Below are 90,157 nucleotides of genomic sequence, written 5' to 3'. Positions count from 1 at the left end.
CCCGAAACACAAATCCCCATAGCTCACCGCCTGCGGCCCGCGGGTTCCTGCATCAGAGACTTTCGTACGCCTGACGGCACCCGAAACCCTTCAGCAATGTCGGTCATTCAGCCGGCCCCTGCCTTCCTTCAGAAGCGGACTTCCCTGGTGTCAACACGACGGGCGAGGTTGCGCCAGCTTCGGACCCTCTGGATTCGTTTCATCTCGCTGCTGACACGACTGCTGCAACGCCAGCTTAGCTAGGGCAGTCCTCGGCATCATCTGCCACGGGCAGGAAGAAGCGCCTACGCTCGCAAGAAGTGAGTTTTCGGTGCACGACGTCTTGAGCATAGGCGATGAGGTCCTCTGGCGACGTGAAGACGCGGATCAACTGCACGCTATCTCCGCCTGAGACAGCTGCGACCTGTGTGCCATCCGAATTGAATGCGGCCCGCGTGACCGCCGGGACGATCGTGCTGGTGTCATGCTGGCCAACAAGGAGCGCGAGTTGCTGACCCGTGTCGGCAGACCACAGCCTGACAGACCGCTCACGGTAGGACGACGTCACCGCATATTGTCCGTTGGGACTCAATGCGACGTTGTCGATGCTGGCACTGCCCCCCGTGAGGACAGACCTTTCCTTCCCGTCCTTGACGCTCCAGATGCGAACGGTTCCATCTCGTGAGGCAGTTGCCAGCGACCTGCCATCGTTGCTGAAGGCAACATTTGTCACCGGCCCGCCGTGTCCCTTCAACGTGGCGGCAGCTTCCCCTTCCGCGACTGACCAGATTTGCGTCGTTCCGTCGGAAGAACCAATGGCGACCAATCGGCTGTCGGGACTGAAAGCCGCTGCGCTGATGCGGTTCTCGTGTCCTGGAACACCTGTGATCTCAGTGCCGTCCATCTTCCAAAGCCGCGCTGTATTGTCGTTCAACGTCGCAAGGACCAGCTTGCCATCCGGGCTGAACAAGGCATCCTGCAAATCCGCTGTGGTTTGAAATACTGTCTTGGCAGCGCCGGTCGAGGCGTCCCAGAGCCGCACAGTTCCATCGACCGAAGCGGATGCCAGGAACGAGCCATCGGAACTGAATTGGACCTGGACGACCTTGGGATCATGACCTTCCAGCGCTGCCGCTTCGCGACCGCCTTTGGCCTCCCACAGCCGAACCACGCCGTCGTTGGACGTCGTGGCAAGACGATGCCCATCAGGGCTGAATACCGCAAGCTTAAGCAAGCCTTCCGTGCCGGGCGCGAGCGTCGCAACCAAATTGCCACTTGCAACATCCCAGACATGCCCCACGACACCGCTTCCCGTCACGACGCGCGCCCCGTCAGCACTGAATACTGCGAACCTGCGCGCGGTTTCGTGACGCAACGTGGTCGTTAGCACACCGTCGACGTCCCAGATGCGCGCGGTTCCGTCGTGCGACACCGTGAGAAGGCGACGGCCATCGGGGCTGAAGGCGACCTCCTCGATCAGCGCACTATGCCCGTGGAGGATCGAGACCTGCGAGCCGCTCTTGACGTCCCAGATACGGGAAACGCCGTTCACCGACGCGGTGGCGAAAAGTTCGCCGTCAGGGCTGAACGCGCCGTTGACGTCGAGATATTGATAGGAGATTCCGGCATTGAGCGCGCTTGCCCTGGTTTCTTGGCCGAATATGCGGATCAACTCACCTGTCCTTGTATTCCAAAGACGGGCGGATCCGTCGATGGCAACGACTGCCACAAGGCGGCCATCGTGACTGAAGGTCCCTTGATGGCCAGCACTCGGTGATCCGGGGAGAGCGGCAAGTCCCGACAGATCCGCCAGACTCCAAAGACGAGACGTGCCAGTCCAGGCGACGGTCAGGAGTTGGGTCCCGTTCGGACTAAACTCGATGCCAGTAACATTGTCTCCGCGAACCGGAATCGTGCCGATCGGAGTGCCGTCGTTCGCATTCCAAATTTGAACGTCTCCGTGGAACTGGACGGAAGCAAGCATTTGACCGTCGGGACTCACCGCAAGAACGGTAGATTGCCAACTGGCTCCCGGCAATCTGGCAATCTCGGTGCCGTCCCGAGCGTTCCAGATCGTCGGCGCGGCAAACTCCGAAGCAGTAAAGATCCGCGTTCCGTCGCGGCTGAAAATCGCGGCGTGGACGTCACCGGTCTGATTGAGGACGTAGAGCTGCTTGCCGGTCGCCGCATCCCAGACCCTTGCAGTGCCGTCGACCGAGCCAGTGAGGACTTGTCTTCCGTCCGGGCTGAACACTGCCAACTTTAGCACGCCTTTATGGCCCTTGAGGATGGCAAGCGCCTTTCCGTCGGCGGTGTTCCAAACTCGCGCGGTCTGATCGAAGGAAGATGTAACGACGCGGTCTCCTTCCGGACTGAAAGCGCCGTGGGTGACGGCATCTTCATGGCGAAGGACGGCGAGTTCCTGATACCCGGACAGAGCTCTGAACAGGGCGGCTTCGGCCTCGGTCACATAGGGCCGTTCGGTCGTTTCTCCCTTCTTGGGAAGGGCCTCCAGCGCCAGAAGGATGGCAAGCTCGCTGTCCCCGGCGGACGACAGTTGCAGCGAGATCGACGAGAGCGACCGTGACTGGTTGCGCAGCGCGAGGTCTCTCGCCGCTATTGCCTCCTGGGCATTCTCGTCGGCGCGCTCTGCCTGAAGGCTGGCCTCGTGTTGTCCCCAGAATCCGGCGATCGCGCCGGCGCCTGCCACGACCGCCAATGCAAAGGCGACAATAGCGGCGTAACGCGTGCGGCGCGCAAGCCGTGTCGCCGCTTCCGCCACCAGGCTGCGGCGTTCCGCTTCGCGCTCAAGGCGCTCCCGTTTGGTCGCCTCTTCGGCCTCTATGCGCGCACGATCGGCCTGTCGCTCCCTTTCCGCGACCGCCATCTGAGCCAACAATGATGCTTCTACATACTGAGCTACTTGATCGTCGACGTCCTCTCGCCGCGACACTAGCAATTCCTCGCCCTCGGCAAATCGTATGCCGGCGGGCAGAAGCAGGTCGGGATTCCTGTTGTCGGCATGCCAGCGGCCGGCATCGGTTCGCAGCCGGGCACGCGTCTCCAGAAAACTTCGATCAGCGTTGACGATGTCGCGCGCGCGGGGCCAACGGCTCAAAAGCGCCTCGTGGGCGACGCGGACGACTGCCTGCCCTTCAAGGTTCTCGTCGGAAACGAGAAGCCGAGCCGCGATCAACGCGTCGAGAAGTGCAGCTTGTGCGGGCGTTCGCGCCATGTTGTCGCGGACCGCCGGGGCCGCGGCGACTGAATTGTCGCCGAGACGAACCGTCGTCAGCGCGCGAAGGACGGTTGGCAGCGCATCCTGAACCGTGGGCGACAACGCCTCGACCACTTCGTCGGCCCGGCGCGCGATCGCGCCCTCGAGGCCTCCAAGCGCACGATAGGCTGCGAAGGTAAGCAGGCGTTCTGCTCGGCCGGCTTGGTAAAGTGCTTCGAGCACGAACTCGAGCAGTGGTAGGGAACCGGGGTCGGCCGCTGTCGCCTCCTGAAGCACGTCCTCCAGTCGGCCGCGGTCTTTCGTTTCCTCAAAGCGCAGGCCCGCCGCGCTTGCGGGTTCACGGATGATCTTCGAAATCTCGGCCCCGGTCGGAGGCAAGAGTTCGTAGCTGCTCAGGCCATCCTTCAATGCCGAGAAACCCGGGACCTCGCCGCACCGATGGAAGAAGTCGCCGCGAATCGTCGCGATCACCCATACAAGTCCGCTAGTGGCGAACGCTGAAAGCAATCGCACGAACAAAGCGCGCGAGGCTGGTTCCGTTTCGGTTGTGAAGAGTTCCTCCATCTGATCGACGGCTAGGACCAGACGCGCCTTACCCGGGCCGCCACTGGAGGGGGTCGAGGCGAGCGCCGAGCGGACAAAAGCCAGCGCCCGATCGGGATTGTTCCGAAACGTCGCCGCCAACTCGGTCGCCGTCCCGTTTTCGGCAAGTTCGGGCAAGGCTTCGGCGCGGAGCAACGCCGCTGACAGAGACGTGATCGCGTCAGGTCCCTCGGACGGAGCATGACGCAACGCCGCCAGAGCAAGATGCCCGGCACCGCGCCACGTTGCGTGACGGCCGGAATCAGCCCGGCGCGCACGAGCGAGGACTTGCCGGAGCCGCTCATCCCGTAGATGAGCAGGAAGCACTTGCCCGCGACCGCGAGCTGCTCCAGTCGCTCAGTGCAGATAGCGATCGCACGGCTCCGCCCGAAGAAGAGATCGGCGTGCTCGAAATCGAAACTGTCGAGGCCGCGAAACGGCGAGCTAGTTGGTTCCTCAGACGTGACGGGCACGCGAAAAGCCCGAACCGGCCGCGCAATGTTCTTTAGGCGCTGCTCACCCAGGTCAACGAAATCTGCTGCAAGACGGTCGCGAACTTGCATCTGGATAGCGTCAGAGACGCAGATGCCGCCCGGAAGCGCCAGCCCCTCAAGGCGGGCGGCGACATTCACACCGTCACCCATGAGATTGTCGCCATCAACCACCACGTCGCCGAGGTTGACTCCAATCCGGAATCGCATGCGCCCTGGCCCAGGCAAGTCGGCGTTGAGCCGATCGATCGCCAACTGGATGTCGATAGCGCACCGAACCGCACCTATCGCGCTGGCGAATTCTGCGATGACGCTGTCGCCTGCGCTTCCGAAGATGCGTCCATCGTAGCCGGCAATTAGCTTGTCGATCGCTTGTCGATGGACCTTCAGGGTAGCAAGGGTCGTCTCTTCATCTTTGCCGACAAGTCGGCTGAACCCCACCACGTCGGCAGCGAGGATGGCAGCTACTTTCCGCTGAACGCGATCGACGGGCATCCCCGCTCCTGCGGCACATCGTTTATCATCCTACCCTAACAGCTTTCGAACCCGAAAGGGCGCTTGATCGGCCGCATCGCCCCGCTTCGGTGGAAACGGACAGTCTGAGGAATGTCGCCTTGGGTCAGTTCACGACCTCCATCCAGCGGGTTGAATGTCTGCAATCTTCGTTGCGAAGCCAGAAGCTGCCAATCCGCTCGCGGCCCCTATCGAGACGTTCAAGGCCTTGGTGCTAAGCGTCCGCCCATGGCGCAAAGGAGAAAAATTGGCGCCCACCCCTCACGCCGTCTTTGCCGAACTTGTGCGGCTTGCCTACTTCGGAACTCGGTGCGGAAAAAGTGTGGCTGCTCGGCCGAGAACAGTCGTCAGAATCTGCCTGCCCCCTTGCTCGCCCCAACCCTCACGGCACAAATATCAAAAACACCCAGGTAAAAAATACCACGAGGTGCACCAAGCCGGTCAGGAACGTCGTCCTCTCCGTGCCGAAGCTCACATTGCAGATGAAAAGCGCCAGGACCAAAAGCACCGTGTCGGTCGCCGGCAGGCCCAGGGTCAGGCCTCTTCCGGTCAGCAGGCTGGCGGCGGCTATGCCGGGTATTGTCAAACCGATCGTCGCGCAGGCCGAGCCCATGGCGACGTTCAGGCCGCGCTGCAGCTCGTTGCTGAGCGCGGCACGAACCGCCGAAATGGCCTCCGGCATCAAGACCAGCGCGGCGATCATTGCGCCGACAATGGCATCGGCCTGCGGTACCTGGTAGGCGACGAGCGCGTCCTCGACGCTGGCGGCGACCTGTTCGGCGAGCATGACGATGCCGATCAGCCCGATCAGCAGGAGAACGGCGCCGGCGGCGACGCTTTCGTGAGCGTCGGCTCGCACCGCGGCGCCATGTGCTTGCCCGTCGATGAAATCGTCGCGGTGGCGGACAGTCTGCGCGAACAGAAAACCGGCATAAAGCAGCACCGAAAGCACGCTGACGAAGCCGAGTTGCGCCGCCGAGAACGTGCCGGGATCGGTGGTTCGCGTGTAGGTCGGCAGAATGAGCGTCATGACGCTCAGCGCGACCAGTACCGCCAGATAGGCGCTGGTTCCTTGGCGGACGATTGCCTGCTTGCGATGGCGCCAGCCGCCAAACGTCAGGCACATGCCGACGACGCCGGTGGACGTGATCATCACCGTCGAGAACACGGATTCGCGTGCAAGCGTCGGGTTGTTGGCGCCGTGCAGCATGATGGAAACGATGATCGACACTTCGATTGCCGTCACGGCGATGGTCAGCACCAACGTGCCGTACGGCTCGCCCACCCGCCGGGCCACCGCCTCGGCGTGGTCGAGCACCACGAAAATGGTGGTGAACATGATCGCGCTCGACAGCGCGCCGATAAATATCCTGGTGCCCAGCGACCCTTCGTCGACCGACACCCCGCTGGCCCTGACCGCGACAGCCATCGCCAGCGCGGCCAACGGCATGCCGTAGGAAACCGCCGATCTTGCGAAACCACTCATTCCAAGCCCCTTCCGCAAGCCCCTTTTGCAAGCCTCTTCTGGGCAAGCCTCGTCTGCGAACCCTGCGAAAGCCCGAAGCGCGCCCTCAAGCCGTCTTCTGCGTCACCAGTCCCAGTTCGTCGACCATCGCCTGGCGCATCAGGAATTTCTGCGGCTTGCCGGTCACCGTCATCGGCAATTCGGTGCGGAAGCGGATGTAGCGCGGTATCTTGAAATGGGCGATCTGGCCGGCGCAGAAGGCCTTGATCTCCTGCTCGGTGGTGATCTGGCCGGGCTTCAGCACGATCCAGGCGCACAGCTCCTCGCCGTATTTCGGGTCGGGAATGCCGAACACCTGCACCTCCTTGACCTTCGGGTTGCGATAGAGAAACTCCTCGACCTCGCGTGGATAGACGTTCTCGCCGCCGCGGATGACCATGTCCTTGACCCGGCCGACGATGTTGCAATAGCCCTCGGCATCGATGGTGGCGAGGTCGCCGGTGTGCATCCAGCCGTCGGCGTCGATGGCCTCGCGGGTCTTCTGCTCGTCGTCCCAATAGCCCTTCATCACGGAATAGCCGCGCGTGCACAGCTCGCCCGGCGCGCCGACCGCGACGGTGGCGCCTTCGGCGTCGATGGCCTTGACCTCGACATGCGGATGGACGCGGCCGACGGTCGAGACGCGCTTTTCCAGGGGATCGTCGACGCTGCTCTGGAACGACACCGGGCTGGTCTCGGTCATGCCGTAGGCGATGGTCACCTCAGCCATATGCATCAGCGACACCACCTTCTTCATCACCTCGATCGGGCATGGCGAGCCGGCCATGATGCCGGTGCGCAGGCTGGTGAGATCGAAGGAGGCGAACTCCGGATGGTCGAGCAGGCCGACGAACATGGTCGGCACGCCGTAGAGCGCGGTGCAGCGTTCCGTTGCCACCGCCCTCAGCGTGGCGCCGGCATCGAACCCCTCGCTGGGGAAAACCATGGTCGCGCCCTTGGTGACGCAGCCCATCGTGCCCATCGACATGCCGAAGCAATGATAGAGCGGCACCGGGATGCACAGCAGGTCGTCGACGGTGAGCCGGATTGCCGCGGTGACGAAATTGCCGTTGTTGACGATGTTGTTGTGGGTCAGCGTCGCGCCCTTGGGCGCGCCGGTCGTGCCGCTGGTGAACTGGATATTGATGGCGTCGTCCGGTTTCAGCCCCGCTGAAATCCGGTCGAGCCGGTCATGCTCGTCGCGGCCGGCCATCGCCAGCACGTCGGCGAAATTGAACATGCCCGGCGAATTGTCCTCGTCCATGCGGATGACGGTCTTCAGCGCCGGCAGTCTGTTGGCGTCGAGCTTGCCGGGGGTGGCCTTGGCGATCTCCGGCGCCAGCGTTTCGATCATGCCGAGATAGTCGGAACTCTTGAATGTGGCGGCGGTGACGAGCGCTCGGCAAGCGGCCTTGTTCAAGGCATATTCCAGCTCGACCAGCCGGTAGGCCGGGTTGATGTTGACCAGGACCAGGCCGATGCGGGCGGTGGCGAATTGCGTCACCAGCCATTCCCAGCGGTTCGGCGACCAGATGCCGACGCGGTCGCCTTTCTCGAGGCCGAGCGCCAGGAAGCCGGCGGCGAGCGCATCGACCGTGTCGGACAGTTCGTCCCAGGTAAAGCGCTTATGCTGCTCGACGAAGACGGCGGCATCGAGCGTGCCATATTTGCCGACCGTATCGGCAAACAGCGCCGGGATGGTCAGGTTGAGCAGCGGCACGCTGCGCTCGCCCGAGACATGCGCCGTGCCGTCGACCGGCGCAATGAACGAACCGCCATCGCGCTTGGAGCGCAGGTTGGTTGCATTCTTCAACTCGTCGAGATTGATCGGCATCGCCGTGTCCTCCGCAGACAGGCCGAGCCTATCAGCCCGGCAGGGTGGTGGAAATCCCGTCCATGGTGGGGCTGGGTGGGAACTCGCCTGTAAGGGCCGAAAATAAAAAACCCGCCTCGGCGGGCGGGTCTTCGGGGCCAATTTGCACCATAGCGAGATTAGTAGCATAGCTGCCGGCACAAAGCAAGAACAAAATTGCTGTACGTCAAGAAAATCGCGTCAGGTTGGCACTGCGGCCAAGCTGCCAATCTCCCTCCTTGAGGGGGAGATGGCCGGCAGGCCAGAGGGGGTCGCCGCGCGCGGAGCTCCAGCCTGTTCTGTCGGTTAGGAGAGTCGCGTCAAGACGTACCGACCCCCTCTGTCGCCTTCGGCGACATCTCCCCCTCAAGGGGGGAGATCGGCTGGTCGTCAGCCTGCGTTCACCGATGCCATCCTGCCCGCAATATCGCGCAACACGGCCTCGTCCGTCGCCGAACGCATCTTCCTCGACGCCACGAGGCAGGCCTGCGAGCGCAGGATGACGCCGTCGGCCAGCACCTTGAGATGGTTGGCGCGCAGCGTCGCGCCTGACGTGGTGATGTCGACGACGATATCGGCCAATCCGGCCGCCGGCGCGCCTTCGGTGGCGCCAAGGCTTTCGACAATGCGGTAGACCTGGATGCCGTGCTTTTGCGAAAAGAACTGCTGGGTCAGGCGCCAGTATTTGGTGGCGATCCTGAGCCGGCGGCCGTGGCGCTGGCGGAAATCGGCGGCGACGTCGTCGAGGTCGGCCATGGTGTCGACATCGAGCCAGATGTCGGGCACGGCGACGACGACATCGGCATTGCCGAAACCGAGGCGGGCGATGATTTCGGCGCGCGTCTCGCAATCGGCGAGGTTTTCGCGCAAAAGGTCCTCGCCGGTGATGCCGAGATCGACCGACCCCTGGCCGATTTCGCCTGATATCTCCGAGGCAGACAGGAATGCTATCTCGACGCCGTCAAGGCCGTCGATGCGGGCGCGATATTTGCGCTCGTCGCCGGGCAGGCTGACGGCAAGCCCGGCCTTGGCCAGCACCTCCAGCGCCTGCTCCTTGAGCCGGCCTTTCGACGGGATCGCCAGCGTGATCATGGCGCCGTCTCCCGCAGCGCCTCGATGCGGTCGAGCCAGACGGAAAAACCGACGCCGGGGATCGGCGTTTTGGCGCCGAGCAGCGTCAGCAGCCGGTCGTAGCGGCCGCCACCGGCGAGCGGCCGGTCGCCATCCTGCGCCGCGATCTCGAAGACCAGGCCGGTGTAGTAATCGAGCGGCCGGCCGAAGGCGGCGTCGTAGCTGATTTCAGACATCCGCAGGCCGAGGCTTTCGATGGCCGCGGCGCGGGCTGCGAAATTCTCCAGCGCAGCCCCCAGTGAAAGCCCGGCATCGGCTGCAAAACGTTGGAGCGCTCCGGCGGCGCTGTCGAGCGGCACGTCGATTGCCAGGAAACTCTTTAGCGCCGCGAATGCCTCGTTCGACAGCCGCACGCTGCGCAGTTCGGCCTTCTCGATCAGGCGCCGCGCAATCTCGGACGGCGAACGCCCGGCCGTTGCCGACAGGCCAGCCTCTTCCATGCCGCCGGCGACATGCGCCGAAAGACCGTCGAGATCGCCATCAAGGACAAGCGCGGCGACCGCGCCGGCAAGCTGGCTGTTGCGCGGTGGATTGGCCAGATCGGCAAGGGCGGCCTCAAGCATCGGCGCCGAGCCGAAGGCGCGGGCCAGCCGCATGCGCCAGCCGCGCGGCAGGCCAAGTGCTGCCAGCACCGCCTCGAAGATGGTCTGGTCGCCGAGCGTCACCGCCAGTTCCCGGCCGGGCAGGACCAGCGACAGCAGCGCATGCGCATCGGCCAGCGAACGGGCGTCGGCGGCCGCCGTGTCGCGGTCGCCGAGATCCTCGATGCCGGCCTGGAAGAACTCGTTGCCGCCCTCGCGGCGCTGGCGAAACACCTCGCCGAGATAGGAATAGCGGCGCGGCGTGCCGGCCTGGCTGGCGATGTGGTCGAGGCAGACCGGAATGGTGAATTCCGGCCGCAGGCAAAGCGTCTGTCCGGTCTCGCTCTCGGTGAGAAAGATGCGGCGCCGCAAATCCTCGCCGGCCATGTCGAGGAACGGGTCGGCCGGCTGCAGCACCGCGACTTCGACCGCATGCGTATTTCGCGCGGCGAAGAGGCTGGTGATGTCGGATGCGATGGCGGGGCGCGAGGTCACGGCAGGCGCCCTTCCCTTCTCCCCCTGTGGGAGAAGGTGGATTGGCGCGAAGCGCCAAGACGGATGAGGGGTGCCGGAAGAAATGAGGCGTCGGCGTTCCCTGGAACACCCCTCATCCGACCGAGCTTCGCTCGGCCACCTTCTCCCACAAGGGGAGAAGGAAGCGGCGCCCTACTTGCCACGCGCCCGCTCCTCGGCCTGCGCCGCCAGTATCTTCTTCACCTCGGCGACCAGATCGCCTTCCGCCACGGTCACCTGCGCCGGTCGCGCGGCGCGCCATTCGGCGTTGTCGGCGATCTCGGCCGACATCTTCGCGCCTTCGATCAGGTCCTTGATCTGCACCTCGCCCTTGGCGCGCTCGTCGCCGCCCTGGATGACGGCGACCGGGCTACCGCGGCGGTCGGCATATTTCAGCTGCGCCTTCATGCCGGCGCCGCCGAGATACATTTCCGAGCGGATGCCGGCGGCGCGCAGCTCGGCCACCATCTTCTGGTAGCGGCCGAGGCTTTCCGTATCCTTGTCCATGGTCAGCACGACGACCGGCGCGATGACATCGGAAGTGTCGAGCTTGCCGAGGTTCTTCAGCGCCGTCATAAGGCGCGAGACGCCGATGGAAAAACCGGTCGCCGGCACCGGCTCGCTACGGAAGCGCGAGACGAGGCCGTCATAACGTCCGCCGCCGCCAACCGAGCCGAAGCGCACGATCTGGCCGTCCTCGTTGGGGATCTCGGCCAGCAGCTCGGCCTCGTAGACCGGGCCGGTGTAATATTCGAGGCCACGGACGACGGATGGGTCGATGCGAATGCGATCCTCACCGTAGCCGCTTTGTGCGACCATGGTTCTTATCTGCTCCAGCTCTGCAAGACCCTCGACAAACGAGGCATTCGTTATGCCGAGATGTTCGAGTTTCCTTTCCTCGACAAGATTGCTGAGCCCCGGGGTGATAGATCCCAGTGTCTGGACAATTTGTTCGGGATCATGCTGCGCCATGACCGTGAAATAGCTGATCACAACATCGATTTGCGCGTTACCCAGCCCGGCGCCCTTGGTAAAATCACCGCTCTCGTCCTTGCGCCCGGCGCCCAAAAGCAGGCGCACGCCCTCGACGCCCAGCTTGTCCAGCTTGTCGATCGCCCGCAGCACCTGCAGCCGGCGGCCAGCGTTCTCGTCGCCGCCGAGGCCGATCGCCTCGAGCACGCCGTCGAGCACCTTGCGATTGTTGACGCGGACGACGTAGTCGCCGCGCTTGATGCCGAGCGCCTCCATCACGTCGGCCATCATCATCGCCATCTCGGCATCGGCCGCGACACCCGGCGTGCCTACCGTGTCGGCGTCGAACTGCATGAACTGGCGGAAGCGGCCGGGACCGGGCTTCTCGTTGCGGAACACCCAGCCGGAGCGATAGCTGCGATAGGGTTTCGGCAGGCGCTCGAAATTCTCGGCGACAAAGCGCGCCATCGGCGCGGTCAGGTCGTAGCGCAGCGACAGCCATTGATCGTCGTCGTCCTGGAACGAGAACACGCCCTCGTTCGGCCGGTCCTGGTCGGGCAGGAACTTGCCGAGCGCATCGGTGTATTCGATCAGCGGCTGGTCGACCGGCTCGAAACCGTAGAGCTCAAAGACCGAGCGGATCGTCGCCATCATCTTCTCGACGGTGCGCAGATCGTCGGCGCCGCGGTCGACAAAGCCGCGCGGCAGCCGCGCTTTCATCTTTTCGGATTTGTCGGCCATGGGATGGGTACTTTGCTATGTAAACGGTGACTTATTTCGGGTCGGCGTGTCCTACCGATGCAGCCCGGAGAAGGCAAGGGTTTGCGGCTTTTCCGCGATGTCGCGGGACCAGTTGGTTCGCAAATGTCGCGCCGCCCCTCATCCGCCTGCCGGCACCTTCTCCCCGTATAGTGACGGGGAGAAGGGGAGTTGTCGCAGCCTCGGCGCTACTTGTGCAACGCTGTGATTGGCGAAACCACCGGCGGAGGCGTCCTTTCTCCCCGTCACTATACGGGGAGAAATGCCCGGCAGGGCAATGAGGGGCAGCGCAAAGCCATCAGGCAGGGCGATCGAAACAAACCGCGTCACAAATGAAACAATTGTGCCATGCGCGCGGCATCGTGCCGACACAATCCGGGCCGATAAGCGCGCCGAAACAAGGGGTTCGGGGCCATGGCCACGCTACAGAAGTTCGACATCATCGATAGCCGGGCACGCGACGCCTCGGTCCGGCTGCGGCCGGCCGATGGTTATGCCCCGAATACGAAGCAAATCGCCGGACCGTTCGAGGTCGCGGCGCAACAGCGCAGTGGACCGACCATGCGCGACGTGCTGATGACCGGACTGCTGGTGATCTATCCGGTGTTCGCCGCGCTGGCGGCCATCCTTGCCGGGTTTTTCCTGGCCGGCGCCGGCGGCGCCTGAGCCGCTATTTCGGCCGCTTGAACGCTTTCCGTTCCGCCTCGACCGGCTCGCGGCAGACGCAGCCCTCGAGATGGTCGTTGACCAGCCCCATCGCCTGCATGAAGGCGTAGACGGTGGTCGGGCCGACAAAGCTCCAGCCGCGCTTCTTCAGCTCTTTCGAAATGCGGACCGAGACGGCCGTCGTCGGATTGGCGCGCAAATGCGCGAGGTCGACGATCTCGGGCCGCTCGTGCGGGCCGGGCTCGAACTTCCAGAACCAGGCGGCCAGCGAGCCGGCCTCGTCGATGAGTTCGCGGGCGCGCTTGGCGTTGTTGATGGTCGAGACGATCTTGCCGCGATGGCGGATGATGCCGGCATTGCCGAGCAGGCGATCGACATCGGCGTCGGTGAAGGCGGCGATCTTGTCGACATCGAAGCCGGCAAACGCCTCGCGGAAATTGTCGCGCTTGCGCAATATGGTCAGCCAGGACAGGCCCGACTGAAAACCTTCGAGGCAGATCTTCTCGAACAGGCGGCGGTCGTCGGCGACCGGCCGGCCCCATTCGTGGTCGTGGTAGTGCAGATAATCCGGCAGGTTGCCGTGCCAGAAGCAGCGGGCGATGCCGTCGGGACCGGCAAGCAGACCTGTCTTTTCATCCATGGCGGAATTCCGTTCGTGTCTTGGCGTTAACGCGTTTTGACGCGGCCTTTACCGCGGCTTTACCAGATTCCTGAACCGGGCGGTAACCACACCAAAAGCTTTACTGACAGATCGGCATTTTACACATTCCGATTCATGTTTCGGTTGCCGCTTCGCGCCCAATGTCGGCGAAATCGGGGAGGCTTTGCACCCCGGCATGTTCGACGATCAAGGTGCGTTGCGATGAAGACATTCTTGTTCCCACTGTTCGGCGCCGCGGCCGTACTTGCTGCCGGCGCCGCCAATGCCAACGACCGCTATGCGGAGAGGCCGCCGGTGGTGGTCAGCCCGGATCTTTCGGCACCCTGGGTGCTGCAGCTCGGCCATGCCCCGGGCATCGTGCGGCAGAGCCGGCAAGAGGCGCAGCCGCAACGGCGCTACCGGCGGCTGGCCGAACCCGATCAGCTGCGCACCGCAGCGGTGCAGGCGCCGGCCAAGCGCATGGTGATGCGGCCGCAGATCGACCCGATCTATCTGCCGCAGGAAGTCGCCTATGACGGCCCGCAGAAGCCGGGCACGATCGTCATCGATACGCGAGAGAATTTCCTCTATCTGGTCGGGAAGAACGGTAAGGCGCGGCGTTATGGCGTCGGCACCGGCAAGCCGGGCTTCGAATGGTCCGGCACCCACAAGATCACCAACAAGCGCGTCTGGCCGGATTGGCGGCCGCCGGCGGTGATGATCGCCCGCGAAGCCGCCAAGGGCCGTTATCTGCCGACCTATCTCGCCGGCGGCATGGAAAACCCGCTCGGCGCACGCGCGCTCTATCTCGGCTCGACTGAGTACCGTATCCACGGCACCAATCAGCCCTGGACGATCGGCGGCGCGGTGTCGTCGGGCTGCATCCGCATGCGCAACGAGGACGTGGTCGACCTTTACGAGCGGGTCAATGTTGGCACGACGGTTGTAGTCATGTAATCTGCGGTTGACCTCATCGATGATTCTGCTCAGAAGCCTCGGGAGCATTGAATAACGGGGGACGGGCCGTGTGGGGATGCGGCCAGTCACGAAAGGGCAGCGCGGCAAGCCGTGCTGCCCTTTTTGTTTCCGCCAGCAGGAATTGACGGGAAGATTTTGCCGGCACGTCGCGCGACCGGCATGGCGGTTCGCTTTTCGCGCTGCCTTTTCGCGGTTGCTTTGCTATGTGGCGGCTAAAATCCAGATAAAGGCCCCATCCCGATGTCCCTTTCCGACGACAGCCGCTATCTCAGAGGCGGCCCGGTTGCTCAACGCATCATCGCCGGCGTGCGCGAGGACGCGGCGATCGCCACCGCCGAAGGCTTTCCGCCCAAGCTGGTGTCGGTCACCGTCGGCGATACCGCCGCGGTCGATGTCTATGTCCGCAACCAGCGCGCCAAGGCCGGGTTGGCCGGCATCGGCTTCGAGGAAAGGCGCTTTCGCGCCGACATCACCGCCGGCGAGCTGGAAGCGGCAATCCACGGGCTTAACGCCGACCCGCGCGTCACCGGCATCATCATCCAGCGGCCGGTGCCGGTGCACATTCCGATCAAGACGCTGCAGGCGGCGGTGCATCCGCTCAAGGATGTCGAGGGCATGCATCCGGCCTCGATCGGCAACATCGTCTACAACCAGCTCGACCTGGCGCCCTGCACCGCCGCCGCTTCGGTCGAACTGCTCAGGGAAACCGGCCTCGACCTCAAGGGGCTCGAGGTGGTGGTCGTCGGCCATTCCGAGATCGTCGGCAAGCCGATCGCGTTCCTCTTGATGAGCGAAGGCGCGACGGTGACCGTCTGTCACCACATGACGCGTTCGGTGGCGGCACACGCACGCCGCGCCGACGCACTGTTCGTCGCGGTCGGCAAACCGCGGCTGATCAAGGCCGACATGGTCAAGCCGGGCGCCGCCGTCATCGATATCGGCATCAATTCGGAAATCGGGCCGGACGGCGAGAGCCGCATCGTCGGCGACGTCGATGCCGAGAGCGTCAGGCATGTCGCGTCGTGGATCACGCCGGTGCCGGGCGGCGTCGGCCCGATCACGGTGGCGATCCTGCTGCGCAACACGATGGTGGCCCTCAGCCGGCAGCGTGCCCGCTATCAGGCAACCTACGGCACGGCAGACCGGCTGGCGGCGGAGTAGGCGCCTTCGTCACGTGTATTGCGGCACATGGCAGGTGATCCGGGACTCGTCATCCCAGAAGACGTAGAGCACGCCGCCGCTGCCCCAGAAGAAACCGGCGAGTGAATCGAACTGAAGAAGAAATTTCATTTCCCGGTCCGTTCCGGGAACGACTGGAAACTGCGGTCCCTGAATCCATGACGGCAGCCCACCAAGCCGAAACAGGTTTTGCCTTGAATTGCTTATCCCGTACGACTGCCTGAGCCACCGTTCAGGGGTCGGTGCCAACCGAACAGTTCTTTTCTCGGCGGCCTTTGCAAGCCTCTCAATGTAGGGCGAATGCAGAGGCGCGATCGGCGTCGGCACACCGGCAGCGTCGTGGGAATAATAGGTCGGTTCGAGAGAATTCGCACAGGTCTCGATACGGAGTCTGGGAAGAGGCATCGTCAGCTCATTCCCAAGATCGTCCAGCGTAATCAGATGTATCAGTCGCTCTCGACAGGTCGGGCACACTGCCGATCCTTCGCCGCCGACCGTAAGTGGCCTGCCAGTCGCCGGCAGATGCCAGGTAGGATGATTGCGATGCGTCGGAAAAGACATGTCGCTCGGAGCGCCTTCCTCAAAGCTGAAATGATGACATGCCGGGGACGAACGAGGATCATCATGCGTCAGCCAGTCTGCGAAATCGGGAATGTCGCCCAAGGTACTGTCTGGAAACAATTCCGGCGCCTGCAAGGCGACGTGAGCCAGCAGATCCTCCACGTCTATTCCGCGTTTCACTTCCTCTTGCAGGAAAAATGCCAGACGAGCCAAATGCGCGTCGTCGAGAAACGAAACGGCGTCGATAATCAGATTGTCTTGCTGGACGTCGGCTTGTACCGCTGCCCTTATGAGCGCAAACAGGAATTCGGACCCATCCTTGAGATGACGAGCGATGATTGTCTGGCATTCGCCATAGCTGGCCTGGAACGTCGCCGGCGATCTGTCCGACAGCAGCCGAACGACGGTTCCAATCTCTTCGGACTTTGGGTTGGGCATCTCGGCAGTCTCATCGGCGGGTGCGCAGCAATCAAACCAATTTTGGCGGCTCGCCGCCATAGGCCCAGTCCAGCAGCTTTATCGTATGCACCACCGGCAGCTTGGCGGCGGAAGCGATCTGGGTGATGCAGCCGATATTGCCGGTGGCGACGATTTCAGCACCGGTCGCCTCGATATTCCTGAGCTTGCGGTCGCGCAACGTCGCCGAAATCTCGGGCTGCAGGATGTTGTAGGTGCCGGCCGAACCGCAGCAAAGATGCCCTTCGCGCGGCTCGCGCACGACGAAGCCGGCACGGACCAGAAGCTCCTTCGGCTGGCGGGTGATCTTCTGGCCGTGCTGCATCGAGCAGGCTGAGTGATAGGCGACGATGGTGCCCGGCTTGCGGACCGGCTCGGGCAGGTCGAGGCTTGCCAGATATTCGGTGATGTCCCTGGCCAGCGCCGAGACCCGCGCAGCCTTGTCGGCATAGGCCGGATCGAGGCGCAGCATGAAGCCGTAATCCTTGATGGTGGTGCCGCACCCGGATGCGGTGATGACGATGGCGTCGAGTCCGCCCTGCTCGATGGCGCGCGTCCAGGCGTCGACGTTCCGTCGGGCCGACGCCAAGGCAGCGTCCTCGCGCCCCATATGATGCACCAGCGCGCCGCAGCAGCCCTCGCCCGCGGCCACCACGACCTCAACGCCAAGCCGGGTCAGCAGCGAAATCGTCGTGTCGTTGATGCCGGGATCGAGCACGGATTGCGCGCAGCCGGTGAGGATGGCGACACGGCCATTTTTCTTCGCGCCCTGCCCGGCATGGACGCCCGGCGAGGCCATCGGCGAGACTGCCGGGACCGACGCCGGGGCCAGCTTCAACATCGCGCCCAAAGGCTTCAATGCCTGGATTTTCTCAAACAGGCCGGCGAATGGCTGGCCGAGCTTCGCCAGCTTGAGCGCCGCGCGGAAACGCGAGGGGTAGGGCAGCACGAAGGCCAGCATGGCGCGTGTCAGGCGATCGGCCAGCGGACGCTTGTAGGTTTGCTCGATATGGACGCGGGCGTGGTCGACCAGATGCATGTAGTTGACGCCCGACGGGCAGGTGGTCATGCAGGCGAGGCAGGACAGGCAGCGGTCGATATGGGTGACGATCTGCTTGTCGGCCGGCCGTCCGTTTTCCAGCATGTCCTTGATCAGATAAATCCGGCCGCGCGGCGAATCCAGTTCGTTGCCGAGCGTCACATAGGTCGGGCAGGTGGCGGTGCAGAAGCCGCAATGCACACATTTGCGCAGGATCTTCTCCGATTCCGCGACATGCGGATCGGCGAGCTGGGCAGCTGAGAAATTGGTCTGCACGTAAACGAATCCCTACCGTTTGAGCATGATCTTTTCCCAAAACCGGTACCCAGTTTTGGGGATCATGCTCATAATCCCAGAAACCAGCTTTCCGGGTTCTTGACCGCCTCGCCGCGCTGCAGCGCCTGCAGGCCGAGAATGCAGCGGGCGATGAACCAGACGGCAACGGCAACCATCAGCACGACACCGATGACCACGATCATCAGCAGCGCCGAGATCAGTGCATAGAGCAGGCCGATCCAGAAGGTGCGGATCAGGAATGTGTAGTGGCCTTCGACGAAGCCGCCGGCCTTGCCCCGATTGATATAGGCCAGGACGATGCCGACAATGCCGCTGACGCCGATGGCCAGGCCGGCGAGATAGAGGATGTAGATGACCAGCGCGTTGGTCGGGCCGGGCTCCAGCCAGCGGTCGGTCTGGCGTGACGTACCGTTTTGGCCTGGATCGCTCATTGTGCTCCTCCCTCGGTTGCCGGCGCGAGAGTAGCAGAGCTTGCGCCCGGCGCCATACGGCCGGGATTGAGGATATTCTTCGGGTCGAATTCGGCCTTCAGCCGCGCCGACAGTGCTGCCAGTTGCGGCGCTTGCGGTTCGAACACCGGTACGGCGGCGCGGTGCGAAGGGGTTGCGCGCACCAGCGTCGCATGGCCGCCGCCGTGTTTTCTGATCAGGCTGCGCAACAGGCCTGCCTCGGGATCGTCCTGCTGCATGCGCAGCCAGATCAGCCCGCCCTGCCAATCATAGAAGGCATCGACCGGGGCCTGCATGCGCAGCGCCAGCACCATCTGGTGGCCCCGCGACGGCGCCATCGAGACGCGCCACACCGGCCTTTCGCTGCCATCGGCGAACGGCGCGCAGTCGCGGACATTGCGCCAGACCGAGTACGAGACCGAACCGGAAATCTCCTGCAGCGGCCCAGCGTTTTTCAGCAGGTCTTTCAGCGCGGCAATGCGGTAAGCGACCGACGGGCCGAAGCCCTCGATGCGCAGCAGCGTCGCGGCATCGCTGCCGAGACTGCCGCCGGCGACCCTGGCTGCGACCCGTTCGGGAAGATGGGCAGCGCTCGACACTTCGGCGCTGGAACCCAGCGCCAGCGCCATGGCGGCGGCGGCGTGATCGTCGAGCAGGCCGCGGATGGCAAGCGTGACTTCGGTCTCGGCAGCAGGCAGCACCTTGAAGGTGACGTCGGTGAGCACCGCCAGCGTGCCCCAGCTGTTGGCCATCAGCTTGGACAGATCATAGCCGGTGACGTTCTTGACGACGCGGCCGCCGGACTTGAAGGCCTCGCCGCGCCCGGAAACGGCCGCTATGCCAAGGATATGGTCGCGCGCAGCACCCACCTTCAGCCGGCGCGGGCCGGAAAGGTTCGCGGCGAGTGCGCCGCCGATCGTGCCTCGCGCTGGCTCACCGCCGAGCAGCGGGCCGTAATCCATCGGTTCGAAGGCAAGTTGCTGGCCGTTTTCGGCAAGCAGGCTTTCGATTTCGGCCAGCGGCGTGCCGGCTTTTGCCGACAGCACCAGTTCGGCCGGCTCGTAAAGCATGACGCCGGAGAGTTTGGAAAGGTCGAGCGTATGCTCGCTCTGCTGCGGCCGGCCGATACCGCGCTTGGAGCCGTGGCCGAGGATTTCGAGCGGCGAGTCTTCGGCGGCTGCCCAAGCGACGGTGGATAGGGTTTCCGCGGCTGTTGACGGGGTGAAGGTGGTCATGGGACGGACGCGGCATTTGCAAATGCGGGAACGTCGTGTTCCTTCGCGCCCCCCTCTGTCTTGCCGGACATCTCCCCCTCAAGGGGGGAGATCGGATGCTGCGTCGGGCTTCGCCAATCTCCAGTGTTAACGGGAGGGCGAGGCGCCGAAGCTGCCAATCTCCCCCCTTGAGGGGGAGAAGTCCGGCAGGACAGAGGGGGGTGTTCAAGCGCTAACATACGCGCTCAAAACCTCGGAATGTCCGGAAACGCCACTTTCCCGCGATGCACGTGCATCCGCCCGAGCTCGGCGCATCGCCTCAATTGCGGGAAGACCTTGCCGGGATTCAAAAGATGGTTGGGGTCGAAGGCGCATTTGACGCGCATCTGCTGGTCGAGGTCGATCTGGTTGAACATTTCCGGCATCAGGTCGCGCTTCTCGATGCCGACCCCGTGCTCTCCGGTCAGCACGCCACCGACCTTGACGCAGAGCCGCAATATGTCAGCGCCGAAACTCTCCGCCTTGTCGAGTTCGCCCGGCACGTTGGCGTCATAGAGGATGAGCGGGTGCAGATTGCCGTCGCCGGCGTGGAAGACATTGGCGACGCCGAGCCCGTATTTCTGCGACAGTTCGCGCATGCCGGCGAGCACGCGCGGCAGTTCCTTGCGCGGGATGGTGCCGTCCATGCAGTAGTAGTCGGGCGAGATGCGGCCGACCGCCGGGAACGCCGCCTTGCGGCCGGCCCAGAAGCTCAGCCGCTCCTGTTCCGACTGCGACGTGCGGCATGTGGTCGAGCCGTTCCTAAAAGCAATGGCTTCGACCAGGCCGATCAGATGGTCGACCTCGACACCCGGCCCGTCCAGCTCGACGATCAGCAGCGCCTCGACATCGAGCGGATAGCCGGCCTGGACGAAATCCTCGGCGGCGTGGATGGCCGGACGGTCCATCATCTCCATGCCGCCCGGAATGATGCCGGCGCCGATGATGTCGGCAACGCATTGGCCGGCCTGCTCGCTGGTCGGGAAACCGATCAGCAGGGCACGCGCCGTCTCCGGCTTCTTCAGGATGCGTACGGTGACCTCGGTTACGACGCCGAGCAGTCCTTCGGAGCCGGTCATGACGCCGAGCAGGTCGTAGCCTTCCGCGTCGAGATGGCTGCCGCCGAGGCGCACCACCTCGCCATTCATCAGCACCATCTCGATGCCGAGCACATTGTTGGCGGTGAGACCGTATTTCAGGCAGTGCACGCCGCCGGAATTTTCCGCGACATTGCCGCCGATCGAGCAGGCGATCTGGGAGGATGGATCGGGGGCGTAATAGAAGCCCTCCTGCTCGACGGCGGTGGTGATGCCGAGATTGGTGACGCCGGGCTGGGCGACGACGACGCGGTTCTGAAAATCGATCTCGAGGATGCGGTTGAAGCGGCTCATCACCAGCAGCACCGCGTCTTCGAGCGGCAGCGCACCGCCGGAGAGCGAGGTGCCGGAGCCGCGCGGCACGACGCGGATGTTGCGGTCGCTGCAATATTTCAGCACCCGCGAGACCTGGGCCACGGTTTGCGGCAGTACAACGACGAGCGGCAATTGCCGGTATGCGGTGAGCCCGTCGCTCTCGAAGGCGCGCATGGCATTGGCGGCGTCGACGACGCCCTCGCCCGGCACCATGATGCGCATATCGGCGACGATCTCGTCGCGCCGGCGCATCGTGGCGTCGTCTGGTTTCGGCATGGCAAGGCCGGACATCGACAGCCTCCTTCGATCGACTGGTAAAAATCTTTTACCAGCGACGGTGGTCGCTTGCAAATGCCGCTTTGGCCGGGATGAGAGGCCTATGGCCGAGACAGCCTTCCGCAGCGGCAATCTGCCGCTGCGCCCCACACTACTCGCCCGGCTGCTTGCCTGGTTCGGAGTGCATGCGGCGGACGCGGCGCACGCCCCACCAGACGAGCACGACCGCGAGCGGCACCGAGGCGGCGGTGACCATTTCCGGCGCGAAGGCATGGCCGAAGATCGAGGCGCCCTTGGCGACGTAGCCGATGAGGCCGACGACATAGTAGGAAACCGCGGCGACCGAGAGCCCCTCCACCGTCTGCTGCAGCCGCAATTGCAGGCGGGCGCGATTGTTCATCGATGCCAAAAGATCGCGGTTCTGCTTCTCGACCTCGACGTCGACCCAGGTGCGCAGCAGTGTGGTGGCACGGGTGAGCTTCGTCGACAGGTTGGCCTGACGCTCCTCGACCGAACGGCAGGTACGCATCGCCGGCGCCACGCGGCGCTGCAGAAAACCGCCCCAGGTGTCGTAGCCGGGCACCGCTTCTTCGTCGAGCGCCTCCAGCCGTTCGCGCACGATGCCGTCATAGGCGCGGCTGGCGCCGAAGCGGTAGAGGCTGGAGGCGGCATCGGCCTCCAGCTCGGCGGCCAGTTCGGTCAAGTCGGCAAGCAGCGTCTGGCTGTCGCGGGTCTCGGCGACCTTCATTTCCAACGTGGTCTGGGCCAGCCTGTCTTCGATGCGGCGGGCGCGACCGGACAGCGTCAGGGCCAGCGGCAGCCCAAGCATGGCCAGCGTGCGGTAGGTCTCGATGTCGATCAGCCGCTGCGACAGTGCCCCGGTGCGCGCCGGGGTCAGGCCGCGGTCGAGCACCAGCATGCGGGTCAAGCCGTCGCCATCCTGACGGAAATCGGTGACGATGGCCGCGTTGCCGCGCTCGACCAGCGAATAGCACAGGCTGGTCGGGTCGAAGCCGGCGATCAGTTTTTCGTTCGCCGGCGTCCATTTGCGGATCTCCAGCCTGATGCCGGAAATCACCGTGCCCGGCGGCGAAAACCCGTTGCCGAAGGGTGTGTCTTCTTGCCCCCTGCCGTTTTCGGCGAGCGGGCCTTCCCAGAGATAGGTCGAGAATTCCGTGTGGCGTTCCCAGCGCAGCGAGCCCTTGCCCCATTTCATCGCGTGGTGGCGGGCGTGAGGGTCGGGCGCGGCGATGCCGAGGCGTCGCGACAATTCGGAAAGCACGGCCTGATCGATCCCGGATCCAGCTTCGGTCATGAAGGAAAGCTGCACCAGCACGCGCGGCTTTTCGACCAGCGGCTGCGGCCGGGCGTGGACCTCGCCGAGCGCGCCCGGCCGACCTTCATGCGCCGGAAAGCCCATGACGGTGCCGCCCACGGCTTTGGCGCGCAGCTGGAATTCGAGGTTGGAAGGGTCGGCGTCTGGCACGGCTGGTCCCCCGGGCTTCTGTGAGCCCTTTGGCAATGATGTCCCTCTAGAGGCAATCGCCAGGGGACGCAAACGCCCAATTTAGCTGAAGATGATATGGCGCCGCGGCTGTGAAACGGACCCGGCCCCCGGCGAATTGGATAAATAATTTGACCAGTTGGCGACGCCGGCTTTATCTTGCGCGACATCGGTTCAACCCCCAGGCATCCCGTTTGAGCGACATTTTCTCCCGGATCGAGCATTCGCGCACCGCCGACGAGGTGGTGCAGCAGATCGAGAGCCTGATCCTCGAAGGCGTCCTGCGCACCGGCGACCGGCTGCCGGGCGAGCGCGAACTGGCGCGCCAGTTCGAGGTGTCGCGGCCGATCCTGCGCGATGCCTTGAAAACCTTGGAAGGGCGCGGGCTGTTGACGACACGGCCAGGCGGCGGCACCCATGTCGCCGATGTCATCGGCCAGCTGTTCACCAAGCCGGTGACCGACCTGATCTCGATGCATCGCAAGGCGGTGACCGACTATCTGGAGTACCGCCGGGAGATCGAGGCGGTGGCGGCCGAATATGCGGCGCGGCGTGCCACATCGGACGATCTGGCGCTGCTCGACCGCATCATGGCACGTATGGACGAGGCGCACCGGACCGGCAATTTCGACGACGAGGCGGAAATCGACGTCGAGTTCCATCACGCGATCTGCGAATGCGCGCACAACATCATCCTGCTGCACACGCTGCGCTCCTGTTATCGGCTGCTGTCGGAAGGCGTGTTCCAGAACCGGCGGCTGGTGTTCAACGTGCCGGGCGCGCGCGAGGCGCTGCTTTCGCAGCACCGGGCGATCTACACCGCGGTCAAGGGCGGCGATCCGGCTGCGGCGCGGCAGGCGGCGATGGACCACATCTCCTACGTCGAACGATCGATGGCCGAGGCCGAGCGCAGCGGCGACTGGCAGCGCGTGTCGCGGCTGAGGCTCAGGCAGCGCTCCGAGCCCGGTGGCGGCGAGCCGGCAAGAAAACAGCCGTAGGCACCGCCCAGAAAATTCAACGACGAACCAGCGAAGAACCAGCGGAAAAAAGATCCATGAGCAGCATTCTCACCATCGCCGACCTCAAGGACCTGGCGCGCCGCCGCGTGCCGAAGATGTTCTTCGACTATGCCGATTCCGGCGCCTGGACCGAAAGCACCTACCGCGCCAACGAAGAGGATTTCCAGAAGATCAAGTTCCGCCAGCGCGTGCTTGTCGACATGGACAACCGCTCGCTGGAATCGACCATGATCGGCGAGAAGGTGACGATGCCCGTGGCGCTGGCGCCGACCGGCATGACCGGCATGCAGCATCCGGACGGCGAGATGCTGGCGGCCCAGGCGGCGGAAGAATTCGGTGTGCCGTTCACGCTGTCGACAATGAGCATCTGCTCGATCGAGGATGTCGCGTCGGTGACCAGGAAGCCGTTCTGGTTCCAGCTCTATGTGCTACGCGACAAGGACTTCGTCTTCGATTTGATCGATCGCGCAAAAGCGGCGAAATGTTCGGCGCTGGTGCTGACGCTCGACCTGCAGATCCTCGGTCAGCGCCACAAGGATATCCGCAACGGGCTTTCGGCACCGCCGCGGATGACGCCGAAGCACATCTGGCAGATGGCGACCAGGCCACGCTGGTGCGTCGGCATGGCCGGGACCAAGCGCCGGAGCTTCCGCAACATCGTCGGCCATGCCAAGGGCGTCGGCGACCTCGCCTCGCTGTCGTCGTGGACGAAGGAGCAGTTCGATCCACATCTGTCGTGGAAGGACGTCGCCTGGATCAAGGAGCGCTGGGGCGGCAAGCTGATCCTGAAAGGCATACTCGACAGGGAAGATGCGCTGATGGCGGCCAGAACGGGCGCCGACGCGATCATCGTTTCCAACCATGGCGGCCGCCAGCTCGACGGCGCCTCGTCGTCGATCATGGCGCTGGAAGAGATCGCCGACGCCGTCGGCGACACGATCGAGGTGCATATGGACGGCGGCATCCGCTCCGGCCAAGACGTGCTCAAGGCACTGTGCCTCGGCGCCAAGGGCACCTATATCGGCCGGCCTTTCCTGTACGGCCTCGGCGCACTCGGCAAGGAAGGCGTTACCAAGGCGCTGGAAATCATCCGCAAGGAGATGGACATAACGCTGGCTCTGTGCGGAAAGCGTCTGGTCACCGACATGGGCAAGGATCAGCTTCGGCGCTAAAGTCCCGTGACGGCATGATGATGGAGGCGACGCAGGCATTGACGGAGCCCGGCATCAGTTTCTACGAGGCGCGCGGACCGCAAGGCATGCGCCTCTATGCGATCGGCGATGTGCACGGCCGGCTCGATTTGCTGACCGCCATGCACCGGCGGATCGAGGCGGAGCTCGGTCAAAGGCTGTCGGCCGATTGGCGCGTGATCCATCTCGGCGACTATGTCGATCGCGGCCCGGACTCCAGGGGCGTCATCGATTTCCTGATCGACGCGCAAAGACGCGATCCGCGTCACCTGATGCTCGCCGGAAATCATGATCTCGGCTTTCTCGATTTTCTCGATGTCCCCGATCCGGACGGGCTGTTCATGCGCTATGGCGGCATCCAGACTGCGCTATCGTATGGTGTCTCGCTCGGTGGGAGCAGCGCCTGGTTTGGCCGCGCCGATGCGGCACTGCGGCAAGGGCACGCCGCACTGGTCGAGGCGGTGCCGCAGAACCATGTCGAGTTCCTGCGCTCGCTGCCCTTCTCAGTGACGTTCGGCGACTTCTTCTTCTGCCATGCCGGCATCCGGCCCGGCGTTGCGCTGGAAAGCCAGAGCCGGCAGGACCTGATCTGGATCCGCGAGGTCTTCCACGATCACACCGGCCTTCATCCGAAGATCGTGGTGCACGGTCATACGCCGGTGCCCAAGGCCGAAATCACCGGCAACCGCGTCAATGTCGACACCCTCGCCTGGCAGTCGGGACACCTCACCGCGCTCGTGGTGGACGGCGCGGACAAGCATGTCCTGACAGTGACGGGTGAGCGGGCGTAGGAAACGCGTCGGATTATGAGCAGAGAGGCTAGCGAAGCGCGGCGGTGACGCCGTAGCCGTCAACGGCATTGTGGTCGTTGGCCGCGTCGGCGGAATAAATGCCGAGGCCGCACAAGACGATAGCCGACAACATGACAAAGGACAAAAAGGCTGCTTTCACGGACGTCATCTCTTGTTGAGCTTCCTGCATCTATGCACGAGCGGGTTACCAATGCGTTGAAACGCAAAATACGTCGCAAATGTCGGACGGTTTCGCGCTTCTAGGCATGTTCTGTATCGGCGGTGTGTCGCGCGGGTCACAGGAAAGGTTCATCGCGGTTGCACGCAAGATGCAGAGCGCGCGCCTTTTAGGCTGGCGGACAGACACAGGCCAAGGATGAAACGCGTTATCCCCGGCGGATTTGCCGCCGCGTGCCAAATATGCAACGTCGCCAAATACGTTGACTATATGGGCCGTCAGATCGTCGCCACCCAGGCGCGGGCGATGGCCAGGCCGGCGGCATCGGCTTGCGGTCCGTTGCGGGCCATTTCGTCGTCGAGCCGGACGGCCCAATCCGGATGGCGTTCGGCGATCAGCGGTGCGAAGGACGTGCTCCAGTCGCGAACCATCGGCCGGTCGGCCTCGAAATGAAACTGGAAGCCGTAGACGGCGCGGCCGATGCGGAACGCCTGGTTCTCGGCGACGGCGTTGCCGGCCAGCCGCACGGCAGTCTCGGGCAAGACAAAGGTGTCGTCGTGCCATTCGAAGATCGGGAATTTTTCAGGCAAGGCAGCGAGCACCGGATCGGCCTGCGCCGCCGCGGTGAGCGCGACTTCGTGCCAGCCGAACTCCGATGCGCCGCCGATCTGGTTCTCGCCGCCAAAGGCGCGCGCGACCAACTGGCTGCCGAGGCAGATACCAAGCACCGCGCGATCCCTCTCGGCAAAGTCGCGCGTCAGGTCGAGCAGGCCCGGAAAATAAGGACAGAGCTCGTCGTCCAGCGCATTCTGCGCGCCGCCGAGCACCACCATGGCGTCATGCCCGCCGCTATCTTGCGGCAGCGCGTCGCCGCGGTAGGGACGGCGCAGGTCGATAGCGGCACCCGCCTCGACAAGCGCCGCGCCGATCTGGCCAAGGCCCTCATTGTCGAAGTTCTGGACAACCAAGACCCGCATCGAAACCTGCTGACATGAAATTGATGCAACGAGCGATATCATGGCGCCAGCATTGCAGCCAACAGGGAACGCCTATGCCACTGCAAAACCGGATCGACCCGTTCGGCACCATCCATGCCGTGCCGGAGCGCGGCCTGTTCATGGGCAATCGCGGCATCATTCACGACCCCGAGACGAGAACGCTGTTGAAGAAGCGCTGGGCGCTGCAAGCCTGGATCATCTGCGTCTGCGAATTCGGCAACGTGCGGCGCGAGCCGATGGGGCGCAACCGGGCTGGCGGCAAGGCCGGCTGGACCGAGCTGTTTTTCCTCGACGAGGTGACGGCGCTTGCCGCCGGCCACCGTCCCTGCTTCTTCTGCCGGCGCGAGCGGGCCAGGGATTTTGTCCGGCGTTTCGGCGACGCCTTCGGCATTGCCGAGCCACGTGCGCCGCAGCTCGACAAGCGCCTGCACAAGGAGCGGCTGGCATCGGGCGGGCGGGCGACGAGACTGGAACCGGAAGCGCTTGCGGACTTGCCGGACGGCACGATGATCTCGTCAGGAAACAGGGCGTACGTCCTGTTTGACGGCGCCGCGCTGCCCTGGAGTTTCGGCGGTTATGGCGAACCGGTGGGGTTCGGCGGTTTTACCGACAGTCCAATCCGCCTGGTCACGCCAGCGACAACTGTTTCGGTGCTGCAGGAAGGCTACGAGCCTGTCTGGCATCCTTCCGCCGAGGCTTGACGCCGAGGGTGACGTTGCCGCATTCCTCGGCGATGCGCGCCAATTACAAGATGCAGCGGCTGTTCGTGCCGGACGGGCTTGGACCGGACATCGAGTTCGACGTCGGCCCGCAGCAGAGCCATTATCTCTCGCACGTGCTGCGGCTCGGCGAAGGCGCCGAAATTCTGGTCTTCAACGGGCGCGACGGCGAATGGTCGGCGGCGATCGCGGCGAAGTCGAAGAAGGCGTTGCGCCTGAAGTTGCTGGCATTGCAGCGGCCGCAGCCGCCGTTGCCCGATCTCGTCTATTGCTTCGCGCCACTGAAGCAAGGGCGGCTCGACTACCTCGTGCAAAAGGCGGTGGAGATGGGCGCCGGCATCCTGCAGCCGGTCATCACCCAGCATACACAAGTGGCAAAACCCGGCATCGAGCGCCTGCGCGCCAATGTCGTCGAGGCGGCCGAGCAATGCGGCATATTGGCGGTGCCGGAGCTGCGCGAAGCGGAAAAATTCGAACGCCTGCTGGCAGGCTGGGACCGGGAGCGGCGGCTGATCTTCTGCGACGAGGATGCATCGACCAACAATCCCCTGCCGGCATTGCAGGTGGTGCGGGAGAGAAAGCTCGGTCTGCTGGTCGGACCGGAGGGCGGCTTTTCCGACGAGGAACGCAAGATGCTGAGAGCGCTGCCTTTCGTTACCGCGATTCCGCTCGGGCCGCGCATCCTGCGAGCGGATACGGCGGCGGTGGCGGCACTGGCGCTGATCCAGGCGACAATCGGCGATTGGTGATCAATTCCAATTACCCGCTGGCTCAGGATTTTTCGCTTGATCGGCTACTGACATTTCGTCCATCTAGCGCCGGCAGTGGCCGCGTGTCCTTTCGGGCGCGTAAAGGACGCTGTAGCATTTGATTGGGCACCTGATCCCTTCCGAAAATCGAAGCCGATTTTCAGGGTCATGTGCGGAGGGCTCCTATGGCGCGCGATACAACCGACTTCCGGCCGATAGAAAGCGTCGACGAACTCGTCGAGCATCTGGCCGAAGGCAACAAGCCGCGCGACAAATGGCGCATCGGCACCGAGCACGAGAAATTCCCGTTCTATGTCGACGGCAATGCGCCGGTGCCCTATGGCGGCGAGCGCGGCATCCGCGCCATCCTCGAAGGCATGCAGGACAAACTCGGCTGGGACCCGATCATGGATGCCGGCCGCATCATCGGCCTGGTCGAGCCGACCGGCCAGGGCGCGATCTCGCTGGAGCCCGGCGGCCAGTTCGAGCTGTCCGGCGCGCCGCTGGAGACGATCCACCAGACCTGCCGCGAAGGCAATGCGCATCTGGCGCAGGTGCGCGAGATCGCCGAACCGATGGGCATTCGTTTTCTCGGCCTTGGCGGCAGCCCGAAATGGTCACTGGCCGAGACGCCGAAGATGCCGAAATCGCGCTACGAGATCATGACCCGCTACATGCCCAAGGTCGGCACCAAAGGTCTCGACATGATGTACCGGACCTGCACGATCCAGGTGAACCTCGACTTCGAAAGCGAAGCCGACATGCGCCGCAAGATGCAGGTGTCGCTGAAGCTGCAGCCGCTGTCGACGGCGCTGTTTGCCAACTCGCCCTTCACCGAAAGCCGGCCGAACGGCCTGCAGAGCTGGCGCGGCGAGATCTGGCGCGACACCGACAATCAGCGCTCCGGCCTGCTCGAATTCTGCTTCTCGCCCGATTTCGGCTTTGCCGATTATGTCGAATGGGCGCTCGACGTGCCGATGTATTTCGTCATCCGCGACGGCCAGTACCATGACATGACGCACATCACCTTCCGCCAGTTCATGGCGGGTGCTGCCCGCAACGACCTGCCGGACGGGCTGCCGACGATGGGCGACTGGGCGAACCATCTGTCAACGCTGTTCCCCGACGTGCGGCTGAAGCGCTTTCTCGAAATGCGCGGCGCCGATGGCGGGCCGTGGCGGCGCATCTGCGCGCTGCCGGCCTTCTGGGTCGGGCTGCTCTACGATGCGGCTGCGCTCGACGCGGCCGAGGCGCTGACCTCGAGCTGGAGCTACGACGAAGTGCTGGCAATGCGCAACGCGGTGCCGGAACAGGGCATCTCGGCGCCCTTCCGCAACACGACATTGCGCGAGATCGCCCGCGACGTGCTCGTCATCTCGCGCATGGGACTGAAGAACCGCGGCCGCAAGAACCGCGACGGCTATGACGAGACCTCGTTCCTCAACACGCTGGACGAGGTCGTCGCGCGCGGCACCACCAGCGCCGAAGAGATGCTCTCGGCCTACCACACACGCTGGGGCGGCTCGATCGAGCCGGTGTTCATGGAATACGCGTATTAACGCTTCGCTATCCGCTTGGCCGATGGTCCGGCAAATTCGCTTCAATCGGTGATGGAAACGAACTAGGCTTCTCCAACGAGGATTTTCCCGGAGGAGAAATCAATGCCTTCCTTGTTCGATATTCTGGCGCAGGCCCAGAACGGCAACGGCATGCAGGCGCTGGCCCAGCAGTTCGGGCTTTCGCAGCAACAGACGCAGGCGGCGGTCGCGGCGCTGCTGCCGGCCTTTTCGCAGGGGCTGAAGCGCAACACGGCGGACCCTTACGGGCTCGGCTCCTTCATGACGGCGATGGCCAGCGGCCAGCACGCCAAATATTTCGACGATGCAAGCCGGGCCTTCTCGCCGCAGGGCCTCAATGAAGGCAACGGCATTCTCGGCCATTTGTTCGGCTCGAAGGACCTGTCGCGGGCCGTCGCCAACCAGGCCGCGCAGGCGAGCGGCGTCAGCCAGCAGGTGTTGCAGCAGATGCTGCCGGCAATCGCCTCGATGATGATGGGCGGGCTGTTCAAGCAGACCACCAACCAGCTAGGCGGGCAGATGCATGCGGCAGGCGGTGGCGGTAATCCGCTTGGCGAGCTCATCGAGCAGATGATGCGGCAGGCGGGCGGCGGCGGCCAGGTGCCGGCCCCTCAGCCTGCAGGCCCCACGGATAACCCGCTCGGCAAGGTGTTGCAGGACATGTTCGGCGGCGCACAGCAGCCGCAACAGACGCAGAGCCCTTACGGCGACAACCCGCTGGGCAAAGTGCTGCAGGACATGTTCGGCGGCGGGCAGCAGCCGCAAAGTCGGCCGCAGCAGACGCAGAACCCTTATGGTGACAATCCGCTCGGCAAGGTGCTGCAGGATATGTTCGGCGGCGGTGCACCACAGCCACAGCAGCCGCAGAACCAACCCCAGCAAACACAGAACCCTTATGGTGACAATCCGCTCGGCAAGGTACTGCAGGACATGTTCGGCGGTGGCGCACCGCAGTCTCAGCCGCGTCAGGCGCCGCAGCAACCCCAGGCGCCGCAGCCGCAGGCCAATCCGAGCGGCAGGCCGAGAAATCCGTTTGACGACCTGTTCGGCAAGATGTTCGAGACAGGCGCCCAGCAGCGCGACGACTACCAGAAAGGCATGGAGTCGATCTTCGACCAGTTCAAGCAGGGCATGGGCCGGCGCTAGACCAGATACCGGCAACCAATCATCAGTGCCGCCCAAAAAAGAAAGCCCGGTCCTGGGAGGACCGGGCAGCGCGCAGGCTGGCCGGGGGGATCCGGCAGGGAGTGGGGAGCCTGCGCAACTTGGTGGCGTCGTGCCTCAAAAAGGTTCAACGCGCCCGAACGGCGAAACCCACGCGATCACACGACCTTGCGGGCAATATCCTCGATCGTTTCGGCGCGCTCGACGGCGATGACGCGAAGCCTCTCTGTCGGATCGCGGCCAAAGGGTACACCGACAGCGACGTGCAGGTCGGCGCGGGTCAGGCCGATGTCGGCGAGCTCGGCATCCGACATCTCGCCGAGGCGATAAAAGGCGCGGCGGTTTTTCCAGGCGCGGTAAACATTGGCAGCGGCATTGGCCACGCGCGTCGCAACGGCCGGACGCGAGGTGATGCGCGAGGTCTCGGTAGCGAAATCAAACGTAGCCATGTCGGTCTCCTTCACATTCGAACGGGCGAAACCGGTCGATCGGGCGCTGGCGACAGCGGCCATTCCGGCTTCGATTCATCTAAGATGATGCATGTCGTCGCCCCAAAACCGGTGCCCACTTTTGGGCGACATGCATTCGCTTCATGTGGACAATCGGAATTTGCCATGGCGCGATTGATTAATCCAACGAATGTTTCTAATCTTTAGCATCAGCATCAATGATGGATTAGGCCAATGAAAGCGCCGCTCGATCTCGATCAGTTGCAGACCTTCATCTCGATTGTCGACACCGGCAGCTTTACCCGCGCGGCGGAAGCGGTGCATCGGACCCAGTCTGCGGTGTCGATGCAGATGCGGCGGCTGGAGGAACGGATCGGCAAGCCGCTGTTCGAAAAAGACGGCCGCACCAACAGGCTGACCGAGGAAGGCGACAGACTGCTCTCCTACGCAAGGCGGCTGCTCTATCTCAACAAGGAAACACTGGCCGCCTTCGACGACCGCCGGCTCGAAGGCACCATCCGCATCGGCACGCCGGACGATTATGCCGATCGCTTCTTGCCAGAGATCATGGCGCGGTTTGCCCGTTCTAACCCGCATGTCGAACTGACCGTTATCTGCGAACCGACGCCGGGACTGGTCGAGCACATCAAGCGAGGCAATCTCGACCTGGCGCTGGTGACGCACAACGACGCGCGCGGCCAGTCGGAAGTGGTGCGGCGCGAACCGCTGCTGTGGGTTACCTCGGCCAACCATGCGACGCATGAGCAGCCGATCCTGCCGATGGCCTTCGGCCGGCCGAACTGCATCTGGCGGCGGGCCGCCGCCGACGTGCTCGATCAGCAGAGCCGCGACTATCGCATCCTGTTCACCAGCTTCTCTGCCACCGTCATCGCCGCCGCGGTGCTTTCCGGCCTGGCGATCTCGGTGCTGCCGGAATGCGCCCTGCGGCCCGGCATGCGGGTGCTGGGCGAGGCCGATGGTTTCGGCGCCCTGCCCGATTGCCGCATCGGCATCATGCGCGGTCAGACCTCGCGGCCGGAGATCGTCGACGCGCTTGCGCGCCACATTTCGGAGAGCCTCGACAATATTTCCGTGCCACTCGGCGAGGAGACCGGCACGTTCGACTTCGCCGCCCTCGCCTTCGCCAAGATGAAGCGGACCAAGCCGAACCAGATCCTGCCGGGCTGGTGATCGCGCGATTGGGGCGGACATCGAACACGGCCGCCTTGACGCCGGCCAGCAATCGTCCCCCAATCGGCCGATGAGCGACGCAGCATCCGAATCACGCACCAACGCTACCGAATATACGGTGAGCGAGATTTCCGGCGCGCTGAAGCGTACGGTCGAGGACGTCTTCGGCAATGTACGGGTGCGCGGCGAGATTTCCGGCTATCGCGGACCGCATTCCTCCGGCCATGCCTATTTCTGCCTGAAGGACGATCGCGCGCGGCTCGACGCCGTGGTGTGGAAGACCACAATGAGCCGGCTGAAATTCCGTCCGGAGGAAGGCATGGAGGTGATCGCCACCGGCCGGCTCACCACCTATCCCGGAAAGTCGAACTACCAGATCGTTATCGACAATCTCGAGCCGGCCGGTGCCGGTGCGCTGATGGCGCTGCTGGACGAGCGCAAGCGCCGGCTGCAGGCCGAAGGCCTGTTCGATGCGGCGCGCAAGCGCAGGCTGCCGTTCATGCCCTGCGTCATCGGCGTCGTCACCTCGCCGACAGGCGCCGTCATCCGCGACATCATCCACCGCATCAAGGATCGGTTTCCACTGCACGTGCTGGTCTGGCCGGTGCGGGTGCAGGGCGAGACGGCGGGTGCGGAAGTGACCGCTGCCGTCAACGGCTTCAACGCACTGCCATGGGACGGCGCCATCGCGCGGCCCGATCTGTTGATCGTGGCACGCGGCGGCGGCAGCCTGGAGGATCTGTGGGGCTTCAACGACGAAGCGCTCGCCCGGGCCGTCGCCGCTTCGGGTATTCCGGTGATTTCCGCGGTCGGCCACGAGACCGACTGGACATTGATCGATCTGGCTGCGGATGTGCGGGCGCCGACGCCGACAGGCGCCGCCGAGATCGCCGTGCCGGTCAAGGTCGACCTCGAAGCGACGCTTGCCGGCCTTGGCGCGCGGTTGATGACCGCACTGTCGCGCAATTTCGAACGCAAGCGGCAGGCGGCACGCGCGGCCGCCCGGGCGCTGCCCTCGCCCGACCAGTTGCTGGCGCTGCCGCGGCGGCGCTTCGACGAGGCGACGAGCCGGCTCGGCCGGGCGCTGTCGGTCAGCGTCGAGCGCAAGCGAGCCAGGCTTCTGGGGCAGCGGCTGACGCCGGCGACCTTGTCGCGGCGCATGAACGAAGCCCGCACGCTGACCCGCCGCGACCTCGCCCGTGCGCAAGCGGCTTTCTTCGCCATCGTGCGCGAGCGTCGGGCGCGGTTTTCACGCACGGCTACCAGACTGTCACCGGCGCCCATCGCCAGACGGCAGAAACTGCAAGGCGATGCACTGCTGGCACTGACACGGCGGCAGGACCAGGCGATTTCAAGACGGCTGGACCGCCTGCGTGGAAAACTGACGCAGGCCGACCGGCTGCTGGCGACGCTCTCGCACAAGGCCGTGCTGGCGCGAGGCTTCGCGCTGGTCAAGGATGTGGACGGCGCCGTGGTCAAGCACGCGGCAGAAGTTGTGTCGGGGATGGCGCTTTCACTGGAGTTCGCCGACGGCACCGCCGATGCAGTCGCCATCAGTGGCACGATGCGGCCGAAGACGGTTGCGAAGCCCGCGGCCAAGCTCAAGGCGTCGGGCGGCCAAGGTTCGCTCTTCTGAGGGTGACCAAGACTTCTTTGAGGGTGAAATGACCGACCCGCACCTTGCAATGCCCTCGGGCAAACTGCGCGCCCGCGCCTTCGCGATCCCATTCGATGGAACGCCGGGCCGCTTCAACGCCATCACCGATGTGCCTGGCGTGACGGTGGGCTATACGACACTGATCTCAGGGGATGGGCCGCTCGTCGTCGGCAAGGGTCCGGTACGCACCGGCGTGACCGCGATCCTGCCACGGCCCAGAGGCGAGTTGGCCGTCCCGGCGTTCGCCGGGATGTTCAGCGCCAATGGCAATGGCGAACTGACCGGCTCGCATCTGATAGAGGAACTTGGAGCGTTCAATCTTCCCATCACCATCACCAACACGCATTCCTGCGGCGTCAGCCGCGACGCAACGTTGCGCTGGATGCAGGCGGTGCTGCCGCAATCGCTCGACAGCGCCTGGGCGCTGCCGGTGGCGGGCGAGACTTACGACGGCTTCCTGAACGATATCAACGGCCACCATGTGAGCTTCGAGCACGTGTTTTCCGCGCTCGAAACGGCTGAAAGCGGGCCGATCGAAGAGGGCAGCGTCGGCGGCGGCGCAGGCATGATCACCTTCGGCTTCAAGGCAGGGTCCGGCACATCCTCGCGCAGCGTCGACTGGAATGGAGAGCGTTTCACGATCGGCTGCTTCGTCCAGTCGAATTTCGGTGCACGGCGGAACCTCGTGATCCGTGGCATCAGAGCCGGAGCGGAACTCGCCGAACCGGCGACCCGGGACAACACGCCGCGAGCGGAAAAGAGCTCGATCATCGCGATCGTCGCCACCGACGCGCCATTCATGCCGCACCAGTTGAAACGGCTGGCGAAACGCCTGCCGCTCGGCGTCGCGCTGACCGGCGGCTATGGATACAATTCATCCGGCGATATTTTTCTGGCCTTCAGCACGGCCAATGCCGATGCGGCGCGCGGCGCGGCCGGCAAGCTGGTCAGCGCCGGCTATATACCGGATGCCGACATCAACCCGTTCTTCGACGCCGTCGTTCAGAGCGTGGAAGAGGCAATCCTCAATGCTCTGGTCGCCAATGAAGACATGACCGGGCGCGACGACAATTTCGTGCCAGCGTTGCCGGAAGCATGGCTCGAGGAGAGATTTGGCAAAGCTGCGCGGCGATAAGACCGCGCAACTGCATCAGACAGGCAATGTTCGCCCGGCAGGTTTTGCCGGGGGGCGGTCCGTCAGCCGGCAGGCTTGTTGGAATTCTGCTCGTCCTGGTCGGCCTCGGCCGCCTCTTCGAGCCTCGAAGCAATGAGCTCCTGAATGTCGCCGACCTCTTCCTGGATATCCTCCAGGGGTATGCCGGCTTCGGCGGCCTTGGCCGCACATTCCCTGGCGAGGGTCTCGGCCTGCTTCTCGATCCTGGCTGGCGAGGGCTGGCAGTGGACTTTTTCGCCAATCCACCCGCGCAAGAACTCGATTGCGTGTTCACTCATACTGCTGTTTCCCTAGCGGCTATGCCGGTTGGTAATCATAAACGTCGGCATCTTCGAAAAGATGCGTGCTGCCATTCGAGCCGAGTCGGCTTCGCCCGGCAAGCCGAACTTGTCCGAGGTCCACAGAGCCGAAGGGAATGGAGGGTTCAAGGAGCACGTTCTAGTTCTTGAGGACTGATTCTCTCGAGGAAACTCGTTCGACCCGCGCTATTGTTTCTATTTGCTTTTTGTCGGTTTTCAAGCCGTTTTAGATCACAATAGATGTCGCAATGACTAGCACATTTACCGCGCTCTCGCCGGCACCATGTAAGAGGCGAGCCGTCAAAGCCGCCGCTATATAGTGATAACCATTTGCAATGTCGACTCTGCTTGCGGTCCTGCTTCTTTCCGCCGCGCTTGCTGGGAGATATGTGGTGTGACGGGCCTTGCCGTGCAAGCTGCCGAGCGCCTCATGCAAGGCATGCAATAGCGTCTTGTGGAAACCCTGAAGTGCTTGTCTCAGGGTGGCTCTCTACCGCTGGCGGTAAAGGATCATGCCGGCATGATAGAGGACGCCTTCGACGAACTCACCATCCGCGGTGAAGCCCGTATCGTCCCAGTATTCTATGTGGTTGCCGTGCACTTCATAGCGTCCCCGGTAGGCGCTTTCGCGGTCACCGCGCGCTTCGTCATAACGGCCGTTCGCCAGGAGTTCGTGCCTGATATGGCGATCCTCGGTGACCCACATTCCGACATAGGGATGAGCTTGGTGCGTCATTGGTTCCTCCGCAAGGATTGGAGTTGCAGGAAGGGTCAGGCCGGTTGGAGCTACAGCAACGGCAATACCCGTAAGCACTGCGGCCAAAGTGGATCGCATCAATGCGCCGCCTTCGTCGGACGCACGACTATCTCGTTGACGTCGACATCGTCGGGCTGTTCGATTGCATAGCGCACTGCCCTGGCGACGGCATCGGGTTTCAGTGCAATAGCACGCCAGCTTTTCATGGCGGCGGCAGCGGCTTCGTCGGAGATCGTGTTCGCCAGCTCGCTTTCCACCACGCCAGGATGAATGCAGGTTACGCGGATATCGTCACTCTCCTGGCGGAGCCCATCGGAAATCGCGCGGACAGCGTAATTTCGTTGCGCAATAGACGGCAGCCGTGGGCGAGACGGCCAGTGCGCCAATGGAACCGATATTGATGATGTGACCGGAGCCGCGTGCCGTCATCTCGGGCAGAACCGCCGCGACGCCGTACAGAACACCCTTGATGTTGACGTCCACCATCAGCTCCCACTCGTCGACCTTCATGGCTGCCATGGCCGACAGCGGCATGACGCCCGCATTGTTGACGATGACATCGACCTGGCCCCATTCGGCCCGGGCTGCGTCGGCGAATGCTGCGACATCCGCCCTCCTGGTGACGTCGAGCGCTCGCACGCGAACCGTTCCACCAGATGCCTCGATTTCGGCCGCAAGCGCTTCAAGGCGGTCGGTGCGGCGTGCGCCGAGCATCAGCTTCGCACCTGCCGCGCCAAGCTCGCGGGCAATGCCAGCGCCGATGCCGCTGGAGGCACCGGTGATCAGAACAACTCTGTTCATGGTCATCGAGATGATCCTTTTGGTCTGTGATTATTTTCACGATGTGAAGGGATTGGGTGCGGGTGAGCTCCCGCGGCGCGCCGGCCCTATTGGGGGGCTCACTGGGCGGTGTAGCCGCCATCGACCAGAAGCAAGGCCCCGGTGATGAAGCTGGACGCCGGCGAGGCAAGAAAGGCGATGGCCTCGGCAACTTCTTGCGGCTGGCCGATCCGGCCGATTGGATGCGCGCCGCCGAAGCTGCGCAGCATCTCCCGGCCATTCTCCACCACGCCTTCCATGATGTCGGTTTCGATCACGCCAGGGGCAACGGCGTTGCAGCGAATGCCCATGCGCCCGTATTCGATCGCGATCACCTTGGTCAGCTGTGCGACAGCCGCCTTGGACGAGGCATAGGCCGCCTGCGTCTCGAAGGCCGCAACCGCCGAGATCGACGAGACATTGACGATCGCGCCGCCACCGCCGGCGGCCATCAGTTCCACAGCGGCACGGGCAGTGACGAAGCTGCCGCGCGCGTTGATCTGCAGAATGCGGTCATAGTCGTCGACCGAGGTCTCAGTCAGTCGTTTGTTGAGCGTGCGACCGGCGTTGTTCACGACGATATCCAGTCGTCCGAAGCGCTTCGCGGCGAGTTCGACCGAGCGTCTGGCCAGGTCCTCGTCGGCGACATCGCCGACCAGCGTTGCCACATCCTCGGCTTCCAATTCGCGTACGCTGTCGCTGAGATCGCTTGCCACGATCCGGGCCCCGCGCGCACGCAGCAGCTCCGCCGTGCAACGACCGATTCCGCGTGCCGCGCCGGTCACGAGAGCGACCTTTCCATCCAGGTTCCAGGAGGAAGGCAGTGATGTCATGGGGTATCTCCTTGGTCAGCCGGCATCGACCTGGATCGGGGGATCAAGCCTTTCTTGCCGTTGCGACAGAGATAGAGCCATGGCATTGTCGCGATAAGCCGCCCGCCGTTAATCTCTATGGTAAGTTTGGCTAACCAATGGACATCGATCTCAATGCAATTGCCGTCTTCGTCACCGTGGCCGAGGAACGCAATTTTCGCGCTGCGGCAGACCGGTTGGGCGTGACGCGCTCAGCGGTCAGCCAGAGCATCCTCAGGCTTGAACAGCGCCTTGGCATCGCATTGCTGCAGCGCACGACACGCAGCGTCAACCTGACCGAAGCGGGCGAGCGCCTGCTGGCGAGCGTCGCACCGGCGATCGCCGACGTGAACGCGGCAATCGAAGCCACCACGGAGTTGCTGGACCGCCCGCGCGGCCGCCTGCGGATCGCGGTTTCGTCTATCGCAGAGGCCTTTCTGTCAGGACCATTGCTGGCGTCCTTTGCAGAAAGATTTCCCGAGGTGCATCTGGATATTGTGGTCACCGACGAGGAATTCGACATCGTTGCCGAAGGCTATGATGCGGGAGTGAGGCTCGGCGAAGTGATCGAGCAGGACATGATTGCCGTGCCGGTATCGGGCGATCAGCGACAGATGGCCGTCTGCGCCCCGCGCTATCTCGAAAAGTTCGGAGCACCCGCCCATCCGCGCGAGCTTGTGGCACGTCGATGCATCGGCTGGCGGCCGGCGCCGGGAGTTTCGCCCTATCGCTGGGAGTTCGGCGAGGACGGGCGCGAGTTCGACGTGGCAGTCGCGCCCGAGATCACGACCAACGACATGTGGCTGATGATCCGGCTGGCCGTTGCGGGCGCCGGGATCACGTTCGGCATGGCCGATACATTCCGCCCCTGGCTCGACCGCGGCGAGCTCGTGCCAATCCTCGACGGCTATCTTCCGCCGTTTGCGGGTTTCTATCTCTATTTCCCAAGCCGACGAAATATCGCGCCGAAGCTGAGAGCCCTCGTGGATCACCTGCGCGGCGCGCGTCAGGCGCGGGACCGCGGGTGAGCGCTACGGGATCGTAGTGAACGCTCGGCGCTATTGGTCAGAAACCTGGCTGAAAGCTGAATGGTACCGTTGGCTGGGATCGAACCAGCGACCTCCGGATCCACAATCCGGCGCTCTAACCATCTGAGCTACAACGGCACGTTTGCCTGAGCGGGATCGAGATGAAACGTTCGGGACCCGCTCTGTCGTTCGGCGATGCGTCCATACGGGCTATCGGAGTTTAATTCAAGGCTTTTGGCAAGGCAAAAGCTCGCTCCGGCATCGAGTCATTTTCCGCCGGACAAAAGAAAAGGCCGGCGGGAGGAGGTGCCGGCCTTTTCCTGTTACGAGCCAGCGGGAGGAGGTGCTGGCTGGTCACCCCGGTGAGCAGAGGGAGGAGGTTCCACCCGCCGGGTATTCACTTGAACCACTATATCGCACATCTATTTGTCTGACGAAATGCGACCTTTTGATGCATCGTCAAACTGTGCGCAAATATTAGGCGATCTTGATTTCTTTCACGGCCTTCTCGAAGGCGGTCTTGATCGGCTTGGATACGTCCTCGGCCGCCTTGGCAGCAACCGCCTGGAAGTCCTTAGCCTGCTCGACGGTCATTTCGACGCGCTTGCGCAGGAAAGCGGTCTGCAACTCGACGACTTCCGACAGCGACTTGGCGCCGATCAGCGCTTCGAAATGCGAGAAGCCGGCTTCGGCATTGGCGCGCAGGGCGGCGATGGTCTTGAGCGACAGGTCGCTGGAAACGGACTTGGCGGTCTCGTAGGTCGACTCCAGAGCCTTCTGGGTCTCCTCGGCGCCGGTCTTCAGCTTGGCGTAGGCCTCTTTCGACTGCTCGACGCCCTTTTCGGCGAAGGCACGGATCTGGTCGGTGGCCTTCGAAGCGTCGAAGCTCGGGAATTCTACGTTTTCGATCGTTTCAGCGGTCTTGGTCCTGGACATTTTCCATCCTTTTCAGCGGCAGCGGCTTTGACAAAATGCCGTCTCGTTCATCTATCATGGCAATATAAAGGCAAATTTTGTGCATTGCAACATGTTTGTTGCATCGCACCATAAAATATTTGGTTCGCGGCGTTAACCACGCGCCTAGAGATTCCGCTGGTTGCACGCTATGACTTGTGGACCTTCGCGCCGTCGGCTTTTATTAACAAAGCGTTAACCGCAAATTGCCCGCTCTGTGAGGGTCGCCAAGCGCATGCCGGCTGAAAACTACTCCTTCCTTGACGTCGCCGTGCTCGACGCCGTCCGCCTGCGCTTCGCCGCAGGCGACGCGATCGCCATTCTGTCGGCAGATCTCGAGCAGGTGATCTGGGCCAACGGGCCCGGCGCGGCGGTATTCGGCTATCCGGACATCGGCGCTATCATCGGCGCCTCGGCAGGGTTGCCGCTGATCGCCCGGCGCCAGATCATGGCAACCAGCGGTTTTCCGCAGATCGGCCGCGACCGTGCCATCATGGTCCGGCTGGCGACCGGCCTGACCAGCCGCGCGGTCGGCTTCCTGGCCAGCGCAGTGACCATGCCCGATGGCGAGGAAGCCATCATGCTGGCCTTGCCGGCGGCGCAGACCGGCTCGCGCAGCGCGGCCGAGATCGCCGACCGCGCCATCGGTGGCTTTACGGAAGACGGCCACTACATCGCCTTTGTCGATGCCAAGGGCAATATCGCCGCCGCATCGGACGGCTTTTCGGCGCTCGGCATCCGGCCTGAGACGCTGGCCGCGCTTGTCGCCGACGTGGCGAACGAGAGCGACCGCATCGTCAAGCGCCTGGTTCCGGGTGGGTCCAGCTCCTATCCCGCGGGCCTTGCCCGGCTGACGGAAGAGCGGCACCTGCTGGTGGTGATCGACGAGGACCGGCTTGACGGCGAGGCTCCCGATGGCGAACGCGCCGGCGGGGAAACCGAGGCGGCAGCGGCACCGAGCGGTGGCGATCTTCCCCAGCCAACGGACCAGGACAACGAGCAGCCGATCGCCAGCAGCGGCGCGGCGGAGATCGACCTTGCAGCGATGGAAGGCACCTCAGCATCGGCGGAGCACGAACCTGCCGACGCGGCCGACGATCACCGCACGGTTGGCGAAACGCCGACGCAGCATGACCATTGGTACTTCAATGCCGGCGACGACACGCAGGTCCCGCCCGGGGCAGTTGCGTCCGGCGAAGTCGAGACCAGCCCGGACGCTTCGCAGGCCAGCCCGGATACTTCGCCGGAAAGCGCCGCAAAAGCCACCAAAGCCGCCTCGCCGGCCGAACACCGCGCTTCGGCGATCGATCGCACCGCCGCGCCCATGCGTTTCGTCTGGCGTACCGACGCGGAGGGCCATTTCAGCGCCCTGTCGCCGGAATTTGCCGAACTCGTCGGCAAGCCTGCCGCCGACGTGATCGGCCGCCGCTTCGAGGATGTTTCGGCCGCCTATGGCCTCGATGCTTCTGGCGAGATCGCCGGCCTGCTCGAACGGCGCGACACCTGGTCCGGCCGCTCCGTGCTGTGGCCGGTCGCCGGCACCGATCTGAAGATACCCGTCGATCTGGCGGCGCTCCCGGTTTACAGCCGCAGCCGCGTTTTCGAAGGTTTTCGCGGTTTCGGCGTGGCCAGGAGCGGCGATGCGGTGGTCGATCCGGATGCTGTCGGCATGGCCCTTGTCGCTGAGGAGAAACCTGCCGCGACCATCGGGCCGAAAGCCGTCGAACCTCTCCCCGAGACACCTAAACCCGCCGATCCGTTCAGGGGCGAAGTGCCGGCATTGACCATCGTGCCAAAACCCGAGCGGCGTTTTGCCGACAAGGTGATCCGGCTGGCCGAGCACCGGCAGCCGGCCAACGACAAGGGCCTGTCGACGCTGGAACGCAGCGCGTTTCGCGAGATTGGCGAGCGTCTCAAGAAGGACAGCACCCCGGCCGAAGAACAGCCCAGCGCCGGAAAGCAGAAGCCGGTTGAGAAAGTCGAGGCAGCCGGCAAGGCCGACGAGCCAAAGCTGAAAGAAGCCGGCCCGACGGACAAGGGTGAGATGCCGGAACCAGGTCCGGAAAGCGAGGCGGCTGCCGCCGAACCGCCCGAGGCCGATACCGAAGACCAGAAGGACCTCGCCCGACTTGACGGCGAGCAGCCGGATGAGGCGGTAGCAGAGGCGCAAGCCGGCGAACCCGTCACACGCCCTGTTTCCGGATCGCTGCTCGACTATGCCGACCGCGAACCCAGAGATGAGGCGCAGGAAGGCGTTGAGCCCAGCACGAACCGTCGAACGATCGTCGCCGAAGCGCCGCGGGATGGCGACGACGACAGCATGACGGCCGAAGACTTCCGTGACGCCGAGGACAGCGAGGATTGGTCCGAGGACAGCGCAGCCGCAGCCGACGCTGCCGGCCATGTGCCGCCCGTCGAGCGGCCGCAGGCACCACCGCTCAAACTCGACGGCTTCGTGCCGTCGGCGTTTGCCGGAGAGGACAACACGGGGCCGGATACCTCGATCCTCGGCAAGCTGCCAGTGCCGGTGCTTATCCATTCCGGCGACCAGCTGCATTACGCGAACGACGAATTCCTCAGATTGACCGGCTATGCGACGCTCAATGCCCTGGACGAGGCTGGCGGGCTCGGCGCGCTGTTTGCCGACCCTTATGCCGACGACGGCAGTTCGGACGGCGGCGACCGCGCTCTGCGGCTGAAAACGCGCGAAGGTCAGGAGTTTCCGATCGATGCGATTTTACGCTCCGTGCCCTGGGGAAACGGCAAGGCGCTGATGCTGGTCGTACGTCGTTCCGGCGACGACGAGGCAGCAGCCATTCCACATGGCGCCGCCGAAGACCAAACGCAGCCGGATGTTTCCGAGCTCAAGGCACGTATTGCCGAAATGCGCACTATCATCGACACCGCCACCGACGGCGTCGTGCTGATCGGCCGCAACGGAACGATCCGTTCAATTAGCCGTCCGGCGGAAGCGCTGTTCGGCTTCGACAGCGACGAGGTGACCGGCAAACCGTTCGTCTCGCTGTTTGCGATCGAAAGCCAGCGCGCGGCGCGTGACTATCTCGAGGGGTTGTCGGAGCCCGGCGTTGCAAGCGTGATGAACGATGGCCGCGAGGTGATCGGGCGCGAGGCGCAGGGGCGTTTCATTCCGCTGTTCATGACTATCGGCAGGCTGCCCAACGACAGCGGCTTCTGTGCGGTGGTGCGCGATATCACCCAGTGGAAGCGGGCCGAAGAGGACTTGACCCAGGCGCGCGCAGTCGCCGAACGCGCTTCGTCGCAGAAGACCGATTTTCTGGCCCGCATTAGCCACGAGATCCGCACGCCGCTCAACGCCATAATCGGCTTTTCCGAGCTAATGGTCGACGAGAAATTCGGGCCGGTGGCCAATGACCGTTATCGCGACTATCTGCGCGACATCAACCGTTCGGGCAACCACGTTCTCGACCTGGTCAACGACCTGCTCGACATTTCGAAAATCGAGGCCGGCCAGCAGGAGATGGCCTATGAGGCGGTGTCGCTTAACGACACGCTGGCCGAAACCGTGGCGATGATGCAGCCGCAAGCCAACCGGGAACGCGTCATCATCCGCTCCAGCTTCGCCTCGCGGCTGCCGGAAGTGGTGGCCGATCTGCGCAGCGTGCGGCAGATCGCGCTCAACATCCTGTCGAATGCCGTCCGCTACACGCAGGCTGGCGGCCAGGTGATCGTGTCGACGGCTTACGAGATCTCCGGCGATGTCGTCATGCGCGTGCGCGATACCGGCATCGGCATGAGCCAGTCCGAGATCGAGCAGGCGCTGAAGCCGTTCAAGCAGATCAACGCGCTGAAGCGCGGCCGTGGCGACGGCACGGGTCTTGGGCTGCCGCTGACCAAGGCGATGGTCGAAGCGAACCGGGCCCGGTTCACCATCAACTCGACGCCCGGCGAGGGAACCCTGGTCGAAGTCGCCTTTCCCTCGACCCGCGTGCTCGCCGGTTAGCTATGGTTGCGCAAGAAAAAAGGCGTCCAACAGGACGCCTTGAGAAATTGGAATTGCTGTCACAACGGGGCTTGAGCGAATCAGATCCTCTCGGGGCTAAGAGGAACGGGATTTCTCCCTCAAGTTACGCACGACTATTGATGCCGGGCCTTAACAAATCCTTACCGGCACGCCGGAAAATTTACCAATGTGTACCACTCATGAAATCTAGGTAAATTCCGAAGAGATAATTTGTTAACGATACCTGGGACCTCAAAACGGCGCCACCTTGGATCCCGGGGTCAGTCGGCAAGCTGCGGCAGGCTGCGGAACAGCTCGAGCGCTTCGGGATTGGCGAGCGCTTCCTTGTTCTTGATGGCGCGGCCGTGCACCATGTCGCGTACCGCGAGCTCGGTGATCTTGCCCGATTTGGTTCGTGGAATATCGCTGACGGCGACGATCTTGGCCGGCACATGGCGCGGGCTCGCCCCGGTGCGGATTTTCGCGCGGATGCGTTTTTCCAGCTCGGCGTCGAGCTCAACGCCGGCCGCCAGCCGCACGAACAGCACGACACGCACGTCATTGTCGAAATCCTGGCCGATGCACAGCGCTTCGAGGATTTCCGGCATCTGCTCGACCTGATTGTAGATCTCCGCCGTGCCGATCCTGACACCGCCCGGATTGAGCGTGGCGTCGGAACGGCCATGGATGATCAGGCCGCCATGGGCGGTCCATTCGGCGAAATCGCCGTGGCACCAGACATCGTCGAAACGTTCGAAATAGGCGGCTTTGTATTTCCTGCCGTCAGGGTCGTTCCAGAAGCCGATCGGCATTGCCGGAAACGCCTTGGTGCAGACGAGCTCGCCCTTCTCCTGGCGGAGCGGGCGGCCGTCATCGTCCCAGACATCGACGGCAAGGCCGAGCCCGGGCCCTTGGATCTCGCCGGTCCATACCGGTTCGATCGGCACGCCGAGCACGAAGCAGGAGACGATATCGGTGCCGCCGGAAATCGAAGCCAGATGCACGTCCTTCTTGATGCCTTCATAGACGAAGCGGAAATCTTCCGGCGATAGCGGCGAGCCGGTCGATGAGATGGTGCGCACGCTGGAAAGATCATGCGTGCGGATCGGCTTCAGGCCGGCCTTGCGCACGGAATCGATGAATTTGGCCGAGGTGCCGAAATAGGTCATCTTTTCGGCATCGGCGAAGTCGAACAGCGCATTGCCGTCCGGGTAGAACGGCGAGCCGTCGTAGAGCAGCAAGGTGGCGCCCGATGCCAGGCCCGACACCAGCCAGTTCCACATCATCCAGCCGCAGGTGGTGAAGTAGAAGAAGCGGTCGCCGTCGAGCAGGCCGGCATGCAGCCGTTCTTCCTTGACGTGCTGGATCAGCGTTCCGCCGGCCGAATGGACAATGCATTTGGGAATGCCGGTCGTGCCCGATGAAAACAGGATGTACAGCGGATGCGAAAACGGCAGCCTTTCGTAGGCGACAGGCCTTGCGGCAAAGGGTGACAGCGCCTCTTCCAGCGCAGCCGCCTTGCCGATGGTCGCGGCGACGTCGAGCGAGGTGCCGAGATAGTCGACAATGAGGACTTTGCGGACGGTGGCGAGCTTGCCCGCCACGGCCGCGATCTTGTCGGCGACTTCGATCGCCTTGCCATTGTACCAGTAGCCGTCCGGCGCGATGAACACGACAGGCTCGATCTGGCCGAACCGGTCGAGAACCCCCTGCTCGCCGAAATCTGGGGAGCAGGACGACCAGACCGCGCCGATCGAGGCGGCCGCCAGCATCGCAGCAACGGTCTCCGGCATGTTGGGCATCATCGCGGCGATGCGGTCGCCCTTCTTCACCTTGAGTGACAGGAAAAGCTGCTGCAGGCGCGAGGTCAGCGCATGCAGCTCGTTCCAGGACAGCCGCCGCTCGACCTTGTCCTCGCCGCGAAAGACGATTGCGTCGCCAAGCCCGGTTTTCTTGAGGAGATTCTCGGCGAAGTTCAGCTTCGCATCAGGGAAGAAGGTCGCGCCGGGCATCTTGTCGCCATCGACTAGCACGCGTTCGCCCTTGTCGCCGACGATGCCACAAAAGTCCCAGACCAGGCTCCAGAAGGTCTCGCGGTGATCGATCGACCAGCGATGCAGGTCGGTATAGGAGGAGAAAGCCTCGCCGGCTAAGTTCGCCGCGGCGTTCATGAAGGCGGTCATCGGCGCCGCGTCGATCTGCTCTTGCGTCGGGATCCAGAGCGGTGCGTCGTCAGCCATCATTGTTTCTCCGTAGGCTGCATCGCTTATGCATATCGCGATGCAGCAGAGCAAGATTTTGTTGGACCGCGCCGGTCAGGGTGTGCGCAAATGCCATCGCCGGGCCATAAAGACTTGAAATGCGTCAGCCGTCGGTTACACCCGTCGGGCGATTTTGTCGGAATGGAAGCATACGGGGCGATATGCCATCACCTTTGATCCGACGCGGAATATGGGCGATCGGCGCAGCCGTCATCGTCATCGCGCTGGTTGTCGCAGCCTTGCCGTTGATCGCCTCGACCCGCATCGTACGCGACCGTATCGCGTGGGAAATGAGCGCGTGGAGCGGTTTCCGGGTCACCATCGACGGCGCGCCGCGTATCGAGGTCTGGCCGAATTTCCGGGCGATCCTGAGCGACGTGACGCTGTCGCAATGGACAGAGACGGATGCGCCGCCCGTGGTCGAGGCCGAACGGGTCGAGGTCGACCTCTCAGCGATGGCGGCGCTGCGTGGCGATGTGGTGTTTTCGACGGCGCGGCTGGTACGACCGACGATCCGGGTTCAGCGTACCGCGAGCGGGTTTTTCCTGCCTGCGATTCCCAGCGGCGGGCGCATTACGCGTTCGATCGATGCTGCCCGCGCGGTGATCAACACAAATCCCGCCAAGCCGGATCTCGGCAAGCTGCCGACAGATCCGTTCGGCACAGTCGAGTTCAGGGACGGCCGCGTAGTGGCTGCCATCGGCGGCAAGGACCAGGAGATATTGAGCAGCCTGAGCGGCCAGGCGAACTGGGCCGCGATGAACAGCAATGCGACGCTGTCGGCGACCGGGATATGGCGCGGCGAAAGTGTTGCCATCGACGCCGCATCGCCGAACCCGCTCGTGCTGTTTGGTGGCGGCACAGCACCGGCCACATTTTCCTTCAAGGCGGCACCGGCCAGTTTTTCGTTCGACGGCCGCGCCAGCATGTCGGAGAACGGCTATTTCGACGGCCAGGCAAAATTCGCCGCACCTTCGCTCCGACGCGTGCTCGAATGGTCGCAGGCCGGCATCGCGCCCGGTGCCGCAATCGGCTCGATCTCGGTTTCAAGCAAGATCACGGCGACGGCCGGGCGAGTCAAATTTGAAAACACGGCACTGACCCTCGACAACAACCCGGGAATGGGTGCGCTGGACTTCACCTATGGTGAGGCACTGCCGGTGATCTCCGGCACACTTGCCTTCGATACGCTCGACCTCAGATCATTTCTCTCCGCCTTTACGCCGGTACCATCCGCCGGCGGCACCGGCCCGGGCGAAATCGATACGAGCTTCGCCGACCGGATCAATCTCGATCTCAGGCTGTCGGCGGCGCATGCCACCGCCGGCGCCATCCAGCTTGCCGACGTCGCTGCCACTGCCCAGGTCAAGAACGGCCTTGCCGTCTTCGACATCTCGGATGCATCCGCCTTTGGCGGCAACGTCCAGAGCAGCGTCCGTTTCGACCGCAAGCCCGCCGGCACGGAAGTCGAGATCCGGCTGCTTGCTTCCGATATCGACGGCGGCGCTTTCGGCACCGCGGCCGGGATGACACGGCTGGTGCCGATCGGCACTGGAACCGTTTCGGTCATCCTCAAGGGGCCTGGCAGAACCTGGGACTCGATTTTCGAAAACGCCAATGGCTCGCTGTCGGCGACGTTCGGCGCGGGTGCGCTGAGCCGGCTTAACCTGCCGGCGTTCCTCAAGCACACCGAACAGGGCGGATTCTTCGCGCTGGACGACGTCTCGGACGGAACGCTGCCGATCGACGGGGCCGAGCTCAAGGCGAGCATTTCGAACGGCGTGGCGCGCATCGACAAGGCCGAGGTGAATTCCGCGCAATACAAGATCTGGCTTTCCGGCATCGCATCCTATGCCGGACGCGGGCTGGCGCTGTCCGGCGGCATCGTCCAGCCGAGCCAGGCTGCCACGCAGACGAACGGCCAGGGACCCAATCAGTCGTCGTTCTTCGTCGGCGGCACGTGGAGCACGCCGTTCATCTCGCCGATAAGCCGCGGCGTTTCGGGAGAGTAAGCAGCAGCAGCATCAACCGCGCTGCGCGGCCTGCTCGTCGCGTTGGCGCTGCACCTCGCGGCGTTTGTTTGCGAGCGAAGCGATGATCACGCCAACTGCGACGACCGCGATCAAGATGGTGCAGGCTGCGTTGATTTCCGGCGTCACGCCAAGGCGGACCTGGCTGTAGATCTTCATCGGCAGCGTCGTGGCGCCGGGTCCCGAGGTGAAGCTGGCAATAACCAAATCGTCGAGCGACAGCGTGAAGGCCAGCATCCAGCCGGAGACGATAGCCGGCATGATGACCGGCAGCGTGATCTGGAAGAAGGTCTTCACCGGTGGCGCGCCGAGGTCCATCGCGGCCTCTTCCAGCGAACGATCAAAAGTGATCAGGCGTGACTGAACCACCACCGCAACGAAGCACATGGTTAGCGTGGTGTGGGCAAGCGTCACCGTCAGAAAGCCGCGGTCGAGGCCGACGGCGACGAAGAGCAGCAGCAGCGACAGGCCGGTGATGACTTCCGGCATGACCAGCGGCGCAAACACCATGCCGGAAAACAGCAGCCGGCCGCGAAAGCGCGTGTAGCGTGTCAAGGTGAGCGCCGCCAGCGTGCCGAGCACGGTCGCCACGCTTGCCGAGATGACGCCGACGCGGGCCGTCACCCAGGTGGCGTCCATAAGACCCCGGTTGTGGAACAGCGACACGTACCATTTCGTCGAGAAGCCACCCCAGACGGTGACCAGCTTCGATTCGTTGAAAGAGAACACAACGAGCAGGACGATCGGCAGGTAAAGAAAGGCAAAGCCGAGCACGATCGAAATGATGTTGAAGCGGCTCCAGGTCGCGTTCATTGGTCCTGCTCCTGGGTGCGCGCCTGGGCTCGCTGGAAGAGCATGATCGGCACGATCAGCAGCAGCAGCAAGATGACGGCGACGGCGGACGACACCGGCCAGTCGCGGTTGCCGAAGAACTCGTTCCACAGCGTCCTGCCGATCATCAGCGTCTGCGAGCCGCCGAGCAGATCGGGAATGACGAACTCGCCGACGGCGGGAATGAACACCAGAAGGCAGCCGGCGATGACGCCGGGCAGCGACAGCGGGAAGGTGATCTTCCAGAAGGCGCTGGTCGGCGGACAGCCGAGATCCTTGGCGGCCTCGATCAGCGAATTGTCCATCTTCTCCAAGGCCGAATAGAGCGGCAGCACCATGAACGGCAGATAGGAGTAGACGATGCCGATGAAGATCGCCGTGTAGGTGTTGAGGATGATCAGCCGATGGCTGATGATGCCGGTGGCGAGCAGCAGCTCGTTGAGCAGGCCCTCGGGCTTGAGAATGCCGATCCAGGCATAGACACGAATCAGGAACGAGGTCCAGAACGGCAGGATCACCAGCATCAGCAAGGTCGGACGGATCGTCGCCGGGGCGCGTGCCATGCCATAGGCTATGGGATAGCCGATCAGCAATGTCAGGACGGTCGAAATGGCGGCGACGATGACGCTCGTCACATAGGCGTTGAAGTAGAGCGCATCCTGCGTCAGCAAGATGTAGTTGTCGAAATTGAGGGTGCCAAACCACGCGATAACCCCGGAAATGCCGCCGCGGAAATCGAGCACCGGCGTGTAGGGAGGCATGGCGATCGCCGTCTGCGACAGCGAAATCTTGAAGACGATGATGAAAGGGACGAGAAAGAAGAACAGCAGCCAGAGGTAGGGGATGATGATGACGAGCCGGCTAACGAACGCCGCTCCCAGCCTGACCAAGGCGGATTTGCCGGCAGCGCTTGCCGGAGAGCTTGTTGCGGCGGTGACAGCGGACATGATCAGTCTCTACCGTGTCAGGACGACGCCGGCGTCGGGGCGGAAAGAAACCCAGGCGCGGTCGTTCCAGGTCAATGGGTCCTCGGTGAGGCGTGCCGCGTTCATGGTGCTCGCCCGCACCACCTGACCGTCGTCCAGCCTGACGTGATAGACGGTCATGTCGCCGAGATAGGCTATATCGTAGACCTCGCCCTCGATGGCGTTGACGGCACCGGCCGGTTTCGTGGAGGACACCTTTATCTTCTCCGGCCTGATGGCGAAGGTAACCGATGTTCCGGCGGCGGCACTGCCGGCATTTTCGGTCCGGATGGTGATGCCGTTGCCGGCATCGATGCTCGCGCTGCCGGCCTCGCCAGCCGCGATCTTGCCGTCGAACATATTCACATTGCCGACGAAGCCGGCGACGAAGCGGGAACCCGGCGCTTCGTAGACCTCGGCCGGCGTCGCCACCTGCATCACCTCGCCCTTGTCGATGATGGCGATGCGGTCGGCCATCGTCATCGCCTCTTCCTGATCATGGGTGACGACGACGAAGGTGAGGCCGAGGTTCTGCTGCAGGTCCATCAGCTCGAACTGGGTCTCCTCGCGCAGCTTCTTGTCCAGCGCGCCAAGCGGCTCGTCGAGCAGCAGGACTTTCGGCCGCTTGGCCACCGAGCGCGCGAGTGCGACGCGCTGGCGCTGGCCGCCCGACAATTGGTGCGGTTTGCGCTTGGCGAACTGCTCGAGCTTGACCAGCTTCAGCATCTCGGCGACGCGCTTGTCGATGTCGGCCTTGGCCATGCCTTCCTGCTTGAGGCCGAAGGCGATATTGTTCTCGACCGTCATGTGCGGAAACAAGGCGTAGGACTGGAACATCATGTTGACCGGCCGCCGGTAGGGCGGAATGCCGCGCAGATCCTGGCCGTCGAGCAGGATGCGGCCGGCGGTCGGCTCCTCGAAGCCCGCAAGCATCCTGAGCAGTGTCGATTTCCCGCAGCCTGAGGCCCCCAGCAAGGCAAAGAATTCGCGTTCGAAAATGGTCAGCGACAGGTTGTTGACCGCTGTGAACTCACCGAATTTCTTGGTGACGTTGTCGAACTGGATGTATGGCTTGGCGTTCGGATCGTTCCATGGCGCAAAATCCCTGCGGATGCTGCCAAGCGATTTCATGTCCCACTCCGTCCTGCTGCTTGCCCCATGAGAAAGCGGCTCCGGCAACGGCTGCCGGAGCCTGGTCAGATTGCTATTGGCCGGTGACGATCTTGGTCCAGGTGCGGGTGATGATGCGCTGGGTCTTGGGATCGTAAGGCGATACGGTGTAGAGCTTCTGCAAGGTGGCTGCATCCGGATAGATCGCCGGATCTTCCAGGATCGCCTTGTCGATGAACTGCTGCGAAGCCTTGTTGCCGTTGGCATAGAGCACATAGTTCGACGATTTGGCGATCACTTCGGGCTTCATCATGTAGTTCAGGAACTCATGCGCTTCGGCGACATGCGCTGCACCGGCCGGGATCGCCATCTGGTCGAACCACATCTGGGCACCTTCCTTCGGCACGGAGTAGCCGATCTCGACACCCTGCTTGGCTTCGTCCGCGCGGTTGCGGGCCTGGAAGACGTCACCCGACCAGCCGACCGCCAGGCAGATGTCGCCATTGGCCAGGGCGTTGATGTATTCGGAGGAGTGGAACTTGCGGATATAGGGCCGGACCTTCAGCAAGGTTTCTTCGGCCTTGGCAATCTCATCGGGCGACGTGCTGTTCGGATCGAGGCCCAGATATTTCAGTGCCGCCGGTATGATGTCGGCCGGCGAATCCAGTACATAGACGCCGCAGTCCTTCAATTTGGCCAGGCTTTCGGGATTGAAGAACACGTCCCAGCTGTCGATCTTGTCGGTGCCGAGCGCTGCCTGCACCTTCTTGATGTTGTAGCCGATGCCGACCGTACCCCACATGTAGTTGATCGAATATTCGTTGCCGGGATCATATTTGGCGGTCCGTTCCATGACCGTGTCCCACATATTTGAAATGTTCGGCAGTTTCGACTTGTCGAGCTTCTGGAACACACCCGCCTGGATCTGGCGTGCAAGGAAATTGCCGCTGGGCACGACGACATCGTAGCCGCTGCCGCCGGCGAGCAGTTTCGTTTCCAGGATCTCGTTGGAATCGAAAGTGTCGTAGACGACCTTGATGCCGGTTTCCTTGGTGAAGTCGTCGATGATCGAACTGTCGATATAGTCCGACCAGTTGAAGACGTTGACGACGCGATCCTCGGCATGCGCGCCAAAGGTAAAAACTGCCAGAAACGCCGAAGTCGCCGAAAGCCAGAGCGCTTTGCGGGTCATGCTATTCTCCTTTGATGAGTGTTCCGTCGCCAGCTCGTCGCGGCGTCCGCGCGGCTGGGCATTTGCTTCAAGGTATTGGGCTTGCAGGCAGGCGACAAGCGCGAATTGCCGGCGCCATTATGGTTCGGCGGCGAGCCGACAGCGAAGACCTGGCGTGGCGTTGGTGGTGTTCCGACGCCGTCGGAAGCTTTCGCTACGGCGCGGGCAGGGAGACGACGATATTGTCCGGCCTCAATGCGGCCGGCATGGAGACTTGGCAAGATACGCCTGTCTTGTTGTTGCCGTGATCGCAGCCTGCCCGCGCGGCTGCGACGTTGTCAATGGTTCATCTCGCTTTGACGCGCGCACTGCATCAATTAGGTGACGGCACACCGATGACGCCCGCTCGCGCGGGCCGCGTCTGGCGCTTGAACTCGAGCCCGATATGGACGAGGAGCGCGGTGACGACGACGGCACCGCCGACGATGGTCCGCGCCGACGGCACCTCGGAATGAATGAGCCAGACCCAGATCGGGCCAAGGATCGGTTCGAACGTGCCGAGCAGCGCCGCCACAGCGGCCGGAACAAGCCGGGCACCGGTGGCGAAGAAGGCGAGACCGAGTCCCAGATTGATCACGCCAAAGGCAAAGAGGAAGCCCATATCGTGGCTGGAGACGCCCAGCGCCAACGCCTGCGATGCCGCAAAGGCGGCCGCCAGCATCGTGCCGAGGCAGGTCGCCGGCGTCATGCGCACATGGGCAAAGCGGCGCGTGATGACGGTGGCGATCGAGAACATGACAGCGATGAGCAGCGCCAGCCCGTCGCCGATTGGCGACACCGCGCCATCGAGCGATTCCGACACCATGATGGCGACGCCGACAATAACGGCGGCGATCGCCACCCAGGTCGCCACCGCCACCCGTTCGCGAAACAGCGCCCAGGCAAACAGCGCCGCCAGAAGCGGCACGCCGGCCTGCATCAACAGGATGTTGGCGACGGTGGTATAGGCAAGCGCCACGACGAAAGAGGTCGACGCCGTGGCGAAGCAGAACGCCACCGCAAGGCCGGCCAGGCCCATGCCGCGAAACAGCTTCAGCGTGCCACGCCAGCCATCGCGCCAGACCATGAAGCAGAGCAGGAAGGCGGCGGCCCAGACCGAGCGCCAGAACACCACCGTCCAGCTGTCGGCGTTGTCGATGAAGCGCGCAATGCTGCCGCCGAAGCTCCACATCAACGCCGACAGGAATACCAGCAGGAAGCCGACGCGTTCGCCTTGCGGCGACACGATCGGCGAAGCGGCAACCGGAGATGATGCGGTATCGGTCATGGGTATGACTGTCGGCGAATTCGGAGCAGCACGATGTGCAATGGACGACAGAGACGTGCCTCATTCGCGTAACGCAAAGCAGAAGGCCGGGCGTGATCCAGTTCGATGTTCCGTTTGGCGCACTGATGAGGGCGCATCGCCCTCGCCCGGCGATGATCCGAGGCGACCGGTCGACGATGGCTTTACGACGTGCCCCTATTGCCGCGGATAAAGCGCCAGAGACCGGCCAGCGGAACCAGCAGGAGCAGGCCAAACTTTTTCAGCGCGATCAGCGCCACGACCAGAAAACCTGCTTTCGCCGCCAGCTTGCCGGCAATCAGGCCACCGACGCCAATCGCCGCAACAGTATCGACGCCCGGCACGAAATCAGCGTATGTCTTGCCGGTATTGAAGTCCGCGAGGCCAAGCACTTCATCCAGGCTTTGCCTTATCTCCGGCAATTGTTCCACCGTCGCGATATAGCTCATCACGAAGACGCCCTCCCTGCCAAGGAAACGGACGTCGTAGTTGAGCGTATGGGCGGCATCGTTGCCAAATTGCAGCTCCTTGGCCCAGTGCAGGCGCTTGTGGGCCGCGTCATAAACCGGCGGCGACGCCCAGCCGATCAGCGTAATGGGCGCATAGCCATCCTTTACCCTCTGATCGTTGCCGGACAGAGTGTCTGACTGCATGTTGCGCAGCAGTTCATTGTAATCGATGGACGCGGCGTCGCTGTCGTCGACGTAACCGATCTTTTCCCAGCGCAGCTCTATCCCCCAATTGTTGTCGGCAATGGGATCATGGGAGACTGGAAAGATCATGCCGAGGGCATCGGAACCAGAGTCGGGCGGATTGCCCCAGGCTTCGGTGAGGACGGAGAGCGTGTCCTTCTTGTCCAGAAAATAGAACTTGTCCTTGAGGTCGAGATGGATGCCTTCGGCAAGATTTATCGCGCCGGTCTTCGGATCGATCTTGTCCAGGAACGCCTTGCCGGCATCATTATACTGTTGATAGGACTTGAAGAAATCCGAGGACTTTTCAGCCAATGCGGGATCGGGGGAAAACGCGAGCGCCAAGCCAAGCCAAAAAACTGTCCTGCCCATCATTGATCCCCCGACCGTTGCGCAGTTCTTTTTTTTGATACCGTACCGTCAATGCTGAATCAATATTCGGCTGAATCAATATTTTGGCCGAACCAATATTTTGGCCGGCAACCGCGAACCAGCTTACTGGTTGCCGCCGCAGGAACAGATGAGGTCCTTTGGTCGAAGATTCAGCCGCAATATTGCTGGAGCCGAATCACTGGAAATCGAACGCCGACAGTCCCGTGACCATCTCGTCGAGGCCGAGCGGACGTGTAACGGGTGGCTCGGCGCGGGCGAGGCAGCCGATGCGTTCGCACAGCCGGCAGGCAGGGCCGACCGGCGTAGCCAGCGCAGCGGCGCTCTGTCCGGTCTTGCCGATGGCGGCCGGCCCCGGCAATGCCGCTCCATAGACGACCTCGTCGCGAAAACCGATGTCGCAGCCGAGCAACAGCGCCGTGCGCCGCGGGCGCTCGGCAAACGAGCCCTGCGGCCCCTCGAGCGTGCGGGCAATGCAGAGAAACGCTGCGCCATCTGGCATTTCCACTGCCTCGACCAGGATCTGGCCGGGCTGAGCGAAGGCGGCATGGACCGGCAGCTTCGGACAGCCGCCGCCGAAGCGGCTTTGCGGAAAGCCGTGGCTGCCCGCCTTGCGGAAGCGATTGCCGGCATTGTCGACCTCGAGCATGAAGAACGGCACAGCCAGCGCACCCGGCCGCTGCAGGGTGGTCAGCCGGTTGGCCGCCTGCTCGAACGAAACGCCGAAGCGCGACCGCAACATGTCGATGTCATAGCGGGCGCGGACCGCCGCCGCATGAAAAGGCTGATAGGGCATCATCAGCGCGTGCGCGGCATAGCGGCCGAGCTCGAAACGCGCCAGCCGGCGGGCTTCGTCGGTGGTCAGCTTCAGCACCTGGATCTCGGCGGCGACAGCGACGCTCATGCGGATCAGGCAGGCCTCCATCGCCACCTCGCGCAGTTGATCGAATGGCGACAGCCGCTCGGACAGGAACAGGCGCTGCGAGTGACGGTCATAGCGACGCCGCCAGTTGGGCATGGTGGCGACCGGCAGTACCTTGACGACGATGCCGAATTCACGCCGCAGCCAAGCCTTCAACGCACTGAACAGATCGTCGCCGGGATCGAGCACCGACGTGAATGCCTCGGCTTCCTCTTCGAGCGCGGCAAAATGGTTCGGCCGGCGTTCGAAAATCTCATGCACCTCGTCGATCGGCAGCCTGGCACCGGAGAGGGCGGTGGCCTTGCCCTCACGCGCGAGCAGCTCGTTGATATCCGACAATCGCTCGGCCTGCTCGCGATAGGCGCGAAACAGCTTTATGACAGCGGCGGAAGCATTTGGCGCCGCCTCGGCAAGCTCGATGAGTTCCTGGTCGCCCGGCAGTTCGCCGGCCAGCAACGGATCTGAAAACACTTCCTTCAAATCGGCGACCGACCCCCTCGCCTCGCCCTGCAATTCATGTGGGTCGACCTTGTAGACGGTTGCCAGCCTCAGGATCAGTTGCACCGTCAGCGGCCGCTGGTTGCGCTCGATGAGATTGAGATAGGACGGCGAGATGCCGAGCCCTTCGGCCATCGCCGTCTGGGTCAGCCCCTTGGCGTTGCGGATGCGACGAATGCGCGGCCCGGCAAAGATTTTGTGGTCGGCCAATCGACTGCCCTTGACAGAAATTTACATCCGCTGATGGCATGGCGGCGTTTTACAATCATGACAAATTTACAGCTCTCATCCGTCAAACACAACACAGGTTTTCTCTTATTTTCTGGCTAACCTGGAGGTTTACCTCGCTTGCGTCGTGCCGGCATGTAAATGATGTCACACATGGGGCACGCATTTTTCCTCTGCGACGCCTTCCGAAAACCGGCATCAAAACCGCCTGGAGTGACCAATGACCGACTTTTACAACCTTGTCCCGTCGGCGCCGCAAGGTCGCTTTGATGGCATCGAACGGCCCTATTGGCCGGAGGAGGTGAAGCGGCTGCGCGGCTCGGTGCAGATCCGGCAGAGCCTCGCCGAAATGGGGGCAAACCGGCTGTGGCAGCTCATCCATGAAGAAGATTTCGTCAACGCGCTGGGTGCCATGTCGGGCAACCAGGCGATGCAGCAGGTGCGGGCGGGGCTGAAAGCGATCTATCTGTCGGGATGGCAGGTCGCCGCCGATGCCAACACCGCTTCCGCCATGTACCCGGACCAGTCGCTTTATCCCGCCAATGCCGCGCCCGAGCTGGTCAAGCGCATCAACCGCACCTTACAGCGCGCCGACCAGATCGAGACTTCGGAAGGCAAGGGGCTGTCGGTCGACACCTGGTTCGCGCCGATCGTCGCCGATGCCGAAGCCGGCTTCGGCGGGCCGCTCAACGCCTTCGAGATCATGAAGGCATTCATCGAGGCGGGTGCGGCCGGTGTCCACTACGAGGACCAGCTGGCTTCGGAGAAGAAATGCGGCCATCTCGGCGGCAAGGTGCTGATCCCGACCGCCGCACACATCCGCAACCTCAACGCGGCGCGGCTTGCCGCCGACGTCATGGGCACGCCGACGCTGGTCGTGGCGCGCACCGACGCTGAAGCGGCGAAGCTCTTGACCTCCGACATCGACGAACGCGACCGACCTTTCGTCGATTATGGCGCCGGCCGCACTGCGGAGGGCTTCTACCATGTCAGCAACGGCATCGAGCCCTGCATCGCCCGCGCCGTCGCCTATGCGCCCTATGCGGACCTGATCTGGTGTGAGACTTCAAAGCCAGATCTGGCGCAGGCCAGGACGTTTGCCGAGGGTGTGCGCAAGCATCATCCAGGCAAGCTGCTTGCCTATAATTGCTCGCCGTCTTTCAACTGGAAGAAGAATCTCGACGACGCGACGATAGCGAAGTTCCAGAAGGAACTCGGCGCCATGGGCTACAAGTTCCAGTTCATTACGCTGGCCGGCTTCCACCAGCTCAATTTCGGCATGTTCGAGCTCGCTCGCGGCTACAAGGAGCGGCAGATGGCAGCCTATGCGGAACTGCAGGAGGCGGAATTCGCCGCGGAAGCCAATGGCTACACCGCCACCAAGCACCAGCGCGAGGTCGGCACCGGCTATTTCGACGCCGTCTCGATGGCGATCACCGGTGGCCGTTCTTCGACCACGGCCATGCATGGATCGACCGAGCACGCCCAATTCAGGCCGGCGGCGGAATAGCGGGACAGCAGACAAACAGAGGGAACGCCCAAGCGGGCATGGCAACACAACAGGCATGGCAACACAGGGAGAAGACCAATGGCATCGATAAGCCGCGTCAAGGAACGGGCCGAAGAGCAGGCCACCAGCATGAATGTCGACCAGCAGGCGACCATCCGCATGCTGGCGAACGATCTGCACAGGCTCAATCAGTCGGTGATGAAGGCGGTCGAGGCCGGCGTCTCGGTCGAACTGGTGCGCTCGGCACGGCACCATGGCGGCGACGGCAATTGGGGCGATCTGCTGATCCCGGTCATCGTCACGCAGCGGAGCCACGACTGATGAATTCTACCGCACCGCGCCTTTTTTGAACGCGGGCTATCGCACCTCGCAGGCAGCGGCCCTGCCTAATCCGGCAGAGCCGCTAGTGCAACGATTTCAATGACAAGATCAGGCTGCGCAAGCGCTGCAACGCCAATAACTTCCGAGGGCGGCGGGTTGTTGTAGCTGCAGTGCTTCGGGCAGTGCACCGCAAAGAATTCGTCCAAGACGTCCAGGCGAAAATTGGGAGAGCTCAGAACGCCGCCATCGGGAAACGGTCCCTTAACGAAGAAGGTCAGCCTGATGAGATGCTCGAGCGCACTGCCAAGCTCCTCCAGGTCTGATTTGATATTGGTGAGAATTGTGCGCCACTGTGCCGCTGCATCGCCAATGGCGCCGCCGCCGCTTTTGCCGATCGGATCGTAGTCCTCGGCCGTCGCGGTGTTTCCGGAAAGGTGGACAAACCCCTTCGCGCCGGTAACGACCGTACCCTTTCCCCATGGCATCAACCGGCCATTTTTGAATTTCTTGTGAGTCACGAGTTCCATTGTCATCTCCCGTCGATCAAAGAGACGTGCGTAGCCAACGAGGAAGGGTAGTCCGGCGAGGCGATGCGACAAGCTTGCGACAGACTTGCCTCGACTTCATCCAACCTTTCGTCAATCTGGCTATAGCTGCTAGTTGACGCGTTCGCGCTGCACAGCCAAACTTAGCTGAGCCTGCCCGGTTGTGGTGGCGACTTCTCCTTTCGAGCGGCGGCAAAGAAAAGCATTTAATTTTAATTTTAATATTTCTTGCGATATTCTCCTGATACGCCATTTGAGCTTGACATGAGCAGTGATCTCACGCCAATTACCTCTCGAGTTTCAACCCTGCATTGAAACATTGAACAACGGCCTGCCCCGCCATGTGCCCTGCGAATCGCGACATCGAGACTGCAAAACAGCTGCCTTTCGTCAGCCGGGACGTGGAGACGCGGATGCTCCCGGATTTCTCGCGGGTGCTGGTGGTCGGAAAATCACCGATCAACCGCATCGTGGTTTCAAAAATCGTGGAGCGGTCCGGCCTCAAACCGATCTCGGAATCTCCCGAAAGCGCGGCAAAGGCCTTGCACGCGCTGATTCCCGGGGCTGTCGTTCTCGACGGCGGTGCGGAGAATGGGGACTGCGACGCCTTGCTGTCGGGTATCGATGCACTGCGAAGGGCGTCAGGCAGATCGCTTCCGTCGGTGATCCTGCTTTCAGTCAAGACCGGCACGCCGGAGAGCCTGGGCCTGTCCAGCGTCATCGATGCAGTGGTCGTCAAGCCGATCACCACCGAACGGCTGCAGCCGGTGATCGACCGGCTGATCGCAATTAGCCGCAATTGACGCCTACCGTGATGCCTCGGCTGCCGATCTGATCAATCAATCTCGCCGATACGCTCGATCAAGCCCGGCAGTTCACCGAGATTGGCTATCTGGCGAAAGCGTGGTGCCGAGACCGGCGGCTCGACATGTTCCAGCACCCAGGTCAGATCATGCGGAACGTGGATGCCCCAACTGCCGGCTTCGATGGCCGGCACGACGTCCGATTTGAGCGAGTTGCCGACCATCATGCCCTTTTCCGGGCCGTCGCCGTGGCGGCTGAAGATGCGGCTATAGGTGGCCGCGCTCTTGTCGCTGACGATCTCGACGGCATCAAACAGCTCGCCCAGCCCGGATTGCGCGAGCTTGCGTTCCTGGTCGAACAGGTCGCCCTTGGTGATCAGCACCAGGCGGTAGGCGCCGGCCAGCTTTTCCACGGTTTCGCGCGCATGCGGAAGCGGCTCGATCGGATGGCTGAGCATCTCGCGGCCCGCGGCGAGAATTTCGGCGATAGTCGAGGCCCGCACCTGGCCGTCGGTGACGTCGATCGCCGTCTCGATCATCGACAGCGTGAACCCCTTGATGCCGAAGCCGTAGACCGCGAGGTTGCGCTTCTCGGCCTCCAGCAATCTTGCTGAAATCCGGTCCTCCTCGGCGTGATCGGCGAGCAGTGCGGCAAAGCGCTTCTCGGTCACGCGGAAGAACTGTTCGTTCTGCCACAGCGTGTCGTCGGCATCGAAGCCGATCGTTGTCAGTTTGCGGCTGTGTTGCATTCGACGTCTTCAATTGCGGCGTTGCGGGACGCCGACCCTAGACCAGGATGTTTTTATCCGGAAGTCGTTGTGTTTCCCCGGCTAGTCGAGGCGGACGCCAGCCGGCTCCCCTTCCCTTTCGTCGCCGGCAACGGCTATACTCCACAATCTGCAACAAATCTGGTGATTGATGCCGCCTGCAAAAAAGGAAGTCCGTCCGTCGAGCCGCGGAGGACGCGCCCGCACGCCTGCCTTCGTGAAAAACCAACGTGGCGTCAAGAACTGGAAGGAAGTCAGCGCCTGGCTGGAATGGCGCGGCATCGAAGATATCGAATGCATCACACCCGACCAGGCCGGGGTTGCGCGCGGCAAGATGATGCCATCGAAGAAGTTCACCTCCAACACCTCGCTGGCGCTGCCTTCGGCGGTGTTCATGACAACGATTTCCGGCGGCTATCCGGAGGACGGCAACGGCTTCCACTATCCGGAGGACGACGGCGACCTCAAGCTGATGCCTGACCTCTCGACGCTGACGGTGGTGCCGTGGGAGGAGGACCCTACTGCGGCGGTTATCTGCGACCTCGTCCATCAGGACGGCCGCTCGGTCGAGTTCACGCCGCGCAACGTGCTGAAGCGCGTGCTTGCCGCCTATGACAAGCGTGGACTGAGGCCGGTCGTGGCACCCGAGATCGAGTTCTACCTGGTGCGCAAGAACCCCGATCCGGACTATCCGCTGACCCCGCCGGTAGGTCGATCGGGGCGGCCGATCGGCGGCGGCGCCGGCTATTCGATCGCCGGGGTTAACGAATTCGACGAATTGATCGACGACATCTACCATTTCTCCGAAAGCCAGGGCCTGGAGATCGACACGCTGATCCACGAGGAGGGCGCCGGCCAGCTCGAAATCAATCTGCGTCACGGCGATCCGATCGAGCTCGCCGATCAGGTGTTCATGTTCAAGCGAACCATCCGCGAGGCGGCGCTCAAGCACGAGATCTACGCCACGTTTATGGCCAAGCCGATCCAAGGGCAGCCCGGTTCGGCCATGCATATCCATCAGTCGATCATCGACAAGAAGACCGGCAAGAACGTCTTTTCGGCGGAGGACGGCTCGGAGACCGACGCCTTCTTCCACTTCATCGGCGGCATGCAGAAACATGTGCCCAACGCGCTGGTAATGTTTGCGCCCTATGTCAATTCCTACCGGCGGCTGACGCAGTCGGCCTCGGCGCCGGTCAACAACAAATGGGGCTACGACAACCGCACCACGGCCTTCCGCGTGCCCCGCTCCGACCCGGCGGCGCGGCGCGTCGAAAACCGCATCCCCTCCTCCGACGCCAACCCCTATCTGGCGCTGGCGGCATCGCTTGCCTGCGGACTGATCGGCATGACCAACAAGATCAAGGCCGAGCCGCCGGTTCTGACGACCGCCAACGAGGACCAGATCGACCTGCCGCGCAGCCTGCTCGAAGCCGTCGACCTGTTCGAGGCAGACGAAGAACTCGGCGCGCTGCTCGGCAAGTCATTTGCCGCCACCTATGCGGCGATCAAGCGAGCGGAATTCGAAACCTTCATGGAAGTGATCAGCCCGTGGGAGAGGGAGTATTTGCTGCTGAATGTGTAGTAGGGGAGTAGGGCAGTAGGGGAGTAGGGCAAGGATGACGGACAAGATCGCATCGTACAGGGATCTGATCGTTTGGCAGCAAGCCATGGACCTAACAGTTGCAATCTACCAGGTGACAAGGACTTGGCCGAAAGACGAGATCTACGGGCTGACGGGTCAGGTGCGTCGGGCAGCAACGTCGGTGCCCGCCAACATCGCCGAGCGTTACGGCCGAGAAAGCCGAGCTTCCTACCAGCAGTTTCTCAGGATCGCCCAGGGATCACTCAAGGAACTGGAGACACACCTTTTAATCGCGCAAAGGGTTGGAATTACCTCTCGCGAGGCGGTCGAGTCATTGATGCCCCACAGCGAGAGCGTAGGAAAGCTCTTGCGGCTTCTGATCCGCAAGCTGTCGGCTGAATAGACACCTACTGCCCTACTGCCCTACTGCCCTACTGCCCTACTGCCCTACTGCCCTAGCCGAGCATCATGACTTACCAATCCCCAATCTCCCCCGGCCGCTCCTGGTACGAAGACACGGCCGGGCCAAGGCCCGAATATCCGGCGCTCGACGGCGACCGGACATGCGATGTGGTGATTGTCGGCGGCGGCTTTACCGGCCTGTCGGCGGCGGCTCATCTCGCCACGACAGGCGCGGATGTCGTGCTTATCGAAACGCATCGTTTCGGTGACGGCGCATCGGGCCGCAATGGTGGCCAGCTCGGCACCGGACAACGGGCCTGGGCAGAGGAACTGGAAGCGGAATACGGCTTTTCCCGCGCCAAGGCACTGTTCGACCTGGCCGAAAAGGCCAAGGCGCATCTGCTCGACTTTGCCGCGATGCACCAGATCGAGATCGACTATATGCCCGGCCAGATGTCGGTGGCGCACAAGAAGCGCTATGTCGACGACTACAAGGCGCATGCCGAGATCATGGCGAGCCGTTTCGGCTATCCGCACATCTCATTCATGGATGCCGCGGAGACAGCCGAGCGGCTGGGCTCGACGCATTATTTCGGCGGCACCCGCGACACCGGCACCGGCCACATCCATCCGCTGAAACTGGTCATCGGCACCGCAAAGGTGGCGGCAGAGGCCGGCGCAAAGCTTTTCGAGCAGACGCCGTCGACCGGCATCACCTCCGGCGGCGGCAAGGTCAGGGTTGCGACGCCGAAGGGCACGATCACCGCCGCTAAATGCCTGATCGGGGTCAATGCCTATGGCGGCACGCTCGAACCGGTGAGTGCCGCGCATATCATGCCGATCGGCTCGTTCATCGGCGCGACTATACCGCTGGGAGCCGATTCCAAAGTGTTGCCGGGTGGCGAGGCGGTCGACGATTCGCGCTTTGTCGTGCGCTATTTCCGCAAATCGAAGGATGGGCGGCTGCTGTTTGGCGGGCGCGAGATCTATGCGGTCAACGATCCCAAGGACATCCACATCCACATCCGCCGGCAGATTGCCGAGATTTATCCGGCACTGAACGACGTCGAGATCACCCATGGCTGGGGCGGCTATGTCGGCATCACCGTGCCGAGAAAGCCGTTCGTGCGCGAAGTGATGCCCAATGTGATTTCGATCGGCGGTTATTCCGGCCACGGCGTCATGCTGTCGAACTTTTTCGGCAAGCTTTATGCCGAGACGGTCGCCGGCAACCGCGACCGTCTGAAGCTGATCGAGGACCTGAAAATTCCACCCTTCCCCGGCGGCCGGCGTTTGCGCGCGCCACTGCTCTTCCTTGCGCTCAACTGGTACGCGTTGCGGGACAGGATCTAACCAGACGTTGCAGAATCCTTAACCAGGGCGCAGAATTCCCGCCAAGGGCGCAGTGATGCCACAATCGCGGGCGAAAGATGATGCTCGTGGGCAGCTGAACGGGGAATTTTTGCGGGCCTGCCCGCTTTTGGTTTGGGACCGATGCCGATCGAAATGCCGGCTCTCCGGCATGGGTCGTAAGAACATTGGCCCGCAAATGGAGGTGGCAAGTGTGAGAGAGCCCTTCAGTTTCGGCGCGCCGGAACGACGGCGCCTTGCGATGCAATTCGGCTACGATATGCGGCCGACGTTCTGGCACGGGGTCCGGTCGAACGCGCATCTGGTGATAGCCGCGCTTGGCACGGTCGCACTGCTCGGCGTTGCCGCGGTGGCACTGTGGCTGGCATTGCCGGCAAATGAGCGACAAGCGGCCGCAAGTCCTGAGCAGATCGTTCCGACCATCCCGGTCAAGACGACGAAGATCATGCCTGCCAAGGTTGCTGCGGCGCCGCGGACGACGGGCAAGGCAGATGCGGTTTCCCCAGCGGTGGCCGCAGCGGAAGCCGAGATACCAGCGCTGGCTCCCAACGATCCGCGCTGGACAGGGCCAAAGACGGCATCGGCCGCCGCCACGGCAGCATCCGACCAGCTGGCAAGCCAGACCGAGCAGGCGACCGATAAATCGTCTGCTTCGGTGGCATTCGCCGACCCGGCAGCAAAACCCGATGCTGCGGCATTGTTTGCCAAAGTCGCGGCTCCCGGCAGCTCAACGAAAAACAGCGGGCCCGATGGCGCGCAGACCGCCGCCATCCCCACGCCCAAGCCGCAACTGCCGACGCAGACTTCGAGCGAAGACGACAACAGCACCAAGGCAAATTCCGGAAGAGCCAATACTGCCGGTACCGGACGCATCCTGAGATCCGTCACCATGCGCACCGGCCCAAAAAAGAATGCGGCCGCCATTCTCACCGTGCCGGCCAAGACCTCGGTGCAGGTGATGAGCTGCAAGCAATGGTGCCAGATCGTCTACAACGGCAAGCGCGGCTGGATTTACAAGAGCTACGTCAAAACCGGGGCGTAGGGCCGGCAGAGCGATTGCGGGTCGCTCGCCGTCAGCCAGTCCTCCGCCGGAGGCCCCGGCCGTTCAAATACAACGTCCGCCGTCGACTTCCAGCGCCACGCCAGTGATGAAAGCCGCTTCGTCCGAAGCAAGCCAAAGCGCGGCATTGGCTATGTCGAGCGGCGTCGAAAGCCGGCCGAGCGGGATCGACGCGCGGAACTTCTCGCGGATCTCGGGTGTGTCGGCGCCCATGAATTTCGCGAGCATGCCGGTCTCGCCGGCAACTGGGCAGAGGCAGTTGACGCGGATGTTCTTCGGCGCGAGTTCCACCGCCATCGATTTGGTCGCGGTGATCGCCCAGCCCTTCGATGCATTGTACCAGGTGAGGCCGGGCCGCGGTCTGATACCGGCGGTGGAGGCCGTCGTCAGGATGACGCCACCGCCTTGCCGTTCCATGACCGGCACCACTGCAAGCGCTGCGTGGTAGATCGCCTTCATGTTGACTGATGTGATCAGGTCGAAGGTCGCTTCGTCGACTTCCAGCATGTCACCGTTGCGATGGGTGTAACCCGCGTTGTTGACCATGATGTCGATGCGGCCGAAGGCGCTCATTGCGGCATGGACCATGTCGTCGAATTCGGACCGCAGCGAGACGTCGGTCTGGGTCCAGATCGCCTTTTCGCCGATCTCGCCGGCAACGCGCTCTGCGCCCTTGGCGTTCAGATCGGCGACGACTACCCGCGCGCCCTCCTCGGCAAAGCGCCTGGCCATGCCCTCGCCAAAGCCCGAGGCAGCGCCAGTGATGATTGCGACCTTATTTTTGAGGCGCATGCTTTTCTCACTCATCGTTGAAAGCGATCGATGACGCGTTTGGCCAGGCCATCGAAAGATGTGCGTCCATCGACGATTTCTCCTTTGGCTTTCGCTGCCATCCGGCTCTATGCTGCAACTGCGAAGGCTCCGGAAGCATCGCTTGCCGACAAGCCTCCGGCCAGCGCCGGTGTCAAGAGCACACGCGGATGTGACGCAATGGCACTGGCAAGTTTAAATCGATTAGATTATATCAGCCGCGTTATCGCGACCGGCGTCACAGCGGACAGACCATGACCAGCCAGATCATTCCCGTCGACCCTTTCGACTTCATCATTTTCGGCGGCACCGGCGACCTCTCGGAACGTAAGCTTCTGCCGTCGCTGTACCACCGGCAGCGCGACCACCAGTTTTCCGAGCCGACGCGCATCATCGGCACATCGCGTTCGAAGATGACCGACGAGGAATTCCAGTCGTTCGCCAGGCAGGCGATTGCCGATCATGTGAAACCGGAGGATATCGACGCCACGGAACTGAAGACGTTCCTCGCGCGGCTCTCCTATATCCCGGCAGATGCAACCACAGGTGCCGGCTTCGACAGGCTGAAGAAGGCGATCGGCGACAGCGAACACATCCGCGCTTTCTATCTGGCTGTGGCGCCGGCGCTGTTCGGCGACATCTCGCACAAGCTGAAGGAGCACGGGCTGATCACGCCGAATTCGCGCATCGTGCTGGAAAAGCCGATCGGCCGCGATCTCGCTTCGGCGCGCGCGCTCAACGACCTGGTCGGCGACGACTTCCATGAAAGCCAGATTTTCCGCATCGACCACTATCTCGGCAAGGAGACGGTCCAGAATTTGATGGCGCTGCGTTTTGCCAACGCGCTCTACGAGCCGCTTTGGAATTCCGCCAATGTCGATCATGTGCAGATCACCGTGGCCGAGACTGTCGGCCTGGAAGACCGCGTCACCTATTACGACAAGGCCGGCGCATTGCGCGACATGGTGCAGAACCACATGCTGCAGCTGCTCTGCCTGGTCGCGATGGAGGCGCCGTCGTCGATGGACGCCGATGCCGTCCGTGACGAAAAGCTGAAGGTGCTGCGGGCGCTGAAGCGCATCAACGGCAACGAAGCACCGAAGCACACGGTGCGCGGGCAGTATCGTGCCGGCGCCTCGGCCGGCGGGCCGGTGAAAGGCTATGTCGAGGAACTCGGCAAGAACAGCAACACCGAGACTTTCGTTGCGCTCAAGGCCGAGATCGGCAACTGGCGCTGGGCGGGCGTGCCGTTCTACCTCCGAACCGGCAAGCGGCTGGCGACGCGCGTTTCGGAGATCGTCATCGAATTCAAGCCGATCCCGCATTCGATCTTCGGCGAGAGCGCCGGGCCGATCTCCGCCAACCAGCTGGTCATCAGGCTGCAGCCCGACGAGGGCGTCAAGCAGTTCATCATGATCAAGGACCCGGGGCCGGGCGGCATGCGACTGCGCCAGATTCCGCTCGACATGAGTTTTGCGCAATCCTTCGACGGCCGCGCCCCCGATGCCTATGAGCGGCTGATCATGGACGTCATCCGTGGCAACCAGACGCTGTTCATGCGCCGCGACGAGGTCGAGGCGGCGTGGAAATGGATCGACCCGATCCAGGACGCCTGGGAGAGCGGCAGGCAAGAGGCGCAAGGCTACACCGCCGGCACATGGGGCCCCTCGGCCTCGATTGCGCTGATCGAACGCGACGGGCGGACATGGCACGAGAGCAATTAGGCGGCGCCTACAACTGGCACGAATTTGCCGGACGCCAGGAGTTGGCGACAGCGCTTGCCGGCCACGTCGCCGGCCGTCTGTCAAAGGCGATCGCCGAGCGCGGCACGGCGCTGCTTGCGGTCTCGGGCGGCACGACGCCGGCGAAATTCTTCGCGGCGCTTTCGACCGTTCCGATCGCCTGGGAAAAGGTGACGATAACATTGGTCGACGAGCGCTTCGTGCCGCCCTCATCGCCGCGCTCCAATGCCGGCCTGGTTGCCGCCAACCTGCTGCAGAACGCGGCCGCCGCCGCGAATTTCGTGCCGCTCTACCACGCCGCGGCAAGTATCGAGGGTGCAGCGGTCTCCGACAGCGAGGCACTGCAAGTGCTGCCCTGGCCACTCGACGTCGTTGTGCTCGGCATGGGAACTGATGGCCACACCGCCTCGTTCTTTCCGGATGCCGAGAACCTGGCAAGATTGCTCGATCCGTCGTCGCAAAGGGTCGTGCTTCCGGTTCATGCGGCAAGCGCCGGCGAGCCACGGCTGACGCTGTCACTGGCGCGGATCATCAAAGCCGCCTTCATCGCGCTGCATATCGAGGGCGCGGAAAAACGCAGCGCATTCGAGGCCGCGCTTGGAACTGGAACACGAAAGCCCATTCGCGCCGTGCTCGATGCCACTCAAAAGCCCGTAGAGGTTTTCTGGGCACCCTGATCTCAACTTGGCTGCAGGTCCCGGCAACAGCCGGAAGGTGTTTGCGGGACCTCGCCTGAAAGGACCGACCGCCATGACCGCAAGACGCGATATCGAAGCCATCACCCAGCGCATCCGTGAGCGCTCCAAGCCCGGTCGCGAGGCCTATCTCGGCCGCATCGCCGAAGCCTCGAACCGCACCGCCAACCGGGCCGTGCTGTCCTGCGGCAACCTGGCCCATGGCTTTGCCGTCTGCAGCCCTTCCGAAAAGGTGGCGCTTGGCGGCGACCGGGTGCCGAATCTCGGCATTATCACCTCCTATAACGACATGCTGTCGGCGCATCAGCCTTTCGAGACGTTTCCGAGGCTGATCAAGGATGCGGCGCGCGAGGCCGGCGGCATCGCCCAGGTGGCCGGCGGCGTGCCGGCGATGTGCGACGGCGTCACCCAGGGCCAGCCCGGAATGGAGCTGTCGCTGTTCTCGCGCGACGTGATCGCCATGGCCGCGGCAATCGGCCTGTCGCACAACATGTTCGATGCCGCCGTCTATCTCGGCGTCTGCGACAAGATCGTGCCTGGACTGGTGATCGCGGCGCTGACCTTCGGCCATCTGCCGGCGGTCTTCATCCCGGCCGGGCCGATGACGACCGGCATTCCGAACGACGAAAAAGCCAAGATCCGCCAGCTCTATGCCGAGGGCAAGGCGGGACGGGCCGAACTGCTCGAAGCGGAATCAAAATCCTATCACGGGCCGGGAACCTGCACTTTCTACGGTACCGCCAATTCCAACCAGATGCTGATGGAGATCATGGGCCTGCACACGCCTGGCGCTTCCTTCGTCAATCCCGGCACGCCGTTGCGCGACGCACTGACCAGGGAGGCGACGAAGCGGGCGCTGGCGATCACCGCGCTCGGCAACGCCTACACGCCGGTCGGGCGGATGATCGACGAGCGCTCGATCGTCAACGGTATCGTCGGCCTGCACGCCACCGGCGGTTCGACCAACCACACCATCCACCTGATCGCCATGGCAGCGGCGGCCGGCATCGCCATTACCTGGCAGGATATTTCCGACATCTCGGAAGCCGTGCCTCTGCTGGCGCGAGTCTATCCGAACGGCCTTGCCGATGTGAACCACTTCCATGCCGCCGGCGGGCTCGGCTTCCTGATCCGCGAACTGCTCGACGCGGGCATCCTGCATGAGGATGTGCAGACGGTGTGGGGCGAAGGGCTGCGCCCCTACGCGGTCGAGGCCAGGCTCGGCGCCGACGGCGGCGTCGTGCGCGAGGCTTCGCCGCGCGAGAGCGGGGACGAGAAGGTGCTGGCGCCGTTCAAGAAGGCGTTCCAGCCGAGCGGCGGTCTGAAAGTGCTTTCGGGCAATCTCGGCCACGCCGTCATCAAGACATCGGCGGTCAAGCCGGAGCGGCGCATCATCGAGGCGCCGGCCAAGGTGTTCGACAGCCAGCAAGGCCTGAACGAGGCGTTCACGGCGGGGTCGCTGACCGGCGACTTCATCGCCGTCATTCGGTTCCAGGGTCCGAAGGCCAACGGCATGCCGGAATTGCACAGGCTGACCACCGTGCTCGGCATCCTGCAGGACCGCGGCCAGCATGTGGCGCTGGTCACCGACGGCCGCATGTCGGGCGCTTCAGGCAAGGTGCCGGCGGCGATCCACGTGACGCCGGAAGCGGCGGAGGACGGGCCTATCGCCAGGATCCATGACGGCGATATCATCAGGCTCGACGCCGAGGCCGGGACGCTGGAGGTACTGGTGCCAGCCGGCGATTTCGCACTGCGCCGGCCCGCGGACAGCGACCTCATAGGCAATGAATTCGGCTTCGGCCGCGAGCTTTTCGCCGGGTTCCGGCAGTTGGTGGGACGCGCCGACCATGGCGCCAGCGCCTTCGGTACGGCGTGATTTTTTCGGCAATAAGTAAGAGCGGCTAATGGCTGCTCTCCACTGGATTTATTGAACCGTCAGTTCGGCTCGCGCGCCGGCCCTGACCGTTACCGTGCCTTCCTTCGAGCTGTTGTCCGATTTCTCCGAAACCACCGCGTAGTCACCGGCCGACAGGGTGGCTTGATACTTCTGATCATAGGCGTAGCCGACCGACTTGCGGGTTCCGTCGATGGCCTTCCTGGCCTCGAATATCTCGATCTTCGAGGCTCCTGGCGCGGTTATCGTCAGCATGCCGGCGTTCATCGCGATCTTCAGATCCTGATGGTCGCCAACCTTGACGCTGAACGGCTGCTCGGCCACCGCAAGGTCGACCGTCGCGACCATTACATAATCGTCGGGCGGCAGATCGAACTTGCTGTCCGGACCGTAGGCATAAGTCACCTCCTGCCTGGTTCCGTCGACGTTCTTTTTCGCCTGGAGCACTTTGAAGCCGATGCCCGAACCCTCGGCCTTGTCGCCGCCGGCAGCATAATAGGCGTTGGCGACGACACGCCCGACGCCGACGATGATGTCCTTGTCGATGACCCTGCCGGCGGCAAGCGGGATCGTCTCGATAACCATGCCCTGGCCGATCGTGACCGTCACCTTCAGGTCACCGGCCGGCAGCACGACTTTCGTATCACCGTAATAGGTCGGCGGGGTGTCGACGCCGGGATAGCCGATTACGACAGCCGCGCCGTCATCAACGTCCGCTCCTTCGCTCGGCCTGGGGTGGATGACCAGCGTGCCGGCATTCAGGTTGAAGTGCGGTTTGGCGACCTGGCCAGGCTCTATTGTGATCTTCTGTTCGGCCCTGGCCTCGCCGGCACGCGCGACGACGATATAGTCGCCCGGCTCCAGATTGCCCTTGTAGGTGCCATATTCGGTGGTGACGGGATCGCCGCGCGTGCCGTCGGAATTCGCCTTGTAGATCTCCCAGGCATTGCCGTCGGTGACGGGATCGCCACCCTCGGCAAGCACGACGGTGGGCACGAAATTGTACTCCGCCGGCTGAGCGGGCGCCGGCTGGGGAGCAGGCTGCGGGGCGGGAGTCGGTTCAGGGGCGGGTGGTGGAGGCGCGACGGTCTCGACGAGGGCGTCCTGCAATGCCTTTTCATCCGACGCTTCGATATATTTGCCGCCGGTATTGTCGGCGAGGCAACCGATCTGCTTGCCTTCGGCCGCCGTCAGGCCGAAGCCGACGACATTGACGGTGAAGTCGACGCCAGCAGCCTCCAGTTCCTTGCCGAGCGCACAGGGATCGCCGTTGCATGTCTCGATGCCATCGGTGATGAGCACGACCGTCGCCTTGTCCTCGGTGTATTTCAATGCTTCCGCCGCTTGCTTGACCGCGGCGGTCAACGGCGTCTTGCCCTGAAATTTCAAGCTGTCGGCCGCGGCTGAGATCGCACTTGCCGAGCCTGCCTGCGGTGGCACGATGAGTTCGATGTCGTCGCAACTGGCCTTCTCGCGATGGCCATAGGCCATGAAGCCTATTTCCTCCTCGGCCGGGACCGATTGCAGCACGTTCCGCAGCGATTGACGGGCGATTTCGAGCTTGGGCTTGCCGTCGATCTGCGCCCACATCGAGCCGGAGGCATCGAGAATGACGATGACGCGATCGGCGGCGAAGCCGAACCCTGTCGTCCACAGCAACAGGGCCGCCGCAGCGACGCTCTGCACAAATCCCGTCATCAAAAATCCCCCCGTCAGTCGCCGCCGCTCGGCGCCGGAAAGCTATTTGACGCTGCGTCGCGACACAAGCCCGGGTGGAGTACGAAGCTGCGCCACCTCTGTGCAACCCTCAATAGGTCGTGCGGCGTTCCTCGGAAGGCGGCCGGCCGAATTGGAGCCGATAGCTCTGGGCAAAATAGGAATGCGAGGTGAAGCCGGTGGCGATCGCCACGTCGAGGATCGGCATGTTGGTCTGGCGCAGCAGTTCGCGCGCCCGCTCGAGTCTAAGCCGCATATAGTAGCGCCCGGGCGTCACGCTGAGATGGCGCAGGAACAGGCGCTCGACCTGGCGCACCGACAGGCCCGCCGACTTGGCGAGCTGCACCGCCGACAGCGGCTCGTCGAGATGGTCGGCCATCAGCTCGACGATGCGGCGCAGCTTCTCCGACTTGCCGGTCAGGTCGCGTTCCGGGCCGACGCGCTGGCGGTCCCCGGCCGAGCGGATGCGCTCATGCTGGAACTGGTTGGCGACGCCATTGGCGAGGCTCGAGCCGAAATCACCGCGCACGATCTCCAGCATCAGGTCGATCGATGTGGTGCCGCCGGCGCAGGTGTAGCGCTTGCGGTCGATCTCGAAGACGTTGCCGGTGCAGTTGATGTCCGGAAAGCGTTCGAGGAAACCGGCGCGGTTTTCCCAATGAATGGTGCAGCGATAGCCATCGAGCTGGCCTGCTTCGGCAAGCAGGTAAGAGCCAACCGAAAGCGCGCCGAGCGCATTGCCGCGCCGGCCCCAGCTGCGCAGCGCCGCCAGCACCTTGCTCTTGCCGGGAAATTCCGTCGTCAGCCCGACCGAGACGAACAGGATATCGACCGGCGGCAGATCGGCAACCGCGTAGTCGATCTTGAGCGGCAGGCCGTTGGACGCCATGACGGCGTCGCCGTCGGCCGACACCGTAGTCCAGCCATAGAAATCGCGGCCGAGCAGCCGGTTCGCCGACCGGAACGTGTCGATTGCCGCGGCCAGCGAGAACATGGAGAACTTGTCGACCAACAGAAACCCGAACTGCCGCCCGCCCTGAACGGGATCATTGGTGACCGGCCGTTCTAAGGGAACAGTGAGGTTCGGCAAGGACGCTGCTTTCTGGTCAGAAGGAAGGCCGTTTCAATCCGGCTGCGAGATAGGCGGAAGCTAGCGTGTTGGCCATCAGCATGGCAATGGTCATCGGCCCGACGCCGCCAGGCACCGGCGTGATGGCGCCGGCCGCCTTCGCTGCTTCGGCAAAGGCGACGTCGCCGACGAGGCGCGTCTTGCCTTGGCCCTTTTCAGGTGCGGCGACGCGGTTGATGCCGACATCGATGACGGTGGCGCCAGGCTTGACCCAGTCGCCGCGGACCATTTCAGGCCGGCCGACGGCTGCAACCAGAATATCGGCGGTGCGGGCAAGCGCCGGCAGGTCCCTGGTCCGGCTGTGTGCGATGGTGACGGTGCAGTTGGCGGCAAGCAGAAGATTGGCCATCGGTTTGCCGACGATGTTCGAACGCCCGACGACGACCGCATTGAGACCGGACAGGTCCTTGCCGCGCACGCGTTCGATCAGCAGCATCGAGCCGGCCGGCGTGCAAGGCACGAAGGCGGTCTCGAGTTCGCCGGTGCCGAGCTTGCCGACATTGATGAAGTGGAAGCCGTCGACATCCTTCTCCGGCGCGATGGTCTGGATGATCTTGCCGGAATCGATATGGCCGGGAAGCGGAAGCTGCACGAGGATGCCGTTGATGGCCGGATCGGCGTTGAGCTGGCCGATGATCTTCAACAGGTCCGGCTCGGAGGTTTCGGCCGGCAGCGTGTGCTGAACCGAATGGAAGCCGCATTCCTTGGCGGTGCGGGATTTGGAGGCGACATAGACCTGGCTCGCCGGATCCTCGCCGACGATGACCACGGCGAGACCGGGCTGCCGTCCGCCCTTTTCCGCCAGCTCGGCGGTCAGGGCCTTGACCCGCCGCACCACGTCTTCGGCGACGCTTTTTCCGTCAATCAACTCAGCCATGAACCACCCTCGACGCCTATCGCGTAAGCCTGCCGCGTTAAAACATCCATGCGGCGCGCTCCAGATATCTTTTATGCAGGCCGTTGCCCAGAACCATGCGCTGCGGGCGGACTGCAGCGCGGCATTTTCACGAAAATCGAGCCGGGCAATCCCGTCAATGCGCCGTCCCATGCCGTTAACTCGAAACCGGCATGTTTTATTCGACGCTCAGAAATAGCGGCGGCGCGCGCGGTTTTCGGTGAGCTCGCGAACCGCCTCGCGGAATTCGCGCAGGCTGACGCGGATTTCCTCGATCTGGCTTTGCTGATCGGCGGCTTCCGAGGCCTGATTTGCCTTCCTCGACCAGGCCTGAGTATGGGCCGAATGCGGCGGCGTGGGTTGCTGCGGATAAGGTGCCCGATCGGCATAGAGCGGCTGCGGGTGGAACGCAGGTGGCATCGCTGCGGTGGAATTTGTCGCGGCGGAAGTCTCACCGGACGCCATCTCCTCCGGCGCTCTGCCAGGCATGAGCCGGCTCAGCGCCGACAACACGGCACCGATCGGACCAGAACGTTTGGTACGCGCGACCTCGACCGGCTGAGCGGGAGGCGGCGCTGCCCGGTATGCTGCGTGATCGGCGGAACCGGCATCGGGGCCGCCAAGGGAGCCAGCGGGGTCGAAAAACCCATCGGCAGCTGCAGCCTCTTCCATCAGTATGGTGCCAGCCTTTGGCTCATCAGGATCGGGCTGGCTTATGCCGGCGGCTGCCAACAGGATCGGACTGGCACGCGCTTCGCGGCGCGAGCGGGCAAGACGATGGCGTGTGGCGGCATCCTCGCGCCATGACGGGCCTGCGCGGTCCTCTAGCGAAACCAGCGATGCTTCGTCCTCGCCGCGCACCGCCTCGACGAGTGACAGCAAGGACTGCTCGTTCCTCCAGTGTTCACGATTTTTCCTATAAGCCATGGTTTCTGGAGCCTTCCCCTCGGGCTGGGACGTAGCGACCGCCACTGCTTAAGCGATGCTAAACAGGCATAGGAAATAAAAGGTTAATTTGGTCGCCGCGCGACTGCGCGACTACATGCGCATCCCAACCGCAAGGTCGGGGTTTCCGCCCGATCACGGTCCCAATAGGGCTTCCCCGCCCTGCCGCGAACGTCTATGGGGAAGCCATCTCTATGGGAGGCTTTCGATGACGATCAGGCTTGTTCTCGCCGGTTGCGGCAATATGGGCTACGCCATGCTCTCGGGCTGGCTGAAAGCCGGCAAGCTCGCTGCGACTGCGGTGTTCGTGGTCGAGCCCAATGCCGACTTGCGCAAGCGTGCCGAAGCACTGGGCTGCGGTGTTGGCGCCGATGCCGGCGCCATCCCGGCTGACGCCGTGCCGGCTCTCGTCGTCATTGCGGTGAAGCCGCAGGTGATCCGCGACGTGACGGCTGGTTACATCCGCTTCAACGATGGCCGGACCACCTTCCTCAGCATCGCGGCCGGGACACCGGTCGCCACGTTTGAAGGTATTCTCGGCGACCGCGCGCCGATCGTGCGCTGCATGCCCAACACGCCGGCGGCGATCGGCAAGGGCATGATGGTGGTGTTTTCCAACAGGCTGGTTTCCGACGAAACCAAACGCTTCGTCGCCGACCTGCTTTCGGCAAGCGGGCAAGTGGCCGATATCGACGACGAGGCCCTGATGGATGCGGTGACGGCAGTCTCCGGGTCGGGGCCGGCCTATATCTTCCATTTCATCGAAGGGCTGACCGTGGCCGCCGAGAAAGCCGGCCTGCCGACCGGGACTGCCAAGCTCTTGGCCATGCAGACGGTCTACGGCGCCGCATCGCTGGCCGCCGAAAGCGGCGAGGAGCCGGGCGTGCTCAGGCAGCAGGTGACCAGCCCCAACGGCACCACGGCTGCGGCCCTTGCAGTACTGATGGGCGAGGACCGGCTGACGCGCCTGCTCACCGAGGCGGTGGAAGCGGCGCGGCTGCGGTCTATCGAGCTGGGGAGGTAGGGCTTCTGGGGGAGCCGGTCGGCGGTGACGGTCGACCGTTCCTTTCGGCATTAGCTACCGGTAGAAAGCCGTTACGCGGCGTTCCTTCGCGCCCTCCACTGTCCTGCCGACATCAAAATCGCGATAGCCTAGAATGTCGACAGATATCAGCGATGTCCCCACAAGTCGTCGATCTCGTCCTTGTTCAGGGGCCGCCCGTCTTTGCCGGCTTTGGCTTTGAGATCATCGGCAATGGCCGCGAGCCGCTCTGCCAGAGAAAGGCGTCCATTTTCCCGCTTCAACTCGGATTCACGAACCTCAGCCATCGCCAAGATTCCCATACAGCATCTCGTCCTGCAGCCGGCGCAAGGCGAACAGCCTGGTCGTCGGGTCGGGCGCGGCACTGTCGGCGGTGAGCAATTCGCCTTTCCTCACCGGTTTCAGCACCTTGCCGCCTTCGAGCAGACCGACCGGCACGGCGCGATGGGCGCGGGCCTGTTCGACGGTCATGGTCCAGGAGCGGTAGCAGGTCTCGCCGATCGCATCGAAAACCTCGCCTGCCGCAAGATCCCGCTTGGCCACCGCGCAGACCTCGGCCACCGGCCGCGGCAGCGGCACCATGTCGGGCTTGCCGTAAAGCGCGATGCGAGCGGCCGTCAGCGGCACTTCCAGCGAGGTCAGATGGTAGGGCCTGAAGAAGCTGTAATAGGGACCGTGGCCGATATGCAGATCGTCCATGCGCTCGATGATGCGCGGATGCGTCGCCTCGACGATGACGAAGACACCGGGCGCCACGCCCTTGCCGACGGTGTAGTCGACGACTCCCTTCTTCGACAGAATGCCGCCCTGCTCGCGCGGGATCAGCACCTTGACCAGCTCGTCGCGATCGGCCTTGGGGCCGTGCATGCCGGGAACGTCGGGCACCAGCCCGGTGGCGTTGGCAATGGCGCACATCTCGACCATGGTTTTCGAGCCGTCGACGAACTCGACCAGCATGCGCGGATTCATGTTGCGGCGCAGCGCCTCCTCGCGGTAGTCGGCGGGAACGGCGTCGTGGTTGAGAGGGTTGTTTTTGCCCTTGCCGGCGGAGACGATGGTGTAGCCGAGCGCCGAGGCGAACTCGATAAGCTCCATGCAGCTCGACGGCTCGTCGCCTGCGCCGACCGAATAGACGACGCCGAGCCGGTCGGCCTGCTGCTTTAGATAGCAGCCGATGGTAACGTCGGCCTCGACATTCATCATCACCAGGTGCTTGCCGTGCTGCATCGCCATCAGGTCAAAATCGGCGGCGACGCCGGGCTTGCCGGTGGCATCGATGACGACATCGATAAGCGGATTGGTGACCAGCATTTCGTTCGAGGTGACGGCGATCTTGCCGCTTTCGATCGCCTGGCTGACCTTCGAAGCGCTGTCCGCTTCGGCTGCCATCGCCTGATCGCCATAAGCAATGCGGATGGCGTCACGCGCCGTATGCGGGCGGCGCGTCGAGATCGCGCAAACCGAAATGCCCGGCATCAGCATGCCTTGCGTCACCAGGTCGGTGCCCATCTCGCCGGAACCGATAACGCCGATGCGCACCGGGCGGCCTTCCGCGGCGCGCTTGGCAAGATCGCGGGCAAGCCCGGTCAAGGCGACATTGGTCATACTGGAACGTCCACTGCTTTAAGTCTTTGTTTTTATGCATGTCGTTGTCCCAAAACCGCGGCACACTTTTGGGCGACATGCATTATGAAGCGGGAATAGCAGGGAACGGCAACCCATTGCCAATCGAAACCGGCCGCGGCCACCTTTTCCTGTGCGCTATTGCAATTCGGCCAGCAAGGCTTTTGCCTCGGCAAGGTTCTTGGCGGAGCCGGCGGCAAGGTCGTCCATCTTGCGCTCACTGAAGATGACGAGCGCATGCTCGCAGGCGCCTATCGCTTCCTCGACCATTGCCTTCTGCTTGCGGGCAGCACCCAGATCGGTAAGCACATCGCACAGGCTGTCCTCGGTGAAGGCGACGCCCGGCACCGAACCGATCTTCTTCTGCACAGCGATCGCCTCGCGCAGGATCGGCACTGCCTCCTCGAATTTGGCGACGTTGTTTTCGGCGCGGCCGGCGAGCGTCAGCTGATAGCCGATCTCGTTTTGCAGGCTCGCCCAGCGGTCGGGGTCGCGGTCGCGGCCGACCTCGTCTGCGAGCGCCCGATTGACGGCGACCGCTTCGGCGAACAAAGCCGGCGAAGGCTCTTTCGCGCCGATCATGCCAAGCACATTGGCCAGGCTTGCCTGCGTGCTGGCCCAGGGTTCGGGGGCGCGGTCGCGCGTGCGCACGCTCTGGATCGAGCGATAGATGCCGGCCGAGCGCTTCAGCAGCGCGACGTCACCGCGCCAGTAGCCCAGCGTCGACAGCGCGCTGGCCAGGTTTGCCTGGTTGCGCAGCCATTCGTCGGCATCCCTGTCGCGGCTCATCACCGTCAGTGCCGCCTCATAGGCCTGAACAGACTTGGCCATGGCGTCCGGATCGGAGCTGGCGTTTGCCTGCATCATGCGGGCATTGCCGAGGTCGCCTTCGACCGAGGCCCAGAGCGAGCGGTCGGGCAACGTAACATAGACGGCCAGTGCCTTTTCATGCGCGGCCGCCTTCTGGTAGAGCGATGGGTCATTGGCGCTGCCGGCAAGGTAGTAATAGGCAGTGCCTAGTTCGTTCTGCAGCTGGGCGTGATCTTCCGGCACCGTGGCGAGGTCGTAGAAGGGCAGCGCCGCTTCTAGCGCCGTCGCCGACTGGCGGAACGCTTCGCCGTCCTGCGTGCGGTCGCCCAACACCAGGAGCACGTGGCCCAGGCCCCATTGCGTTGCCGCCCAGGCGTCAGGATCGCTGTCACGGCTCTGCACCTCGAGCGCCGCACGATAGACCGCCGCCGAGCGCTGGAGCGCCTCGTCCGGACCGCCATTGGCCTTGCCGAGCATGGAAAGTGCTGCACCCAGCCGGAACTGCGTCTTCGCCCAGTCCTTCGGGGCGCTGTCCTTGCTTCGCACGGTGAGCGCTGCACCATAGGCGGCGACCGCTTGTTCCAGCACCGCTTTGTCGTTGGCGCGGTCACCCCAGGTCGACAAAGCGTTGCCGAGACTGTGCTCGATTGAAGCAAACTCGATTGGAGCAGCGGCGGCGGTATAGATCTGCGAGGCCTCGCGATAGGCGGACGCCGACTCCCGGAGATAGTCGATGCCGGTGTCCCGATCGCCAAGCGTCGCATAGACCGAGCCTAGATTCTGCTTCAACGAAGCCCAGTCGAGCGGCAGCTTTTCGCGCGGATATTCAGAAAGTGCGGCCTCATAGGCAGCGATCGCCTCGAGCAGCGCGTCGTTGCCTTCCTGCCTGGCTCCAAGGCGCTGCAAGGCATTGCCAAGCGTCAACTGGCCGTTCGCCCAGCTCGCCGGCGCATGCTCGCGCGTCCAGACCGTAAGTGCGGCCTCTGCGGCCTCCCGAGCATGCTGAAGCGTGGCGATGTCGCCATTGATCTGGCCGATCGATTCCAGCGCCGAGCTCAAATTATTCTGGATCGTCGCCCATTGCGCCGGGGTGCGCTCGCGCGTCATCTCCTCGGTGGCAGCCTGATAGGCGGCCACTGCCTGCTCAAGCGTCGGCACGTCTTTTTCACGCTCGCCAAGGCGAAACAAGGCCGCGCCGAGATTGACCTGGCTCAACGCCCAGTCGAGCGGGACGCGCTTCCTGCGGTATTCGGTCAGCGCGGCGCGATGCGCTTCGATCGAAGCGCGGAAACTGTCGGTCGTGGCCTGGCGCTCACCGATCTCGGACAGCACGATGCCGAGATTATTCTCGGTCGCCGCCCACTCGAGCGGCATTTTTTTCGCCGCTTGCACCGCGAGCGCCGCGCGGAAGGAGGCGACGGCCTTGTCGAGCAGTGCGATACCATTCTCGCGCTGGCCGAGCCGCCAGTAGACGGTGCCGAGATTGCCAAGCGTCGAGGCCCAATCGTCCGGATCGGCGTCGCGTGTGTAGACGGTCAGCGCCTGGTCGAAGGCGGCAGCCGCCTTGTCGAGGTTTTCGCGACCGGCCTCGCGTTCGCCCAGCGTCGACAGCGTGGTGGCGAGATTGTTTTGCGTGGCAGCCCATTGCCGCGGGCTGTTTTCGCGCGACACATAGGTCAGCGCTATTTCATAGGCAGCGACCGCCTGCACCAGAAAGGCATTGTCGCCAGAGAAAGAACCGTGCGCGGAGAGCGCCTGGGCCTCGGCTGCCTTGTAGAACCAGGCTTGATGGTCGTCCCATTTCTCGACCTGCTCATAGGCCTTGGCATAGTCCTGCGCTGCCGCCTGATAGCTGAAGGAAATTTCGTAGGTTTTGGCGCTGTCGCCGAAAACCTCGGCAAACTCGAAACGACGCGCCTTGAGGTCGGCTTCGGCCTGGTCGACGGTCTTCGACAGTTCGCCAACGCGGGCCTTGGCCTGTTCATGGATTTTCTGCGCTGCTTCGAGTGCGCCTTCTTGCACCGCCTGCTCGGCCAGTCTTGAAAGCCGCACGATTTCCGGATCCTGGCTCTTCAGCGTCGCCTGCTCGGCCAGCACCTGTTTCAGCCGCTCGGTCTGGCCGCGCAGCAATTTGTCGAGCTCGGCCGCGTCCCTGGGTTTCTCGGTGCCCAGCGTCTTCAGCATGGCGTAGAGCGTGTCCATCGGTACGCCGCCGTCGCGGGCGATCGTCTCGATCTGGCGGCGTTGCGGGTCGGGCAGCGTCGAGATCGTCACCAGCAGCCGGCGACGCTCGCTGAGTATCTCGCCCTCTTCGCCTTTCGGCACCTCGGCGGGCGTACCGAAATAGAGCAGCCGGCGCAGGCTCTCATTGACCCACGGCCGCTGCCGGCCGCCGGTCTTGAGATAGACCTCCTCGCCGATCATGCGCAGCACGGTGCCGAATTCCTCGCCGCCCATCATGTCGATGTGACGTAATATGGCTGCCGCATAGGGGCTGTTGCCGTCTGCGGGACCGTCGAGCGCCACCTTGCCGGGCTCGGCGGCAAAGCCGATGACCTGGCCCAGGCTGTCATCCGCCGAACCCTTGGCCGGCGCTCTGCCGTTCAGCGCCACGACACTGCGGGTTGAGCCAAGGCCGCCGGCGCCGATCGGCTTGCCCGCTTCGCCCGGCGTCAGTTTGAGCAGCGTGCCCGGTGGAAACGGATCGTTGCGGCAGGCATCGAGCAGCACGATGGTGACCGGCACCTTGGCCTTCAGCTCGGCCACGACCGATGACAGCGGCACCAGCTTCTCGCCGGCATCGTCGAGCGCTGTAATGTCGGCATCGACCGGCACCAGGAAATTCACGCCGCCGGCTTCGATGCCGTGGCCGGAATAGTAGATAATGGCGACGTCGGCACCCTCGGCATCGTCGACGAAGCCTTCGAGGTCGCGCCGCAATTTGCGCGCGTCGCGATTGATCGCGACATCGGTTTCGAAGCCGAGCCTGTCGAACATCTCCTCGATGGCGCGGGCGTCGTTTTCCGGATTGGGCAGCTTGCCGACATGCTCATAATCGGACTGCCCGATGACGAGCGCGACGCCCTTAAGCGCCTTCGGTTCTTCCGCCGAGGCCGGAACCAGCGCGCACAAAAGCAGCGCGGCAAACGCCACGCCTATGCGCCCTGTTGCACCTGGAAAAAGCATCGCCCAGCCCTGAACCCACGGCGCAATCTTCCCTACTGACATGGCATCATGATGGCCGGCGCGTGGCAAGTGTTCGGGCAGGGTGTGTTGTTGTGGTGGGGACGGGAGCCAGGAATGTCATGCTGCTCCGCGCCCCCTCCTGTCCCGCTGGCCTCTCGGCCTCTCGCCCATCGCTCCGCCTCCTCTACTTGCTTATGGAGAGCATGCGAGGCGGACATGTGGGATGTGGCGAAAGAGGCCTGGACACTCCTCAGGCAGAGCATCCTTGGCTTCATCGACGACAATGCGCTGAGCCATGGGGCGGCGATAGCGTTTTATGCCACGACCTCGCTTGCGCCGATCCTGCTCATCGTTGTCGCTATTGCCGGTATGGCCTTCGGGCACGAGGCGGCGCAACTCGCCCTTTCGGCACAGATTGCTGGCCTGATGGGGCCGCAAAGTGCCGAGCTGCTGCAGGCGACGATCGAGAACGCCTCGCAGAAGGAAGCGGGAACCCTTGCCAGCATTCTGGGGCTGGTCACGCTGTTCGTCGCCGCATCCGGCGTGTTCGGCGAAATGCAGCTGGCGCTGAACGAAATCTGGAAAGTCAAACCGAGCGGGGCCACGATTTCACGAATGGTGCGGGCACGCATTGCAAGCCTGGGCCTGGTCGCCGCGCTTGGTTTCCTGCTGCTGGTGTCGCTGGTCGTAAGCGCTGCAATTTCGGCGCTCGGAGAGGTCATCAACGCCTACCTGCCGTTCGGCACCATCATCCTGAGCGCCATCAACGGGATCGTCTCGTTTGCCCTGATCACACTGCTGTTTGCCGCAATCTACAAGGTGCTGCCGGACCGCAGCCTGCAATGGCGCGATGTCGGCATCGGCGCCGCGGTCACCGGGTTTCTGTTCACCATCGGCAAGTCGCTGATTGGCTGGTATATCGGAACCAGCGCCATCTCATCATCATACGGCGCAGCCGGCGCCCTGCTCGTCGTGCTGTTATGGGTCTATTATTCAGCGGAGATATTTCTGCTGGGCGCCGAATTCACGCGAGCCTATTCGGTTCGACATGGCAGCCGGTCCGATTTGAAGAACAAGGTGGAATTGCATGGCAAATGAGTTCACGCCGAAATTCGACCTGGCCGACAAGGTGGTGCTGGTCACCGGCGCCTCGCGCGGCATCGGCCGCGCCAGGACAACCGCACTGGGTCAAACCTAGTGTCCGGCTTCCTCATTCATTGCCGGCAAGCCAACGGACGATATTCGCCATCAGTCTTCCGTAGAACGCCCACGCGAGGAAATTCTGCGAGAGCCAATGCGGGCCGATATCGGTTGCCCAGGCAATCGTGCGGCCGCGGCCATGGCTACCGACGGCAAGGAGCGGCCAGTCGGTGCCGCGATGGTGGCAGGTCGCCAGAAGCCGGGACGAACCGTCGCGCCTGAATTCCAGCTTGTTCATGCCGAGAATCGGCGGCAAAGGCCCCTCCACCCCGGAAAAAATCGGATGTGACGACTGCAGGATCGAGGCCTGCAGGCCTTGCGGCACCTCCATGCCGTCGCAGTAGGGTAGGCAACGGACCGGCAGAACGTCCTCGACCGGGGTGTCGTGGAAACGCGCCGTCCCGAACATGCCCTGAAAGCCCATGTAACCGCCGGCCAGCATCAGCCCGCCGCCACCTTCGACATAGGCCTTGAGCACATCGAGGCGGTTGACGCCGACACGCCCGGTGCGGGCATCCGGCGTCACCAGCAATGTCAGGGCGCCGACATCGGAGATCACCACCGCCTGATATCGGGCGAGCCCATCGAGGTCATAGGGAAACTCCGCGCTGCAACGCTCGCCGCCGATCTGCGTGACCGCGATGCCTTCAGTGGTCAGCGCGGCATTGAAGGCCGTCGCGCCATTTGTCGAGGTCGCACTTGTAAGCACGTCGCTGCCGATGGCAACCGAGGTCGTCGCTGCAAAGGTTTCGCCTGCAAGCAATATCTTCATTGCCGCCCCGCACTGTTTCATTCGAGAGGTTTTTAGGAAGGGCGCCGGATGGACCGGCGCCCCCTAGAACTCAAGCCCTACAGGATCAGAATTTGAATTCGGCCAGATTTTCGGGAGTTACGATCTTGGCCGGACCAAGGATCAGTTCGCCGCCGGCGCCAATCGTGTATTCGCCGAGCCTGCCTGCCGTGAACTTCTCACCCTCCTTGCCGGTGATCTTGCATTGCGCAAACGCCTGGGCCGTCTGATAGGTAAGATAGCCAAGATCGGTGACGTTCCACCAGATATCCTGAGCCGCTTCGTCCTTGATGTATTTCGAGATCAGAGTGGCCGGCGCGAGGCCGGTCAGCTTGACCTTGCCGATCATGCCCGCTTCCTCGAGTGCACGCGCGGCCGCCGGAAGGCCGATGCCTGCCGGGACGATGATCACCTTGAGATCGGGAAACGCCTGGACCAGCGCCAATGCCTGCTGCTGGTTGATCTGTTCGCTTTCTTCGCCATAGGCCACCTGCACCAACTTCATTTTGGAGAACTTCGGCTCGGCCGCCATCTTCGCCTTCATGAAGTCGATCCAGGCATTCTGGTTGGTCGCCGTCGGCGTCGACGACAGGATCGCGAATTCGCCTTCACCGCCGCTGAGGGCGAATGCACTTTCGAGCATCATCTCGGCGAGGCTGTCGCCCTTCACCTGATTGACGAACACCGCACGCGCATCGGCGGCCACATCGGAGTCATACGAAATCACCCTGACGCCCTGCTGAACGGCGCGCTTCAGCGCAGGCGCGACGGCGTTGGCGTCGTTGCCGGCAATTGCGATGACTCCGACCTTCTGCGAGACAAGGCTGTTGATGAATTCGATCTGCGCCTCGGCGGTCGCCTGCGATGGGGCGACCTGGGTAGCGGTGCCGCCAATTTCCTTGGCTGCCTCTTGTGCGCCTCCAAAGGCCACTTTGAAGTAGGGATCCGTGTCGAGCTTGGGCAGGAAACCGACCGTTACGGGTTCCTTGGCGCACTCCTGGCTGAAGGCCAGCGAGCTTGGCGCAAGCAGAACCGCGGATGCGAGCAGGGCTAATCTAAACGCTTTCATTGTGACTCCTCCGTCAAAATTCGGGCTTGAAGGAAGGGGCCCGAGATCACCCCTTTGTCTCGCGCATTGCGCGGGATCTGCTGAGCATCTCCTGTGTGGAGCGCCAGTAATTGCCGATCAGCAGCGAGCCGATCAGAAGCAGGCCGATGATCATGCCCTGCGCGTCGCCACCGATCTGGTTCAGCGCCAGCACGTTGCGGATGATGGCGATCAGGACTAGTGCCAGCATGACGCCGGTCAGGCGGCCCTTGCCGCCAAAGACGCTGATGCCGCCGAGCAGCACGATGGTGATGACGTCGAGCTCCATGCCGAGCGCATTGTTGGCGCGGGCGTTGGAAAGGCGCGCGGTATAGACGATGCCGGCCATCGCCGCGACGACGCCCGAGACGACGAACAGGTTCAGCACCATCCGGCGCGTGTTTATGCCGGAATAGCGCGCCACCTCGGGGCTGCCGCCGAGCGCGTAGATGCGCTTGCCGGTCGGCGTCTTCTGCAGCACGACCGCAAACACCGGCGCCAGCACCAGGAAGGGCACGATGGTCCACGGTATCTCGGTGCCAGGCAGGTTGTTGATGCCGAAATCGACGACCGCGGGCGGCAGGATGTTGACCGAGCCGGTGCCGAGCAGGATGTAGCCAATGCCTCGATAGAGCGCCATGGTGCCGAGCGTCACAACCAACGACTGCAGTCCGAGGCCCAAGACCAGATAGCCGTTGAAGGCGCCGAGCAGGCCGCCGATGACGAGCGTCAACGGGATTGCGGCAAGTGTCGGCACACCGGCCTGGACCAGCAAGCCAAAGACGACGGACGTCAGCGCCAGCACCGAGGCGATCGACAGGTCGATCTCGCGGGTGATGATGAGCAGCGTCATCGGCAGGATCAGCAATGCCTTTTCCGAGGCGCTGGCGGCCAGTTGCGAGAGATTGAAGCCGGAAACGAAATTCGGCACGAAGATCGCGGCATAGAGGAAAATGGCCAAGCAAGAGGTCGCCAGCAGCAGATCCCAGAAGTCGATCGAACGGAGGAACTTTTTCACCGCGCCCTCGCCTGTCTTGCCTGCTCGGCCCGCCGCACGATGAAGGTGTCGATGCCGATGGCGACCAGGATCACGAGGCCGTAGACGCCCTGCAGCCACAGCGGGTCGACGCGCACCAGCGTCAGCCCGTTCTTGATGACGAGCAGCGTGAGCGCGCCGAGGATGATACCGAGCAGTGTGCCCGAACCACCGCGGATGGCGACGCCGCCGACCACCGCCGACGCGATCACGGTGAGTTCGAAGCCGAGCGCGACGCGTGCATCAATGGTCGCGTAGCGCGATGCCCACAGCGCGCCGCACGGGCCGCCGAGCAGGCCGGCCATGCCAAAGGCCAACAGAATGCGGCGGTCGACGGGGATGCCGATAAGACGCGCGCCGTCGGGATTGGAGCCGGCGGCGAACAGTTCGCGCCCGATCGCCGTACGATAGAGCAGCACGTAGCCCAGGCACAGGATAACGATCGCGATGATGACGATCAGCGGCACGCCGGCGATCTTCAGGCCGGTCATGTCGAGCCAGGCTTGCGTTACTTCGTCGGCGCTGATCTGGTCACCGGCTGCCCAGATCGAGTTGAAGCCGCGGAAGATCGACATCGAGGCCAGCGTGACGACGATCGCCGGGATCTTTCCCCTGGTGACGACGAGGCCGTTGATCAGGCCGGCGACGCCACCGACGGCGCATGCGGTTATCAGGCCAATGCCGATGTCGAGCCCTGGATAGGCCTGGACCATGCTGGCCGCCATGTAAGCCGACAGGCCGATCACCGCAGCGATCGAAAGGTCGATGTTGCGGGTGATCAGCACCAGCATCTGCGCGAGTGCTGCAACGACGAGCAGGGCGGCATCCATCGACACGGCGGTCAGATTTGCAGCGCTCACCATGCGCGGGTTGATGATGGTGACGGGGATGGCGACCGCCAGCATCGCGGCGAGCAGACCGAACTCCCGCCGCTTCAGTACGTCGAGCGGTCCTTTTCTCTTCGCCTCGCCGGCGGCCTGTGCCGCCGCATCGGCGCTTTCGCCGGCCTTGGTCGCTGCTTCCAGCACCTTTTCCTGAGTCGCTTCGCCCCTGGCAAATTCGGCCGTCCGATGGCCTTCGCGCAGGACGATGATGCGGTCGCACATGCCGATGAGCTCGGGCATTTCGGAGGAGATCAGGATGATTGCCATGCCCTGGGCGGCAAGGTCGGCGATCATCGCATGCACTTCCGCCTTGGTGCCGACGTCGATGCCTTGCGTCGGCTCGTCGAGGATGAGGACGCGCGGTTCGGTGCGCAGCCATTTGGCCAACACCACCTTCTGCTGGTTGCCGCCGGACAGTTCCTTTACCGGCTGCGCGTAGCCGGAAAAGCGAAGCTTCATGCGCTTCAGCCAGTCCGAGACCAGATTGATCGCGCGGTTCGTGCCGTAGAAGCCGGAGCGGGCTGCCTTGTCGAGGACGGGCAGCACAGCGTTGTCGAGGATGGAAAAATCCATCACCAGGCTCTGGCCCATGCGGTCTTCCGAGACATAGGCGATGCGCGCATCCATGGCGTCGCGCGCCGAGGCGAAGCGCACTGCCTCGCCGTCGATCAGGATTTCGCCGGCATCGGGCTGGTCGATGCCGAACAGCACGCGCGCGATCTCGGTCCGCCCGCTGCCGACCAGGCCGCCGAGCCCGAGCACCTCGCCGGCATGGAGCTTGAGGTCGATATTGGAAAAGCCGCCGGCGTGCGAAAGCCCCCTCGCCTCCAGCACCAGTGCGCCGGTGGCGTGGCTTCGTTGCGGATAGAGGTCGGTGACCTCGCGGCCGACCATCATGCCGATGGCAGCGGCGCGGCCAAGCTCGGCCTTCGGCTTGACGCCAATGAGGCGCCCGTCGCGCAGCACCGCGATGCGGTCGGCGATGCGGAAGATCTCGTCCATGCGGTGGCCGACGAACATCATCGCGACGCCATGCAGCCGCAGGTCGGCGACGACGGTGAACAGCCGCTCGACCTCGCGCTGCGACAGGGCGGCCGTCGGCTCGTCCATGATCAGCACCCGCGCGTCGAGCGACAGGGCGCGGGCGATCTCGACCAGTTGCTGTTCGGAGGTGCGCAACGTTCCGAGCCGGGTTTCGGCCGGCACGTCGAGGCCGACTGTCGCCAGCACCCTGCGCGCGCCGGCAAGCATGGCGGCGTTGTCGATGCCGCCGAAGCGGTCGCGTGGCATATGGCCGAGATAGATGTTCTCCGCCACCGAAAGATCAGGGAAAAGACCGGGGTGCTGGTGCATGACCGAGATGCCGGCAGCCCGGGCGTCGTGCGGCGAATGGAAGACCACAGGCTTGCCATCGACTTCGACATGGCCGCCGGTCGGGAGATACACGCCGGCCAGCAGCTTTACGCAAGTGCTCTTGCCGGCGCCGTTTTCGCCAAGCAGAGCCAGCACCTCGCCTGAGCGCAATTCGAAGGACGCGTCCTTGAGGGCGATCGTGCCGCCGAAGGCTTTTGTCGCCTGAACCAGGGCAACGGGGACAGCCGCGTCGCTCTTCACCATGGCGTCGGCTTCGCCTAATGCGCCCAAGTGCAGCACCTTTCCTCCCTGGCCTGTTTTTTCAATTTGCTATATTAAATGGCCGAATGCCGCAACTGGAAAATTGACTTCCATGGCCGCGAAGGGCACTGTCGCGTCGCGCACGGGTGCGATTGGAGTGCTCGACCTCGCGGCAGCCTCAAAGCTGCAAGCGGATGGAGTGGCTCTGCGGGAATGAATGGGGAGGCGCCGGTTTTGTCCGGAAAAGGCAGCAATTCGGTCAAGGTTCGGCATTATAACGAGCGCTTCGTGCTTGATGCCATTCGCCGCCTGAAGGAGGCATCCAAGTCCGATCTGGCGCGCGCCGCAAATCTGACGCCGGCCGCGGTCGCCACCATTGTCGACGGGCTGGAATCTTCCGGATTCGTAAAGCAAGTGGGAAAAAGGTTCGGGCAACGCGGATCGCCGTCCACTCTCTACCGACTTGCACCTGAGCGTATCTACAGCGTCGGCATCAAGATCGGCCGGCGCGCGCTGGAAGCCGTGCTCGTCGACTTTGCCGGCGAGGTCCGCTCGCGCGAGTCGCACGAATATCGCTTCCCGGATCCCGACATGGTGCTCAAGGCCGGCAACATGTCGCTGGCCAATTTCGACAAGCTGGTCGAGGGGCTTGGCGATGCCAGCATCGTCGGCGTCGGCATCGCCTCGCCATATTTCCTCGGCGGCTGGAGCGAGGAACTCGGCTTTCCCGACGACCTCGGCAGCCGCTGGGAAGCAATCGATCTGACGACATTTTTCGCCACAAAGCCGAAGACCCCGGTCTTCGTGGAAAACGACGCGTCATCGGCCGCACTCGCCGAGCTCATCCAGGGGACCGGCGCGCGGTTCCGCGACTTCATGCATATCTCGATCGACACCTTTGTCGGCGGCGGACTGGTGCAAGGCGGCAAGGTCCACACCGGGCCGCACGGCAACAGCGCCGCGCTCGGTCCTTTGCCGGTCTCGCCTTCAAGCCTCGATTCGGTGGCGGCCAAGCCGGCGCGCTACCAGAGCCTGCTGCATCGCGCTTCGATCTATGTGCTGGTCAATCATCTCAAATCGCGCGGCATCGAGATCAACCGCGTGCGCGAACTCGACCCCTTGCCGCCAGGGGCGCGCGAACCGCTGTCCGAATGGATCGACGATTGCGCCAATGCGCTGGTCGAGGCGATCATCGCCATCACCTCCGTCATCGACATCGAGGCGATCGTCCTCGACAGCATCCTGCCGCGGCCGATCCATCTCGAGCTGCTGGCAAAGGTGCAGACCCAGTTCAACAGGATCAGCGCCATCGGCATCGTGGCGCCGGAAATCGTCTCGGGACAATTCGGCCCCGAGGCCTCGCCGATCGGCGCGGCGATGCTGCCGTTCTCGGCACTGTTGGCGCCCGACAGCGGCGTGCTGATGATCGGCAAGGACAGAACAATGCTGCCGGGTAGCCTTTCGAGGCTTGCCAGCCAAGGCCAACCGGCAAGAAGGTCAGCGCCTTCAACGGCATAAGATAGTGCCGCGAAAGAGCATCAAGCTCCGGACATCATCAACATCAGCTCGCAGTCAGGCACGGGCACGGCGGGCTTTTTGCGCCGGCACCGGAACCTTTAGCGGCTGCTAATCTTCATGCATTACCGAGATCGAATGCTGATCGGTCCGCGCTCCGCTTCAGTGCGGGCCCAGGAAGCAAGGAGGAACATATGAACTGGGATCAAATCAAGGGAAAATGGACGCAGTTCAAAGGCAAGGCGAAAGAGCAGTGGGGAGACCTCACCGACGATGATCTTGATCGGATCGAGGGCAACCGGGACCAGCTCTTGGGGCGTATCCAGGAGCGATATGGCATCGCCAAGGAAGAGGCAGAGCGCC

At 63.4% G+C, this 90,157-nt stretch carries 72 protein-coding genes, 1 tRNA gene and 2 pseudogenes; 30 read left to right on the top strand and 45 right to left on the bottom strand.

All coding sequences use genetic code 11. The features are described from left to right. Nucleotides 1-235 precede the first annotated feature (235 nt). The 7 genes and pseudogenes from NKH49_RS22095 to hisS all read right to left on the bottom strand — a co-directional run bounded on the left by NKH49_RS22095 (nucleotide 236) and on the right by hisS (nucleotide 12,097). The gene (locus NKH49_RS22095) at nucleotides 236-4,126 is read right to left on the bottom strand and encodes an nSTAND1 domain-containing NTPase (RefSeq protein ID WP_352927820.1); all 3,891 of its coding nucleotides are present in this window, start codon (nucleotides 4,124-4,126) and stop codon (nucleotides 236-238) included. Further along, nucleotides 4,045-4,785 (bottom strand): annotated as a pseudogene (locus NKH49_RS22090) (adenylate/guanylate cyclase domain-containing protein); the annotation flags it as partial. The gene NKH49_RS22095 and the pseudogene NKH49_RS22090, both read right to left, overlap by 82 nt. A gap of 400 nt (nucleotides 4,786-5,185) precedes the next feature. Further along, nucleotides 5,186-6,289, bottom strand: coding sequence for a calcium:cation antiporter (locus tag NKH49_RS22085; RefSeq protein WP_352472676.1), 1,104 nt, complete (start codon nucleotides 6,287-6,289; stop codon nucleotides 5,186-5,188). Nucleotides 6,290-6,374: 85 nt separating this feature from the next. Then, nucleotides 6,375-8,141 carry an AMP-binding protein gene (locus NKH49_RS22080; protein WP_352927817.1) on the bottom strand — a complete coding sequence of 589 codons (1,767 nt, stop codon included), beginning with the start codon at nucleotides 8,139-8,141 and terminating at the stop codon, nucleotides 6,375-6,377. A gap of 408 nt (nucleotides 8,142-8,549) precedes the next feature. Continuing rightward, complete coding sequence (gene hisG / locus NKH49_RS22075; RefSeq protein ID WP_352618466.1) at nucleotides 8,550-9,251, bottom strand: ATP phosphoribosyltransferase; 702 nt, start codon at nucleotides 9,249-9,251, stop codon at nucleotides 8,550-8,552. Further along, on the bottom strand, nucleotides 9,248-10,366 hold the full coding sequence (locus NKH49_RS22070; RefSeq protein ID WP_352927814.1) for an ATP phosphoribosyltransferase regulatory subunit: 1,119 nt from the start codon (nucleotides 10,364-10,366) through the stop codon (nucleotides 9,248-9,250). Before NKH49_RS22070 ends, hisG begins: the two co-directional genes overlap by 4 nt. Nucleotides 10,367-10,537: 171 nt before the next feature. Further along, nucleotides 10,538-12,097 carry a histidine--tRNA ligase gene (gene hisS / locus NKH49_RS22065; protein WP_352472680.1) on the bottom strand — a complete coding sequence of 520 codons (1,560 nt, stop codon included), beginning with the start codon at nucleotides 12,095-12,097 and terminating at the stop codon, nucleotides 10,538-10,540. A gap of 432 nt (nucleotides 12,098-12,529) precedes the next feature. On the opposite strand from hisS, the gene NKH49_RS22060 reads away from it, so the two are divergent. Continuing rightward, on the top strand, nucleotides 12,530-12,781 hold the full coding sequence (locus NKH49_RS22060; RefSeq protein ID WP_352472681.1) for a hypothetical protein: 252 nt from the start codon (nucleotides 12,530-12,532) through the stop codon (nucleotides 12,779-12,781). A gap of 4 nt (nucleotides 12,782-12,785) precedes the next feature. On the opposite strand, the gene NKH49_RS22055 is transcribed toward NKH49_RS22060, so the two are convergent. Beyond that, entirely contained in the window at nucleotides 12,786-13,421 is a 636-nt protein-coding gene (locus NKH49_RS22055; RefSeq protein WP_352472682.1) for a DNA-3-methyladenine glycosylase I, read from the bottom strand. Between the two features lie 222 nt (nucleotides 13,422-13,643). Here NKH49_RS22055 and NKH49_RS22050 point away from each other — a divergent pair, with 222 nt between their 5' ends. Continuing rightward, nucleotides 13,644-14,378 carry a L,D-transpeptidase gene (locus tag NKH49_RS22050; RefSeq protein WP_352472683.1) on the top strand — a complete coding sequence of 245 codons (735 nt, stop codon included), beginning with the start codon at nucleotides 13,644-13,646 and terminating at the stop codon, nucleotides 14,376-14,378. Between the two features lie 261 nt (nucleotides 14,379-14,639). Continuing rightward, a complete protein-coding gene (locus NKH49_RS22045) occupies nucleotides 14,640-15,560 on the top strand; it encodes a bifunctional 5,10-methylenetetrahydrofolate dehydrogenase/5,10-methenyltetrahydrofolate cyclohydrolase (RefSeq protein WP_352618472.1) in 921 nt (306 codons plus the stop codon). A 9-nt stretch (nucleotides 15,561-15,569) separates the two neighbouring features. Here the strand turns inward: NKH49_RS22045 and NKH49_RS22040 are convergent, their stop codons facing one another. The 6 genes from NKH49_RS22040 to NKH49_RS22015 all read right to left on the bottom strand — a co-directional run bounded on the left by NKH49_RS22040 (nucleotide 15,570) and on the right by NKH49_RS22015 (nucleotide 22,807). Continuing rightward, nucleotides 15,570-16,637 carry a hypothetical protein gene (locus NKH49_RS22040; protein ID WP_352618475.1) on the bottom strand — a complete coding sequence of 356 codons (1,068 nt, stop codon included), beginning with the start codon at nucleotides 16,635-16,637 and terminating at the stop codon, nucleotides 15,570-15,572. Further along, nucleotides 16,609-17,910: a glycolate oxidase subunit GlcF gene (gene glcF, locus NKH49_RS22035; protein ID WP_352472686.1), complete on the bottom strand. Its 1,302-nt coding sequence runs from the start codon at nucleotides 17,908-17,910 to the stop codon at nucleotides 16,609-16,611. Before glcF ends, NKH49_RS22040 begins: the two co-directional genes overlap by 29 nt. A gap of 68 nt (nucleotides 17,911-17,978) precedes the next feature. Then, complete coding sequence (locus NKH49_RS22030; protein WP_352472687.1) at nucleotides 17,979-18,362, bottom strand: DUF4870 family protein; 384 nt, start codon at nucleotides 18,360-18,362, stop codon at nucleotides 17,979-17,981. Beyond that, the gene (locus NKH49_RS22025; protein WP_352472688.1) at nucleotides 18,359-19,615 is read right to left on the bottom strand and encodes an FAD-binding protein; all 1,257 of its coding nucleotides are present in this window, start codon (nucleotides 19,613-19,615) and stop codon (nucleotides 18,359-18,361) included. The genes NKH49_RS22030 and NKH49_RS22025 overlap by 4 nt, the downstream gene beginning before the upstream one ends. A 224-nt stretch (nucleotides 19,616-19,839) precedes the next feature. Next, complete coding sequence (locus NKH49_RS22020) at nucleotides 19,840-21,336, bottom strand: FAD-linked oxidase C-terminal domain-containing protein (RefSeq protein WP_352472689.1); 1,497 nt, start codon at nucleotides 21,334-21,336, stop codon at nucleotides 19,840-19,842. A gap of 136 nt (nucleotides 21,337-21,472) precedes the next feature. After that, entirely contained in the window at nucleotides 21,473-22,807 is a 1,335-nt protein-coding gene (locus tag NKH49_RS22015) for a DUF3422 family protein (RefSeq protein ID WP_352472690.1), read from the bottom strand. Between the two features lie 212 nt (nucleotides 22,808-23,019). Here NKH49_RS22015 and NKH49_RS22010 point away from each other — a divergent pair, with 212 nt between their 5' ends. Genes NKH49_RS22010 through NKH49_RS22000 form a run of 3 tightly spaced genes read left to right on the top strand, consistent with a single transcriptional unit; the run spans nucleotide 23,020 to nucleotide 25,825 of the window. Continuing rightward, nucleotides 23,020-23,823, top strand: coding sequence for a FadR/GntR family transcriptional regulator (locus NKH49_RS22010; RefSeq protein ID WP_352616712.1), 804 nt, complete (start codon nucleotides 23,020-23,022; stop codon nucleotides 23,821-23,823). 56 nt (nucleotides 23,824-23,879) lie between these two features. Next, a complete protein-coding gene (locus tag NKH49_RS22005; RefSeq protein WP_352773966.1) occupies nucleotides 23,880-25,016 on the top strand; it encodes an alpha-hydroxy acid oxidase in 1,137 nt (378 codons plus the stop codon). Between the two features lie 38 nt (nucleotides 25,017-25,054). Further along, nucleotides 25,055-25,825 (top strand): metallophosphoesterase, encoded by a 771-nt coding sequence (locus NKH49_RS22000; RefSeq protein WP_352616719.1) that lies wholly within the window; start codon nucleotides 25,055-25,057, stop codon nucleotides 25,823-25,825. 28 nt (nucleotides 25,826-25,853) lie between these two features. Here NKH49_RS22000 and NKH49_RS21995 read toward each other — a convergent pair whose 3' ends face one another. Both NKH49_RS21995 and NKH49_RS21990 read right to left on the bottom strand, forming a co-directional pair. Then, nucleotides 25,854-25,994 (bottom strand): hypothetical protein, encoded by a 141-nt coding sequence (locus tag NKH49_RS21995; RefSeq protein ID WP_292664785.1) that lies wholly within the window; start codon nucleotides 25,992-25,994, stop codon nucleotides 25,854-25,856. Nucleotides 25,995-26,281: 287 nt separating this feature from the next. Beyond that, nucleotides 26,282-26,980: a type 1 glutamine amidotransferase gene (locus NKH49_RS21990; protein ID WP_352472693.1), complete on the bottom strand. Its 699-nt coding sequence runs from the start codon at nucleotides 26,978-26,980 to the stop codon at nucleotides 26,282-26,284. A 74-nt stretch (nucleotides 26,981-27,054) separates the two neighbouring features. Here NKH49_RS21990 and NKH49_RS21985 point away from each other — a divergent pair, with 74 nt between their 5' ends. The 4 genes from NKH49_RS21985 to NKH49_RS21970 all read left to right on the top strand — a co-directional run bounded on the left by NKH49_RS21985 (nucleotide 27,055) and on the right by NKH49_RS21970 (nucleotide 31,192). Further along, nucleotides 27,055-27,702 carry a hypothetical protein gene (locus NKH49_RS21985; protein WP_352616707.1) on the top strand — a complete coding sequence of 216 codons (648 nt, stop codon included), beginning with the start codon at nucleotides 27,055-27,057 and terminating at the stop codon, nucleotides 27,700-27,702. A 32-nt stretch (nucleotides 27,703-27,734) separates the two neighbouring features. After that, on the top strand, nucleotides 27,735-28,469 hold the full coding sequence (locus NKH49_RS21980) for a 16S rRNA (uracil(1498)-N(3))-methyltransferase (protein ID WP_352472734.1): 735 nt from the start codon (nucleotides 27,735-27,737) through the stop codon (nucleotides 28,467-28,469). A 185-nt stretch (nucleotides 28,470-28,654) separates the two neighbouring features. Further along, nucleotides 28,655-30,028 (top strand): glutamate--cysteine ligase, encoded by a 1,374-nt coding sequence (locus NKH49_RS21975; protein WP_352541776.1) that lies wholly within the window; start codon nucleotides 28,655-28,657, stop codon nucleotides 30,026-30,028. 102 nt (nucleotides 30,029-30,130) lie between these two features. Then, nucleotides 30,131-31,192 (top strand): DUF937 domain-containing protein, encoded by a 1,062-nt coding sequence (locus NKH49_RS21970; RefSeq protein ID WP_352616703.1) that lies wholly within the window; start codon nucleotides 30,131-30,133, stop codon nucleotides 31,190-31,192. Nucleotides 31,193-31,368: 176 nt separating this feature from the next. Here NKH49_RS21970 and NKH49_RS21965 read toward each other — a convergent pair whose 3' ends face one another. Beyond that, complete coding sequence (locus NKH49_RS21965; protein WP_352616701.1) at nucleotides 31,369-31,659, bottom strand: DUF1127 domain-containing protein; 291 nt, start codon at nucleotides 31,657-31,659, stop codon at nucleotides 31,369-31,371. A gap of 234 nt (nucleotides 31,660-31,893) precedes the next feature. On the opposite strand from NKH49_RS21965, the gene NKH49_RS21960 reads away from it, so the two are divergent. The 3 genes from NKH49_RS21960 to NKH49_RS21950 all read left to right on the top strand — a co-directional run bounded on the left by NKH49_RS21960 (nucleotide 31,894) and on the right by NKH49_RS21950 (nucleotide 35,642). After that, on the top strand, nucleotides 31,894-32,850 hold the full coding sequence (locus tag NKH49_RS21960; protein WP_023680469.1) for a LysR substrate-binding domain-containing protein: 957 nt from the start codon (nucleotides 31,894-31,896) through the stop codon (nucleotides 32,848-32,850). A 70-nt stretch (nucleotides 32,851-32,920) separates the two neighbouring features. After that, nucleotides 32,921-34,486 carry an exodeoxyribonuclease VII large subunit gene (xseA, locus tag NKH49_RS21955; protein ID WP_352927810.1) on the top strand — a complete coding sequence of 522 codons (1,566 nt, stop codon included), beginning with the start codon at nucleotides 32,921-32,923 and terminating at the stop codon, nucleotides 34,484-34,486. A 28-nt stretch (nucleotides 34,487-34,514) separates the two neighbouring features. Further along, the gene (locus NKH49_RS21950) at nucleotides 34,515-35,642 is read left to right on the top strand and encodes a DmpA family aminopeptidase (RefSeq protein ID WP_352616697.1); all 1,128 of its coding nucleotides are present in this window, start codon (nucleotides 34,515-34,517) and stop codon (nucleotides 35,640-35,642) included. A 62-nt stretch (nucleotides 35,643-35,704) separates the two neighbouring features. Here the strand turns inward: NKH49_RS21950 and NKH49_RS21945 are convergent, their stop codons facing one another. The 4 genes and pseudogenes from NKH49_RS21945 to NKH49_RS21930 all read right to left on the bottom strand — a co-directional run bounded on the left by NKH49_RS21945 (nucleotide 35,705) and on the right by NKH49_RS21930 (nucleotide 38,389). Next, nucleotides 35,705-35,959 (bottom strand): DUF768 domain-containing protein, encoded by a 255-nt coding sequence (locus tag NKH49_RS21945; RefSeq protein WP_023719384.1) that lies wholly within the window; start codon nucleotides 35,957-35,959, stop codon nucleotides 35,705-35,707. A gap of 511 nt (nucleotides 35,960-36,470) precedes the next feature. Beyond that, complete coding sequence (locus NKH49_RS21940) at nucleotides 36,471-36,815, bottom strand: Atu4866 domain-containing protein (protein WP_352472700.1); 345 nt, start codon at nucleotides 36,813-36,815, stop codon at nucleotides 36,471-36,473. Beyond that, nucleotides 36,815-37,544: pseudogene (locus tag NKH49_RS21935) on the bottom strand (SDR family oxidoreductase). Before NKH49_RS21935 ends, NKH49_RS21940 begins: the two are co-directional and overlap by 1 nt. Nucleotides 37,545-37,636: 92 nt before the next feature. Continuing rightward, nucleotides 37,637-38,389 (bottom strand): SDR family NAD(P)-dependent oxidoreductase, encoded by a 753-nt coding sequence (locus NKH49_RS21930; protein ID WP_352616693.1) that lies wholly within the window; start codon nucleotides 38,387-38,389, stop codon nucleotides 37,637-37,639. Between the two features lie 137 nt (nucleotides 38,390-38,526). Between NKH49_RS21930 and NKH49_RS21925 the strand changes: the two genes are divergently transcribed. Continuing rightward, entirely contained in the window at nucleotides 38,527-39,435 is a 909-nt protein-coding gene (locus NKH49_RS21925) for a LysR family transcriptional regulator (protein WP_352616690.1), read from the top strand. Nucleotides 39,436-39,496: 61 nt separating this feature from the next. Here NKH49_RS21925 and NKH49_RS21920 read toward each other — a convergent pair. Further along, a tRNA-His gene (locus NKH49_RS21920) sits at nucleotides 39,497-39,573 on the bottom strand. Between the two features lie 339 nt (nucleotides 39,574-39,912). Continuing rightward, nucleotides 39,913-40,371, bottom strand: coding sequence for a phasin (locus NKH49_RS21915; RefSeq protein WP_254819298.1), 459 nt, complete (start codon nucleotides 40,369-40,371; stop codon nucleotides 39,913-39,915). A gap of 253 nt (nucleotides 40,372-40,624) precedes the next feature. On the opposite strand from NKH49_RS21915, the gene NKH49_RS21910 reads away from it, so the two are divergent. Then, entirely contained in the window at nucleotides 40,625-44,371 is a 3,747-nt protein-coding gene (locus NKH49_RS21910) for a PAS domain S-box protein (RefSeq protein WP_352927806.1), read from the top strand. Nucleotides 44,372-44,652: 281 nt separating this feature from the next. Here the strand turns inward: NKH49_RS21910 and NKH49_RS21905 are convergent, their stop codons facing one another. Then, nucleotides 44,653-46,611 carry an acetoacetate--CoA ligase gene (locus tag NKH49_RS21905; protein ID WP_352616684.1) on the bottom strand — a complete coding sequence of 653 codons (1,959 nt, stop codon included), beginning with the start codon at nucleotides 46,609-46,611 and terminating at the stop codon, nucleotides 44,653-44,655. 182 nt (nucleotides 46,612-46,793) lie between these two features. On the opposite strand from NKH49_RS21905, the gene NKH49_RS21900 reads away from it, so the two are divergent. Further along, the gene (locus NKH49_RS21900) at nucleotides 46,794-48,644 is read left to right on the top strand and encodes an AsmA family protein (protein ID WP_352472706.1); all 1,851 of its coding nucleotides are present in this window, start codon (nucleotides 46,794-46,796) and stop codon (nucleotides 48,642-48,644) included. Nucleotides 48,645-48,656: 12 nt separating this feature from the next. Here the strand turns inward: NKH49_RS21900 and NKH49_RS21895 are convergent, their stop codons facing one another. The 7 genes from NKH49_RS21895 to NKH49_RS21865 all read right to left on the bottom strand — a co-directional run bounded on the left by NKH49_RS21895 (nucleotide 48,657) and on the right by NKH49_RS21865 (nucleotide 56,796). Next, nucleotides 48,657-49,475, bottom strand: a complete 819-nt coding sequence (locus NKH49_RS21895) for an ABC transporter permease (protein WP_023677454.1) — start codon at nucleotides 49,473-49,475, stop codon at nucleotides 48,657-48,659. Next, nucleotides 49,472-50,440 (bottom strand): ABC transporter permease subunit, encoded by a 969-nt coding sequence (locus NKH49_RS21890; protein ID WP_352450936.1) that lies wholly within the window; start codon nucleotides 50,438-50,440, stop codon nucleotides 49,472-49,474. The genes NKH49_RS21895 and NKH49_RS21890 overlap by 4 nt, the downstream gene beginning before the upstream one ends. Before the next feature lie 9 nt (nucleotides 50,441-50,449). Further along, nucleotides 50,450-51,589, bottom strand: coding sequence for an ABC transporter ATP-binding protein (locus tag NKH49_RS21885; RefSeq protein WP_023677452.1), 1,140 nt, complete (start codon nucleotides 51,587-51,589; stop codon nucleotides 50,450-50,452). Nucleotides 51,590-51,662: 73 nt separating this feature from the next. Then, a complete protein-coding gene (locus NKH49_RS21880; RefSeq protein ID WP_352472707.1) occupies nucleotides 51,663-52,760 on the bottom strand; it encodes a polyamine ABC transporter substrate-binding protein in 1,098 nt (365 codons plus the stop codon). A 352-nt stretch (nucleotides 52,761-53,112) separates the two neighbouring features. Further along, nucleotides 53,113-54,066 (bottom strand): DMT family transporter, encoded by a 954-nt coding sequence (locus NKH49_RS21875; RefSeq protein WP_352472708.1) that lies wholly within the window; start codon nucleotides 54,064-54,066, stop codon nucleotides 53,113-53,115. 182 nt (nucleotides 54,067-54,248) lie between these two features. After that, the gene (locus tag NKH49_RS21870; RefSeq protein ID WP_352927803.1) at nucleotides 54,249-55,148 is read right to left on the bottom strand and encodes a DUF2167 domain-containing protein; all 900 of its coding nucleotides are present in this window, start codon (nucleotides 55,146-55,148) and stop codon (nucleotides 54,249-54,251) included. 196 nt (nucleotides 55,149-55,344) lie between these two features. Beyond that, entirely contained in the window at nucleotides 55,345-56,796 is a 1,452-nt protein-coding gene (locus NKH49_RS21865) for a helix-turn-helix domain-containing protein (RefSeq protein WP_352472710.1), read from the bottom strand. A gap of 238 nt (nucleotides 56,797-57,034) precedes the next feature. On the opposite strand from NKH49_RS21865, the gene aceA reads away from it, so the two are divergent. Both aceA and NKH49_RS21855 read left to right on the top strand, forming a co-directional pair. Continuing rightward, entirely contained in the window at nucleotides 57,035-58,324 is a 1,290-nt protein-coding gene (gene aceA, locus NKH49_RS21860; RefSeq protein ID WP_352616673.1) for an isocitrate lyase, read from the top strand. Between the two features lie 78 nt (nucleotides 58,325-58,402). Beyond that, on the top strand, nucleotides 58,403-58,645 hold the full coding sequence (locus tag NKH49_RS21855; RefSeq protein WP_023719402.1) for an SMc00767 family acetate metabolism repressor: 243 nt from the start codon (nucleotides 58,403-58,405) through the stop codon (nucleotides 58,643-58,645). A 65-nt stretch (nucleotides 58,646-58,710) separates the two neighbouring features. Here the strand turns inward: NKH49_RS21855 and NKH49_RS21850 are convergent, their stop codons facing one another. After that, a complete protein-coding gene (locus NKH49_RS21850; protein ID WP_352927800.1) occupies nucleotides 58,711-59,172 on the bottom strand; it encodes a RidA family protein in 462 nt (153 codons plus the stop codon). Nucleotides 59,173-59,603: 431 nt separating this feature from the next. Here NKH49_RS21850 and NKH49_RS21845 point away from each other — a divergent pair, with 431 nt between their 5' ends. Continuing rightward, nucleotides 59,604-59,993, top strand: a complete 390-nt coding sequence (locus NKH49_RS21845; protein WP_352616668.1) for an ANTAR domain-containing protein — start codon at nucleotides 59,604-59,606, stop codon at nucleotides 59,991-59,993. Between the two features lie 32 nt (nucleotides 59,994-60,025). Here the strand turns inward: NKH49_RS21845 and NKH49_RS21840 are convergent, their stop codons facing one another. Further along, nucleotides 60,026-60,742 carry an HAD family hydrolase gene (locus NKH49_RS21840; protein WP_352616665.1) on the bottom strand — a complete coding sequence of 239 codons (717 nt, stop codon included), beginning with the start codon at nucleotides 60,740-60,742 and terminating at the stop codon, nucleotides 60,026-60,028. Between the two features lie 169 nt (nucleotides 60,743-60,911). Here NKH49_RS21840 and NKH49_RS21835 point away from each other — a divergent pair, with 169 nt between their 5' ends. The 4 genes from NKH49_RS21835 to NKH49_RS21820 all read left to right on the top strand — a co-directional run bounded on the left by NKH49_RS21835 (nucleotide 60,912) and on the right by NKH49_RS21820 (nucleotide 65,160). Beyond that, nucleotides 60,912-62,345, top strand: a complete 1,434-nt coding sequence (locus NKH49_RS21835) for a glutamine synthetase family protein (protein WP_023677442.1) — start codon at nucleotides 60,912-60,914, stop codon at nucleotides 62,343-62,345. A gap of 34 nt (nucleotides 62,346-62,379) precedes the next feature. Then, a complete protein-coding gene (locus NKH49_RS21830) occupies nucleotides 62,380-62,748 on the top strand; it encodes a four helix bundle protein (RefSeq protein ID WP_352616662.1) in 369 nt (122 codons plus the stop codon). 65 nt (nucleotides 62,749-62,813) lie between these two features. Beyond that, nucleotides 62,814-64,100, top strand: coding sequence for an NAD(P)/FAD-dependent oxidoreductase (locus NKH49_RS21825; protein WP_352616659.1), 1,287 nt, complete (start codon nucleotides 62,814-62,816; stop codon nucleotides 64,098-64,100). 259 nt (nucleotides 64,101-64,359) lie between these two features. Next, nucleotides 64,360-65,160 (top strand): SH3 domain-containing protein, encoded by an 801-nt coding sequence (locus NKH49_RS21820; protein WP_352616656.1) that lies wholly within the window; start codon nucleotides 64,360-64,362, stop codon nucleotides 65,158-65,160. A gap of 63 nt (nucleotides 65,161-65,223) precedes the next feature. Here NKH49_RS21820 and NKH49_RS21815 read toward each other — a convergent pair whose 3' ends face one another. Further along, the gene (locus tag NKH49_RS21815; RefSeq protein WP_023677438.1) at nucleotides 65,224-65,970 is read right to left on the bottom strand and encodes an SDR family oxidoreductase; all 747 of its coding nucleotides are present in this window, start codon (nucleotides 65,968-65,970) and stop codon (nucleotides 65,224-65,226) included. A 272-nt stretch (nucleotides 65,971-66,242) separates the two neighbouring features. Between NKH49_RS21815 and zwf the strand changes: the two genes are divergently transcribed. The 3 genes from zwf to edd all read left to right on the top strand — a co-directional run bounded on the left by zwf (nucleotide 66,243) and on the right by edd (nucleotide 70,304). Beyond that, a complete protein-coding gene (gene zwf / locus NKH49_RS21810) occupies nucleotides 66,243-67,712 on the top strand; it encodes a glucose-6-phosphate dehydrogenase (RefSeq protein WP_352472717.1) in 1,470 nt (489 codons plus the stop codon). Next, complete coding sequence (gene pgl / locus NKH49_RS21805; RefSeq protein WP_352541755.1) at nucleotides 67,694-68,407, top strand: 6-phosphogluconolactonase; 714 nt, start codon at nucleotides 67,694-67,696, stop codon at nucleotides 68,405-68,407. Before zwf ends, pgl begins: the two co-directional genes overlap by 19 nt. A 73-nt stretch (nucleotides 68,408-68,480) precedes the next feature. Then, the gene (gene edd / locus NKH49_RS21800) at nucleotides 68,481-70,304 is read left to right on the top strand and encodes a phosphogluconate dehydratase (RefSeq protein ID WP_352541754.1); all 1,824 of its coding nucleotides are present in this window, start codon (nucleotides 68,481-68,483) and stop codon (nucleotides 70,302-70,304) included. A gap of 48 nt (nucleotides 70,305-70,352) precedes the next feature. Here edd and NKH49_RS21795 read toward each other — a convergent pair whose 3' ends face one another. The 4 genes from NKH49_RS21795 to NKH49_RS21780 form a co-directional block, all read right to left on the bottom strand. Continuing rightward, nucleotides 70,353-72,020 (bottom strand): vWA domain-containing protein, encoded by a 1,668-nt coding sequence (locus NKH49_RS21795; protein WP_352616652.1) that lies wholly within the window; start codon nucleotides 72,018-72,020, stop codon nucleotides 70,353-70,355. 109 nt (nucleotides 72,021-72,129) lie between these two features. Further along, the gene (locus NKH49_RS21790; RefSeq protein ID WP_254820541.1) at nucleotides 72,130-73,128 is read right to left on the bottom strand and encodes a GlxA family transcriptional regulator; all 999 of its coding nucleotides are present in this window, start codon (nucleotides 73,126-73,128) and stop codon (nucleotides 72,130-72,132) included. Nucleotides 73,129-73,144: 16 nt separating this feature from the next. After that, nucleotides 73,145-74,044, bottom strand: coding sequence for a bifunctional methylenetetrahydrofolate dehydrogenase/methenyltetrahydrofolate cyclohydrolase FolD (gene folD, locus NKH49_RS21785; RefSeq protein ID WP_352616650.1), 900 nt, complete (start codon nucleotides 74,042-74,044; stop codon nucleotides 73,145-73,147). A gap of 207 nt (nucleotides 74,045-74,251) precedes the next feature. Further along, entirely contained in the window at nucleotides 74,252-74,989 is a 738-nt protein-coding gene (locus tag NKH49_RS21780) for a hypothetical protein (protein WP_352616647.1), read from the bottom strand. A gap of 226 nt (nucleotides 74,990-75,215) precedes the next feature. Here NKH49_RS21780 and proC point away from each other — a divergent pair, with 226 nt between their 5' ends. Then, entirely contained in the window at nucleotides 75,216-76,031 is an 816-nt protein-coding gene (gene proC, locus NKH49_RS21775; protein WP_352616645.1) for a pyrroline-5-carboxylate reductase, read from the top strand. Between the two features lie 146 nt (nucleotides 76,032-76,177). Here the strand turns inward: proC and NKH49_RS21770 are convergent, their stop codons facing one another. From NKH49_RS21770 to NKH49_RS21760, 3 genes are all read right to left on the bottom strand, one after another. Beyond that, nucleotides 76,178-76,336 (bottom strand): hypothetical protein, encoded by a 159-nt coding sequence (locus tag NKH49_RS21770; protein WP_352616642.1) that lies wholly within the window; start codon nucleotides 76,334-76,336, stop codon nucleotides 76,178-76,180. Then, nucleotides 76,329-77,654: an NAD(P)H-dependent oxidoreductase gene (locus NKH49_RS21765; protein WP_352616639.1), complete on the bottom strand. Its 1,326-nt coding sequence runs from the start codon at nucleotides 77,652-77,654 to the stop codon at nucleotides 76,329-76,331. The genes NKH49_RS21770 and NKH49_RS21765 overlap by 8 nt, the downstream gene beginning before the upstream one ends. A 156-nt stretch (nucleotides 77,655-77,810) precedes the next feature. Next, complete coding sequence (locus tag NKH49_RS21760) at nucleotides 77,811-81,668, bottom strand: caspase family protein (RefSeq protein ID WP_352927795.1); 3,858 nt, start codon at nucleotides 81,666-81,668, stop codon at nucleotides 77,811-77,813. 216 nt (nucleotides 81,669-81,884) lie between these two features. On the opposite strand from NKH49_RS21760, the gene NKH49_RS21755 reads away from it, so the two are divergent. Then, on the top strand, nucleotides 81,885-82,766 hold the full coding sequence (locus tag NKH49_RS21755) for a YihY/virulence factor BrkB family protein (RefSeq protein WP_352616634.1): 882 nt from the start codon (nucleotides 81,885-81,887) through the stop codon (nucleotides 82,764-82,766). Nucleotides 82,767-82,878: 112 nt separating this feature from the next. On the opposite strand, the gene NKH49_RS21750 is transcribed toward NKH49_RS21755, so the two are convergent. The 4 genes from NKH49_RS21750 to NKH49_RS21735 all read right to left on the bottom strand — a co-directional run bounded on the left by NKH49_RS21750 (nucleotide 82,879) and on the right by NKH49_RS21735 (nucleotide 88,318). Next, nucleotides 82,879-83,640 (bottom strand): glutamine amidotransferase, encoded by a 762-nt coding sequence (locus NKH49_RS21750; protein ID WP_352616632.1) that lies wholly within the window; start codon nucleotides 83,638-83,640, stop codon nucleotides 82,879-82,881. A gap of 85 nt (nucleotides 83,641-83,725) precedes the next feature. Then, the gene (locus tag NKH49_RS21745; protein ID WP_023677420.1) at nucleotides 83,726-84,727 is read right to left on the bottom strand and encodes a rhamnose ABC transporter substrate-binding protein; all 1,002 of its coding nucleotides are present in this window, start codon (nucleotides 84,725-84,727) and stop codon (nucleotides 83,726-83,728) included. 46 nt (nucleotides 84,728-84,773) lie between these two features. Continuing rightward, nucleotides 84,774-85,763: an ABC transporter permease gene (locus NKH49_RS21740; protein WP_352616629.1), complete on the bottom strand. Its 990-nt coding sequence runs from the start codon at nucleotides 85,761-85,763 to the stop codon at nucleotides 84,774-84,776. Next, nucleotides 85,760-88,318, bottom strand: a complete 2,559-nt coding sequence (locus tag NKH49_RS21735; RefSeq protein WP_502907916.1) for an ATP-binding cassette domain-containing protein — start codon at nucleotides 88,316-88,318, stop codon at nucleotides 85,760-85,762. The genes NKH49_RS21740 and NKH49_RS21735 overlap by 4 nt, the downstream gene beginning before the upstream one ends. 195 nt (nucleotides 88,319-88,513) lie before the next feature. Between NKH49_RS21735 and NKH49_RS21730 the strand changes: the two genes are divergently transcribed. Together NKH49_RS21730 and NKH49_RS21725 are read left to right on the top strand one after the other, a co-directional pair. Beyond that, nucleotides 88,514-89,797, top strand: coding sequence for an ROK family transcriptional regulator (locus NKH49_RS21730; RefSeq protein WP_352453632.1), 1,284 nt, complete (start codon nucleotides 88,514-88,516; stop codon nucleotides 89,795-89,797). Between the two features lie 191 nt (nucleotides 89,798-89,988). Further along, the coding region (locus NKH49_RS21725) for a CsbD family protein (protein WP_352927822.1) at nucleotides 89,989-90,157 on the top strand (169 nt) is incomplete at its 3' end.

Source organism: Mesorhizobium sp. M1088 (assembly GCF_040318575.1).
Lineage (GTDB): Bacteria > Pseudomonadota > Alphaproteobacteria > Rhizobiales > Rhizobiaceae > Mesorhizobium.
Note: the sequence above shows the minus strand (reverse complement) of the source record. Positions and strands in the feature narration are given on the sequence as shown.

Coding starts and splice junctions, on each gene's coding strand:
- NKH49_RS22060 (WP_352472681.1), top strand. CDS start 12,530: ATGGCCACGCTACAGAAGTTCGACATCATCGATAGCCGGGCACGCGAC.
- NKH49_RS21755 (WP_352616634.1), top strand. CDS start 81,885: ATGTGGGATGTGGCGAAAGAGGCCTGGACACTCCTCAGGCAGAGCATC.
- NKH49_RS21965 (WP_352616701.1), bottom strand. CDS start 31,659: ATGGCTACGTTTGATTTCGCTACCGAGACCTCGCGCATCACCTCGCGT.
- NKH49_RS21765 (WP_352616639.1), bottom strand. CDS start 77,654: ATGACCAATGTCGCCTTGACCGGGCTTGCCCGCGATCTTGCCAAGCGC.
- NKH49_RS21910 (WP_352927806.1), top strand. CDS start 40,625: ATGCCGGCTGAAAACTACTCCTTCCTTGACGTCGCCGTGCTCGACGCC.
- pgl (WP_352541755.1), top strand. CDS start 67,694: ATGGCACGAGAGCAATTAGGCGGCGCCTACAACTGGCACGAATTTGCC.
- NKH49_RS21895 (WP_023677454.1), bottom strand. CDS start 49,475: ATGAACGCGACCTGGAGCCGCTTCAACATCATTTCGATCGTGCTCGGC.
- NKH49_RS21970 (WP_352616703.1), top strand. CDS start 30,131: ATGCCTTCCTTGTTCGATATTCTGGCGCAGGCCCAGAACGGCAACGGC.
- NKH49_RS22025 (WP_352472688.1), bottom strand. CDS start 19,615: ATGACCACCTTCACCCCGTCAACAGCCGCGGAAACCCTATCCACCGTC.
- hisS (WP_352472680.1), bottom strand. CDS start 12,097: ATGGCCGACAAATCCGAAAAGATGAAAGCGCGGCTGCCGCGCGGCTTT.
- NKH49_RS22055 (WP_352472682.1), bottom strand. CDS start 13,421: ATGGATGAAAAGACAGGTCTGCTTGCCGGTCCCGACGGCATCGCCCGC.
- xseA (WP_352927810.1), top strand. CDS start 32,921: ATGAGCGACGCAGCATCCGAATCACGCACCAACGCTACCGAATATACG.
- NKH49_RS21750 (WP_352616632.1), bottom strand. CDS start 83,640: ATGAAGATATTGCTTGCAGGCGAAACCTTTGCAGCGACGACCTCGGTT.
- edd (WP_352541754.1), top strand. CDS start 68,481: ATGACCGCAAGACGCGATATCGAAGCCATCACCCAGCGCATCCGTGAG.
- NKH49_RS21950 (WP_352616697.1), top strand. CDS start 34,515: ATGACCGACCCGCACCTTGCAATGCCCTCGGGCAAACTGCGCGCCCGC.
- NKH49_RS21780 (WP_352616647.1), bottom strand. CDS start 74,989: ATGGCTTATAGGAAAAATCGTGAACACTGGAGGAACGAGCAGTCCTTG.
- NKH49_RS21890 (WP_352450936.1), bottom strand. CDS start 50,440: ATGTCCGCTGTCACCGCCGCAACAAGCTCTCCGGCAAGCGCTGCCGGC.
- NKH49_RS21745 (WP_023677420.1), bottom strand. CDS start 84,727: ATGAAAGCGTTTAGATTAGCCCTGCTCGCATCCGCGGTTCTGCTTGCG.
- NKH49_RS21855 (WP_023719402.1), top strand. CDS start 58,403: ATGGCATCGATAAGCCGCGTCAAGGAACGGGCCGAAGAGCAGGCCACC.
- NKH49_RS21825 (WP_352616659.1), top strand. CDS start 62,814: ATGACTTACCAATCCCCAATCTCCCCCGGCCGCTCCTGGTACGAAGAC.
- folD (WP_352616650.1), bottom strand. CDS start 74,044: ATGGCTGAGTTGATTGACGGAAAAAGCGTCGCCGAAGACGTGGTGCGG.
- NKH49_RS21835 (WP_023677442.1), top strand. CDS start 60,912: ATGCCGCCTGCAAAAAAGGAAGTCCGTCCGTCGAGCCGCGGAGGACGC.
- NKH49_RS22080 (WP_352927817.1), bottom strand. CDS start 8,141: ATGCCGATCAATCTCGACGAGTTGAAGAATGCAACCAACCTGCGCTCC.
- zwf (WP_352472717.1), top strand. CDS start 66,243: ATGACCAGCCAGATCATTCCCGTCGACCCTTTCGACTTCATCATTTTC.
- NKH49_RS21870 (WP_352927803.1), bottom strand. CDS start 55,148: ATGGGCAGGACAGTTTTTTGGCTTGGCTTGGCGCTCGCGTTTTCCCCC.
- NKH49_RS21960 (WP_023680469.1), top strand. CDS start 31,894: ATGAAAGCGCCGCTCGATCTCGATCAGTTGCAGACCTTCATCTCGATT.
- NKH49_RS21795 (WP_352616652.1), bottom strand. CDS start 72,020: ATGACGGGATTTGTGCAGAGCGTCGCTGCGGCGGCCCTGTTGCTGTGG.
- NKH49_RS22085 (WP_352472676.1), bottom strand. CDS start 6,289: ATGAGTGGTTTCGCAAGATCGGCGGTTTCCTACGGCATGCCGTTGGCC.
- NKH49_RS22030 (WP_352472687.1), bottom strand. CDS start 18,362: ATGAGCGATCCAGGCCAAAACGGTACGTCACGCCAGACCGACCGCTGG.
- NKH49_RS21820 (WP_352616656.1), top strand. CDS start 64,360: ATGCAATTCGGCTACGATATGCGGCCGACGTTCTGGCACGGGGTCCGG.
- NKH49_RS21815 (WP_023677438.1), bottom strand. CDS start 65,970: ATGCGCCTCAAAAATAAGGTCGCAATCATCACTGGCGCTGCCTCGGGC.
- NKH49_RS21845 (WP_352616668.1), top strand. CDS start 59,604: ATGCTCCCGGATTTCTCGCGGGTGCTGGTGGTCGGAAAATCACCGATC.
- NKH49_RS21980 (WP_352472734.1), top strand. CDS start 27,735: ATGCGCGCCAATTACAAGATGCAGCGGCTGTTCGTGCCGGACGGGCTT.
- NKH49_RS21880 (WP_352472707.1), bottom strand. CDS start 52,760: ATGACCCGCAAAGCGCTCTGGCTTTCGGCGACTTCGGCGTTTCTGGCA.
- NKH49_RS21915 (WP_254819298.1), bottom strand. CDS start 40,371: ATGTCCAGGACCAAGACCGCTGAAACGATCGAAAACGTAGAATTCCCG.
- NKH49_RS22045 (WP_352618472.1), top strand. CDS start 14,640: ATGTCCCTTTCCGACGACAGCCGCTATCTCAGAGGCGGCCCGGTTGCT.
- NKH49_RS21925 (WP_352616690.1), top strand. CDS start 38,527: ATGGACATCGATCTCAATGCAATTGCCGTCTTCGTCACCGTGGCCGAG.
- NKH49_RS21940 (WP_352472700.1), bottom strand. CDS start 36,815: ATGCGATCCACTTTGGCCGCAGTGCTTACGGGTATTGCCGTTGCTGTA.
- NKH49_RS21900 (WP_352472706.1), top strand. CDS start 46,794: ATGCCATCACCTTTGATCCGACGCGGAATATGGGCGATCGGCGCAGCC.
- hisG (WP_352618466.1), bottom strand. CDS start 9,251: ATGATCACGCTGGCGATCCCGTCGAAAGGCCGGCTCAAGGAGCAGGCG.
- aceA (WP_352616673.1), top strand. CDS start 57,035: ATGACCGACTTTTACAACCTTGTCCCGTCGGCGCCGCAAGGTCGCTTT.
- NKH49_RS22040 (WP_352618475.1), bottom strand. CDS start 16,637: ATGGCGGCGAGCCGCCAAAATTGGTTTGATTGCTGCGCACCCGCCGAT.
- NKH49_RS21975 (WP_352541776.1), top strand. CDS start 28,655: ATGGCGCGCGATACAACCGACTTCCGGCCGATAGAAAGCGTCGACGAA.
- NKH49_RS21945 (WP_023719384.1), bottom strand. CDS start 35,959: ATGAGTGAACACGCAATCGAGTTCTTGCGCGGGTGGATTGGCGAAAAA.
- NKH49_RS21850 (WP_352927800.1), bottom strand. CDS start 59,172: ATGGAACTCGTGACTCACAAGAAATTCAAAAATGGCCGGTTGATGCCA.
- NKH49_RS21830 (WP_352616662.1), top strand. CDS start 62,380: ATGACGGACAAGATCGCATCGTACAGGGATCTGATCGTTTGGCAGCAA.
- NKH49_RS22020 (WP_352472689.1), bottom strand. CDS start 21,336: ATGTCCGGCCTTGCCATGCCGAAACCAGACGACGCCACGATGCGCCGG.
- NKH49_RS21985 (WP_352616707.1), top strand. CDS start 27,055: ATGCCACTGCAAAACCGGATCGACCCGTTCGGCACCATCCATGCCGTG.
- NKH49_RS21875 (WP_352472708.1), bottom strand. CDS start 54,066: ATGACCGATACCGCATCATCTCCGGTTGCCGCTTCGCCGATCGTGTCG.
- NKH49_RS21885 (WP_023677452.1), bottom strand. CDS start 51,589: ATGAAATCGCTTGGCAGCATCCGCAGGGATTTTGCGCCATGGAACGAT.
- NKH49_RS21840 (WP_352616665.1), bottom strand. CDS start 60,742: ATGCAACACAGCCGCAAACTGACAACGATCGGCTTCGATGCCGACGAC.
- NKH49_RS21760 (WP_352927795.1), bottom strand. CDS start 81,668: ATGCTTTTTCCAGGTGCAACAGGGCGCATAGGCGTGGCGTTTGCCGCG.
- proC (WP_352616645.1), top strand. CDS start 75,216: ATGACGATCAGGCTTGTTCTCGCCGGTTGCGGCAATATGGGCTACGCC.
- NKH49_RS22050 (WP_352472683.1), top strand. CDS start 13,644: ATGAAGACATTCTTGTTCCCACTGTTCGGCGCCGCGGCCGTACTTGCT.
- NKH49_RS21905 (WP_352616684.1), bottom strand. CDS start 46,611: ATGGCTGACGACGCACCGCTCTGGATCCCGACGCAAGAGCAGATCGAC.
- NKH49_RS21930 (WP_352616693.1), bottom strand. CDS start 38,389: ATGACATCACTGCCTTCCTCCTGGAACCTGGATGGAAAGGTCGCTCTC.
- NKH49_RS22005 (WP_352773966.1), top strand. CDS start 23,880: ATGAGCAGCATTCTCACCATCGCCGACCTCAAGGACCTGGCGCGCCGC.
- NKH49_RS21770 (WP_352616642.1), bottom strand. CDS start 76,336: ATGGCTGAGGTTCGTGAATCCGAGTTGAAGCGGGAAAATGGACGCCTT.
- NKH49_RS21990 (WP_352472693.1), bottom strand. CDS start 26,980: ATGCGGGTCTTGGTTGTCCAGAACTTCGACAATGAGGGCCTTGGCCAG.
- NKH49_RS21995 (WP_292664785.1), bottom strand. CDS start 25,994: ATGACGTCCGTGAAAGCAGCCTTTTTGTCCTTTGTCATGTTGTCGGCT.